114 protein-coding genes (2 of these 114 cut by a window edge) are annotated in these 112547 nt (G+C 65.6%); 31 read left to right on the top strand and 83 right to left on the bottom strand.

Going from position 1 to position 112547, the window contains the following annotated elements; all coding sequences use genetic code 11:
- On the bottom strand, positions 1-865 hold the 5' portion of the coding sequence (locus H6935_12825) for a sulfite exporter TauE/SafE family protein (GenBank protein ID MCP5279231.1). 257 nt of this gene lie to the left of the window's left edge; 865 of the gene's 1122 nt are visible here — the first part of the coding sequence; it begins with the start codon at positions 863-865; its stop codon lies beyond the left edge, outside the window.
- 21 nt (positions 866-886) lie between these two features.
- Positions 887-1213 (bottom strand): hypothetical protein, encoded by a 327-nt coding sequence (locus H6935_12820; protein ID MCP5279230.1) that lies wholly within the window; start codon positions 1211-1213, stop codon positions 887-889.
- 219 nt (positions 1214-1432) lie between these two features.
- Here H6935_12820 and H6935_12815 point away from each other — a divergent pair, with 219 nt between their 5' ends.
- Positions 1433-2110: a response regulator transcription factor gene (locus H6935_12815; GenBank protein ID MCP5279229.1), complete on the top strand. Its 678-nt coding sequence runs from the start codon at positions 1433-1435 to the stop codon at positions 2108-2110.
- Between the two features lie 3 nt (positions 2111-2113).
- Positions 2114-3373 (top strand): HAMP domain-containing histidine kinase, encoded by a 1260-nt coding sequence (locus H6935_12810; protein ID MCP5279228.1) that lies wholly within the window; start codon positions 2114-2116, stop codon positions 3371-3373.
- A 60-nt stretch (positions 3374-3433) separates the two neighbouring features.
- On the opposite strand, the gene H6935_12805 is transcribed toward H6935_12810, so the two are convergent.
- On the bottom strand, positions 3434-4702 hold the full coding sequence (locus tag H6935_12805; protein MCP5279227.1) for an NAD(P)/FAD-dependent oxidoreductase: 1269 nt from the start codon (positions 4700-4702) through the stop codon (positions 3434-3436).
- Between the two features lie 32 nt (positions 4703-4734).
- The gene (locus H6935_12800; protein MCP5279226.1) at positions 4735-4938 is read right to left on the bottom strand and encodes a hypothetical protein; all 204 of its coding nucleotides are present in this window, start codon (positions 4936-4938) and stop codon (positions 4735-4737) included.
- Positions 4939-5115: 177 nt separating this feature from the next.
- On the opposite strand from H6935_12800, the gene H6935_12795 reads away from it, so the two are divergent.
- From H6935_12795 to H6935_12775, 5 genes are all read left to right on the top strand, one after another.
- Complete coding sequence (locus tag H6935_12795; protein ID MCP5279225.1) at positions 5116-6435, top strand: sigma 54-interacting transcriptional regulator; 1320 nt, start codon at positions 5116-5118, stop codon at positions 6433-6435.
- A 91-nt stretch (positions 6436-6526) separates the two neighbouring features.
- Positions 6527-8332, top strand: coding sequence for a SulP family inorganic anion transporter (locus H6935_12790; protein MCP5279224.1), 1806 nt, complete (start codon positions 6527-6529; stop codon positions 8330-8332).
- The gene (locus H6935_12785) at positions 8325-8909 is read left to right on the top strand and encodes a universal stress protein (protein MCP5279223.1); all 585 of its coding nucleotides are present in this window, start codon (positions 8325-8327) and stop codon (positions 8907-8909) included. The genes H6935_12790 and H6935_12785 overlap by 8 nt, the downstream gene beginning before the upstream one ends.
- Before the next feature lie 261 nt (positions 8910-9170).
- Entirely contained in the window at positions 9171-11375 is a 2205-nt protein-coding gene (gene ovoA, locus H6935_12780) for a 5-histidylcysteine sulfoxide synthase (GenBank protein MCP5279222.1), read from the top strand.
- 7 nt (positions 11376-11382) lie between these two features.
- Positions 11383-12552 (top strand): putative C-S lyase, encoded by a 1170-nt coding sequence (locus H6935_12775; GenBank protein ID MCP5279221.1) that lies wholly within the window; start codon positions 11383-11385, stop codon positions 12550-12552.
- A gap of 5 nt (positions 12553-12557) precedes the next feature.
- Here H6935_12775 and H6935_12770 read toward each other — a convergent pair whose 3' ends face one another.
- Positions 12558-12755 carry a hypothetical protein gene (locus H6935_12770; GenBank protein MCP5279220.1) on the bottom strand — a complete coding sequence of 66 codons (198 nt, stop codon included), beginning with the start codon at positions 12753-12755 and terminating at the stop codon, positions 12558-12560.
- A gap of 455 nt (positions 12756-13210) precedes the next feature.
- A complete protein-coding gene (locus H6935_12765; GenBank protein MCP5279219.1) occupies positions 13211-13990 on the bottom strand; it encodes a hypothetical protein in 780 nt (259 codons plus the stop codon).
- 251 nt (positions 13991-14241) lie between these two features.
- Between H6935_12765 and H6935_12760 the strand changes: the two genes are divergently transcribed.
- Positions 14242-15051 carry an ABC transporter ATP-binding protein gene (locus tag H6935_12760; GenBank protein ID MCP5279218.1) on the top strand — a complete coding sequence of 270 codons (810 nt, stop codon included), beginning with the start codon at positions 14242-14244 and terminating at the stop codon, positions 15049-15051.
- Between the two features lie 15 nt (positions 15052-15066).
- Here the strand turns inward: H6935_12760 and H6935_12755 are convergent, their stop codons facing one another.
- The 3 genes from H6935_12755 to H6935_12745 all read right to left on the bottom strand — a co-directional run bounded on the left by H6935_12755 (position 15067) and on the right by H6935_12745 (position 16375).
- Complete coding sequence (locus tag H6935_12755) at positions 15067-15738, bottom strand: SAM-dependent methyltransferase (GenBank protein ID MCP5279217.1); 672 nt, start codon at positions 15736-15738, stop codon at positions 15067-15069.
- A gap of 18 nt (positions 15739-15756) precedes the next feature.
- On the bottom strand, positions 15757-16023 hold the full coding sequence (infA, locus tag H6935_12750) for a translation initiation factor IF-1 (GenBank protein ID MCP5279216.1): 267 nt from the start codon (positions 16021-16023) through the stop codon (positions 15757-15759).
- Positions 16024-16168: 145 nt separating this feature from the next.
- The gene (locus H6935_12745) at positions 16169-16375 is read right to left on the bottom strand and encodes a cold-shock protein (protein MCP5279215.1); all 207 of its coding nucleotides are present in this window, start codon (positions 16373-16375) and stop codon (positions 16169-16171) included.
- A 514-nt stretch (positions 16376-16889) separates the two neighbouring features.
- Between H6935_12745 and H6935_12740 the strand changes: the two genes are divergently transcribed.
- A complete protein-coding gene (locus H6935_12740; GenBank protein MCP5279214.1) occupies positions 16890-18185 on the top strand; it encodes an HlyC/CorC family transporter in 1296 nt (431 codons plus the stop codon).
- Between the two features lie 193 nt (positions 18186-18378).
- Positions 18379-19227 carry a serine protein kinase RIO gene (locus tag H6935_12735; GenBank protein ID MCP5279213.1) on the top strand — a complete coding sequence of 283 codons (849 nt, stop codon included), beginning with the start codon at positions 18379-18381 and terminating at the stop codon, positions 19225-19227.
- A gap of 5 nt (positions 19228-19232) precedes the next feature.
- Here the strand turns inward: H6935_12735 and H6935_12730 are convergent, their stop codons facing one another.
- From H6935_12730 to H6935_12710, 5 genes are read right to left on the bottom strand one after another with little or no spacing between them, the layout of a single operon-like run.
- Positions 19233-19685, bottom strand: a complete 453-nt coding sequence (locus H6935_12730) for a chromate resistance protein (protein ID MCP5279212.1) — start codon at positions 19683-19685, stop codon at positions 19233-19235.
- A complete protein-coding gene (locus H6935_12725) occupies positions 19682-20008 on the bottom strand; it encodes a sulfurtransferase (protein MCP5279211.1) in 327 nt (108 codons plus the stop codon). The genes H6935_12730 and H6935_12725 overlap by 4 nt, the downstream gene beginning before the upstream one ends.
- A gap of 3 nt (positions 20009-20011) precedes the next feature.
- Positions 20012-21367 carry a chromate efflux transporter gene (chrA, locus tag H6935_12720; GenBank protein MCP5279210.1) on the bottom strand — a complete coding sequence of 452 codons (1356 nt, stop codon included), beginning with the start codon at positions 21365-21367 and terminating at the stop codon, positions 20012-20014.
- The gene (locus tag H6935_12715) at positions 21364-22347 is read right to left on the bottom strand and encodes a chromate resistance protein (protein MCP5279209.1); all 984 of its coding nucleotides are present in this window, start codon (positions 22345-22347) and stop codon (positions 21364-21366) included. The genes chrA and H6935_12715 overlap by 4 nt, the downstream gene beginning before the upstream one ends.
- Before the next feature lie 58 nt (positions 22348-22405).
- Positions 22406-22804 (bottom strand): phosphate-starvation-inducible PsiE family protein, encoded by a 399-nt coding sequence (locus H6935_12710; protein MCP5279208.1) that lies wholly within the window; start codon positions 22802-22804, stop codon positions 22406-22408.
- Positions 22805-22889: 85 nt separating this feature from the next.
- Here H6935_12710 and H6935_12705 point away from each other — a divergent pair, with 85 nt between their 5' ends.
- Positions 22890-23300 (top strand): hypothetical protein, encoded by a 411-nt coding sequence (locus H6935_12705; GenBank protein ID MCP5279207.1) that lies wholly within the window; start codon positions 22890-22892, stop codon positions 23298-23300.
- 85 nt (positions 23301-23385) lie between these two features.
- Here the strand turns inward: H6935_12705 and H6935_12700 are convergent, their stop codons facing one another.
- The 14 genes from H6935_12700 to H6935_12635 all read right to left on the bottom strand — a co-directional run bounded on the left by H6935_12700 (position 23386) and on the right by H6935_12635 (position 35265).
- Positions 23386-24594, bottom strand: a complete 1209-nt coding sequence (locus H6935_12700) for a cation:proton antiporter (protein MCP5279206.1) — start codon at positions 24592-24594, stop codon at positions 23386-23388.
- 109 nt (positions 24595-24703) lie between these two features.
- Complete coding sequence (locus H6935_12695) at positions 24704-25729, bottom strand: hypothetical protein (protein ID MCP5279205.1); 1026 nt, start codon at positions 25727-25729, stop codon at positions 24704-24706.
- A gap of 63 nt (positions 25730-25792) precedes the next feature.
- A complete protein-coding gene (locus H6935_12690) occupies positions 25793-26080 on the bottom strand; it encodes a monovalent cation/H(+) antiporter subunit G (GenBank protein MCP5279204.1) in 288 nt (95 codons plus the stop codon).
- Positions 26077-26352: a pH regulation protein F gene (locus tag H6935_12685; GenBank protein MCP5279203.1), complete on the bottom strand. Its 276-nt coding sequence runs from the start codon at positions 26350-26352 to the stop codon at positions 26077-26079. Before H6935_12685 ends, H6935_12690 begins: the two co-directional genes overlap by 4 nt.
- Positions 26349-26684, bottom strand: coding sequence for a Na+/H+ antiporter subunit E (locus tag H6935_12680; GenBank protein MCP5279202.1), 336 nt, complete (start codon positions 26682-26684; stop codon positions 26349-26351). The genes H6935_12685 and H6935_12680 overlap by 4 nt, the downstream gene beginning before the upstream one ends.
- Positions 26681-28135, bottom strand: coding sequence for a Na+/H+ antiporter subunit D (locus H6935_12675; GenBank protein ID MCP5279201.1), 1455 nt, complete (start codon positions 28133-28135; stop codon positions 26681-26683). The genes H6935_12680 and H6935_12675 overlap by 4 nt, the downstream gene beginning before the upstream one ends.
- Positions 28135-28521, bottom strand: a complete 387-nt coding sequence (locus tag H6935_12670; protein ID MCP5279200.1) for an NADH-quinone oxidoreductase subunit K — start codon at positions 28519-28521, stop codon at positions 28135-28137. Before H6935_12670 ends, H6935_12675 begins: the two co-directional genes overlap by 1 nt.
- Positions 28518-28919: a Na(+)/H(+) antiporter subunit B gene (locus H6935_12665; protein ID MCP5279199.1), complete on the bottom strand. Its 402-nt coding sequence runs from the start codon at positions 28917-28919 to the stop codon at positions 28518-28520. The genes H6935_12670 and H6935_12665 overlap by 4 nt, the downstream gene beginning before the upstream one ends.
- Positions 28916-31189, bottom strand: coding sequence for a DUF4040 domain-containing protein (locus H6935_12660; GenBank protein ID MCP5279198.1), 2274 nt, complete (start codon positions 31187-31189; stop codon positions 28916-28918). Before H6935_12660 ends, H6935_12665 begins: the two co-directional genes overlap by 4 nt.
- Positions 31189-32286 (bottom strand): calcium/sodium antiporter, encoded by a 1098-nt coding sequence (locus tag H6935_12655; GenBank protein MCP5279197.1) that lies wholly within the window; start codon positions 32284-32286, stop codon positions 31189-31191. The genes H6935_12660 and H6935_12655 overlap by 1 nt, the downstream gene beginning before the upstream one ends.
- An 80-nt stretch (positions 32287-32366) precedes the next feature.
- Positions 32367-32900: a TIGR00645 family protein gene (locus H6935_12650; protein ID MCP5279196.1), complete on the bottom strand. Its 534-nt coding sequence runs from the start codon at positions 32898-32900 to the stop codon at positions 32367-32369.
- Positions 32897-33862: a TerC family protein gene (locus H6935_12645; GenBank protein MCP5279195.1), complete on the bottom strand. Its 966-nt coding sequence runs from the start codon at positions 33860-33862 to the stop codon at positions 32897-32899. Before H6935_12645 ends, H6935_12650 begins: the two co-directional genes overlap by 4 nt.
- Positions 33863-34753 carry a protease HtpX gene (htpX, locus tag H6935_12640; GenBank protein ID MCP5279194.1) on the bottom strand — a complete coding sequence of 297 codons (891 nt, stop codon included), beginning with the start codon at positions 34751-34753 and terminating at the stop codon, positions 33863-33865. It abuts the gene before it with no gap.
- 95 nt (positions 34754-34848) lie between these two features.
- Positions 34849-35265 (bottom strand): twin-arginine translocation signal domain-containing protein, encoded by a 417-nt coding sequence (locus tag H6935_12635; protein ID MCP5279193.1) that lies wholly within the window; start codon positions 35263-35265, stop codon positions 34849-34851.
- Positions 35266-35463: 198 nt separating this feature from the next.
- Here H6935_12635 and nhaR (H6935_12630) point away from each other — a divergent pair, with 198 nt between their 5' ends.
- Positions 35464-36417 (top strand): transcriptional activator NhaR, encoded by a 954-nt coding sequence (gene nhaR / locus H6935_12630; GenBank protein MCP5279192.1) that lies wholly within the window; start codon positions 35464-35466, stop codon positions 36415-36417.
- Positions 36418-36457: 40 nt separating this feature from the next.
- Here nhaR (H6935_12630) and H6935_12625 read toward each other — a convergent pair whose 3' ends face one another.
- The 14 genes from H6935_12625 to H6935_12560 form a co-directional block, all read right to left on the bottom strand.
- A complete protein-coding gene (locus tag H6935_12625) occupies positions 36458-36751 on the bottom strand; it encodes a transcriptional regulator (protein ID MCP5279191.1) in 294 nt (97 codons plus the stop codon).
- 4 nt (positions 36752-36755) lie between these two features.
- Entirely contained in the window at positions 36756-37700 is a 945-nt protein-coding gene (locus H6935_12620; GenBank protein ID MCP5279190.1) for a sodium-dependent bicarbonate transport family permease, read from the bottom strand.
- Positions 37697-39817: an STAS domain-containing protein gene (locus H6935_12615; GenBank protein MCP5279189.1), complete on the bottom strand. Its 2121-nt coding sequence runs from the start codon at positions 39815-39817 to the stop codon at positions 37697-37699. Before H6935_12615 ends, H6935_12620 begins: the two co-directional genes overlap by 4 nt.
- A 101-nt stretch (positions 39818-39918) precedes the next feature.
- Positions 39919-40164 carry a hypothetical protein gene (locus H6935_12610; protein ID MCP5279188.1) on the bottom strand — a complete coding sequence of 82 codons (246 nt, stop codon included), beginning with the start codon at positions 40162-40164 and terminating at the stop codon, positions 39919-39921.
- A gap of 14 nt (positions 40165-40178) precedes the next feature.
- The gene (locus H6935_12605; protein MCP5279187.1) at positions 40179-40823 is read right to left on the bottom strand and encodes an AAA family ATPase; all 645 of its coding nucleotides are present in this window, start codon (positions 40821-40823) and stop codon (positions 40179-40181) included.
- 9 nt (positions 40824-40832) lie between these two features.
- A complete protein-coding gene (locus H6935_12600) occupies positions 40833-41111 on the bottom strand; it encodes a 4a-hydroxytetrahydrobiopterin dehydratase (protein MCP5279186.1) in 279 nt (92 codons plus the stop codon).
- Positions 41104-41580 carry a bacterioferritin gene (locus H6935_12595; protein ID MCP5279185.1) on the bottom strand — a complete coding sequence of 159 codons (477 nt, stop codon included), beginning with the start codon at positions 41578-41580 and terminating at the stop codon, positions 41104-41106. The genes H6935_12600 and H6935_12595 overlap by 8 nt, the downstream gene beginning before the upstream one ends.
- A gap of 10 nt (positions 41581-41590) precedes the next feature.
- Positions 41591-41923, bottom strand: coding sequence for a BMC domain-containing protein (locus H6935_12590; GenBank protein ID MCP5279184.1), 333 nt, complete (start codon positions 41921-41923; stop codon positions 41591-41593).
- Between the two features lie 47 nt (positions 41924-41970).
- Positions 41971-42267, bottom strand: coding sequence for a BMC domain-containing protein (locus H6935_12585; GenBank protein MCP5279183.1), 297 nt, complete (start codon positions 42265-42267; stop codon positions 41971-41973).
- Positions 42268-42306: 39 nt separating this feature from the next.
- Positions 42307-42597: a BMC domain-containing protein gene (locus H6935_12580; GenBank protein ID MCP5279182.1), complete on the bottom strand. Its 291-nt coding sequence runs from the start codon at positions 42595-42597 to the stop codon at positions 42307-42309.
- A gap of 62 nt (positions 42598-42659) precedes the next feature.
- Complete coding sequence (locus tag H6935_12575) at positions 42660-42911, bottom strand: carboxysome peptide B (protein ID MCP5279181.1); 252 nt, start codon at positions 42909-42911, stop codon at positions 42660-42662.
- On the bottom strand, positions 42911-43174 hold the full coding sequence (locus H6935_12570; protein ID MCP5279180.1) for a carboxysome peptide A: 264 nt from the start codon (positions 43172-43174) through the stop codon (positions 42911-42913). Before H6935_12570 ends, H6935_12575 begins: the two co-directional genes overlap by 1 nt.
- Before the next feature lie 3 nt (positions 43175-43177).
- Positions 43178-44767 (bottom strand): carboxysome shell carbonic anhydrase, encoded by a 1590-nt coding sequence (locus H6935_12565; protein ID MCP5279179.1) that lies wholly within the window; start codon positions 44765-44767, stop codon positions 43178-43180.
- Positions 44768-44782: 15 nt separating this feature from the next.
- Positions 44783-47089, bottom strand: coding sequence for a carboxysome shell protein (locus H6935_12560; protein MCP5279178.1), 2307 nt, complete (start codon positions 47087-47089; stop codon positions 44783-44785).
- Positions 47090-47267: 178 nt separating this feature from the next.
- Between H6935_12560 and H6935_12555 the strand changes: the two genes are divergently transcribed.
- Positions 47268-48218: a LysR family transcriptional regulator gene (locus tag H6935_12555; protein ID MCP5279177.1), complete on the top strand. Its 951-nt coding sequence runs from the start codon at positions 47268-47270 to the stop codon at positions 48216-48218.
- A 34-nt stretch (positions 48219-48252) separates the two neighbouring features.
- On the opposite strand, the gene H6935_12550 is transcribed toward H6935_12555, so the two are convergent.
- The 13 genes from H6935_12550 to H6935_12490 all read right to left on the bottom strand — a co-directional run bounded on the left by H6935_12550 (position 48253) and on the right by H6935_12490 (position 58997).
- Positions 48253-48672 carry a phosphate-starvation-inducible PsiE family protein gene (locus tag H6935_12550; protein ID MCP5279176.1) on the bottom strand — a complete coding sequence of 140 codons (420 nt, stop codon included), beginning with the start codon at positions 48670-48672 and terminating at the stop codon, positions 48253-48255.
- 28 nt (positions 48673-48700) lie between these two features.
- On the bottom strand, positions 48701-51382 hold the full coding sequence (locus H6935_12545) for a cation-translocating P-type ATPase (GenBank protein ID MCP5279175.1): 2682 nt from the start codon (positions 51380-51382) through the stop codon (positions 48701-48703).
- A gap of 107 nt (positions 51383-51489) precedes the next feature.
- The gene (locus tag H6935_12540; GenBank protein ID MCP5279174.1) at positions 51490-52371 is read right to left on the bottom strand and encodes a universal stress protein; all 882 of its coding nucleotides are present in this window, start codon (positions 52369-52371) and stop codon (positions 51490-51492) included.
- Positions 52372-52483: 112 nt separating this feature from the next.
- On the bottom strand, positions 52484-52678 hold the full coding sequence (locus tag H6935_12535) for a hypothetical protein (GenBank protein MCP5279173.1): 195 nt from the start codon (positions 52676-52678) through the stop codon (positions 52484-52486).
- 29 nt (positions 52679-52707) lie between these two features.
- Entirely contained in the window at positions 52708-53649 is a 942-nt protein-coding gene (locus H6935_12530) for a TerB family tellurite resistance protein (protein MCP5279172.1), read from the bottom strand.
- Entirely contained in the window at positions 53646-54242 is a 597-nt protein-coding gene (locus H6935_12525) for a DedA family protein (GenBank protein MCP5279171.1), read from the bottom strand. Before H6935_12525 ends, H6935_12530 begins: the two co-directional genes overlap by 4 nt.
- A 9-nt stretch (positions 54243-54251) precedes the next feature.
- Positions 54252-54941: an MFS transporter gene (locus tag H6935_12520; GenBank protein ID MCP5279170.1), complete on the bottom strand. Its 690-nt coding sequence runs from the start codon at positions 54939-54941 to the stop codon at positions 54252-54254.
- Between the two features lie 115 nt (positions 54942-55056).
- Positions 55057-55455, bottom strand: a complete 399-nt coding sequence (locus H6935_12515; protein ID MCP5279169.1) for a diacylglycerol kinase — start codon at positions 55453-55455, stop codon at positions 55057-55059.
- Entirely contained in the window at positions 55452-56084 is a 633-nt protein-coding gene (locus H6935_12510) for a phosphatase PAP2 family protein (protein MCP5279168.1), read from the bottom strand. The genes H6935_12515 and H6935_12510 overlap by 4 nt, the downstream gene beginning before the upstream one ends.
- On the bottom strand, positions 56081-56737 hold the full coding sequence (locus H6935_12505; protein MCP5279167.1) for a CBS domain-containing protein: 657 nt from the start codon (positions 56735-56737) through the stop codon (positions 56081-56083). Before H6935_12505 ends, H6935_12510 begins: the two co-directional genes overlap by 4 nt.
- A 129-nt stretch (positions 56738-56866) precedes the next feature.
- Positions 56867-57466, bottom strand: coding sequence for a hypothetical protein (locus H6935_12500; GenBank protein ID MCP5279166.1), 600 nt, complete (start codon positions 57464-57466; stop codon positions 56867-56869).
- Positions 57467-57630: 164 nt separating this feature from the next.
- Positions 57631-58650: a threonylcarbamoyl-AMP synthase gene (locus H6935_12495; protein MCP5279165.1), complete on the bottom strand. Its 1020-nt coding sequence runs from the start codon at positions 58648-58650 to the stop codon at positions 57631-57633.
- Positions 58635-58997 carry an HPF/RaiA family ribosome-associated protein gene (locus H6935_12490; protein MCP5279164.1) on the bottom strand — a complete coding sequence of 121 codons (363 nt, stop codon included), beginning with the start codon at positions 58995-58997 and terminating at the stop codon, positions 58635-58637. Before H6935_12490 ends, H6935_12495 begins: the two co-directional genes overlap by 16 nt.
- A gap of 117 nt (positions 58998-59114) precedes the next feature.
- Here H6935_12490 and nhaR (H6935_12485) point away from each other — a divergent pair, with 117 nt between their 5' ends.
- On the top strand, positions 59115-60014 hold the full coding sequence (nhaR, locus tag H6935_12485) for a transcriptional activator NhaR (GenBank protein MCP5279163.1): 900 nt from the start codon (positions 59115-59117) through the stop codon (positions 60012-60014).
- A gap of 35 nt (positions 60015-60049) precedes the next feature.
- On the opposite strand, the gene H6935_12480 is transcribed toward nhaR (H6935_12485), so the two are convergent.
- The 5 genes from H6935_12480 to H6935_12460 all read right to left on the bottom strand — a co-directional run bounded on the left by H6935_12480 (position 60050) and on the right by H6935_12460 (position 65796).
- Positions 60050-60346 carry a hypothetical protein gene (locus H6935_12480; GenBank protein ID MCP5279162.1) on the bottom strand — a complete coding sequence of 99 codons (297 nt, stop codon included), beginning with the start codon at positions 60344-60346 and terminating at the stop codon, positions 60050-60052.
- A gap of 164 nt (positions 60347-60510) precedes the next feature.
- The gene (locus H6935_12475; protein MCP5279161.1) at positions 60511-62874 is read right to left on the bottom strand and encodes a nitric oxide reductase activation protein NorD; all 2364 of its coding nucleotides are present in this window, start codon (positions 62872-62874) and stop codon (positions 60511-60513) included.
- Between the two features lie 113 nt (positions 62875-62987).
- Positions 62988-63791 carry a CbbQ/NirQ/NorQ/GpvN family protein gene (locus H6935_12470; GenBank protein ID MCP5279160.1) on the bottom strand — a complete coding sequence of 268 codons (804 nt, stop codon included), beginning with the start codon at positions 63789-63791 and terminating at the stop codon, positions 62988-62990.
- A 160-nt stretch (positions 63792-63951) separates the two neighbouring features.
- Entirely contained in the window at positions 63952-64308 is a 357-nt protein-coding gene (locus tag H6935_12465) for a ribulose bisphosphate carboxylase small subunit (protein MCP5279159.1), read from the bottom strand.
- Between the two features lie 66 nt (positions 64309-64374).
- Complete coding sequence (locus tag H6935_12460; protein MCP5279158.1) at positions 64375-65796, bottom strand: form I ribulose bisphosphate carboxylase large subunit; 1422 nt, start codon at positions 65794-65796, stop codon at positions 64375-64377.
- Between the two features lie 188 nt (positions 65797-65984).
- Between H6935_12460 and H6935_12455 the strand changes: the two genes are divergently transcribed.
- Complete coding sequence (locus tag H6935_12455) at positions 65985-66953, top strand: LysR family transcriptional regulator (GenBank protein MCP5279157.1); 969 nt, start codon at positions 65985-65987, stop codon at positions 66951-66953.
- 12 nt (positions 66954-66965) lie between these two features.
- Here the strand turns inward: H6935_12455 and narL are convergent, their stop codons facing one another.
- Positions 66966-67625 (bottom strand): two-component system response regulator NarL, encoded by a 660-nt coding sequence (gene narL / locus H6935_12450; protein ID MCP5279156.1) that lies wholly within the window; start codon positions 67623-67625, stop codon positions 66966-66968.
- Between the two features lie 29 nt (positions 67626-67654).
- Positions 67655-69553, bottom strand: coding sequence for a type IV pili methyl-accepting chemotaxis transducer N-terminal domain-containing protein (locus H6935_12445; protein ID MCP5279155.1), 1899 nt, complete (start codon positions 69551-69553; stop codon positions 67655-67657).
- A gap of 245 nt (positions 69554-69798) precedes the next feature.
- Between H6935_12445 and H6935_12440 the strand changes: the two genes are divergently transcribed.
- The gene (locus H6935_12440) at positions 69799-70488 is read left to right on the top strand and encodes a Crp/Fnr family transcriptional regulator (protein MCP5279154.1); all 690 of its coding nucleotides are present in this window, start codon (positions 69799-69801) and stop codon (positions 70486-70488) included.
- Positions 70489-70560: 72 nt separating this feature from the next.
- Here H6935_12440 and H6935_12435 read toward each other — a convergent pair whose 3' ends face one another.
- The 4 genes from H6935_12435 to H6935_12420 form a co-directional block, all read right to left on the bottom strand.
- Positions 70561-71016, bottom strand: a complete 456-nt coding sequence (locus H6935_12435) for a DUF2934 domain-containing protein (GenBank protein MCP5279153.1) — start codon at positions 71014-71016, stop codon at positions 70561-70563.
- Between the two features lie 431 nt (positions 71017-71447).
- On the bottom strand, positions 71448-73712 hold the full coding sequence (locus tag H6935_12430) for a VWA domain-containing protein (GenBank protein ID MCP5279152.1): 2265 nt from the start codon (positions 73710-73712) through the stop codon (positions 71448-71450).
- Between the two features lie 123 nt (positions 73713-73835).
- A complete protein-coding gene (locus tag H6935_12425; GenBank protein ID MCP5279151.1) occupies positions 73836-74639 on the bottom strand; it encodes a CbbQ/NirQ/NorQ/GpvN family protein in 804 nt (267 codons plus the stop codon).
- A gap of 142 nt (positions 74640-74781) precedes the next feature.
- Complete coding sequence (locus H6935_12420) at positions 74782-76161, bottom strand: ribulose-bisphosphate carboxylase (GenBank protein MCP5279150.1); 1380 nt, start codon at positions 76159-76161, stop codon at positions 74782-74784.
- 149 nt (positions 76162-76310) lie between these two features.
- Between H6935_12420 and H6935_12415 the strand changes: the two genes are divergently transcribed.
- The 4 genes from H6935_12415 to H6935_12400 all read left to right on the top strand — a co-directional run bounded on the left by H6935_12415 (position 76311) and on the right by H6935_12400 (position 80386).
- Positions 76311-77216: a LysR family transcriptional regulator gene (locus H6935_12415; GenBank protein MCP5279149.1), complete on the top strand. Its 906-nt coding sequence runs from the start codon at positions 76311-76313 to the stop codon at positions 77214-77216.
- A gap of 59 nt (positions 77217-77275) precedes the next feature.
- A complete protein-coding gene (locus tag H6935_12410; GenBank protein MCP5279148.1) occupies positions 77276-78547 on the top strand; it encodes an RsmB/NOP family class I SAM-dependent RNA methyltransferase in 1272 nt (423 codons plus the stop codon).
- A complete protein-coding gene (locus H6935_12405) occupies positions 78544-79092 on the top strand; it encodes a phospholipase D family protein (protein MCP5279147.1) in 549 nt (182 codons plus the stop codon). Before H6935_12410 ends, H6935_12405 begins: the two co-directional genes overlap by 4 nt.
- 127 nt (positions 79093-79219) lie before the next feature.
- Complete coding sequence (locus H6935_12400) at positions 79220-80386, top strand: fatty acid desaturase (protein MCP5279146.1); 1167 nt, start codon at positions 79220-79222, stop codon at positions 80384-80386.
- A gap of 200 nt (positions 80387-80586) precedes the next feature.
- Here H6935_12400 and H6935_12395 read toward each other — a convergent pair whose 3' ends face one another.
- The 9 genes from H6935_12395 to H6935_12355 all read right to left on the bottom strand — a co-directional run bounded on the left by H6935_12395 (position 80587) and on the right by H6935_12355 (position 89547).
- The gene (locus tag H6935_12395; protein ID MCP5279145.1) at positions 80587-80913 is read right to left on the bottom strand and encodes a hypothetical protein; all 327 of its coding nucleotides are present in this window, start codon (positions 80911-80913) and stop codon (positions 80587-80589) included.
- Between the two features lie 146 nt (positions 80914-81059).
- On the bottom strand, positions 81060-81227 hold the full coding sequence (gene rpmG / locus H6935_12390) for a 50S ribosomal protein L33 (GenBank protein ID MCP5279144.1): 168 nt from the start codon (positions 81225-81227) through the stop codon (positions 81060-81062).
- Positions 81228-81238: 11 nt separating this feature from the next.
- Positions 81239-81472, bottom strand: coding sequence for a 50S ribosomal protein L28 (gene rpmB / locus H6935_12385; GenBank protein MCP5279143.1), 234 nt, complete (start codon positions 81470-81472; stop codon positions 81239-81241).
- Positions 81473-81540: 68 nt separating this feature from the next.
- Entirely contained in the window at positions 81541-82215 is a 675-nt protein-coding gene (gene radC / locus H6935_12380; GenBank protein MCP5279142.1) for a DNA repair protein RadC, read from the bottom strand.
- An 18-nt stretch (positions 82216-82233) separates the two neighbouring features.
- A complete protein-coding gene (gene glcF / locus H6935_12375; GenBank protein ID MCP5279141.1) occupies positions 82234-83451 on the bottom strand; it encodes a glycolate oxidase subunit GlcF in 1218 nt (405 codons plus the stop codon).
- The gene (gene glcE, locus H6935_12370; protein MCP5279140.1) at positions 83451-84509 is read right to left on the bottom strand and encodes a glycolate oxidase subunit GlcE; all 1059 of its coding nucleotides are present in this window, start codon (positions 84507-84509) and stop codon (positions 83451-83453) included. The genes glcF and glcE overlap by 1 nt, the downstream gene beginning before the upstream one ends.
- A gap of 2 nt (positions 84510-84511) precedes the next feature.
- Complete coding sequence (locus H6935_12365) at positions 84512-85966, bottom strand: FAD-binding protein (GenBank protein ID MCP5279139.1); 1455 nt, start codon at positions 85964-85966, stop codon at positions 84512-84514.
- Positions 85967-86009: 43 nt separating this feature from the next.
- A complete protein-coding gene (locus H6935_12360) occupies positions 86010-87380 on the bottom strand; it encodes a four-carbon acid sugar kinase family protein (protein ID MCP5279138.1) in 1371 nt (456 codons plus the stop codon).
- Between the two features lie 4 nt (positions 87381-87384).
- Complete coding sequence (locus tag H6935_12355; GenBank protein ID MCP5279137.1) at positions 87385-89547, bottom strand: phosphoketolase; 2163 nt, start codon at positions 89545-89547, stop codon at positions 87385-87387.
- A 170-nt stretch (positions 89548-89717) separates the two neighbouring features.
- Here H6935_12355 and H6935_12350 point away from each other — a divergent pair, with 170 nt between their 5' ends.
- A complete protein-coding gene (locus tag H6935_12350) occupies positions 89718-90488 on the top strand; it encodes an IclR family transcriptional regulator (protein MCP5279136.1) in 771 nt (256 codons plus the stop codon).
- A gap of 28 nt (positions 90489-90516) precedes the next feature.
- On the opposite strand, the gene H6935_12345 is transcribed toward H6935_12350, so the two are convergent.
- Entirely contained in the window at positions 90517-91032 is a 516-nt protein-coding gene (locus tag H6935_12345; protein MCP5279135.1) for a hypothetical protein, read from the bottom strand.
- Between the two features lie 142 nt (positions 91033-91174).
- Here H6935_12345 and coaBC point away from each other — a divergent pair, with 142 nt between their 5' ends.
- Positions 91175-92398 carry a bifunctional phosphopantothenoylcysteine decarboxylase/phosphopantothenate--cysteine ligase CoaBC gene (gene coaBC / locus H6935_12340; protein ID MCP5279134.1) on the top strand — a complete coding sequence of 408 codons (1224 nt, stop codon included), beginning with the start codon at positions 91175-91177 and terminating at the stop codon, positions 92396-92398.
- A 157-nt stretch (positions 92399-92555) separates the two neighbouring features.
- Positions 92556-93002, top strand: a complete 447-nt coding sequence (gene dut / locus H6935_12335) for a dUTP diphosphatase (protein ID MCP5279133.1) — start codon at positions 92556-92558, stop codon at positions 93000-93002.
- On the opposite strand, the gene H6935_12330 is transcribed toward dut, so the two are convergent.
- Together H6935_12330 and H6935_12325 are read right to left on the bottom strand one after the other, a co-directional pair.
- Positions 93003-93389, bottom strand: coding sequence for a rhodanese-like domain-containing protein (locus tag H6935_12330; GenBank protein MCP5279132.1), 387 nt, complete (start codon positions 93387-93389; stop codon positions 93003-93005). It lies immediately after the preceding gene.
- 43 nt (positions 93390-93432) lie between these two features.
- On the bottom strand, positions 93433-93696 hold the full coding sequence (locus H6935_12325; GenBank protein ID MCP5279131.1) for a c-type cytochrome: 264 nt from the start codon (positions 93694-93696) through the stop codon (positions 93433-93435).
- Positions 93697-93916: 220 nt separating this feature from the next.
- Here H6935_12325 and metH point away from each other — a divergent pair, with 220 nt between their 5' ends.
- The 6 genes from metH (at position 93917) to tldD (ending at position 106870) form a co-directional block, all read left to right on the top strand.
- Positions 93917-97663: a methionine synthase gene (gene metH, locus H6935_12320; protein MCP5279130.1), complete on the top strand. Its 3747-nt coding sequence runs from the start codon at positions 93917-93919 to the stop codon at positions 97661-97663.
- A gap of 10 nt (positions 97664-97673) precedes the next feature.
- Positions 97674-99224, top strand: a complete 1551-nt coding sequence (locus H6935_12315) for an ADP-ribosylglycohydrolase family protein (protein MCP5279129.1) — start codon at positions 97674-97676, stop codon at positions 99222-99224.
- Positions 99200-100252 carry a hypothetical protein gene (locus H6935_12310; GenBank protein ID MCP5279128.1) on the top strand — a complete coding sequence of 351 codons (1053 nt, stop codon included), beginning with the start codon at positions 99200-99202 and terminating at the stop codon, positions 100250-100252. Before H6935_12315 ends, H6935_12310 begins: the two co-directional genes overlap by 25 nt.
- Positions 100253-100485: 233 nt before the next feature.
- Complete coding sequence (locus H6935_12305; protein MCP5279127.1) at positions 100486-104295, top strand: TIGR02099 family protein; 3810 nt, start codon at positions 100486-100488, stop codon at positions 104293-104295.
- Between the two features lie 183 nt (positions 104296-104478).
- Positions 104479-105345: a carbon-nitrogen hydrolase family protein gene (locus H6935_12300; protein ID MCP5279126.1), complete on the top strand. Its 867-nt coding sequence runs from the start codon at positions 104479-104481 to the stop codon at positions 105343-105345.
- A 79-nt stretch (positions 105346-105424) separates the two neighbouring features.
- Complete coding sequence (gene tldD, locus H6935_12295; GenBank protein ID MCP5279125.1) at positions 105425-106870, top strand: metalloprotease TldD; 1446 nt, start codon at positions 105425-105427, stop codon at positions 106868-106870.
- A 65-nt stretch (positions 106871-106935) separates the two neighbouring features.
- On the opposite strand, the gene H6935_12290 is transcribed toward tldD, so the two are convergent.
- The 3 genes from H6935_12290 to nadA form a co-directional block, all read right to left on the bottom strand.
- Complete coding sequence (locus H6935_12290; protein MCP5279124.1) at positions 106936-107970, bottom strand: OmpA family protein; 1035 nt, start codon at positions 107968-107970, stop codon at positions 106936-106938.
- A 143-nt stretch (positions 107971-108113) separates the two neighbouring features.
- On the bottom strand, positions 108114-108536 hold the full coding sequence (mscL, locus tag H6935_12285; protein ID MCP5279123.1) for a large conductance mechanosensitive channel protein MscL: 423 nt from the start codon (positions 108534-108536) through the stop codon (positions 108114-108116).
- Between the two features lie 95 nt (positions 108537-108631).
- A complete protein-coding gene (nadA, locus tag H6935_12280) occupies positions 108632-109705 on the bottom strand; it encodes a quinolinate synthase NadA (protein ID MCP5279122.1) in 1074 nt (357 codons plus the stop codon).
- 94 nt (positions 109706-109799) lie between these two features.
- On the opposite strand from nadA, the gene hda reads away from it, so the two are divergent.
- Both hda and H6935_12270 read left to right on the top strand, forming a co-directional pair.
- Positions 109800-110456, top strand: a complete 657-nt coding sequence (gene hda, locus H6935_12275) for a DnaA regulatory inactivator Hda (protein MCP5279121.1) — start codon at positions 109800-109802, stop codon at positions 110454-110456.
- A gap of 13 nt (positions 110457-110469) precedes the next feature.
- Complete coding sequence (locus H6935_12270; GenBank protein MCP5279120.1) at positions 110470-111543, top strand: hypothetical protein; 1074 nt, start codon at positions 110470-110472, stop codon at positions 111541-111543.
- Here H6935_12270 and trxA read toward each other — a convergent pair whose 3' ends face one another.
- Positions 111544-111912 (bottom strand): thioredoxin, encoded by a 369-nt coding sequence (gene trxA, locus H6935_12265; protein MCP5279119.1) that lies wholly within the window; start codon positions 111910-111912, stop codon positions 111544-111546.
- Between the two features lie 496 nt (positions 111913-112408).
- Positions 112409-112547: the 3' portion of a hypothetical protein gene (locus H6935_12260; GenBank protein MCP5279118.1), read on the bottom strand. Its footprint extends 131 nt past the window's final position; 139 of the gene's 270 nt are visible here — the last part of the coding sequence; its start codon lies beyond the right edge, outside the window; its stop codon occupies positions 112409-112411.

Genomic DNA, 112547 nt, shown 5'->3' with positions numbered 1-112547 from the left:
AGAACAACACCGTCAGCATGATCACCGCCATGGTGAACTTGACCTGATAGTCCTTCACGTAGGTGGTGCCGATGGCGCCTATCTGGATGCCGAACAGCGAGCCGAACAGGATCAGCATGGCCATGCGTATGTCCACCGCGCCTTCCATGCCGTAGAAGATGGTGCCGCCCAGGCCCATGACGAAGGCGATCACCAATTCCGTGGCGGAGGCCATGATGGCCGGCACGCCCAGGATATAGATCATGGCCGGCACACCCACGAAGCCGCCCACGGCGATGGCCGAGGCCAGGAAACCGGTGGCGAAGCCAATGGGCACCAGGAACAGCACGGAGAGTTCCGACTTGGCGGCGTGGGAGTAGATCATGGTGCCGGGGATTTTCACCGACTGCACCCATTTGGCAATTTTGGTCAGCCCCACGTTGTCCTGCTCTTCATCGGACATGTTCTTGAGCTTGCGGTAGTCCTTGAACACGAAGGTGCCGACGATGGCCAGGGTGATGATGAACATCACCGACACGTACAGGTCGGTGCCCACCGCGCCGAACGCGTTCTTGATGTCGGTCATCACGTGCTTGCCGAACAGCACGCCGGCCTCGGCGAACACGCCCAGCACCAGGCCCAGCTTCACGTCCACCTGGCCGTATTTGTTGCGCTTCACCGCGCCCACCAGGGCCTTGGGAAACTTGTGGCAGATGTTGGTGGCCACCGCCACCATGCCGGGGGCGCCCAGGGTCATCATGGCAGGGGTCAGCACGAAGGCGCCGCCGGAACCGATGAAGCCGGACACCATGCCGCCCACGAAGCCCACCAGGATGAGGATGATCGAGGTGGTGAGGTCCAGCTCGATGAAGTTGAAGAGTTCCATGCCGTGTTCCATCTCGAATCCTTATTTCTTGGCCTTCAGGCCCACCACGTCCCAGAACAGGCCGGTGAACAGGCCGTGCGTGTAGGACAGGGCGAAGGCCAGGGCGATGGGGGCGAACACGTACCACCAGGTGCCATCCACCAGGGTGCCGCCCTTTTCCGCGCACAGTTCCGGCGTGGGCTTGTTGTAGTAGTCGGTGCTCATGCCGTTCTGCACCACGCATGCATCCACGGTGGTGTGGGCAAGACGAATGAAATCTTCGGCATAAGTGAACAAGGCCCAGTACAACAGGGCGGTGAGGCCGCCCCAAAACAGGGTCTTGCCCAGACTGGCTTGGCTGCTGGCCATGATGACTCCGGACAAGTGAGGGTTGCTGAACGATTCGCGCCCACTAGACAAGACAACGCCCGTCAGGACGGGCGTCTGGTCAGGGCGTCGGTGACATGCTTGACGCAATCTTAACACAAGGACAGGAATATCCCTTTATTCGGCCAGGTTGCGTCAAGCGAGCGTCAATGGTGCGCCAAAGCCCTGTCCACGCCGTCGCCCCGCTGCCAAAATCCGGCCATGCATATCCTCGTCATCGAAGACAACCCGGACCTGGCCGCCAACGTGTGCGACTTTCTGGAGGCCAAGGGCCACTCCACGGATGCCGCCGGCGACGGCGTCACCGGCCTGCATCTGGCCGTCACCCAGGACTACGACGCCATCGTCCTGGACGTGATGCTGCCCGGCATGGACGGCTTCAGCGTCTGCCGCCGCCTGCGGGAGGACGCGCGGCGCGACACCCCGGTGCTCATGCTCACCGCCCGGGACGCCCTGGACGACCGGGTAGCCGGCCTGGAATGCGGCGCCGACGACTACGTGCTCAAGCCCTTCGCCCTGCGGGAACTTGAAGCCCGCCTCAAGGCCCTGGCCCGCCGCGCCCGGGGCGCCGCCTCCCCGGCCATCCTGCGGGCCGGGGACCTGGAGTTCGACCCCGCCCTCATGCGCGCCAGCAGGAGCGGCCGGGTGCTCAACCTGCCCCCCATCCCCCTGAAGCTGCTGGAAACCCTGCTGCGGGCCAGCCCCAGGGTGGTGAAGCGGGGCGAACTGGAACGGGCGGTCTGGGGCGACCAGCCACCGGATTCCGACGCCCTGCGTGCCCACATGCACGTCCTGCGCCACGCCCTGGAGGTCGACGGCGCACCGCCCCTGATCCATACCCTGCGGGGCATAGGCTACCGCCTGGCGGCGGAGCACTGAGCGGTGCGTTTCTCCCACAGCCTGCGCTCCCGCGTGGCCCTGGCCTTCGCCTCGGTGGGGGGCGGCGTGGCGCTGATCATCGCCATCGGCTTGCACATCGGGGTGCGGGACGCGGGCGAGCGGCTCATCGACGAGACCCTCAACGCCGAGATGCAGGACTACCAGGCCCGCCGTACCCGCAACCCCCATTCCGTGCCGCCGGCCACCATCACCCTGCGGGGCTTTGTCTCCCCCGCCACCGCGAACGACCCGCCCCCGCCGCCGGAACTGGCAGGCGTGGCGACGGGACGCCATACCCTGCGCCTGCAGGGCAGGCCTTACCGCCTGGCGGTATCGGACCATGGCGGGCTGCGCTACTACCTGCTCTACAACGAGGCCCTGTTCAGCGAGCGCCAGGCACGCCTCACCGCCTTCCTGGCGGGCTTCGTGGCCCTGATGATGCTGGTGTCCGGCGGCATCGCCTTCTGGCTGGCGGAACGGGTCATCGAGCCGGTGAAGGAACTGGCCCGCCGCCTGCGCCACATCGGCCCCACTTCCCCCCATGTCGACCTGGCCGCCGACTTCCCCCCGGACGAGTTGGGGGAACTGGCCCGGGCCTTCGAGCAGAGCCTGGACCGGGTGGCGGCCTTCATCGAACGGGAGCGGGCCTTCACCGCCGACGTGTCCCACGAGTTGCGCACCCCCCTGGCGGTGATCCGGGGCGCGGCGGAGGTACTGCTGGCGGACGAGACCCGGCCCGACAAGGAGCGCCAGCGCCTGGAGCGCATCGAGCGGGCCACCGCCGACATGGCCGACCTCACCACCGCCCTCCTGGCCATGGCGCGGGAGCGGGATGACGGCCGGCGGGACCCGGTGTCCGTGGCCGGCCTGCTCCAGGAAGCCCTGGACAAGCACCGCCACCTGCTCAAGGGCAAGGCGGTGGACGTGGTACTGGACATCCGCGCCCGCCCGGACCTGGTGGCGGACCCCAACCTGTTGTCCATCGTCCTGGCCAATCTGGTGCGCAACAGCTTCACCTACACGGAACGCGGCAGTGTCAGCGTGGGCCTGGACGAACACACCCTGAGCATCAGCGACACCGGCCTGGGCATCCCCCGGGAATCCCTGGACCGGGTGTTCCAGCGGCTGTACAAGGGCCGCCACAGCCAGGGTGCCGGCATCGGCCTGTCCCTGGTGAAGAAGATCTGCGACCGCTACGGCTGGCGCATCGAGCTCGACAGCATCGAGGGCCAGGGCACGCGCGCGGTATTGTCCTTCGCCTGACATTTCTGGCCGAGGCCACCCCGGCCCGGGGTGGCCTCGGCCCATGCCATGCCCGCTGGGTTAGTGGAGCTTCTTGATACCCAGCACCCCCAGCACGTATTTCTCGTACAGGGGCTCGGTGGTGCCCTTTTTCATCTTGCGGATGAAGTATTTCTCGAACGCCACCTTGGCCAGGTGCACCCACTTGCCCTCCTTGAACCAATTCACGTTGCGGGGCGGTATCTGGGGCAGAGCCACGAAGGCGGCACCGGTGTCGCCGAAGTCCGCCAGACAGACCGCGTTCCAGGTGGCCTTCTGGTCCGGCTCCTTGCCGTCCAGCACGGCGCGGATGTTGTGGGCCGTGGCGGTGACCATGGTCTCGATCATGTAGCCGGTCTTGGGCGTGCCGGTGGGTACCGGAGTCGCCTCCACGGGCGGGATGGCCACGCACACGCCCACCGAATACACGTTGGAGAACTTGGGGTTGCGCTGGTAGGGGTCGGCGACGATGAAGCCGCGCGGGTTGGTCAGGCCCTCGATGCCGAACACCGCGTCGATACCCTTGAAGGCGGGCAGCATCATGGAGTATCTGAACGGCAGCTCGTGCTCCTTCTTCACCTGGCCGTTCTCGTCATGCTCGGCCACATACATCCTGCCCGCTTCCACCCTGGTGACCTTGGCGTTGCAGATCCACTTGATGTGGCGGTGGCGCATGGCCGCTTCCATCAGGCCCTTGGAATCCCCCACGCCCCCCAGGCCCAGGTGGCCGATGTAGGGTTCGGCGGTGACGAAGGTCATGGGCACCTTGCTGCGGATGCGGCGCTTCCTGAGGTCGGTGTCCATGATCATGGCGAACTCGTAGGCCGGGCCGTAGCAGGAGGCACCCTGGACAGCGCCGACGACGATGGGCCCGGGGTCCTTCACGAAGCTCTCCCAGTTCTTGCCCGCCTCCACCGCGTGGTCCACGTGGCAGACCGACTGGGTGTGGCCCGCCGGCCCCAGTCCTTCCACCTCGTCGAAGGCCAGCTTGGGGCCGGTGGCGATGATCAGGAAGTCGTACTCCACCTGGCGCCCATCCGCCAGTTCGATGCGGTTCTGGTCCGGGTGCACCCGCTTGGCGCCGGTGTCGATGAAGGCGATGCCCTTCTTTTCCAGATAGGGCGCCACCGGCAGGGTGATGTCGTCCTTGGAACGCCAGTTCACCGCCACCCAGGGGTTGGAGGGGGTGAACTGGAAGAAGGAATGGTTGGAAATTACCGTGACCTTGTCCTGGGCGCGGGCCTGCTCGCGCATTTCGTAGGCCATGGTCATGCCGCCGATGCCGGCGCCGAGAATGACGATGTGTGCCATGTCGTGTTCCTTATTGAGTCGGGGTTGCCGGGTTACCAGACGAAGATGCGGGCCATGGCGTCCAGGCCTTCCTGGACGATCTTTTGCAGGTCCTCCGGGCAGTCTTCCCGCTCCATGGCGAAGGTGGTGTAGGCGGACAGGCTCTTCAGGGCGCAAGCCACCTTGGCCACTTCATCCGCCAGCTCCGGGGTCATGGCGACCTGGGGCTGCAATTTCCAATTCTTCTTGTCCGGCATCTCGTGCTCCGATCTGGGTAGAGGGGAGCCCTGCTCAGCAACCACCATGCCATCCCGTTCCCAGCGCCTATCCATGGGCGTCGGCGGGGAGAACCCCCGGGCGTTGGCCACCGAACATGTCAATTACGTCATGACACTGCTAGCATGTCGCCTGACATTCACGACAGGGCCCCCGCCATGCCCCACGTCCGGCTCCAGGACCTCATCGAAGCCCACGACCAGCCCTTCGTGGTCATCGACGACCAGTACCGTATCACCGCCGCCAACCAGCACTATTGCCAGGCCTACGGCGTGGCCCTGGAGGACATCCTCAAGCGCCGCTGCCACGAGGTCTCCCACCACTCGCCCCGCCCCTGCCACGAGAACGGCGAGGACTGCCCTCATCAGACCCTGTTCCGGACCGGCCAGGCCACCGTGGTGCTGCATACCCACTATCACGCCGACGGCGAGCCGGAGCGCACGCGCATCCGGGGCCACGCGATTCGTGGCGTCGACGGCGCCCTGTACCTGGGGGAGATCCTCTATCCCCTGGAAGTGGAGGCGGAACTGGGCTGCGAGGAGATGCGCATGGTGGGACACTCGCCGGCCTTCCTGGCCTGTGTGGACAACCTGGCGCGGGTTGCGGATTGCGAGGCCTCCGTCCTGCTCCACGGCGAGAGCGGCGTGGGCAAGGAACTGGCCGCCCGCTTCGTGCACGACCGCTCCCCCCGTGCCGCCGGGCCATTCATCGCCATCAACTGCGCGGCGGTGCCGGAACACCTGTTCGAGACGGAGTTGTTCGGCCACGAAAAGGGCGCCTTCACCGGCAGCACCGGCCAGAAGAAAGGCCTGTACGAACTGACTGACGGGGGCACCCTGTTTCTCGACGAAGTGGCCGAGATCCCCCTCGCCCTCCAGGCCAAGCTGTTGCGGGTGCTGGAGTCGGGGGAGTTCCGGCGCGTGGGCGGCACCACCCCTCTGAACGCCAACGTGCGCGTGGTGTCCGCCACCAATCGCGGCCTGCTGGGCATGGTGGATCAGAAGCGCTTCCGCCAGGACCTCTACTACCGGCTGGCGGGCATCGAAGTCACCCTGCCGCCCCTGCGGGATCGTCGGGAGGACATCCCCGCCCTGGCCGAGGCCTTGCTGGAGCGCATGGCCAAGAATGGCCGCGTGTTTCGCCTGGAGCGCGCCGCCGCCCAGCAATTGAAGCGCCATGACTTCCCCGGCAACGTGCGGGAACTGCGCAACCTGCTCCAGCGCGCCGCCCTCATGTCCCGGGACGGGATCATCCGGGAAAACGACCTCGCCCTGACCAATGCCGCGGCCGCGACGCAGACTCCCCGCCCGCCCCAGGCCACCCCCACCATCCCAGCCAAGCGCCTGGAAGACGTGGAGCGGGAGTACATCCGCGACCTGCTCGCCCAGCACGGCGGACACCGGCGCACCGTGGCCGCCCTGATGGGCGTGACGGAACGTACCCTGTACCGCAAACTGCAAAAACACCGCCTGGCCTGAAGGTTTGACGAAGACTTGACCGGGACTTGACGGAACGGTCACGAGGGAAAGCCCATGATGGGCGTCGCCCATCCACACGCCGCCCCTCCTCATGTCCCTGCCGTCCGTCAATAGTTTGCCCGCCTGGGCCCGCCCCTTCGTACCCTTCCTGTCCTGGCTGCCCAAAGTGAATCAAGCCAGCGTCAAGGCCGACGCCCTGGCCGGCCTCACCGGCGCCCTGGTGGCCCTGCCCCAGGGCGTGGCCTTCGCCACCATCGCCGGCATGCCGCCAGAATACGGCCTCTACGCCGGCATGATCCCGGCGGTCATCGCCGCCCTGTTCGGTTCCTCCTGGCACCTGGTGTCCGGCCCCACCACCGCCGCCTCCATCGTGCTGTTCTCCGTGCTTTCGCCCCACGCCGAGCCGGGCACGGCGGAGTATGTGAGCCTGGCCCTCACCCTCACCTTTCTGGTGGGCGTGATCCAGATCGCCATGGGCCTGGCCAAGCTGGGCAGCCTGGTGAACTTCATCTCCCATTCCGTGGTGACCGGCTTCACCGCCGGGGCGGCCATCCTCATCGCCACCAACCAGGTGAAGCACTTCACCGGCCTGGAGGTGGCCCGGGGGGCCTCCTTCGCCGACACCTGGGGCATGGCCTTCACCCATGTCGCCGGCATCGATCCCGGCATCTTCACCGTGGGCCTGGCCACCCTGTTGCTGGGCATCGCCGTGAAGCGCTGGTTGCCCAAATGGCCCTACATGATCGTGGCCATGCTGGGGGGCTCCGCCCTGGGGGTGGCCCTGACGGCCTGGAAGGGCTTCGCCCTGCCCACGGTGGGCGCCCTGCCCGCCAGCCTGCCGCCCCTGTCCGCCCCCGCCCTGGACGGGGACAGCATCCGCGCCGTGGCCTCCGGCGTGGTGGCCGTGACCCTGCTGGCCCTCACCGAGGCGGTGTCCATCGCCCGGGCCCTGGCGGCCCGCTCCGGCCAGCACGTGGACGGCAACCAGGAGTTCGTGGGCCAGGGCCTGTCCAACCTGTTCGGCAGTTTCTTCTCCGGCTATGTGGCCACCGGTTCCTTCAACCGCAGCGGCGTCAACTATGCCGCCGGCGCCAAAACCCCCATCGCCGCCATGCTGGCGGGCGTGTTCCTGCTGGTGCTGGTACTGCTGGTGGCTCCCTGGGCCCAATACCTGCCCAACGCCGCCATGGCCGGCATCCTGTTCCTGGTGGCCTGGGGCCTCATCGACTTCGACGAGATCCTGCACACCCTCAAGACCAACCGCATGGAAAGCGCCATCCTGGTGGCCACCTTCGCCGGCACCCTGTTCCTGACCCTGGAGGAGGCCATCATCATCGGCGTGCTCATGTCCCTGGCCATCTACCTGTCGCGCACGGCCAAGCCCAACGTGCGGGTACGGGCCCCCAACCCCCACGACAAGCGGCGCAAGTTCACCGATGCCAGCCACGCGCCCCAGTGCCCCCAGCTGCGCTTCGCCCGGGTGGACGGTTCCATCTACTTCGGGGCCGTGTCCCACCTGCGGGAGCAGATCGCCGACCAGGACCAGGCCATGCCCGGCCAGAAGCACCTGGCCCTCATCGCCCACGGCATCAACTTCATCGACAAGGAAGGGGCCGACTTCCTGGCCGAAGAGGCGGAACGCCGCCGGGGCCTGGGGGGCAGCCTGTCCCTCATCCGGGTGAAGGACACGGTGCAGGAGCAACTGGCGGAAAGTGGCGCCCTGAAGGCCATCGGCGGCGCCAACCTGTTCGACTCCAAGACCGAGGCGGTGCGGGAACTCCACCGCCGCCTGGACCCGGCGGCCTGCCGCACCTGCAAGGTGCGCATCTTCCGGGAGTGCAGCACCCTTCCGGAGGAGGCGGCGCCGACCCTGCCCGCGGGAGCCGTGCATGCATGACCACGAGGCGGGCAAAACCCCCGCCATGCATAGCGGGGTGAGCGGGGCAACTGTTGAGTCCGGGGCCGCCAGGCACCGCTCCGTACCGTGGGAAGCCCCTGGCCCTCACGCCGGGGAGCTGCACTATCGTCGCATCCTGGCCCTGGTGGATTTCTCCGACACCGGCGCAGCCGTCGCGCGCCGCGCCCTCAACCTGGCCCGCCTGGAAGGGGCCGAGTTGGCCTTCCTGCACCTGATCGATCCCGATCCCAGCCTGGACGGCGGTTATCCGCCCCCCACCCGCAAGGAACAGGAACAGGGCTTCGAGCAGGCCGCCCTGCGCCGCCTGAGGTTCCTGAGCGCCAACCTGGGGGCCGACCGCGCCGAACTGCTGGCCCGCCACGGCCAACCCGCCCACAGCTTTGCCGCCTGCATCGCTCACTGGCAGCCTGACCTGGTGGTGGCGGGGGACGACCCGGGATACCTGGGCGGTCGCCACGATCTGCTGACCCTGGGCCGCAAACACCGCAATACGGGTGGACTCAAACAACTGCTGCGCTGGTTCATGGTCCCGGCCGGTCTGTTGAGCGGGGCGTAACGGGCCGGGAAGCCCCGCTTGTCTCCGAGAGGAATTTTGTCCGGCCGGTGCAGGGCGTATCCCGGATGATCCATTCGGCATCCTCGCGGTCCCGGTAGGAGCGCCGCTCGCGGCGCGAAGCGTGGGTTCGGCCCGCAAGCGGGCCTCCTGCCGCCTCATTGGCGATCCGGGCTTTTTGCTCCAACCGCACGGGGGGCAGGCGGGCGCTGACAAACCCATGTGGTATAGATAGGCCCGCTTGCCTTCGTTCCCGCCGTTGCCATGCCCCAACACCACCACACCACCCTGCGCGACTTCCACACCCGCAACCTGCTACTGGACGCCGGCAGCCCGGCGGAGTTCCGGCTGAAGCTGCTGAACTACTTCGAGAAGACCTACGACCTGTTCGAGCGCCTGTTCGACAGCTTCGCCAGCGACGACACCTTCCACGTGCAGCCGGAACCCCTGCGCCATCCCCACATCTTCTACTTCGGCCACACCACCACCTTCTACATCAACAAGCTGAACGTGGCGAAGCTCATCGACTTCCGCATCAATCCGGTATTCGAGGCCCAATTCGCCATCGGCGTGGACGAGATGAGCTGGGACGACCTCAATGCCAGCCATTACGACTGGCCCGGCGTGGAGGAAGTGCGGGCCTACCGGGCCCAGGCCAGGGAAGTGGTGAAGGAAGTGATCCGCACCGTCCCCCTCACCCTCCCACTGGGCTGGGACGACCCTCTCTGGGCCGTGCTCATGGGCATCGAGCACGAGCGCATCCACCTGGAAACCTCCTCCGTCCTCATCCGCCAGACGGATCTCAAGCACCTGAAGCACGACCCCTTCTGGACCGTGTGCCCCAACAGCGGCGAGGCCCCCGTCAACCACCTGCTGCCCGTGCCCGGCGACCAGGTGATCCTGGGCAAGGCCCGGGACCACAACCAGTATGGCTGGGACAACGAGTACGGCCACCACATGGCGGACGTGGAGCCCTTCAAGGCCAGCCGCTACCTGGTGAGCAACGGCGAGTTCCTGGAGTTCATGGAAGCCGGCGGCTACCGGGAGGCCCAGTGGTGGAGCAAGGAAGGCCAGGCCTGGCTGGCCTACAGGAAGCCCGAGCACCCGGTGTTCTGGGTCAAGCACGCGGCCAACCACAACAGCCACGGCGACAACGGCATCGAGTGGCGTTACCGCGCCCTGCTGAAGGAAATCCCCATGCCCTGGGACTGGCCCGTGGACGTGAACTGGCTGGAAGCCAAGGCCTTCTGCAACTGGAAGGCCGCCGTCACCGGCAAGTCCATCCGCATGCCCACGGAGGACGAGTGGACTTGCCTGCTGAACCACAGCGGCATCCCGGACGAGCCTTACTGGGGCGAGGCCGGCCAGGCACCGGGCAACATCAACCTGGAGCACTGGGCCTCCAGCTGCCCCGTGGACCACTTCGAGTTCCGCGACGGCTTCTGCGACGTGGTGGGCAACGTCTGGCAGTGGACCGAGACCCCTATCGACGCCTTCCCCGGCTTCCAGGTCCATCCCTGGTATGACGACTTCTCCACCCCCACCTTCGACAACAAACACAACCTCATCAAGGGCGGCAGCTGGATCAGCACGGGCAACGAAGCCAACCGCCATTCCCGCTACGCCTTTCGCCGCCACTTCTTCCAGCACGCTGGCTTCCGTTACGTGGAGGCGGGGCCCAACCCTTATCACGCGCTCGTTGAACAATCCCACGCGGGGTTTTACGAAACCGACCCCCTGCTGGCCCAGTACTGCGAGTTCCACTACGGCAAGGAATACCTGGGTGTGCCCAACTACCCCAAGGCCTGCGCCGACCTCTGCCTGGAGGCCATGGCGGACAAACCCAGGGGCCGGGCCCTGGACATCGGCTGCGCCACGGGCCGGGCCAGCTTCGAGCTGGCCCGGGCCTTCGAGCACGTGGACGGCGTGGATTTCACCGCCCGCTTCGTTCGCCTGGCCCTGTCCCTCAAGGAAACGGGTCAGATCAGCTATGAACTGCCCATGGAGGGGGAAATCACGGAACAGCGCACCATCCGCCTGAAGGACCTGGGTCTGGCGGACAACGGGCTAACAGGCCTCGCCACCAAGGTGGATTTCTGGCAAGGGGACGCCTGCAACCTGAAACCCCTGTTCACCGGCTACGACCTCATCTTCGCCGGCAACCTCATCGACCGGCTCTACAGCCCCCGTCGCTTCCTGGAGCAGGTACAGGAACGCCTCAACCCGGGCGGCCTGCTGGTGCTCACCTCGCCCTACACCTGGCTGAGCGAGTTCACGGCTAAAGAAGAATGGCTTGGGGGCTTCCAACGCCACGGCCAGCCTGTCACGACCCTGCAGGGCCTCCACGAAGTGCTGGATGCCCATTTCCGCTTGGTGGGCGAACCCCGCCAGATTCCCTTCGTGATCCGGGAAACCGCTCGGAAATACCAGCACACCCTGGCAGAGATGACGGTATGGGAAAAAAGGTAGGACGGCTTTGCGTTCCAGCTTCGACTTCGACACCCCCATCTCCCGCCTGGACAGCCACAGCGTCAAGTACGGCCTGCGGCGGGTGAAGTTCGGACGCAAGGACGTGATGCCCCTCTGGGTGGCGGACATGGACTTCGCCGCCCCACCCTGCGTGCAACAGGCCCTGGCGGAACGAGTGGCCCACCCCATCTACGGCTACACCCTGGCGGATGCCGCCGTTTTCGAGGCCATCATGGACTGGCAATGGCGCCGCCACGGCTGGCGGGTGGAAAAGGAATGGATCACCCTGCTTCCGGGCGTGGTGCCCAGCCTGGACCTATGTGTGCAGGCACTCACTCTTCCTGGTGCATCGGTGGTGGTGCAGCCCCCGGTCTACAACCCCATCTTCGAAAGCGCCGAGCGCAACGACCGCCAGGTCATCCGCAATCCCCTTCGCTGGCTGGATGGGCGCCATGAAATGGATTTCGAGCAACTGGAAGCGGCCATCACCCCGGATACGCGCCTGCTCCAGCTTTGCAGTCCCCACAACCCCGGCGGCCGGGTCTGGCGGCGGGAGGAACTGGAACGCCTGGGTGCAATCTGCGCCCACCACGATCTCACCCTCATCAGCGACGAAATCCACGCCGACCTGGTCTTCCCCGGAAGCAAGCACTTACCCATCGCCAGTCTCAATCCGGACCTGGCCGCACGCACCATTACCCTCAACTCCCCGGGCAAGACCTTCAACATCGCCGGCCTCAATACCTCCTATGCCATCACCCCCGACCCCGGCCTGCGGGCAAGGCTCCACGACGCCGTTCACAGGCTCCACCTGGAAGGCCCCAACCTGTTCGGCCTCACGGCACTGAAGGCGGCGTACCGGGAAGGCGAACCCTGGCTGGCGGCCCTGCTGGACTACCTGAAGGGGAACGTCGGGCTGACCTGTGCCTACATAGCAGAGCAGTTGCCCCGGGTGAAATGCACAGGCCCGGAAGCCACCTTCCTCCTGTGGCTGGATTGCAGGGAGTTGGGTTTGGACGATGCTGCTTTGCGCCAGCGCCTTGTCGACTCAGGCCTGGGCCTGAGTCCCGGCACCCAGTTCGGGCCCGAGGGAAGCGGATTCATGCGGATGAACGTGGCCCTGCCCAGGAGTGAGTTGGGTATGGCCCTGGATCGCCTGGGCCAGGCATTGGGCTGAATGGCTCAGCTGGTGCGATTCCTGGACTGCTTGCGCAAGAGGGCGCGCAGCTGATCGGCGTCTTTCTGGGTGGTCGCGCCGGCCAGCATCCTCTGCCTCAACTGGGGCGAAACGCTGACCCCCAGGCTGATCAGGGTGGTCAGATCCCATGAATAGCTGGTGCCATGGGCAATGTGGGATAGAGCAATGTCAAGTGGGTTCATGTCAGCCTCCTCATCGTATTGGCGGCTGCCAGGCGGCCGCGATTAAGCGTGAAAGAGTGAATCGTTATGGTCTGGGTCTTGGTTACGCACTATTCATGCCCATACAGCCAGACCGCCCCCGGGGAATGTTCAACAACCAGGTCACGATGCCACGCCTGCCCAGTCGGGAAGCGGCTTTGCGTCAGCGGAGGAGGTGTTTATTGAATCTTTTTATGGTATGCGGGGAGCATCGGCGCTGACACTGAAGCCTGCCGCTACGAAGTAATCGCCTCAGTCGATGTAAATTGGCCCGACAACACGTTGGGCGTGCGACACTTTAAAAGTGCAATATGAGTCCACTTGCCAGAGACAGTTCTCATGGCTTGAGAGATGGAAACCCCCGTCGGTCGGACGGGGGTTTCCATTGCATAAACCTAGCCCCATCACTGCAAAAGACCAGGTAGACGATCAGGGCGTTACTGCACGGGGGTCAGGTTTAATGCCTTGTACGCGCCCGAGTTACGTTCGTAGGCCAGGGGCTTTTGAATCTTCGTGGTCCAGGGCAAGGCGGCGAAGTTGCGCCAGCCATCCTTGTCGGGGTTGGCATCTTTAGTCAGTGTATGAACATCCGGGTAGTCATCGTCTATCCCATCAGCGTTGGTGTCATGTTCGCTATTGTTGTTCAAATCTAGCTTTCCATGGGGCTCGACAATATCTCCGCCACTTGTCATTGCGTAACGGTATTGGCCAACGAAGCCCTCCCAGATGTTCATCACATTCGTAAACGGAAGCTTTCCCACGGTTGCCGGGTTCGAGTCCGGGTTGGCAAGTATATTGCCAGCCCTCACGCTGCGTGAACCGGTACGACACAGCAGCATGACGGGGGTATCCAGGTTGCCATTTACGATGCGGTAGACCTCATCGTAAAGCTTGGCAGGGTCCTGAGCTGGCTCAGGGGGCTGTCCAGCAGGAACTGGCATGCCGCTGACTGAGGGGAAAGGCACGTTATAGGCATCTTCCGGGTGTCCGGAGGCGTATTCACGCAACGAGCGCACATCAATAAGCACAGGTTTTGCTGTCCTGGGGTGACGACGATAATCCTTGCTGTGCTCCATGGCCAGGTAGGCCTCGGACACGCTGATCTCGCGTTGGTAGAAACGCTCATAGTTGTAACGGTTGCCTTCGGCGGAAACCTGCGCTGCCATGGCAAAGGCGGCAACAGCACCCATGACAGTCACAATTTTCTTCGGGTTCATCGGGTGTCTCCTCATACTCGTGTGTGTGGGCGGGGGGCACAACCTACTCCCGCCCAATCCGACCCATCAACATTATTAGTTGATCATTAATTTCATATATTTTTGTACATAAGGCTTGGTGCGGCATGGCGGACAGTTCGTACAGCAAACGATCTTGGCTTGACCACGCCAGTCGAGCCGCATAACTTCGCCCTCATTGCGCGTGGGCCGCCAGACTGGCCCACGCAATCTCATCCTGAAGGGAGCCCAAGTTGTCCGGCGAAAACGTCGTCGAAATCCGCGACCTGCATTTCTCCTACGAGAACCGCAAGATTCTGGATGGCATCAACCTATCCATCCCCCGGGGCAAGAAGGTGGCGGTGCTGGGGGCCAGCGGCTGCGGCAAGTCCACCCTGCTGAAGCTCATCATGGGCCAACTGCGGCCCGAGAAGGGCCAGGTGCTGGTGGATGGTGAGGATGTGCACGCCCTGGACACCGACGGCCTTTACAGGCTGCGCCGGAAGATGGGCGTCATGTTCCAGGTGAGCGGCTTGTTCAGTGATCTGTCCACCTACGAGAACATCGCCTTTCCCATGCGGGAGCACACGGATCTGCCGGAGGAGATGATCCGCGACATGGTGCTGATGAAGCTCCATGCCGTGGGCCTGAGGGGCGCCCACAAGCTCATGCCCAAGGAACTGTCGGGCGGCATGGAACGCCGCGTGGCCCTGGCCCGGGCCATCGCCCTGGACCCCATGCTCATCATGTACGACGAGCCCTTCGCCGGCCTGGACCCCATCTCCCTCAATGTCATCGCCAAGCTGCTGCGGCGCTTGAATGACAGCCTGGACACCACCTCCATCGTGGTGACCTACGATGTTTCGGAGTCCCTGAAGGTGGTGGACTACGTGTACTTCCTCTCGGACGGCAGGATCGTGGCCCAGGGCCCCACGGAGGAGATCATCGGGTCCGGTGACCCCTTCGTGCACCAGTTCCTCCACGCCGAGCCGGACGGCCCGGTGCATTTCCACTACCCTGCCAGGCCCCTGGAGGCGGACCTGGGCTTCAGCACGCCGGCCTGAGTCCCAGCCGATACTTCACTGCGTGCCGGGCATGCCCCGGCTGTAGTGCAACAAGCGGCCCTTGTAGGGGATGTGCCCCGCCAGGGGCGCGTCAAGAAGGGTTTCCGTCAGGGAATAGCCGTAACCGGACATGCATCGGTTGAAACTGCTCCGGTTGCCCCGGTTGGGATCGATGATCAGGACTTCGGCCCGTTGTGCCGCATGGGCCTGGATAAAGCCAGCCAATTGCTCGGGGTGGCTGCGCTCGTAGAGCACATCGCTGCCGATGATCAGATCGAATTCGCCCAACACCGGGTTTTCGCGCCCCCAGTTGCCCGTCAGGTATTTCATGGCCGGCAACTGGTTCAACAGCAGATTGGCCTGCAGGAATGCCTCCACCAGCGGGTGGCAATCGCTGGCCGTGACGTCGCCCAGGCGACGATGGACCACCAGGCTGGCCAAGCCCAGGCCACAGCCGATTTCCAGCACGTGGCGCCCCCCCAGATCCCACACCTGCATCAGGTCGGCAAGCTTGCGCGCCGACGGCCAGACCTGGCCAAACAATGGCCAGTTGGCGGGGGAAATGCCTGCCGCTTCGGCCTCGCCGAGGGGATCGGAATATTGCTGCCGATCCAGCAGACAACGTATTACCAGATCGTCTCCCCCGGCCACGGCAATTTGCTGGTATTTGACCTCGTAGCCGGGCATGACTCCCTTCACCTGCAATCAGTGCCTGCGCTGCGGGCGCGGCCGCGGCGTGGCAGGACCGCGGTTTTCGATATGGCGGTAGGTGATGCGCGCCTTGCTCAGGTCATAAGGGGAAAGCTCCAGGGACACCTTGTCACCCGCCAGGATGCGGATATTGTGTTTGCGCATCTTGCCCGCGCTGTACGCCACCAGGGTGTGTCCGTTATCCAGGGTGACCAGAAAACGTGCGTCAGGCAGCACTTCCGTCACCACGCCGTTCATTTCAAGAAGTTCTTCCTTGGCCATGGCCGTACCTCCAGGAAAAGTGGAAATAAAAAACCCGGCCTGCGCCGGGTATGTAACTCGCAGGAGAGCGGTCAGGCTTGCACCCGACCACACATCCCTGAATGTCGTTTGTGGCATGGCCGCCAGGCCATGCCTGCCTTGCCACTTAGTCGGCGGCGCGGATGTTGGTCGCCTGCAGGCCCTTGGGGCCCTTGGTCACTTCGAAGGTGACGCGCTGACCTTCGGCCAGGGTCTTGAACCCTTGGCTCTGGATCGCGGAGAAATGGGCGAAGAGATCATCGCCGCCTTCCTCGGGGGAGATGAAACCGAAACCTTTGGATTCGTTGAACCACTTCACAATACCTGTTGCCATGACTTGAACTTCCTAAAAATAACAAAAATGGGGCAAGCCCCGTGGGGACGAAGGTCAAGACAGCGTAGGAATGAAGCGGGGAAATACCGCGGAAGCGCGGGTACTGAACCAGACAACAACAGCACTACTTGAAAATCGTGCGCGCACTATCCTCTTTATTGCACCGAATAGCAAACAACTTCTGCCCGGGCACCCAATCCGCAACTGAACAAGTCCTTCGCACGGCCAGCGCGATAGAACCATCCTCGTTCTCGGGCAGGGTAGCAACAAGTGCACGCCCACAACCGCTCGATCCGCTTCTGCGGGGCGCAGCTTGGAGGAGTTCCTGCAATGAAACTCCTGGGCAGTCTGGCCCCACCTGTACGTAACCTGCAGTCGGCCGTCGTGCACGGCATCCCCTTGGAGCGAGTCCAATAGAACGGCCACAGCGACCGAGCCCCCGTGGGCACGATGCTAGAATCCGCCCCACCTCGACTCCCGGGCAGCATGCCTGCCAGCCCATGGGCGGCTTTCTATGGATATAGCGTTACTGCTGTTCCTGATCCTCCTCAATGGCGTTTTCGCCATGTCCGAGATCGCCGTCGTCTCCTCCCGCAAATCCCGCCTGCAACGCCTCGCCGAAGACGGCAGCCCGGGCGCCGAATCTGCCCTGGCCCTGCATGGCGACCCCTCCAATTTCCTCTCCACCATCCAGGTGGGCATCACCTCCGTGGGCATCCTCAGCGGCGCCATCGGCGAAACCGCCCTGGCTGATCCCCTGGCGGCCTGGTTGTACGGATTTGGCCCTCTGGAGCCTTATGCCCAGGGTATCGCCCTGACCGTGGTGGTGGTGGGCCTGACCTACTTCTCCGTGGTGGTGGGGGAACTGGTGCCCAAGCGCCTGGGCCTGCTGGCGCCGGAAGGCACCGCCTCCCTGGTGGCACGGCCCATGAACGCCCTCTCGCGGGGCGCGCGGCCACTGGTCTGGCTGCTGTCCTCGTCCTCCGGCCTGCTGCTACGGCTGATGGGGGCGCGGCGCAAGGACGAGCCGCCGGTCACCGACGACGAGATCAACGTGCTGATGGAACAGGGGGCTGAAGCGGGGGTGTTCCACGAGAGCGAGCAGGAGATCGTCTCCAACGTGCTGCGCCTGGATGAGCAGCGCATCGCCTCCATCATGACCCACCGCAGCGACATCTACCTGATCGACCTCGTCGATCCGGAAGAGGAGATCCGTCGCCTGCTGGCGGACAGTCCCTACGAGCGGGTCGTGGTCTGCCGGGATGGGCTGGAGCACATCGTCGGGGTGCTGCGCACCTCCGACCTGCTCAAGCCCGCCCTGGAAGGCGCGCCCCTGGACATCGAGTCTGCCTTGCGTGCCCCGCTCTACGTACCGGAGAGCGTGACCACCACCCAGTTGCTGGAGAACTTCCGCACGGCACGCATGCAGTTTGCCCTCATCGTGGACGAGTACGGCGAGGTGGAAGGCCTGGTCACCATCACCGACGTGCTCACCGCCATTGTCGGCGAACTGCCGTCCTCGGATGAACAAGACATGGTGCAGCGGGAGGACGGGTCCTGGCTGGTGGATGGCAGCGTGTCCGTCGAACGCCTGAAGTACGAGCTGGACATTGACGAGGACCTGCCCGGCGAGGAGGAGAACGCCTACAACACCCTGGGCGGTTTCGTCATGCACATGCTGGGGCGCATCCCCGCCATGGCCGAGCACTTCGAGTGGGAAGGCTGGCGTTTCGAGGTCATGGACATGGACAGGAACCGGGTTGACAGGGTGCTGGTGGCCCGGATCACGGAAGCCGTGCAGTCCGGTTAGTTGTCCTCGTACAGGCCCCTGGCCCGGGAACGTTGGCGGTTAAGTCCTCCGGCCACCGAAACTCGCACACCTGGGCTTGTGCGCAGGTATATGGGTCAGTGATCAGGCTTAACTACACAATAGGCGCCCCAGAATGGATTGCCCGCGCCGATCCATTTGCCTTGATTCCCTCCAAGCAGCGCAGAATGCGCCCATGAAAATCCCGAAAAGACTTTTACCGCTGTTGGAAGACGGCCTGATCGACGACGTGATCCGCCAGCTCATGAGCGGCAAGGAGGCGATGGTGTTCGTCGTCCGCTGCGGCGACGAGGTGCGCTGCGCCAAGGTCTACAAGGAGGCCAACAAGCGCGCCTTCCGCCAGAGCGTCGACTACACGGAAAACCGCAAGGTGAGAAACAGCCGCCAGGCCCGCGCCATGGCGAAGGGCACCCGCTACGGCCGGGAAGCCCAGGAGGAAGCCTGGCAGAACGCCGAGGTCGATGCCTTGTACCGCCTGGCCAGGGCCGGGGTGCGCGTGCCCAAACCCTACAACTTCCATGCCGGCGTACTGCTGATGGAACTGGTGACGGACGAAGATGGCAACGCGGCGCCCCGCCTGAATGACATGGAATTCACGCCGGAGCAGGCGCTGGCGCATTTCCAGACGCTGCTCCGGCAAGTGGTGCTGATGCTGTGCGCCGGAGTCATCCATGGCGACCTGTCGGAATACAACATCCTGGTGGGCAAGACGGGCCCGGTCATCATCGACCTGCCCCAGGCGGTGGATGCCGCCGGCAACAACCACGCCCGCGCCATGCTGGAGCGGGACGTCGCCAATCTGAGCAACTATTTCGGGCGCTTCGCCCCGGATTTGCTGCAGATGGAATACGGCAAGGAAATCTGGGCCTTATACGAACACGGCGACCTGCAACCCGAAGTGAAGCTCACCGGCCGCTTCGAGCACAGCAAGAAGCCGGTGGACCTGCACGGCGTGATGCGGGAAATCGACGACGCCCGGGCCGAAGAGGCGGCCCGGCGCTTGCGCATGCAGGAATCGGGCTAGCCGGCTCAGGCTGGATAGTTCCAGGTGTGGCGCTCGCCCTGACCCTGCTTCACCCAGGCATAGAGGGCGTCGTAGATCACCATGCCGTAGCCCAGCATCTCGTGGTCGTCGACAAAGGTCTGGGACAGCCCCAGGGATACCGCATGGAGGCCGGCGCACACGGGGTGCAGGCCATGCCGGTCCGTATCCGCGCCGCGCACGATCACCGCCAGTTGGCGCAGGGCCGGTTCATCCAGGCCGTGCTTGTCCAGGAAGGCGTCGAAACTACATAGCTCGCCGCGATGGCCGTATTCCACGCCGGGGATGTCATAGGGCGTGGCGCCCGTTTCCGCAGCCACCTGCAGCACCTGGTCCGCCGGCACATAGAGAAATTCCGCCGCCGGATCGATGAAGCGGGCGATGAGCCAGGGACAGGCGATGCGGTCGATCTTGGGGCGCTCCCGAGTAACCCACTTCATTTATTCACCACCGCGCCGCCCGCTGCCTTCCAGCCCTCGAGGCCGCCCTCGATGAAGCGGGCCTTAAGGCCCCTGGCCTGGAGTTCATCCACCACGCTGTTGGACACGCCACCGCCGCGCACGCAGTAGAGGACGATATCCCGGTCCTTGGGCAGTGCATCGGCCCACTCGGCGATCCGGGCCGGGTCTTTCCAGTTGGCCCCCGCCAGTTGTTCGCTGGAGGCGTTGCGGTCGTCGGCGCGGCGCACGTCGAGGATGAACGGGGTTGCGTTTGAGCCGGCGATTTCAGACTTCAGGGTCTCGGGTTTGATGGTGCGGTCCATGGTTCAGGCTCCAAGGATGAAGGTGTAGACAAGGCCGATGGCGGCACAGGCGCCGATGACCCGCATGATGTCCTGCTTGTACTTCCACAGGGCGATGAAGGCGGCGATGGAGATGAGGGCGTAGAACCACTCGAAGCCGCCGGAGAAGGGCGCGGCTTCCGTGGCCCGGGGCCAGATCACGTGCCAGCCGAAAAAGATGGCCAGGTTGAGGATCACGCCCACCACGGCGGCGGTGATGCCGGTGAGGGGCGCGGTGAACTTGAGGTCGCCGTGGGTGGATTCCACCAGGGGCGCGCCCGCCAGGATGAACACGAAGCTGGGCAGGAAGGTGAAGAAGGTGGCCACCGAGGCGCCGGCAAAACCGGCCAGGAACAGGGCCTCCGGGCCGTAGATTTCCTTGGTCCAGGCACCCACGAAGCCGACGAAGGACACCACCATGATGAGCGGCCCCGGCGTGGTCTCGCCCAGGGCCAGGCCGTCGATCATCTGGGTGCCGGTGAGCCAGCCGTAGTGCTCCACGCCACCCTGGTAGACGTAGGGCAGCACCGCATAGGCACCGCCGAAGGTGACCAGGGCCGCCTTGGTGAAGAACTCGCCCATGTCTTTCAGCACCGGGTCGCTCAGCAGCAGCATGGCCCCACCCCAGAGAATGAAGCCCACCACCAGCAACATGCCCAGGTAGGCGGCCCTGAACCTTGTGTGGGCCAGGGGCGGAGTATCGTCGTCGATGAGGGCCGGGCCGTACTGCTTGTTGGACGCGCCGTGGCCGCCCCCCACCTTGAACTTGTCCGGCCAAACCTTGCCGCCGATGAAGCCCAGCACGCCCGCTCCCAGGACGATGTAGGGGAAGGGAATCTTCAACGCGAAGATGGCGATGAAGGACAGGGCGGCCAGGGCCCACAGCAGGTTGTTCTTCAGTGCCCGGGAGCCGATGCGCCAGGCGGCGAACACGACGATGGCCACCACCGCCGGCTTGATGCCGTTGAAGAGGCCCTGCACGAAGGTCACGTCGCCGAAGGCCAGGTACACATAGGTCAGACCCGCCAGGATGAACAGGGAGGGCAGCACGAACAGGGTGCCGGCGACGATGCCGCCCCAGGTGCGGTGCAGCAGCCAGCCGATGTAGATGGCCAGCTGCTGAGCCTCGGGACCCGGCAGCACCATGCAGTAGTTGAGGGCGTGGAGGAAGCGGTGCTCGCTGATCCAGCGGCGTTTCTCCACCAGCTCCTGGTGCATGATGGCGATCTGCCCGGCGGGGCCGCCGAAGCTGATGAAGCCCAGCTTCAGCCAGTAGACGAAGGCCTCCCAGAAACCGGGATGGGGAGGACGTTGCAGGTCGGGATTCGCTTCCGTGCTCAATTCTTTTCTCCAGGGGCGGCCAGGGCCGCGTACAAGTCATCCAGCAGGCGGCCGCCCTCGGCCAGCAGTTGGTCGTCATCCGCCACGCGAACCTTCAGCCCCCGCAGCATCAATTCAAATCCGGCCGCCTCGGGGGTGGGTTGTGTACCCGGCCCCCCCACATCCAGGGCATGCACCATGGCGCCCAAGCGCATGAGGGCCGGGTCATCCACCAGGCCGAAACTGTCCAGCAGGGTCTCGAAGGTGACCCGCTCCCCAGCCGCCGTCACCACATGGGAAAAAGCCGCGCCGTCGAAGTCGAAGCCCAGGGCCTTCTTCGGGCAATCCTCGATGCGGGCCAGCCAGCGGAAGCGGGCCTGGGCATCGATGAAGCGCTGGATGAGCCAGGCGCTGGCCAGCCGGTCCACCCAAAGCCCCTTGCGGGTGGCCCAGGTGCGGCCCTGGAAGTCGGCCGGGTCCAGGCGCGGCAGAAGGGCCGGCCGGGAGGTGGGCTCTTCCGGGAACAGCCGGGACCGGGCCGCCCGTTCCAGGTCCGCCAGCTGCTCCGACGCCCGGTCCCGGGCGAGGCCGGAGAAGAAATCGATGGCGACCAGCTGTTCCAGCTGGCGGCGCAGGCCGCGCAGGGTCTTCTTCAGGTCGGGTGCGATCAAACCATCATCGGACAGACGCTGGCGGGCGGCGTCCATCTCCACTTCCAGGGCGGCGTATTGCTCGCTCCGGTCGAACAGGGCTTCCAGGGCGGCGTCCTGTTCAGGATCGGCTTGCACGTCCAGCAGCCAGGCTGAGCCCTGGTCCGCCTCCGCTTCCAGGGCCAGTTCGGCCAGGACGGCGCGGTGGGCCTCGCCGGCAGGCAGCAGATAGGCCCCATCCCGCAAGGCCACGGCGCCCATGGCCTTGAGGCCACGCCACAGGCGCATGCGCGCCGTGGCACCGCCGGTGGGCAGAGAAAGGATGAGGAGGTGCCATGCGCTGGTTTGCATGGCGTAATTATAGCTACATTAATATGTAGAGATATCTACATATTATTTCTTACCCCGCCTATTCGCCTTCTTTGTAGGAGAAGCGCACATGGCCGAAGCGGATGACCAGCACCGCCAGGGTCAGCAGCAGGATGGAGCCGGCGATGCCCAGCATGTGCCACAGGTCCAGGTTCTTCATGTCCAGGACCAGGTAGCGGGCCAGGGCCACGATGGCGATGTAGATGGGAAAGCGCACGGGCAGTTTGCCGGACTGGAAGTACAACCCGACCATGGCCAGGATTTCCAGGTAGAGGAAGAGGAGCAGCAGGTCCGCCAGGGTCACGGCCTGGGCGTCCAGCATCACGCCCACCTCGCCGACACCGGCAATGACCGTGGCCACGGTGATGACCGCCAGGCCCGCGAATTCGATGAAGCCGAGGACTGACTGGGCGTGATGGGTAAACAGGTTCTGGCGCATGGGTCTTCCTCTCTCTTTGCGGCATGTCTTATTGGATTTAGCGCCCGTTATACTGGCTCCCGGTCGTTCCGAAAAGCCAGAACCCATGGAAATCACCGTCTATCGTGACCAGGCCATCCTCCGGGAAGTCCGCCAGCTGCCGGCGGACACCTACAACCTGGCCAGGACCCTCCAGGCCCGCGGCCCCAGTGGTGTGGCCTTCGTGCCCATCCGCTCCATGCAGGTGCTGGCCATCCTGGACCGGGACGAGTTCATCTTCCTCGACAGCCAGTACAAGACCTGGGCCATGGTGGCCTGGCAGTGCTTCCGCTCCGACGAACGGGAGGCGCTGGATGAGCCGGTGAGCTATGAGCTGGCCTGCTACGAGGAAAGCGGCCTGGAAACCATGAAGCGCCTGCCCCGGGAATTCCACCTGGCCCTCCAGGCCCTGGCGTCCAAGGGCCGGATCGACGGGCCCGCCCGGGTACTGAAATTCGAGGCCCGGCGGCCGGGCTGAGCACCCCTCCGTAGCCCGGAGGAGGCCGTCAGGCCGAGTCCGGGAAACCTGGCGATCTCCCCCGGATTCGCTCCGCTCCTCCGGGCTACCGGCCGGCCAGATCCGGCTCACCCCTGTAGAGCAGCTTCAGGCCCAAGGGCGCCACCAGGGTGGTGAAGGCCACCACCAGCAGCATGCCGGCATAGATCTCGTTGCTGAAGATGCCCGAGGTGCGGCCCAGCTCGGCGAAGATCAGGCCCACCTCGCCCCGGGGCACCATGGCCACGCCGATGCGCCAGCGGGTGGCCCAGTCCTCCCGCAACAGCAGGGCGCCCAGGACCTTGCCTCCCACCGCCAGCACCAGCATGCCCAGGGAAAACTGCCAGATGAAGGCGGAACTCCAGTCGATCTCCCGCATGTTCAGGGACAGGCCCACGGCGACGAAGAAGATGGGCGTGAACAGATGCACGATGGGCCGCATCTGGCTTTCGATGGTGTGGGCGAACTTGGGGTCGGTCTTCAGGGCGATGCCGAAGGGCAGGAAGAAGAAACGGGACAGGGCCAGGCCGGCGGCGAAGCCTCCCAGCAGGGCCGGCACCCCCATGGCATGGGCCAGCCAGGCGAAGAACAACACCAGGGAGACGATGGTGGTGGGGATCAGGCCCGGAATGTCCGTGGCCCGGTGGGCCTTGTGGATGGCCAGGGAGATGAGCTTGGCCATGCTGGGGGCGATGAGGAAGAACACCACCACGAACAGGGTCACCTTGCCGGCATTGGTGAGGTTGACGCCGCCGCCGATGGAGAACTCGTAGAGCAGGGCCAGCAGCACCACGCCCATGACATCGTCCAGCACCGCCGCCCCCAGCACCACCTGGCCCTCCAGGCTATTGTGGCGATTCAGGTCGGTGAGGGTACGGATGGTGATGCCGATGCTGGTGGCGGTCAGTGTGCCGCCCACGAACAGGGACACCAGCAGTTCCAGGCCAAAGCCCCAGAAGGCCAGGGCGAAGCCGAAACCGAAGGGCAGGAAGAAACCCATCATGGCCACGAAGGCCGAACGCTTGCCGCTCCTGAGCAGCTTGCCCACGTCCGTCTCCAGGCCCACCTCGAACAGCAGCAGGATGATGCCGATCTCCGCCAGCAACTTGATCACGTCGTCCACCGCCAGCCAACCCAGCAGGCTGGGGCCCACCACCACGCCGGCCATGAGTTCCCCCAGCACCGCCGGCGCCCCCAGGCGCACCGCCAGCTCGCCGAACAACCGGGCAGCCAGCAGAATGATCATCAGGTGGAGGAAAAAGACGTGGGCTTCCATGGTTTTTCAAAAGAGATGAATAGTTTGATGCGGGTTCCCATGCAGACCGGGGCCGGTCCATGGATGAACGAGGACATTACCAGAGTGGCGGCATGGGCCCAGTTTCACTTCAATGGCCTTCCATCCCTGGACTGGGCTCGGTCACCCGCACCGCCACCCAGCGCAACTCGCATTGGGTCGGATCAGGTTCCGTCAGGCAGTTTCGCAGGCTTGAGGGGGCGTCTGGACACTCGCAGTACAGCCCCTCCACGGGCGCCAGCTCGGCGATATCCTGCTGTTTGTTCTCACGCCAGGCCAGCAAGCGGTTGTAGAGCGGGTCCCGGGTACCGATCGGCCGGCCTGGGTCCATGCGCAGGTAATACACCAGGCGGGGTGGAAAACCATCCCGCAGGCGCACGGGGTTCTCATAACGGGCCACGGTGCGGGCCTCGCCCAGGGGCATGCCCGCGCTCCAGGGGTCGCCATAGCGGCTGTGGCCAAACTCGTGGGAGAGGATGGCGAAGGGGTCCACTGCCTCCCCGCTCATCTGGAACCGGCAACGGAAACCGGCGTGCCCCATGCGCACGCTGGCCGCCGCACCCATGGAGCCGGTGCCGCTGTAGGCGTAGATGCGGAAGACCACCGCATCCTGGGAGAACAGGCCGGCGTCGGACAGGCGTCCGCTTATCAGTTCCGACAGGCGCGGCCGCGGACCTCCGTCAACAAAGTCCTTCCAACGCTCCGCGTCGTAGTCCAGATAACCCTGGTTGAATAGGCGCAGGGTGTCGTCCGCCACTTCCCGGAACCAGACCGCTCCCGCGTCGGTGTGGGCAAATCGTTCAAGCAACTCGACCTGTTCCCTGGCCAGGGGCAGAACGTAAGGCACCACCCGGTAGGCGTTCACCAGGTTGAGCTTGCGGGCCAGAGCAAAATGCTCGGACCGACGGGCCTGTTCCTCGCCGGCATCGGCCGGCGACACCGACCTTCGACCGGCCCGGGGAGTGCCATCGGCCGCGGCGTACACGACCATCTCCCCTCCCGCCTGCCAGGGCGCCAGCAGCTCCCGTTCCAGTTCCACCGGGGTGGGGGTTGCAGGGGGCGGATGGATGCCAGCCTCGCCCATACCGCCCCAGGCCATGGGGGACAGGAGCGTCACAAACAGGACCCCGATCCGGCGGAATAAACGAGCGTGGTACGCCACGGTTGCCGGTGGAAAGGGCTATTCGGTTTCACTGCCGGCCATGGCCGCCCGGGCCAGGGCATGGGAGGCCAGGGGCAATACGGCCAGCAGGATCAACACCAACAGGACCAGGCGCCAGGTCCAGGCGGCGTCCCAGGCAAGCAACCCGGTTCCCAGAGTGGCCAGGGCCAGACTCAGGGTCCCAGCCTTGGTGGCGGCATGCTGACGGGCCAGGACATCCGGCAGGCGGTACACCCCCAGGGCAGCGATAAGCAGGACGGCCAGCGCCAGGCCGAGGACCAGCCAGCCGAGTGCGCCCAGGATCATGGCTGCCCCTTTTCAGCATCTGACTGGCGCTGGACCAGCCGCGCCCAGGCCAGGGTGGCGACGAAACCCACCGCCGCCAGGCCGATGGCCACGTCCAGGTAGACCGTGCGGCCGCTGGCCACGGAAGCCAGCAGGTTTAAGACGATGGCCACGGCGAACAGCAGGTCCAGGCCTACCACCCGGTCCGTGGGCGAGGGACCCGCCAGCAGGCGATGGAAGCCGGGCAAGGTCGCCAAGCCCGCCAGGACGACGAAGATCCAGATCAGGGTCATGCTCTCGCTCCGTACATGGCCTGCAAGGGTGCCAGGAAATCCCGGCGGATGTCCGCCAGGGTGGACTCAGCCAGGTCCACATCCAGCAAATGCAGCAGCAGTTCGTGCTTTTCCTCATCCACTGACACGCATGTGGTGCCCGGTGTCAGGGTCACCAGCAAGGCCAGCAAGGCGACGCCTCCCTCCCCCAGTTCGGCGTAGGCCAGGCGGGCAAAACCCGGATGCACCCGATGCCTGGGAAAGAGGATGGCCAGGGCCGTGCTCCAACCGGACCGCACGGCTTCCCAGGCCAGGTTCCTCAGCAGCAGCAGGAAATTGCCCAGGCGGTTCATGGTTTCACTCCTGTCAGCCAGAATTGCGAGGTGGCCACCTGGGCCCACTGGAGGAAAGGTTCTGGATACAGGCCCATGGCCAGGATCACCAGGCTCAGCAACAGAACCGCGCTGTAGGCGGGCCGGAAGAACTGGGCCACCAACCCGCCCTCCCCCGCCGGGTGGGTCTTCCAGAAGCCCTCCACCCATATCTTGCTCATGGAATACAGGGTGAGGAAGCCTACCGCCAGGGCGCCGCCGCCCCACACGTAGCGCCCTTGCTCGAAGGCCTCCCCCACCAGCATGAACTTGCCCCAGAAACCGGTGCTGGGGGGCACTCCCACCAGGGAGAAGGCGCTGATCAGGAACAGCAGGGCCAGGAAGGGCCGGGCGGCATACAGCCCGCCCAGGCGGCGCAGGTCGAAATGGCCAGACGCCCCCCACATGAGGCCGGCGATAAGGAAGAGGTTGGCCTTCACCAGGATGTTGTGCACGGCGAAGAAGGCCGTGCCGGCGGCCCCCGCCGGACTGGCCAGGGCGATTCCCAGCAACAGGTAGCCAACCTGGCTGACGATGTGCAGGGCCAGGATGCGGCGCACGTCCCAGTGGTAGGCCGCCCCCACCACCCCGGCCACCATGGTGACCAGGGCCAGCCAGCCCAGGGCCTCGAGCCACAATTCCGGCAGGCTGAACACCTGGCCCGCCAGGCGCAGCAGCACGTAGGCCGCCACTTTGGTGAGCAGTCCCCCCACCAGGGCCAGGGCGGCGGGGGGCAGCACGTGGTAGCTAGCCGGCAGCCAGGCGAACAGGGGCAGGGCCCCTGCCTTCATGAGCAGGGCCAGCAGCAACAGGGCCAGATAGGGGCCCATGGCCGTCGCCACCGCCGGGTCCTGGACCGCCAGTGTCAGGGCGGAGAAATTGAGCTGCCCCCCGGCGCCGTAGATGAGGGCCACCGCCACCAGCAGCACCAGGGTGCCCAGGAGGTTCAGGGCCAGGTACTTGAAGGCGGCCTCGCTGCCCCGGGGATCGCCGCGGCCCACCAACAGGCCCAGGGTGCAGATGAGCATGAGCTCGAACCACACGTAGAGGTTGAACAGGTCCGCAGCCAGGAACACGGCGCACACCGAAGCGATAAGGCCATGGGCCAGGGGCGAGGCCGCCAGGCTGCCTTCCCCCTCCTCGTTGCCCAGGCGGTAGACCATGGCCGCCAGCCCCAGCAAGGCGGCCACGACCACCAGGCCTGCGCTCAGGGCATCGGCGGCCAGTTCGATGCCGTAGGGCAGGGGCCAGTCACCCAGGGCCAGGGAAAGGCGGGTGCCCGTAGGCAGGCCTCTCAGCAGCCCGACGGCGGCCACCACCAGCAAGGCCGCACCGGCCAGGCCGGTGAGCCGCCGTGCCCTGCCCCGCTCCGGCAGCAGGGCTGTCAGCAGAGCCGTGGCCAGGGGGATGAGGATGGGAAGCAGCAACTGCATCAGGGCTCCATCACCGGCGGTTTGACGGGGTCCGTGGCCAGCGGCTCCGTGGCCCCCAGGGCGTCCGCATCCTCCCGGGGATCATGGCGGGCCAGGCGGGCGACCAGCACCAGGGCGAAGCACAGCAGGGCGAAACCGATGACGATGGCCGTGAGGGCCAGGGCCTGGGGCAAGGGGTTGGCCGTCGCCTCGGGCAACGCGGCGGCGCCGGCGGCGATGACGGGCGGCACCAGGGTGCCCGGCTTCCCCGCCAGGAACACCACCAGGTTGGCCACGCCTCCCAGCATGGCCAGGCCGATGACCAGGCGGACCATGTCCCGGGACAGGACCAGCAGCACGCCTGCCGCCACGATCACGGCCAGGCCCAGGCTCAGCATCAGACTCATGTCCGGCCCTCCTCCAGCAGGGAATACAGGTAGCCCGTCAGGCTGCCCCATACCACGCAGAACACCCCCAGGTCGAAGAGCAGCACCGTGGACAGGCCACCCGCCCACAGATGGGTGAGGTAAGGCAGGCCCGCGAACAGGGCAGGAACACCGCTCAGCAGGGCCAGGCCCACGCCGGCCATGGCCAGGGAAAGGGGGGCCAGGGGCTGGCGTCGCCTAGCCTGGACCGGCCCCAGGACGATGGCCAGCAAGGCGCTGGCCGCCACTGCCACCAGGCCGCCGATGAAGCCGCCACCGGGCTCGTTGTGGCCCCGCAGGAAGATGAAGAGGGCCACCGCCAGCATGGCCCAGTAGACCGGCAGGGCAGCCCGCTCCAGCACGGGGGAACGCTGGCTCATGGCCGCCTCCCGCCCATGGCCGCCAGCAAGGGCAGGGCCGCCAGAAGGGAGAAGGCCAGCACCGCGACCTCCCCCAGGGTGTCCAGGGCACGGAAGTCCACGATGATCACGTTGACCACGTTGCGGCCCCGGGCCTCGGGCAGGCTGTGGGCGCCGAACCACTGGGCCAGGACGGTCTGGGCCTCCAGGCCCGCCAGGTGGGCCAGCAGCAGGAAGGTGGCCAGGCCCGCCGCGCCGGCCAGTAGATAATCCATGGGCTTGTGTGCCTGGGGGGCGTCCGCCTTGGGCCGCAGGTGGAACAGGATGCTGGCAGCCATGACCACCAGTACCGACTCCACGGCGAACTGGGTGAAGGCCAGGTCCGGCGCGCCGGCAAACAGGAACAACACTGCCGAGCCATAGCCCACCAGGCCGCTGGCCATGAGCAGGGCGATGCGCTGCTTCATGACCACGGCACTCACCGCCCCCCCCGCCATGAGGACGGTGGCCACCGCCCAGGCCCAGGCGTTGTCGGGCCAGGCCAGCAGGGCCGGCCAGTCCGGGCGCAAGCCGGGCGCGTCCAGCAGAATGAGGCCCAGGCCCATGAGCAGCAATCCCGCCAAAGTCAGGCGCAGGTAGCCGGTTAGGCTGCCCGTCTGCAGGTGGCGGGTCTGCCAGGCGGCCACGAGGGGAATGGCATGCAGGACGCGCTCGAAAAATGCGCCGGGGCCGTAGCGGTCAAGCCAATGCAAACGATGCAGGACGTCGTGTAGCCGGTCCCAGACCAGGAACAGCACCAGCCCCAGGCCCAAGGTGATCTCCAGGGCCGAGAGGGTGCCGTCGAATGTATAGGTGGCGGCCACCGTCACCGCGTCCAGGCCCGGCGATACGGACCGGGCCGCCTCCGCCAGCAGGGGATCGGCCAGGCTGGGCAGGAACTCGAACTCCAAGGCCAGGAGGGCGATGGCCAGGGGCGGCAGGCGCATGGACCAGGGCACTTCATGGACCTGCCCCCGGGGCGCCTCCGGCGGCCCCCAGAACACCCGCACGGCGGCCACCCCGGCCACCGCCACGACGATGGCATTCACCAGCAGGGTGGCATGACCCACCAGGGCCAGCACCTCGGATTCGGCCTTGGCTGTAGTGATCACGTCCTTGGCCACGAAGCCGAAGGACATGGGCAGGCCCGCCATGGACAGACCGGCCAGCACCGCCACGGCGGCGGTCCAGGGCATGGTGCGGCGCAGGCCCATGAGATGGTCGATGCTACGCGTACCGGTGGCATGGTCGATATTGCCCGCCACCATGAAAAGGGGTGCCTTGTAGAGGGCGTGGGCGAACATGAAGGCCACCACCGCCAGGCCGGCGCCGGGGCTGGGCAGGCCCACCAGCATGACCAGGATGCCCAGAGCCGACACGGTGGTGCGGGCCAGGATGCGCTTCAGATCCCGCTCCCGCAGGGCCAGCACGGCGGCCCACAGGGCGGTGAGGGTGCCGACGCCCACCAGGGTAAACTCCCACAATGGTAGGTCGTTGAAGGCCGGGTCGAGCCGGGCCAGCAGGTAGATGCCCAGCTTCACCATGGTGGCCGAATGCAGGTAGGCGGACACCGGCGTGGGCGCGGACATGGCATTGGGCAGCCAGAAGTGGAAGGGAAACTGGGCCGACTTGGTGAAGGCCCCCAGGAAGACCAGCGCCAGGGCGGAGGGCAGGCGCGGATCGTCCGGGAAAGCCGGGGCGGCGACGATGATGCCTGACAGGGTCCAGGCGCCGGCCATCTGGGCCAGCAGGATGAGGCCGCCCAGCAGGGCCAGGCCGCCGGCCATGGTGATGAGCAAGGCCTGGCGGGCGGAGGACCGGGCATCAAGATCGTTGTGGTTCCACCCCACCAGCAGGAAGGAGGTGAGGCTGGTTAGTTCCCAGAACAGGAACAGCAGGACGACGTTGTCTGCCGTCACCGCCCCCACCATGGCCAGCATGAACAGAGCCAGGATGCCCAGGAGCCTGTCCCTTCCGGGCTCGTGGTCCAGGTAGCCGTGGGCGTAGACGAAAACCAGGGCGCCGATGCCGGTGATGAGGGCCAGCATCTGGGCCGCCAGGCCGTCCACACGAAAGGCCGCCTCCAGACCCAGGCTGGGCGCCCAGGACAGGTTCAGGTGCCAGGGCAGGGGGTACCGGCCAAGGCCCCAGGCCAGGAGCAGGAAGGCGGCGGCGGGCAGGGCCAGCAACGCGAGGTGAGTCAGCCCAGTATGCTGCGGGCCGGCAGGAGGTGCGGCGCCCTCGGCTTGCATCAACCTGCGCCGCTTCCTCGGGGCCGCGCCTGCCACTGGCGCCAGGCCAGTGTCAGCAGGGTGACGGCCACCAGGGGCAGCACGAAGCCCCCCATCACCGCGCTGTAGCCTTGCAAGGCATCATGGCCGCTGGCATGGAGGATCAGGTACAGGGTATAGGCCGCATACAAGCCCAGGAACAGCCCTCCCTCCCAGCGATCGATGCGGTTGCCGGTAAAGAACACCGGCAGGCAGGCCACGGCCACGGCCACCATCACCGGCAGATCCAGGACCGGAATGGACGGCGCCACGTCCAGGGCGGACGGGGCCACGCTGGCGGAGATGCCCAGCACCGACAGGATGTTGAAGATGTTGCTGCCCACCACGTTGCCCACGGCGATGTCCCGCTCCCCACGAAGCGCAGCCATGACCGAGGTGGCCACCTCGGGCAGGGAGGTCCCGGCGGCGACGATGGTGAGACCGATGACAAGTTCGCTCACCCCCAGGTGGCGGGCGAAGGCCACCGCCGCCTCCACCAGCCAGCCAGCGCCCAGCACCAGCAGGGCCAGGCCCGCCAGGATGAGGAGGACCTGTACGCCCCAGTGGGCGCCCACCTCCTTGGGCGGACCGTCGAAGGCCTCGGTGTATTCCGCGTCCACCTCCGCCTGGACCGCCGCCGTTTCCCGCCGGCTCTGGCGGATGAGCAGCACCGTGTAGCCCACCACCAGGGCAGTCAGCAACAGGCCCTCCCAGCGGTTGATGCCGCCGTCCAGGGCCAGGGCCCATAGCAGCAGGGAGACGCCGATCATGATGGGCACTTCCTGGCGGATCACCTGCTGGTGCACCACCAGGGGGGTGATGAGGGCGGAGAGGCCCAGGATGAACAGCACATTGAAGATGTTGCTGCCCACCACGTTGCCCAGGGCGATGTCCACCTGGCCGGTCCAGGCGGACTGCACCGAAACCGCCAGTTCCGGGGCACTGGTGCCGAAGGCCACCACGGTAAGGCCCACCACCAGGGGGGTGATGCCCAGGGACAGGGCCAGCCGGGAGGCGCCCCGCACCAGGAGTTCCGCCCCCAGGATCAATGCCACCAGCCCGATCACGAACATCAGCATGCCGACTCCTCCATTTCACGGCCAGCCCGCGCCAACCATTTCGGGATGCACCGCTTGTGCCGCGCCTCCGGGCCCCGGTATCAGGCGCCGTGGTCTCCCGCGCCACGCCCTCCCGCCTTGTCGGCGGTAATTCGGTCCATGAGCGCAAACAGCACGCCGGAAACCACGAAGGTCATGTGGATGCCCACCTTCCAGGCCAGTTGCTCGTTGCTGAGGCTCTCCACGTGCATGAAGGCCTTGAGCAGCTCGATACCGGAGATGGCAACGATGGAGCCGATGAGCTTCATCTTCAATTCCGCGAAGCCCACGTGGCCCATCCAGCCGGGCCAGTCCTCGTGCTCGGCGGCGTCGAAGCGGGAGACGAAGTTCTCGTAGCCGGCGAAGACGATGATGATGAGCAGGTTGGCCACCATCACCACGTCCACCAGGGTCAGCACGCCGATGATCACGTCCCCCCCTTCGCCAGTGAACACCACGGGCACGAAGTGCATGAATTCCTTGACGAATTTCACCAGCAGCAGGGCCAGGGCCAGGATGAGGCCGATGTAGAAGGGAACCAGCAGCCAGCGGCTGGCGAAGAGCATGCGCTCCAGGTGGTTTTCCATATGTTTCATGCGTTGACCTCCTTATTGCGGGTGGCTGCCAGGCTGGCTGCCACGGATGTGGCGAGGATAACAGCCACGATGCCCAGGGCCAGGCCAATGGGTACGTTGTAAAGGTCGGCAATGAGCATCTTCACACCCACGAACACCAGCACCAGGGCCAGGCCGTACTTGAGCAGGTGAAAGCGGCCGTTGAGATCCGCCAGCAGGAAATACATGGACCGCAGCCCCATGATGGCGAAGATGTTGGAGGTGAAGACGATGAAGGGGTCCGTGGTGATGGCGAAGATGGCGGGAATGCTGTCCACGGCGAAGATCACGTCCGAGGTCTCGATGAGCATGAGCACCAGGAACAGGGGCGTGAACCAGCGCACGCCGTCCTTCATGACCGTGAATTTCTCGCCGTGGTACTCGTGGGTGATGCGCAGGTGGCCCCGCAGCCACTTCAGCACCGGATTGGCGTTCAGGTCCGCTTCCTTGTCGGCGAAGATCAGCATCTTGAAGCCGGTGATCACCAGGAAGGCGCCGAACAGGTAGAGCACCCAGTGGAACTGCTGCACCAGCAAGGCTCCGCCCAGAATCATGGCGGCGCGCATGATGATGGCTCCCAGCACGCCGTAGATCAGCACCCGGCGCTGGTACTCGGTCGGCACGGCGAAGAAGCCGAAGATCATGATGAACACGAAGATGTTGTCCACCGACAGGGACAGCTCTATGAGATAGCCGGTGAGGAACTCCAGGGCTTTGGCGTTGGCCACCGCCCGGCCCGCCGTGCCGTCCAGCCACCACCACAGCATGGCGGCGAAACTCAGGGACAGGGTGACCCACACCCCGGTCCAACCCAGGGCCTCCCGGGCACTCACCTTGTGGGCGGACTTGCCACCCAGGACGAACAGGTCCAGGGCCAGCATGGCCAGGACGAAGAAGATAAAACCGGCCCAGAAGACCGGCGGGACCACGCTGGCGAGTTCCATTTAGCGTCGCACCCCTGCATTGGCCGCTTCCAGGGCAGCGATGCGCTCCTCGATGGGCGGATGGGTCATGAACAGGCGCTTCAGGCCGCCACCAACGCCGCCGGCGATGCCGAAGGCCGCCATCTTGTCCGGCAGGGGGGACGGATGCAGGCTGCCCAGGCGCTTCAGGGCGTTGATCATGGCCTGGCGCCCGGCCAGGCTGGCGCCCCCCGCGTCGGCACGGAATTCCCGCTGGCGGGAGAACCACATGACGATGATGGAAGCCAGGATGCCCAGCACCAGCTCGGCCACGATGACGGTGATGAGGAAGGCCGGCCCGTGGCCCCGCTCGTTCTTGAACACCACCTTGTCCACCGTGTGGCCGATGATCCGGGACAGGAACATGACGAAGGTGTTCACCACCCCCTGGATCAGGGCCATGGTCACCATGTCGCCGTTGGCGGCATGGCTCACCTCGTGGCCCAGCACCGCCTCCGCCTCTTCCTTGGTCATGCCCCGCAGCAGGCCCGTGGACACGGCCACCAGGGAGCTGTTCTTGGTCATGCCCGTGGCGAAGGCGTTCACCTCGGGGGAATCGTAGATGGCCACCTCGGGCATCTTGATGCCGGCGGCCTGGGCCTGGCGGGCGACGGTCTGCACCAGCCAGAGTTCCTCCGGCGTGCGGGGGTCGGTGATGACCCGGGCCCCCGTGGACATCTTGGCCGTCCACTTGGAGATGGCCAGGGAGATGAAGGCGCCGCCGAAGCCCATGATGGCGGCGAAGATCAGCAGGGCCTGGAGATTCAGGCCCTGCTCGTTCAGGTAGGGCTCTACCCCCAGCAGGCGCATGGTGATGGAGAGCACCAGCACGATGGCCATGTTGGTGGCCAGGAACAGGACGATGCGTTTCATGGGATGGACTCCTCGGATGACATCAAAGATCGACTTGGAAAAAGCCTACGGTTATGGGTGAAGGCATGCTCGGCCATTCCATGCCTGGGGCTTTCTCAGTGGCGGACGACGGGAAACGCGTCGCCCAGCCACCGGGTGATGCCGCCTTCCACGTTATAGACGCGGGTGTAGCCCAGGGCTGCCAACTCCCGGGCCAGGGTCTGAGTACGGTTGCCGGTGCGGCAGATTAGGGCCACCGGGGCATCCTTCGCCACCTCGGCAGTAAAACGCGCCAGGAAGTCCGGATTCAGGCGGCCGCTCCCATCGACGAAAGTCAGGGTGCGGCTGCCAGCCACCACGCCCGTCTGGCGCCATTCGTCGAGCCGGCGTATGTCGTAGAGGGGCACTCCCTGGTCCAGCAGGGCCTTGAGCTGGGCGCTATCCACATTGGCGTAAGGCGGCTCGGAACAGCCGCCCATGGCCAGGGCCGCGCCCGCCACTCCGGCCACCGCAAGGAAACCTCGCCGGTCCATATCAAGCCTCCCGGTGCCGCCACGCGCGGCTGGCATGTGGTGTCCCGGGGCAGGGCCGGACGTGAAAACCATATTGATGGAACAGACCGAAAACCATGATCCGATACTTCCATGGAGATGATGACGGCCTCATGGTAGGTCACCTCAAACATCAATAAAATTCGAATATTTCTTACATATCATTCGTCATTGCAGAACATGATCAACTACAAGCAACTGCACTATTTCTGGCGCGTGGCCAAGGACGGCGGCATCACCCGGGCCAGCGAGCGCCTGCACCTGACGCCCCAGACCCTGTCCGGCCAGATCGCCCTGCTGGAAGACAACCTGGGCGTGCATCTGTTCCGCCGCGTGGGCCGCCGCCTGGAGCTGACGGATACGGGCCAGCTGGCCCTGTCCTACGCGGAGGATATCTTCCGTACCGGTGGCGAGCTGGAGCAGGTGTTGCGGGGCAGCCCCACCGACCGCCCCCTGGTGTTCCGCGTGGGCCTGGCCGACGTGCTACCCAAATCCATCGCCTACCACCTGCTGGCACCGGCCATGGCCTTGCCCGAGCCGGTACACATCGTCTGCAGGGAAGACAAGCTGCCCCGCCTGCTTGGGGAACTGGCCATCCACCGCCTGGACCTGGTGCTGGCGGACAGCCCCATGCCGACAGACGCCGAGGTGAAGGGCTATAGCCACAAGCTGGGGGAGTGCGGCGTGGCCCTGCTGGCCCAGCCCGAACTGGCTGGACAGTTGCAGGGCGACTTTCCAGCCTGCCTGGAGGGCGCCCCTCTGCTGATCCCCGGCGAAGGCACCGCCATGCGTGGACGTCTGCTGCGCTGGCTGGCGGCCCAGGACGTGCATCCCCGCATCGTCGGCGAATTCGACGACAGTGCCCTGATGCGGGCCTTCGGCCAGGAGGGCAACGGCATCTTCCCTGCCCCCGCCACCATCGCCGGACAGATTTGCCAACAGGACGGCCTGGTGGAACTGGGCCGGCCGGAGGGGGTCACGGAACGCTTCTATGGCATCTCCGTGGAACGCCGCGTCAGCCACCCGGCAATACTGGCCATACTGCAAAGCGCCACCCAGGATCTCTTCCCCGACGACGGAGAACGGGCGGACACCACAGCAAAAAAAACGGCCCCGCCGGGGCGAAGCCGCTGAAACGGAGCTCATGCCCCGGCTGTGAAATCTGAGGCCGTCCTCAGGCGCTGTGCACCTGGACGGGGGACGAAAAGATCAGCAGGCCATAGTTGGCCTCGTATTCGCGGCGCAGGTGTTCCGCCACCCGTTCCGCCAGGCCCGGGTCGCATAGGATATCCACGCGGATGTTGCCCTCCTTCCGCCAGGCGCCGGTGCGGCGGCCGTGGGTGCCCAGGCCCCGGGCGTCGGTGATGGTGTAGCCGGTCACGCCGAGGTGCGGCAGCTCCTCTTCCAGGAAGGGTTCCAGCACAGCCTCGCAGACGATGGTGAGGAGCAGGCGGTTGGGTGTATTCATGATCTCAGGCTCCGACGCGGTACAGGGTTTGCGCCATCCAGTAATACACCGGAATCCCCATGAACAGGTTGAACGGGAAGGTGACGCCCAGGGCCGCGCCGATGGACAGGCCCGGGTTGGCCTCTGGCACGGCGATGCGCATGGCCGCCGGGGCGGCGATATAGGACGCGCTGGCGTAGAGGGTGGCGAGCAGCAGGGTTCCGCCCAGGCTCAAGCCCAGCGACCAGCCTACCAGGGTGCCCAGAAAACCGGAGATCAAGGGCATGACGACGGCGAAGCCGATGAGGAAGGCGCCGTGGGCACGCAGATCCGCCACCCGACCGGCAGCCACCAGGCCCATCTCCAGCAGGAACAAGGCCAGCACCCCCTTGAACAGGTCGAAGAACAAGGCATCCAGGGGCTGGATGCCTTCCGGGCCGGCCAGGTAGCCGATCACCAGCCCGCCGGCGAGCAGGAAGATGCTCTTGCCGAAGAACACTTCATGCAGCAGCTTGCCCCACTTCACCGTGCCCTGGCCGTGCCGGGCGAGCAGCACGCCGATGACCAGCGCGGGCATTTCCAGCAACACCAGGAAGGCGATCATGTAGCCCTCGAAGGCCTGCGCCTCCTGGGCCAGGAAAGTCACGCCCACGGAGAACGTGACCACGCTCACCGAACCGTAGTGGGCGGCGATGGAGGCGGAGTCGGCCCGGTTCATACGGCCCATCCAGCGCAGGATGGGAAAGGCGATGAGGGGAATCAGCGCCCCCGCCAGCACGATCACCGCACCATCCAGAAGCATACCGGCATCGGCATGCTCGGCCAGTTTCACCCCGCCCTTGAGGCCGATGGCCAGGAGCAGGTAGATCGACAGCGCGTCGTAGATGCTGGACGGAATCTTCAGGTCCGAACGGGCCAGACCGGCGGCCACCCCCAACACGAAAAACAGGACAACGGGTTCGAAGCTCATGACGCACCGTTATCCGTTGGCTGGCCGGCGCCGCCGTAACGGGCCTCCAGGGCGCTCAAAGCCTGTTCCTTGGTCTTGAACACGTGGTCGGCGGGCACCACCGCTGCCAGCGCGGGCTGCTCGAACACCGCCCGCACCTGGCGCTTCAGGCTGCTGAAATACAGATCCACGCCGCTGTCGGCCAGGCGTTGCACCAGGGCCCGCACCTTTTCCTGGCCGGACACGTCGATGTCGTTGATGCCGTTGCCTACCACCAGCAGGGCCCGGGCCTCGGGAAAGCGCAGTTGGGCGGCCAGCACGCTTTCCTCGAAGTAGGCGGCGTTGACGAAGTTGAGGGAGCCGTCGAAGCGCAGGGCCACGAAGCCGCTGCCCAGGGGGGTGAGGCCGTTGCTGTCCACGCCCCCCAGGGAACCGTCCGGGTTGCGGCCCAGGATGTCGGCCCGGGGCCGCATGTTGCGCACCATGAAGAGCAGCACGGTGAGGCCCACCCCGAGCAGGATGCCATTGGCCAGGGCCGGGGCCATGGCCAGGGTGGCGAAGAAGGTCACCCAGCCCACCAGGGCGTCCAGCCGGTTCACCCGCCAGGCCTCCAGCAGGGCCTTCACCCGGATCAGGCCGAACACCGCCAGCATGATGATCACCGCCAGCACCGCCTGGGGCAGGTGATAGAGCAAGGGGGTGAGGAACAGGATCACCGCCATGACGCCCAGGGCGCTGACGATGGCGAAGAGACCGGTCTTGGCCCCCACCCGGGCGGCCACCGCCGAGCGGGAGAAGGAACCGCTCACCACGAAGGCCTGGAAGAAACTGCCGACGATGTTGGCCAGGCCCTGGCCCACCAGTTCCTGGTTGATGTCCACCCGCTGGCGGGTCTTGGCGACGATGGCCTGGGTGATGGAGGTGGCCTCCATGAAACCCAGCAGGGCCATGATTAGGGCGGCGGGCAACAGGGGCAGCACCAGATCCCACTGCACCGGCGGCAGGCTGGGGGCGGGCAGGCCGGTGGGAATGGCCCCCACCACCTCGCCGCCACCGGTGAGCTTCACCTGGTCGCCCTGGATGCCGGCGAAGCGCCAGTGGCCCAGGCCCAGGGGCTCGCCCTCGGGACGCACACCGGCCAGCACGTAGCGGGTAGCGCGCTCCGGCCCGGTTTCCGCCACCAGGTCGGCACGGTGCAATTGCACGCTCAGCCGGTTGATGGCGGCGCGGGCCTGGGCCAGTTCCAGCTTGGCCCGCTCCAGACTCGCCTGAACTTCGATGCGCTGGATGTCCGCGCCCCCCTCCCGGGATTCCAGCCGGACCAGCTCGGCCTGCAGGCGGGCCACGTCGGCATTCTTGTCCTTTGCCTGGGTCTGGGCCGCGACAAAGGCCTGGATGTCCGCCTGGAGGGCCTCGGCATGGATGGCGGCGAGGGGCGTCTGAGTGCTGCGTTCGAAGCCGATCAGCCAGCTCACCGGCGTGGTCACCAGGATGGCGATGAGGATGGCCGGCAGGCGGGGAGACTTCTTTTGCAGGCCGAAGATGACGGCGAAGGCGGTGAGGCCGAACAGCAGCGTGGGCCAGTGGGTGCTGCCCAGCTGCTGCAGCACCACCCACAGGTCCGCCAGGAACACCTCGCTGCGCGGCATGGGCACGTTGATCAGCTTGTTGAGCTGGGACAGGCCGATGATCAGGGCGGCGGCGTTGGTGAAGCCGATGATCACCGGATGGGACAGGAAGTTGACGATGAGCCCCAGGCGGAACAGACCCAGCACCAGACGCAGCACCCCCACCAGCAGGGCCAGCATGATGGACAGCTGGATGAAGTCGTCGCTGCCCGGTGTGGCGTGGGGCAAGAGCGCGGCGGCGGACATCAGGGCCAGCATGGCAGTCGGCCCGGTGTGGAGCTGGCGCAGGGAGCCCCACAAAGAGGCGACGATCACCGGAATGAAGGCGGCGTACAGGCCATAGACCACCGGCAGGCCCGCCAGTTGGGCATAGGCCATGCTCTGGGGCACCAGGATCAGGGTGACGGTGATGCCCGCCACCAGGTCCCCCCGCAGGGTCTCCCGGTTCATGGGGAACCAGGCCAGGAAGGGCATGAAGCGGTGCAGGATTCCCTTGTCGGCGGAGGTCATGGTCGGTCCGTTTCAGACACTGCGTAGTCAAAGTCCTGGTGTGCCGGGGGCGCCGGAATCCGCCGGAGACACCCGGTTGTTTGCGCCTGACGGCGCCCCCGTCAGTCGGGCCAGACCCGACGCGGGTGCAGGATGCTGCTGGTGGGAGCAGGAGATGCCGCGGCCGTCGTATCCGAAGGCGTCACCTTCGCCGCAGCGGTTCTGGCCGGCCGCATGACCGGTGCGGTGGATGCCTTCTCCGTGGTTACCTTCTCCGCTTTCGGCGCGACGGCCCGCTTTGTCGGCGCAGTCGGCGCCGCTTTGCCCGGCTTGATGCTGGCGGCCAGTTTGTCTTCCAGTTTGCTCATGTTCCGCACTCCTGTTACGAGCCAGCCTGAATGGCCTGGATCACTTGATCGATCTCGGCGGCGGCCTCGCGGCCCCGATACCCGAGGGCATACACACTGCGTCCTTCCAGCACCGCCGTGCGGTAGGCAGCGCGCCGCCGCACCACCACCGGCAGCACCTGCAATTCCAGCCCCGCCAGGGTGCGCGCGAAGACGCGCGACAGGGCGCTGGCGGGTTCGGCCTGGTTGATGAGCAGCCAGGCCCGGAGCGCAGGATTGGCCGCCCGCGCCTGATGCACCACCGCCACCGTCTCGGCGCTGGCCCACAGATCCAGCGGCGAGGGCAACACCGGGATCAGCACCCGCTCGGCGCGGGTCATCACCTCCCGGGTGATGGCCATGTCGAGGGAGGGCGGGCAATCCACCACCACCTGGGCATGACGCCGCCGCGCCGCTTCGATGGCGGCGACGGGATCGCCGTCGGCCGTCATCACGCTAGGCAGCGCGTCGTCCGCGTTGCCCTGGCTCCACTCCAGCCAATGCCGCGAGGCCGCTTGCGGATCGGCATCCACCAGGGCGACGCGGCCCTGCCGGGCCAGACCGGCGGCCAGGTTCATGGCCAGGGTGGTCTTGCCGCAGCCCCCTTTCAGGTTGACCAGGGCCAGCACGCCGCCGCGCATGGCGTGGCCTCAGCCCGCCCGGCCAGCGCTGGCCAGGGCGTCCACCTGGCCAGCAAAGGTGAAGTCGTCCGGGCCCAGTTCCGCATCCCGCGCCCCCACGCTGACGCTGACATGGGTCTTGGCGAAATTCAGGTCCGGGTAATAGCCACTGGTTTCCGACAGCTTGGCCAGGCCATCCAGGAAGCCCCGGGTGGCGGCGTAGTCGGGGAATTCGAAGCGCCGGGTCATCACCGGGGGCCTGGCTTGCACCTGCCAGCCGGCGGGGGCGGTTTCATACAGTTCAGGCATGACAGACCTCCTCCAGAAAACGGGCCGGGTCGCAGCCCTTCTCGGCCAAGTCGGCCAACATGCGATCCAGTTCCGCCAGGTGACCCTCCTCGTCCGCCAGCAGTTCGGCGAACAGGGCGGACGCCGTGGCATCCCGGCAACGCTGGGCGTAGCGCAGGGCATCTTGGTAGAGCAGCACCGCGTCCAGTTCCAGGGCCCGGTCCACCAGCAGCATCTCCCGCAGGTCCCGGCCCGGACGCACCGGCCGCAGCCGGGTGCCGTTGGGGGCCTGACCCAGGCTGAGGAGGTGGCAGATGAGCTTGGCGGCGTGGCCCTGCTCCTCGTTGGCCTCCCGGCGAAAGTAGGCCGCCAGCCCCGCTTCGCCCCAGAGCTCGCACAGGCAGGCCTGGGTCAGGTACTGCTGGACCACGGAGAGCTCGTGGTCCAGGGCCTGGGTCAGGTAACCGGCGAGTCGGGGGTTGGCAGACATGGCTCAGCCCTCAGCTACGGGTGACCTCGGCGTCCCGGCCGCCGCCGGCGGCACTGGGTGCGCCGGGCAGCACGCCCTCCACTTCACTGTGGACGCGGGCGATGATGTGGGCTGCCACCAGACCGTCACCGACTCGTTCGCAGGCGTCGGCACCGGCACGCACGGCGGCGTTCACGGCGCCGGTCTCGCCGCGCACCAGGACGGTGACGTAGCCGCCGCCGACGAATTCGCGGCCCACCAGGCGCACTTCTGCCGCCTTGGTCATGGCGTCCGCCGCTTCGATGGCGGGCACCAGGCCACGGGTTTCAATCATTCCAAGGGCAATTCCGGTCACAGCAGCCATTTCAGTTCTCCTTCAAATCAATTCAGTTGGCCCGATGGGCCGGGGGGTCAGGCGCTGGGCGCCTTGGGGAGGATGCCTTCCACTTCCGAGTGGACACGGGCAATGATGTGGGCGGCCACCAGGCCATCACCGACACGCTCGCAGGCGTCGGCGCCGGCACGGACAGCGGCGTTCACGGCACCGGTCTCGCCGCGCACCAGGACGGTGACGTAGCCGCCGCCGACAAACTGGCGGCCGATGAGGCGCACTTCGGCGGCCTTGGTCATGGCGTCCGCCGCTTCGATGGCGGGCACCAGGCCACGGGTTTCGATCATGCCCAGGGCAATTCCAGTCACTTCAGCCATTTCGTTTCTCCTTCAGTTCAGAACAAATCAGGGGTTGGTTCAAGCGGCCTGGGGCAGGACGCCTTCCACTTCGGAGTGGACGCGGGCGATGATGTGGGCAGCCACCAGGCCGTCGCCGACACGCTCGCAGGCGTCGGCACCAGCGCGGACGGCGGCGTTCACGGCACCGGTCTCGCCGCGCACCATGACGGTGACGTAGCCGCCACCCACAAATTCGCGGCCCACCAGGCGCACTTCGGCGGCCTTGGTCATGGCGTCCGCCGCTTCGATGGCGGGCACCAGGCCACGGGTTTCAATCATTCCAAGAGCAATTCCGGTCACAGCAGCCATTTCAGTTCTCCTTACGGTTTAAAAAAACACAACAAAAACAGTTAGTTGAAAAACACCGGCGGTCAGGTTGCCGGATCCCATTGATCGATGATTCCGGCGATGGTCAGGTCGGTGAGGACCTTGGTATCGCCTGTTGCAATCCGGGCGGCGGAGCCGCTGACGGTGAACACCCACTTGCCCGGCGGCACGCCCACCGGATCGCAGGCCACGGACAAGGCGCCCTTGCTGTCCGCCAGCACCCGCAGGGACATCAGCTTCAGCCCGGGCACCCGGCGGGTCGCCACGAGTTCGGAGCGCACCTGGTAGATGTCCATCAGGCTTTCCCCTCATCGGAAGACCAGTGATCGATGATCCCGACGATGGTCAGGTCCGAGGGAAACTCCTTGCTGCCGGCGGCTTCCCGGGCGGCGGAGGAGCCCACGCAGATCACCCAGTCGCCGGGGATGCAGCCGATGGCGTCCACCGCCACCTGGCGCGCACCGCCCGCCTTCTCGCGCACCACCAGCAGGGGCCGGTGGCCCAGGTCGGCGATGCGGTTGGTGGACACCAAGGTCTTTTCCACTTGCATGACCTTCATGACTCAGTCCTCCACGGTTTCGATGGGACTGCCGGTGGGCAGGTCCTGCACCGACAGCCAGCAGGCCAGCAGGCCCTGGGCCGCCAGGTCCGGGTAGCGGGCCCGAATGGCGTCCCGCACCCGGCGGGCCTTGGCCGCCACCCGGTCCCGGGCGCCGGGCACCTTGGCGTCATAGCGGTAGTGGATGGCCACCGGGATGGGCAGGCCGTGCTTCACGTTAAGACCCTTGAAGATCTTGATGCCCACGTCCATGTCCGCCACGCCTTCCTCCAGGGTGTGTAGGTGGGCGTAATAGGCCACGTTCCGCATCTGCACTTCCTCGAAGCCGTCCCCCACGCTGATGTAGCGCTCGGCGTGGCCGATGTCCTGGTAGCGGCCGTCGTACAGGTCGTTGACGTACTCGATCTGGGAGAAGTTGTTCACCAGCAGATTGCCGATCAGGCGACGCATGCCGTCGTGGGGCTCTCCCTGGCCTGCGCCCCAGCCGTCCTTGCGGCTGGCCGTGCGGATGGCCTCGTACACGGCGGCCCGGGCGGCGTCGGCCGACATGCGGGCGGTGTCCCGGTACAGCTGGGCGTTGTCCACGAAGCGGTAGGCGGAAAGCTCGCCCTTGCTGTCGGGGATGTGGATCTTGATGGCGTCGGTATCCGTATCCACGCCGATCAGCAGGATGTCGGTGTTGGCGCCGCAGCAGTAGGCGTTCTGGATGGCCTGGCGGAACTGGTTCAGGCGCTCCAGGGCCGCCTCGATGGCCTTGGTCTCGTTGCTGCCGTGAGCGGCGCAGCCTTCCACACAGGGGTTGGAGGAACTGGTGTGATACACCGCAACCTTCAGATAGCGGGTGCCGGCGTCCGCCGTGGTGGGCACCCCTTCCCGGAAGCGGCGCAGCTCGGTTTCGCCCCAGTGGCGCAGGTCGGTCTCCACGTCGAACAGGGCGCCGGCATAGGCCTTGCGGCGGGTGAGGGAAGTCAGCGGCAGGCGCAGGATGTAGCGGGACAGGCCCTTCAGACGGCCATCGGCGCAGGGACTGATGTCCACGGCGTGATAGCCGCAATCCAGGAAGAAGTTGCGGGTGTCCTGCACCACTTCCAGCTGGGCCTTGATGTCCCGGGCAAACTGGGCGACGGCGGCCTTCAAGGACTCAAAGGCGCAGTGGGCATAGAGGGACTTCAGGTTCAACCCCGCCACCCAGGCGTCTTCCAGGATGCCCGTGGGCAGGGGGTAGCCCAACTGGTTCAAGGCGATCTGCTGGGCCCGGGCGGGGAAATCCTCCAGGTGTTGCTGGGCGGACAGACTGCGCAGGGTGGGGGCAATGGCGTCGAAGCGACCCTTCACCGAATCCTCGCAGTGGGCCAGGCGGGCGTTCATAGCCCGGTCCGCCAGGGGGTGGCGCAGGACTGGCTCGCCGTTGAGCAGCCTGTCCGCCGGCCGGGTCTGGAGCGTCGCAGCCGGGGTACCAAGACCATAGGGCGCATGGTGATGACCATGGTCATGGGCATGCTCCTGGACGCTGCCCCGACCCGCCTGGCGGCTGCGCTGGGCCTGGGAGTTTTGCGCTTTGGCGCGGAGGGCGTAGGCGTTACGGGTATTCATGGATCTCTCCGCGCCTTAGCCCCGGGCCCCGCCGGACACAGTGATGACCGCGCCCTTGCCGGCGTTGCCGCTGCTGCCCGTGACCTTGGCCAGGGGGACTTCCGGCTTCTCGATGCCCTTGTTGGCCCAGGCGCTGGCGCCCATGCCCCGGCCCTCGCCCCGCAGGGTGACGTTGCGGCCCTGGGCCCAGCGGCCTTCAGTGCCGGTGACCCGGCCACTGCGGGCCCAGTCGTCACCGGTGATGCGTGCGCCATCGTCCCGGCCTTCGCCGGTGATGCTGCGGGCCGGCGCTTCCGGAACAGGCGCGGCAGCCGGAGCGGAGAAAGGACCAAAGCCGATGTGGCTGTCATCCCGGTAACGGAACTCGGGGGTGCCGGACACCAGGCCGGAGGCCATGTTCACGGGACCGGTGATGCGACCGGCGCCGCCGTAGCCGGTACCGGTAATGCGGCCGAAGGACTCCCGCGCCGGAGAGGAGACGCTGAAGGATTCCGGCCGGGGTTCGGCAGCCCGCATGCTCATGGCCATGGCCCGGGGACGGCCGGGAGGCTGGAAGCGGGGATGGGCCTGGAGGGGGCTGACATCCCCTTGCGTGGCGTCGGGTTGATAGCCGCCCATCATCTGCTCGCTGGCCGCGTAGGGCGTGCCGCTGATGGCCAGGTGGCTGCCCGGCTCGTCGCCGGTGACCCTGCCGCCCCGCCCCAGGGGCGTGCCGGATACGGTCTGACCGTAGAGGGTGTGAGTCACATCCACCTTGGCGGCGGCAGGAATGGGTGCAGCGGCGCAAGCGGCGGAAACGGCTTGCTCGATCCCGGTGACGCGCTGGCACCCGCCGTGCTCGTCACCGGTCAATTTTGGGAAAGCGGCCCCCGCCATCACGCCGGTCATGGGCCGGCCCCCCAGGGTGCGGGCTTCCCGCACCTTGGCCGGCGCCTCGCCCCGGGCAGCCCCCCGCTCGTACTGGGAACCGGTGATATGGCCTTCGGCCCGGGGCTCGTTGCCCGTGACCTTGCTGGTGCGTTCCACCAGGTTGCCGGTGATGCGCTGGCCCAGCTCGCTGGCGGCCTCCCCCACCTTGGCCGGGCCTTGTTCCGGGCGCGCATTGCAGATGCTCTGGAACTGCTCGTTGGACAGATATTCCGTGCCGGAGATGGCGCGGCAGGAACCAGCCTCGTCGCCGGTGACCTTGATGGACCGGCCCACCTCGATGCCGGACACGGGACGGCCGGCAATCGTATGGGTGAGGGCCACCTTGCTGGGGCCGTTAATGGTGAGGCGGGAAATGCCCGCGTCGTTGTACTGGGAGCCGGTGATGCCCCGCTTGGCCCCCGCTTCGGCGCCGGTGACGGACACCGCCCGGGCTTCGTCGCTGCCGCTGACGGCCAGCCCCTTGCGGGCGGTCATGCCCATGGGGGCTTTTTCCGGACGGTCCGTCATGCCCTTGCCGGCACAGAACTCGGCAAAGTTCTCGCTGCCCAGATATTCGGTGCCGGTCACCGGCTTGCAGGTGCCCGCCTCGCCGCCGGTGACTGTGACGCTGCGGCGCACCTCGGTGCCGCTCACGATCTGGCCCCGGCTGGTAGCGCTGGCGCCCACCTTGGCCGCAGCGGGGACCGGCTTGCTGGAGCAGAAGCCTTCGAACTGCTCGCTACCGATGTACTCGGTGCCGGTGATGGCGCGGCAGGAGCCGGGCTCATTGCCGGTCACCTTGGTCGTACGTTCCACCTGGGTGCCGGTCACGCTGCTGCCGGACAAGGTGGTGCCGGTTTCCACCTTGGCGGGGGCTTCCATCTCGGGACGGACCCTGCCGCTGGGGCGGGACGCGGGGGCCTTGCCCCGCCCATTCAGGCTTTGCTCCGCGCGACGCTGGCGGGCGTAGGACTGTCCGTTGCCGGTCTGGGACACGCCATGCTTGCCAGCCCCCGGTTTGGCCGGCAAGGCCTTCTTGCCATGTGTGGCCAGGGCCTGGCGGCGCATGCGGCAATAGTCGCTGGAGCTCATCGCGTTCGCCCCTTCACAGACCGCATCGGTCGCCGAAGCAATCGCAGCCTCGATGGCAGGCTCGATGATTTCCTCGGCAGGCGCTTCCGGAAGCGTCTCAGCCTTCGCGGGAGGCTCTTGGTTTATGGGGTTAGCCGGCGCGGCCATGGAAGCCGCGGGCTGTGTGTTCCGAGCCCGTTGCCGCGCAGCGCCGCTGGGGGCCGTGGTCATGCCGAGGCCTTTCTTGCCTATCTGGGATAGCATGGCGCGGCGTGCGCGGGCCAGGGCCTGGCCGCTGAGCCCAGCCAGGGCATCCGTGGTGTTTGCAGTCTGTTCAGGCATGGTGAGTCCTTGTTCAGGTGTTCGCATTACTCGGTGGAACTCCGTCAGCCAGGCCACTTGCGCTTCCCGGCTGGCGTGATTCCCACCAGACGGTTGTGACTATAGGTAGGCCGAACAATCAACAACAGTTAATTGTTATTATGTGAAACATTAACGATTGTTAATTAATCAAAACGCTATGAGACTGCGCAATGTCACCCTCCATCAGCTGCGCCTGTTCCGCAGCCTGGGCATCCACCTGTCCTTCACCCGGGTGGCGGAAGAGTTGCATCTCACCCAGCCGGCGGTATCGATCCAGATCAAGCGCCTGGAAGAGAGCGTGGGCCTGCCCCTGGTGGAGCACATGGGCAAGCGCCTGTTCCTGACGGATGCGGGCCGCGAGCTGTTCGAGGCCAGCCAGGACGTGCTGGATCGCATGCGCGTGCTGGGGGAAGACATGACCGGCCTGGAGGAAGGCGTGCGCGGGCCCTTGAACCTGGCCGCCATCACCACCGCCAAGTACTTCATGCCCCACCTGCTGGGCGTGTTCCTGCGGGATTACCCGGCGGTGGAGCCCCGACTCACCATCACCAACCAGTCCCGGGTGGTGGAACGCCTGGAAGGCAATCTGGATGATCTGGTGATCATGGGCACCATCCCAGAGAACATGGACCTGGAGGTGGAGTACTTCCTGGACAATCCGCTGGTGGTGGTGGCGCCCCCCGACCATCCCCTGGTGGGTGAACGCAAAATCCCCCTGGCGCGCATCGCCGAGGAGCGCTTCCTGTCACGGGAGCCCGGCTCGGGTACCCGACAGGCCCGCACCCGGCTGTTCGCCCAGCATGGCCTTACGCCGAAGGTCTACATGGAACTGGGCAGCAGTGAGGCCATCAAGCAAGCGGTGATGGCTGGCCTGGGCATTTCCGTGCTGTCGCGACACAACCTGGGGTTGGAACTGGAATCCGGCCTGCTGGCCGTGCTGGATGTGGAACACTTCCCCCTGGTCCGGAAATGGTACGCGGTGCACCTTAAGGGCAAGAAGCTGTCCCATACCACGCGTCGCTTCCTGGACTTCCTGCTGCAGGATGGCGCTCGCATCTGGAGGGAGACCCAACCCCACGTGCCACAACAAAAGGGTCGGAAGAAGTAGAACTCAGGGGACCCCTCGGGAGACAGGGCAAGGCTCAGTAATGATGCCGATCGGTCCGCCCCAGGGTCACCGTGACCCAGAATCCGGCCACCAGGGCCAGGATGATGGTGCCGATACCCACCAGGGTCATGGGGTCGTACTTCTCCGGTTCGAAGATGATGATCTTGCGACTCAGGGCGATGAGGGCCACGGTGAAGATCACGGTCAGGCGGATTTTCCCGTCGGTATAGTAATGCTTGATGGTCTCCAGCAGCTCGATGCCGATCAGCACCAGCAGGAAGAGGCCGAACAATTCCAGCAACTCGTCCACCTCCAGGATCAGCACCGGCGGCGAGATCACGTCAAGGACCAGTATCCAGGCCAGTTCGCCCACTGCCAGCAGAACCACCGCCGCCATCATCAGGATAAGGGCAGCGACGACGAAGCGTTCGAAGGACTTCAGGTGTTCCAGCATGGTCCGGGCTCCTGGTTGAGTCGTGGCATCACATCAAGCGCGACCGGCGGCGGCCGCCGGGGTGCAGGCGTGCGACCAGCTTGCGCGCCTCGTCCAGCAGCAGCACGCTGGATGCGGCCACCGCCGCCTTCAGCCAGTCCTCCAGCCGCAAATCCACCGTGCCGAAGAGGGCCTGGGCGGGCGGCCAATGCACCGCCATCACCTGCAAGGCAAGCACCCCCGCCAGGGCCAGCCACAGCTTGCCGTTCCGGAAGAAATTGGCATTGAAGGCGCTGCCGTGTTCGGCGCGGGCATTGAAGACGTTGAAGAACTGGAACAGCACGAAGGTGGTGAAAGCCATGGTCAGGGCATAGCTTTGTCCCTGGATCGCCAGGCCGTGCTGGAACATGAACAGGGTGCCGAACATCATCGTCACGCCATACAGCGCCAGTCGCGCCAGTCGCCCACCAGTGAGGATCTGCGCCGACTGGCGGCGCGGCTTGTCATGCATGATGCCGGGGCGGGCGGGTTCGATGCCCAGGGTCATGGCCGGCGGGCCATCCATGATGATGTTGATCCACAGCAGCTGGATCGCCGTGAACGGCGCCGGCCAGCCCAGCAGGGTGGCAGCCAGCACGGTGAGAATCGCGCCGATGTTGGTGGAGAGCTGGAAGCGCACGAACTTGACGATGTTGTCGTAGACCACGCGGCCTTCCTCCACGGCCCTGACGATGGTGGCGAAGTTGTCGTCGGTCAGCACCAGGGTCGCGGCTTCCTTGGTCACGGCGGTGCCAGTGATGCCCATGGCCACGCCGATGTCGGCGGCCTTCAGCGCGGGGGCGTCGTTGACGCCGTCGCCGGTCATGGCGGCGACGTGGCCGTCGGCCTTGAGTGCCTGGACGATCTTCACCTTGTGGGCCGGCGAGACGCGGGCGAACACGTCGATCCGGTCGATGCGCCGGGTCAGTCCGGCATCCGCCATGGCATCCAGTTCCGCGCCGCTGACCACCCCGCCGGTCAGGCCCAGTTCGCGGCCGATGGCGGCGGCGGTGAGCTTGTGATCGCCGGTGATCATCTTGACCTGGATGCCCGCGTCCTTGCATTGGGCGATGGCACGTTTCGCCTCGGCGCGCGGCGGGTCCATCAGCCCGGCCAGGCCGAGGAAGGTCCAGCCTTGCGCCCAGGCCATGAGGTCGCCGGCCGGGTCGAAATCGCGGGCAGGAATCACTCGCCGTGCCACCGCCAGCACCCGCAGGGCCTGGGTGGCGAGGTGCTCGTTTTCGCCCTCGATGCGGGCGCGCATAGCATCGGCCAGAGGCGTGTCCCCCGCGTCGGACAACCACGCGGCCGAGCGCGCCAGCAACACGTCGGGCGCGCCCTTGATGAACATCTCCACCACCTCGCCGGCATGGTGGAAAGTGGCCATGAACTTGTGTGCCGAATCAAACGGAATTTCGCCGATGCGCGGCTGTTCGGCCTGTTCGTATTCCGGGTCCAGGCCGCCCTTTTGCGCCAGCACCCACAAGGCGCCTTCTGTCGGGTCGCCGATCAGCACCCCGTCGCGCACGCGCGAGTCGGTGCAGAGCGCCATGGGCAGCAGCAGGGCGCGCAAGTCATGCCCGGGCTCGTCCAGACGGATTTCGCCCTCCGACCGATAGCCCTCGCCGCTCACCGAGAGCCGGCTCCCGGCGAACCACCCGGCGCAGGCGGTCATCTGGTTCAGGGTCAGGGTGCCGGTCTTGTCGGAGCAGATCACCGTGGTGGAGCCCAGGGATTCCACGGCGGAGAGTTTTTTCAGGATCGCCCGGTTCTTCGCCATGCGCCACATGCCGATGGCCAGCGTCACCGTCACCACCGCCGGCAGGCCCTCGGGAATGGCAGCCACCGCCAGGGCCACGGCAGTCATGGCCGCCTCCGTCCAGGGCAGGCCGCGGGCGAAATCGAGGATGAAGATCAGCGTCACCACCAAACCGGCGATGGCGGCGAGTTTCTTGCCCAGGGTGTCGAGCTGGATTTGCAGCGGCGTATCCGACTCGGGGGCGGCGGCGATCATGCCGGCCAAGCGCCCCATCTCGGTGGCCATGCCGGTGGCGGTGACCAGCAATTCGGCGCGACCACGCGTAACGACGGTGTTCATGTAGAGCAGATTGAGTCGATCCCCCAACGGCAAGTCGGCTTCCGCCAGCGCGGCGACGGATTTACCCACCGCATGGGACTCGCCGGTCAAAGCCGCTTCGTCGACCTCCAGGGCGTGGGCCGCCAGCAGCCGCCCATCGGCGGGAATGCGGTCGCCCGCCTCCAGCAGCACGATATCGCCGGGCACCAGCAACGCCGCATCCAGTTCAACGACTTGCCCGTTGCGCCGCGCGCGCGCGCGGGCCGCCAGCATGTTCTTCAAGGCCGCCAGGGTCTGTTCCGCCCGGTGCTCCTGATAAAAACCCAGCGTGGCGTTGAACACCACGACGAGCAGGATCACGACCGCGTCCTTCAGGTCGCCCACCGTCCAGGCCAGCACGGCGGCGAACAGCAGCACGATGACCAGGAAGTTCCTGAACTGGTCGAGGAATTTCAGCCATGCAGGGCGCGACGTGGCTTCGACCAGCCTGTTCTCGCCGTAACGCGCCAGGCGCGGGTTGGCTTCGTCGGGCGCCAGTCCGCGCGCCGGGTCGACCCCTAGAACCGCGCACGCGGCTTCGGCGGATTGCTTGTGCCAGGGAATTGGAGTGGTCATGTTTCCATCTTCTCGCAAAGGGTCGGCGTTGCTGTTACACAGGCTGGGGAGGCCGCCATCCAGGGCACGGCGCATGAAAGCCCTCGCCTCCCCCAACGTGTACCCGGTTAGTCCTGCCCTACCAGCAGCACGTCACAAACCGCTTCCTGCGCCACATCCTTGCTCACGCTTCCAATCAGGAAATCCTCCAGTCCGCCGCGGCCTTGCCGCCCCAACACGACCAGATCCGCGTGCCAGTCGGCGGCGGATTCCAGGATACGGGTTGGGGGATAACCTGGCTCGATAAGGCTTTCGATCCTGGTTTTCTCCTCGCCGGACACGCTGGCACACAGATTGGCCATCAGGTTCTCGGCAATGACGCGCATCTCTTCGTGCCCCTGCTTGATCGCCGCGCCGTCCACCCCCTTGGCGCGAAGGTCGCTTTCGTCCAGGGGCTCCAGCGCGTGCATCAGCCGCAGATGCCCGTCCGCCGCCAGTCGGCGCGCCCACTCGACCACGACGTGGCTATGGGGAAAGAAATCCACCGCGGCCAGTACCCGGCCATAGGGCGCGACCGGCTCGCCGCGCACGATCAGCACCGGACGCCGGCACACCCGCAGCAGCCGCCAGGCGGTGGATCCGAGCAGCAGGCGCAACAGCGGGCTTTGGCCGCGCGCGCCGGCCACCACGAGGCCGGCACCTACCTCGACGGCGTAGTCGGCGATCCGGCTATGCACCCGGCCGACGCGTTGCGCCACATGGACGCGGATGTCGTAGCGTTCGCGCAGCACCCGCGCGGTAGCTTCGGCATGCTCGCCGAGGGTAGCCGGGATGGCACCGCCATCGGCGGGCCCGACATCCTGCCCGGGGTAAAGAGCGAGGGGCGCGATTACATGCAGAAGATGCAGTTCCGCGTCCTGTTGCTTGGCGATGAGGGCCGCACGCAGAACGGCACGGTTCGCTTCGCTGGAGAAATCCGTGGCGGCAACGATGGGGGGCTGGGTTGGCATGATGAACATCTCCTCGGTTGCATGGGATGGGAATGACTAAAACGGCGTGCCTTGGTGGCAACCTTCACCTGACAGCGTGCGCTGCGGGAAATGCGCCGAGGCCCGACAGACCCTATTCCCCGGCAGGTGCCGACGCGATGCCCTCGCGGAGGGATTCCTGGGTAGCCAACGCTTCTGTGGTGGCCGATTGCTTCATCGACACGCTGCCCAACATGACGAACAGGGCGATGAGGGCCAGCCCGACCACGCCCACCGCCAGGCGGAAGCCGAGATAGGTTTTCGGGGTGTCGGATTTAGCATCTTTCATGTCGATTTCCTTTGTCATTCGAGGGGGGGTCAGGTACCGCGCACCATGGCCATCACCCGCCCCATGTCGAGGGTTTCGGCCTGTTGTCGGATTTGCGGCAGGTACTGGGTCTGCATCTGTTTGGCCGGCCCCAGCAGGTTCTGGAAGGTGTCGCGCAGCAGCGCCGTATCCATGCGCCGTCCGCCGGCGTAATAGCGTTTGGCGAGTTGCCCGAGGGCATATGTGGTGGCAAAGGAGAACGCCATGCCGGCGGCAGCGCTGCCCACCTTGCCGAAGGTCTTGCCCGCCGCCTTGCCGAGCAACCCGCCGATCAGCTTGCGGCCGATCTGTTCGAGGTATTGCGAGGTGAGGCCGACACCGGCGGCGGCAATGAATTCCTTGATGTGGTCTTGATCGAGACTGACGCCATGGGCCTTGCCGATGCCGTAGACCATCTTGATTTGCAGCGGGATGATGGCCATCGACGCCCAGGACTGGGGCAACAGTTCCAGCGCACCGTTAAGCAGGCTGGCGTTGAGGATGGATACATCCAGTTCCGTGTCACTCACCCCGGCTTGCGCCGCGACCATCGGCCCCGGCGCTGCGGCCTGGGAAAGCTCGACGATGGCGTCGGCTTCGCCCTCGATCAGTTCCACCGGCGGCGCGTCCAGCCTGAGCAGGCTCTTCAGCTCGTCCAGAAAGCGGCGCTCCGTGTCACTCAAGCCGCCGTCGGCCTCGCACACGCCCACCGCCATCTCATAGGCGAGTTGGCGCTCGCCGGTATCCGACAGCGCGGCGGCGGCGGCTTCCAGGCGGAGGCGCTTGAGCAGCACGTCCTGATAGATCCCGGCCAGGCCGGGCGCGCCGGCCTCCCCGGCCAGGGAATCGGCGATACGGCGGATTTCGTCGCGCTCGCGGTCGTGCTTCTCGCCGTCGGCGAAGGCTGCGAACAGTGCGATGGCCAGTAAGGCGCGTTGCTGTTCCGGGTTCATGTCGATAACTCCTTCCAGACTTGGGTCAGCAGCAGGCCCGCCCCGACCAGGGCCACCGTGGCCCAGCCAAGACGATCCACGTAGCGGTGCAGGGCTGATTCCATACGCGCGCCACCCCACTTCATCAGCCCTGCGACCAGGTAGAAGCGAGCGCCACGCCCGACCAGCGAGGCCAGGGCGAAGGGCAGCAGTACCATGGACAGAACCCCGGCGGCGATGGTGAAGACCTTGTAGGGAATGGGTGAGAAGCCGGCGATGAACACGGCCCAGAAACCGTAGTTCTCGAACCAGTCCACGGCGCTCTGGTAGCTTGCCCAGTATTGCGTCGTTTGCAGCCAGGGCGCGATCGACTCGAAAGCGAAATAGCCGATAGCGTAGCCCGCCAACCCGCCCGCCACCGAAGCCAGGGTGGTGAGCAGGGCAAAACCCCAGGCGCGCTCGGGCCGGGCCAGGCACATGGGCGCCAGCATCACGTCCGGCGGCACCGGGAAGAAGGACGATTCGGCGAAGCTGATCGTTCCCAGGTAGACGGGGGCGTGGCGGTGGCGGGCCCACTGCATGGCGCGCGCATAAAGGGGGGAAAAGGGACGCATGGGGGCGGCCTATTTGCCGTGTAGCGCGTCGCTCAGGCTCAGCCCGGCCAGGCGTTTCACGCCGACGGCCAGGTACCAGAGCACGGCCATCATGATCAAGGTGGCGGGCAGGGCAATCATGGGATAGCTCAACATGGTCAAGCGCCCGAGTTCCTCGTTGAAGGCGGCGGAGCCCGCCGGACTGGTGACGATCCAGGTGGCGAGGATGTAGTTCATGACCGACGAAAAGGCGAAGGAACCGGCCAGCATCCAGGTAGCACGGCGCAAACGGGCCTCGAAGACCGCCAGGTTACCGCGCTCGGCCAAGGCCGCGTCGACCCGCCCGGTATCGATCAGCAGGGGCGAATAGAGCAGCACGCGTACCAGCGGCCGGCGCGTCAGCGCCGAGGCGGCGACGATCAGACCCAGCACGCCGGGCACGGCGGCCTCCTTCACCGCCAGCCAGCGCGTGTCCAGTTCCAGCAAGCCGATGCCGCCGGTGAGCAGCAGGCTGACGATGCCCAGTCCGGCGAACAGGCTGAACCTGCGGCTGCGTGCCAGTTCTCGTAGGCCCCAATCGATGGGGAAAGCCAACGCCAGGACCAGCGCGCCCGCCGCGCCCAGGTGCTCCGGCTTGGAGAACTGCATCAGGATGAGCGAAGGGATGAGCAGGGTAACGGCGACTTCGAGCAGGGGGGAGTGGGATTGGATTGGTGTCATGGTCTTCAGGTGGACAGGAGGGATCCGATTTCATTCCGGGGCCACGAAAATCACTGTGCCCGGGTTGGCGGGACGGCTTCGCGGCCGGCGTAGGGTTGGCGGGACATGGCTTCGCTCACCCCAGGGCGGCCGTGAAGCGCGGCCAGATGCGGACGGCTTCCACCACCAGGACGATCCACCAGGCCAGGATCACCATGCCCGTGGCGGCGGCGGCGATGTCCTTGATGATGCCGATCTTCTCGTTGTGGCGGGTCTCGACGAAATCGCACAGGGCCTCGATGGCGGTGTTGAACAGTTCCGCCGCCACCACCAGGCCGGTAGCCAGCAGGATCAGCGCCGCGTCCACCCAGTCGTGCAGCCACAGGGCGACGCCCAGCACGGCGACCGAGATGGCCACCTTGTACATCACGCTGAAGTCGTGCAGCACCGCATAGCGCAGGCCGGCGACGATGACCCCGAGTTTGCGCAGGGGGCGCCAGCCAGGCTCGCCGGTGCCGAGGAACTTGTTTCTCATGGTGTTCTCCCGTTTGTCAGATCCTTCCGGGTGGCGGCCGCCGCCAACCCCGCGCAGCCGACCGCCACCAGCAGTCCGGCCAGCACGTCGCTGGGCCAGTGCACCTGGAGGTACAGGCGCGAGACCGCCACCAGGCCCACCAGCCCGCCCAGCGCCAGGACGGCCAGGTGGCGCGTCTCCGGCCGACGCCCGCCCAGGGACAGCCAGAGGCCCAGGGCGAAGGCGGCGGCATGGGTGGTATGGCCGCTGGGAAAGGACCAGTCCATGCCGATGAAATCACTCAGGGCCGGGTGCAGCATGGGCCGCTCGCGGCCGATGGCCTGCTTGAGCAGCCATGTGGTGAGGGCGGCGCCAAAGTAGGCGATGGCCATGCGCCAGGCTGCCGGGCCTTGCCCGCGCGCGGCCAGCCAGGCGACCAGGAACAGTACCGCTGGCGCCAGCAGATAGCCCGAGCCCAGCCAGGTCACGGCCTGGAAGAAGCCGTCCGCCATGGGGTGACCCAGGGCGGCAAGGGCATCGAGCAGGGCGCGGTCCGGACCGGTCAGCCGGCCCTGTGCCATGGCCGTGGACAGCAGAACCAGGGCGGACGCCGCGACCAGGGCAATCGGCAGGCCGCTCCGGCGGGTCATATCCAGAGGCTCAGTGGGGGATCGGCCAGGGTGGCGCGCAGGATGTCGCCACGCGAGACGATGCCGGCCAGCCTGCCCGACTCGTCCACCACGGGCAGGGCGGACAGGTCGGAATCCAGCAGCACGCGGGCGATGCGGCGGATGTCGGTGACCGGGTCGGCGCAGATCACCGGGCTGACCATCACCTCGCGTACGGGACGGGCGAGGCCTCCGGTGGGCGTCTTGTCCTCCAGGTCGATGACGGTGAGCAACTCGCGTTCCGAGACCAGCCCCACCACGCCCCGGGCGGGCTCCAATACCGGCGCCTGGCGCACCCCGCGTGCCATAAGCTGGCGCCAGGCGGCTTCCACCGTATCTTCGGTGCGCATGGTCAGCACCGACCGGCTCATGACCTGATAGGCATGACGCACCGACTCTCGCTGTGGTTCCGGATGCAGGGACTGGGCGTAGGCTGCCGCGGCGCGGGCATAGCGCGGGTCGGTATCCTGTTCGTCCGCCACACGTCGCCGAGCGAGCTCGAATTCAACGCCCAGTTCCTCCCCTTCCCGGTTGATGCCGCGGGCATGTCGGGCGGCGAATGCGCCCGGCACCTTGATCAGGTGCTCAAGGCTGCCGCGAAAGGTTTGCCCGGTGACGCCGTGGATGGAGAACATGGGGTGTTTCCTCAGGTGGAGGGTTTACGCGTGGCAACCACGCAGGCGTTGAAGGCGGCCCACATCCAGGGCTCACCGATTGAGAAGGTGGGATTCATGTTCGGTTCCACTCAGGCTGGGTGTTCCTGATCATTCCAGCGTGGTTTCGATGTGAACGGACACCATGCCCTTGGGCTCGGCGATGATCTTCGCGAGATAGCGCTGCTTGCCCTTCATCCAGGCATGGGTCTCGGACTCGGGCGAGGCGGACCGCAGGTCCTGGGTGTAACCCAGCGAAGCAAAGCCCTGGATGTAATGGTCGAGCACTACCGCGAAATCCGCACGGCCCTCGTAGTGCACGGTGATCTGCCTGCCTTCGCGATGCCAGTAGGTGCGAACGAGGCCTGGATAACGCGCCACGGGAACGAAGTCCGTGCCGGATACATCGCGCTGCAGCCTGCCCTCGGGCTTGAAGAGAGGCACGTATTCGGAGATTTTCTCGCGCGCGCCCGGGACCGCCTGTTCCACCTGCCGCTCCACCGTCTCCAGTGCATCCCGCGCGGTCTCGGGCGCTGTCGCGCTCCAGCCTTGCACCTGACCGAAGAACCAGCCCATCAGTGAGATGGCGGCCCAGATCAGCAGGCCGAACATCATCAACATAACCACGCCCGCAGCGATCCAGGTGCGGCGGTGTCCTTGAAACAGGCGCGGCGCGAATTGGGCGGCGGCTAACAGTATGGGTGTCTTCATCACGAGAGCTCTTGCTGAACAAGCCGTTTAATAACGGTGCCACAGGAAGACTGGGCGGCCCTTGCACCGCCGCCGTCGCGTCCTGGAGCGCCGGATCATCACCACAGCGATGGCCAGAACTCCCGCGACTGGCAGCGCCCACAGCACCCAGGCAAGTGCCTCGCTCATGGCCGTATCTCTCCCGCGCTCCCAACCGCCGCTCGCGCCAGGCGGTCGTTGACCGCCCACCAGGTTTCATCGTCTGGAGGCGCTTCGACCAGCACGCAATCGAAGGCGAAACGATCGAGTTCCCGAAGGCGGGCATACAGGCCGCGTGCGTAGGGTTCCGCACGGACCGGCAGCAAAAACTGGGGCAGCTTCGGCGGCAACCCCTTGCCGCGCAGTGTTCGGTTGCGGCGCAGCACCGCGATGCGCAATCCCTGTTCCAACAACGTCGTCGCGCGAGCGGGCAGGGTTTCGATGGCGTGAATCTCCAAGGGGGTGGCGGGCGCGTAATGGGCCGCCAGGACGCCCGGCACCCGCAGCGTGGAGGACGATGCTGAATCAGGAGGTGAGCCGTACTGAATGCCGTCTACGCCCAGCGCTTCGCGCAAGGCGGACACCGGCAGCGGGCCGGGGCGCAACACGCGGGGCCGTTCCTCCAGCAGGGATACGATGGTGGATTCCAGGCCAAAGCGGCAGGGGCCGCCGTCCAGAATCTGGTCCACCTGAATTCCGAAGGCAGCGCGCACATGCGAGGCCTCGGTAGGGCTGACCGCGCCGAAACGATTCGCTGACGGCGCGGCGAGGCCTCCACCATGCGCGCCACCGAACTCGCGCAGCAAGGCCAGGGCCATGGGGTGATTGGGCGCACGCAGCGCCACGCTATCCTGGCCACCGGTCACCACACGGGGAATATCGTCGCGCGCCGGCAGCACCAGGGTGAGCGGGCCAGGCCAGAAGCGCGCCATCAACCGCCGCGCGGGTTCGGTTATCTCGGCGGCCCATGCGCTCGCCTGCCCGGCCTCGGCCAGATGCACGATCAGAGGGTGATCCGCGGGGCGCCCCTTGATCTCGAACACCCGCAGCACCGCATTCTCGTTGCGGGCATCGGCACCCAGACCATAGACGGTCTCGGTGGGGAATGCCACCACGCCGCCGGCGCGCAGCCGCTGCGCCGCCAGGGTGATCAGTTTGTGGGGCATGGCTGCGATTCAGCTTCCGGCGCTATCGGTATGTCCGGCGCGAATTCCCGTTGTCGCGCCAAGCGTCGCGCCAGCGTGCGCCCAGCACGTTCAGCGGCACGGTCGATAGCCACATAGAGATCGGCCTCCACATCCTCGATCACCACGGCGGGGGCCTGCTTCAGGCGCACCTCGATCAGGCAACGCTTGTCGTCTCCGCCGCGCGGGCCATTGATGTCGGACAGGCGCACGGTGAGACGCATGATGCTGTCGCCGGCATGGGACAAGTCGTAGGCCAGGCGCTTCTCGACATACTCGCGCAGGCCCTGCGTGAGGCTGAAACCGTGGGTCTGGATATCGATGCGCATCCGGTTCTCCTGATTGGGGATGAAGGTGGGTTCAGTATGAAGGCCTGTTTTAATTCGAGACAAACAGTTAATTCTTGGTGCTTAATTCGAAAATATCGAATATGAAGATGAACCGTCATGCTCAATTTCAAGCACCTGCATTACTTTCTCGCCGTAGCCAAATACGGTGGCGTCAACCGGGCGGCGGAGCGGCTGCACCTCACGCCACAGACACTCTCCGGCCAGCTCAGCCAGTTCGAGCGGCGGGTAGGGGCGTCCTTGTTTCACCGCGAAGGGCGGCGCATGGAACTGTCGGAAACCGGCAAGCTCGCCTTGTCCTATGCCGAAGAGATTTTCCAGGTCAGCGCAGAACTGGAAGCGCTGCTGCGCGGCGGACCGGAAGAACTCGCCACCCCATTCCGCGTCGGCATCGCCGACGTGGTGCCGAAATCCATCGCGCACCAGTTGCTCGCGCCCGTGCTGGCCTTGTCCGATCCGATCCGCCTGACCTGCCGGGAGGACAGGCTGGAACGGCTGCTGGCGGATCTAGCCATCCACCGCCTGGACATGGTGCTGGCCGACCGCCCCATGCCGCCGGGACTGGACGTAAAGGGCCACAGCCACCTGCTGGGCGAATGCGGCGTGGCCTTTTTTACCGCGCCCGACCTCGCCGGGCGCCTGGGGACGGACTTTCCCGCCAGCCTTAACGGCGCGCCCATGCTGATCCCCGGCGAGGACAGCGCACTGCGCGCCCCACTCATGCGCTGGATGGAGCGCCAGGGCCTGCGGCCGCGCGTGGTCGCCGAGTTCGACGATTCGGCGTTGATGAAGGCCTTCGGCCAGTCAGGCGCCGGCGTCTTCCCCGCGCCCGTGGCCATGGCACGGGAAATCGAAGCGCACTACGGGGTTGTCATGCTTGGGCGGACGGAGGACATGCGTGAGCGTTTCTTCGCCATTTCGGCGGAAAGGCGACTGACCCATCCCGCGGTGGTGGCGGTCAGCGAAGCGGCTCGCAGCGGCCTATTCAGGAAAGGATAGAAGCGCGGGCGCCCGCGCGACGGCCAGCCAGACGTTCAGTCGTCGTCGCCCAACTCGGGGTCCCAGCCCTTGGCCTTGGCCGTCACTATGGCCTTGGCATAGAGGTCTGCATGGCGCTGTCTTAGTTCGTCAGGCAGTCGGCTGGGCAGGTTGCTGTACTTGTCCCACTCATCCTGCACCTGTTCCATCAGGCCCTGCATGCGGCCAACGCTCCAGCCGGTGCAGTCTTCCGTCTCCGGAATCAATCCGAACAGCCAGCCATCCAGTACGATGCGGCCCAGTTGGGTGATGCCGTGCTTGTCGTTGTTGAAACCGCAGTAGGTGCTTTCCATGATTCGTCTTTAACAAGTGACGCGTTATCGCGTCAGGCCAGCATAGAGCATCGGCAACTTTTGGCCACGGCCGCTGCTCCGCAGCTTAACTTCGCCAAGCGAAGTTAGCCTACGCCGAAAGTCGCCGCGACACCCAGCGCACCCTGACGCTGCCGTTCCGGCACTCATCGCGTCAGTCCTGCGTAGAGGAGCGGCAACTTTTCTGGCAGACGTTCCACATGGTCGACGACCATATAGTTCTTCTGACCGAAGATGCGGCTGACGTAGTTGTCGGCGCGGGGGTCCAGGCTCATGCAGTAGGTGACGACGCCGTGCTTGGCCACGTCCTCCACCGCCTTCTTGGTATCCATGCGCAGATACTGGGGGTCGCGTACATCCACGTCGGCCGGCTCGCCATCGGTGATGACGATGAGCAGTTTCTTGGCGGAACGCTGCAGCTTAAGGTGGTGGCCGGCGTGGCGTATGGCCGCGCCCATGCGGGTGGAAAGCTGGCCGGTCATGCCGGCAAGCTTGGCCTTCGGTTCTTCATTCCAGTGCTGGTCGAAGTCCTTGAAGCGGTAGTACTCCACGTCGTGGCGGCCATCGGAACAGAAGCCGTGGATGGCGAAGGGGTCGCCCACCTTGGAGATGGCATCCGACAGGAGCACGCAAGCCCGGCGGGTCAGATCCAGCACAGAATACTCCTGGCCCTGCACCATGTCGTTGGTGGACTCGGACAGGTCCAGCAGCACCAGGATGGAGAAGTCCCGGGTCTTGCGCACCGAACGCATCATGATGCGGGGGTCCGGCTGGTTGCCCAGGCGGATGTCGGTGAAGCTCTGGATCGCGGCGTTGATGTCGATCTCGTCGCCGTCCTCCAGCTTGCGGATGCGCTGCACGCCCTGGGGCTGCATGGCGTCCAGCAGGAACTTCATGCGGTGGATCTCCCGCTTGTACTGGGCGGCGATGTCGTTGATGAGCTGCAGGTCACCCTGTTTGGCCCGCTTCTCCATCACCGTGGCCCAGGCCGGGCGCTCCAGCTGGATCTGGTAGTCCCATTCAGAATAGTGGAACGGGTCGGACAGAGGCTCCTTGCCTTCCGTCTCGTTGAAGGACTTTTCGCCCCCATACTGGTCGCCGATGTTCTCGTAGGGGAACAACTCGGTGGACAGCACCCAGACCTCCTGGGCGTCGTCGCCGGCCGTCTCCACGTCGATCTCGTTGGCCATCTCCATCACGTTCACATACTTTCGCACCTGCTTGATGGATTCGTAGCCGGCACCGGCAGCCTTGTTGAAATCGAATTCCTCGAATTCCCAGAAGTAGCGGTTATCGTCCCGGTAGGGGGCGGTGAGCAGGTCCTTGCGCGGGTTGAAGGCGATCTTCTTGCTGGTCAGGCTATGGGCGAGTTGCACGCCGATTTCCCAGGAGGTGACATTGGTGTCGAGCCGGTCCTGGGCGCTGGCGAACAGGGCGCGGGCCTCCAGGATCCAGGCGTCGTCGTCCTGATAGCTCTCGTCCAGCAGGGCACGGGCCAGGCGGTTCAGGTAGTCGCCCACGGTAGCCGTCATGTCCGGCGTGGCGGTGTGCAACTTGCTCCAGAGCTGCTTCAGGCCGGGAAACCGGCGGATGGACAAGGCTTCGACGCGAGCATCTTCAATCACGCTGATGACCGCCATCTGCATGGGGTTCAGGGCCTCGGCGGAGATGGGGGTCTTGGTTTCCACCACATGGGCGGCACAGTGGGCCGCCGTGGCCCGGTAGAGCTCCAGGCCGCTGACCGGCTCACAGCCCTCACACGGCACGAAGTCGTCGAAGGCATCCGGGACATGCAGCAGATAGTCCTCGATATAGGGCCGATAGCCTTCCCGGGACTCGAAGTCGCCGGAGGTGGGACGCATGAAGAAGTCCCGGGCCCACAAGGCACGCAGGTACATGTTGATGCGCCGCTGCACGTCCACCAGCAGGGTACCCTTGCGCTCCTTCTGCAGCATGGCCAGCGATTCCTTCGACTCAAGGCCGAAGTAGCGAATCTGCTCTTCGTAGTTGGTGCGATGGGCATGGGCCCCCCACAGCGCCCAGCGACGCAGGCCGCCCAGGGTCAGGTGCTGGAACAGCACATCCAGCTTGTCCAGCATGGGACGCACACCCCGGGGGGCCTGGGCCAGCAGCGTATTGATGAATTGCAGGTACTTCTGGAACAACTCGGCATCGCCCAGGCGATTGGCTGCGGTGGACGCGGTAGCCAGGAGCAGTTCAATGACCGCACCGGAGGTCTTCGAGGCCAGCATCAGGGCAGAGGTCGCCAGGTCAGCCACCACATCCTCGCCCACTTCCTTGGCCACCATGGGGGCTTCCTCGATCCAGGTTTCCACCAGTGAATCGCCTTTGCCCAGACCGCGGATGGCGGACACCCCTTTCAGGTAGTTATCCAGGCCCCGGGGCGAGAACACCTTGGTGGCTTCGTGCCAGTTGGCGTCGAGGGCCTTGCGGCTGTGCTCGGACAGGGTTTCCAGCAGCTCTTCGTAGTCGGCTAGATTGATGGCCATAGTCTTTTCCCGTGAAATGTGAAATGTGACTCGCCGCCTTGCGGCTCAGGTGAAATGTAAAAACCCAGGGCAAACTTCCCCACGTTTCGCATTTCACGTTTCACATTTCACGCTCAGAAGAACGTGGTCACCGCAGCATCCAGGGCATCGCGCATGTCCGGATCGTCCGTGATGGGACGCACCAGGGCGACACGGCAGGCGGCCATGGGTTTCACGCCCTTGGCGATCAGGGAGCCTGCGTAGATCAGCATGCGGGTGGACAGACCCTCGTCCAGGCCATGGCCCTTCAGGTTGCGGGAACGCTCGGCGATGGACACCAGCTTGCCCGCCACTTCGGCATTGACGCCTGACTCGTGGGCCACGATCTCGGTCTCGATGGCGTGCTCGGGGTAGGTGAAATCCAGGCCGCCGAAACGCTGCTTGGTGGACTGCTTCAGGTCCTTCATCAGGGATTGGTAGCCCGGGTTGTAGCTGATGACGATCTGGAAATCCGGGTGGGCGTTGACCAGTTCACCCTTCTTCTCCAGGGGCAGCACGCGACGGTTGTCGGTCAGCGGGTGGATCACCACGGTGGTGTCCTGGCGGGCTTCCACCACTTCATCCAGGTAGCAGATGGCGCCATGGCGGGCGGCGATGGCCAGGGGGCCGTCCTGCCATTCGGTACCGGAGGCGGACAGCAGGAAGCGGCCCACCAGGTCGGAGGCAGTCATGTCCTCGTTACAGGCCACGGTGATCAGGGGCTTGCCCAGCTTGTGGGCCATGTATTCCACGAAGCGGGTCTTGCCGCAGCCGGTGGGGCCCTTGAGCATCATGGGCATGCGCACCGAGTAGGCGGCCTCGAACAGCTCCACTTCGTCCGCAACGGCGCGGTAGTAGGGTTCCTGGGTGATGCGGTATTGGTCGACGATGTTGCTCATGAGGGTCTCCTGGGGGAAACGATGAAAGGTGAAATGGGACGATGATGTGCTACACGAACGCTCATCTGCCGGCCCAGGGTTTCACGTTTCAGGTCTCGAAACAAAAACCCCCGCCACGCCTGTGCGCGGCGGGGGCAGATACTTCAGTCCGCCGCGCAGCTTAGACGGTCTTGCCGCGGTAGATCACCATGGAAGCGCCCTGGCTCTGGGCGAAGTTGTCATAGCCGATCAGGCGAACGTGGTTGTTCGGATTGGCTTTGTGACAGGCTTCGGCTTCAGCCAGCACGACGTTGACGTCGGTCTCGCCGAACATGGGCAGCTTCCACATGTACCAATAGGAATCCATCATGTGCTCGGGCTCGATGTGCTCGATGGCGGGGTTCCAGCCCTTCTTCACCAGGTACTCGACCTGCTTCTTGATGCTGTCCGCATCCATGGCGGGCAGGTAGGAAAAGGTCTCGAACTTGCGGCTGGCGGGGTCGCTCAGACGGCTTTTGTAATCCATCACTTCAGACATTTAATTTCCTTTCAATTCGGGTAACGCCCCTCCCCAAAAGGGAGGGGGAAAGTCGATTGCGTTCGATTACTTGTGGGCGACGTCCAGCTTGTCGACGGTGTCGAACTCGAACTTGATCTCTTTCCAGGTTTCCATGGCGATCTTCAGTTCCGGAGAGCTCTTGGCCGCGTCGGTCAGGATGGCCTTGCCTTCCTTCTCGACCTGGACACCCTTGTTGCGGGCTTCCACACAGGCTTCCAGGGCGACGCGGTTGGCGGCGGCGCCGGCTGCGTTGCCCCAGGGGTGGCCCAGGGTGCCACCACCGAACTGCAGCACGGAGTCGTCACCGAAGATGGTCACCAGGGCGGGCATGTGCCACACGTGGATACCACCGGAAGCAACGGGCATCACGCCAGGCATGGAGCCGAAGTCCTGATCGAAGAAGATGCCGCGGGTGCGGTCTTCCTTGATGAAGCTGTCACGCATGATGTCGATCCAGCCCAGGGTGGCATCGCGGTCGCCTTCCAGCTTGCCCACGACGGTACCGGAGTGCAGGTGGTCGCCACCGGACAGACGCAGCACCTTGGTCAGCACGCGGAAGTGGATGCCGTGGTGGGGGTTGCGGTCCAGCACGGCGTGCATGGCACGGTGGATGTGCAGCAGCATGCCGTTGTCGCGGCACCAGTTGGCCAGGCCGGTGTTGGCCGTCAGGCCGCCGGTCAGGTAGTCGTGCATGATGATGGGGGCGCCGATTTCCTTGGCGAACTCGGCACGCTTGTACATCTCTTCAGGCGTGGGGGCGGTCACGTTCAGGTAGTGGCCCTTGCGCTCGCCGGTCTCGCGCACGGCCTTTTCGGTGGCTTCCTGCACGAAGGCGAAACGATCGCGCCAACGCATGAAGGGCTGGCTGTTGACGTTCTCGTCGTCCTTGGTGAAGTCCAGACCACCGCGCAGGCATTCGTACACGGCACGGCCGTAGTTCTTGGCGGACAGGCCCAGCTTGGGCTTGATGGTGCAGCCCAGCAGGGGACGACCATACTTGTTCATCTTGTCGCGCTCGACCTGGATGCCCTGGGGCGGGCCGCCGCAGGTCTTCACGTAGGCGATGGGGAAGCGCACGTCTTCCAGACGCAGGGCGCGCAGGGCCTTGAAGCCGAACACGTTGCCCACCAGGGAGGTCAGCACGTTGACCATGGAGCCTTCTTCGAACAGGTCGATGGGGTAGGCCACGAAGGCGTAGAAGCAGGTGTCGTCACCGGGCACGTCTTCGATGTGATAGGCGCGGCCCTTGTAATAGTCCAGGTCGGTCAACAGGTCGGTCCAGACGGTGGTCCAGGTGCCGGTGGAGGATTCAGCGGCCACGGCAGCGGCAACTTCCTCGCGGTCCACGCCAGGCTGGGGGGTAATCTTGAAACAGGCCAGGATGTCGGTATCCAGAGGGGTGTACTCGGGCATCCAGTAGGTCTGGCGGTACTCTTTCACACCAGCGTTGTAGGTCTTCACAGCCATGTGTTAACTCCTTGTTTAGGATTGCGTTCAGCCTCGTGGCCGTTTTTGGGCCCGTCTGAGGTGGGCGAATGATGCGGTCAACTAATCATCAATAACAGTCACGATTTTCTATTAATGCGATAGATTAAAGTCTATATTTATCATTTTTCCCCTTCACGTTTCATCACGTGGGGCTTCCAACATAGACCATGCGCCACACCACATTCCGCCAGTTGGAGATCTTCGAGGCCATTGCCCGCCTGGGCAGCTTCACCCGGGCCTCGGAAGAGCTGTATCTCACCCAGCCCACGGTCTCCATGCAAATGAAGAAACTCACCGACACCGTGGGCTCGCCCCTGGTGGAACAGGTGGGAAAGAAGGTGCTGCTCACCGAGGATGGCAAGGAACTGGCCCAGGTCACCCGGGAAATCTTCGCTATCCTGGACCGCTACGCCATGTCGGTGGCCCAGCGCCGGGGCCTGGAGAAGGGCAAGCTCAAGCTCATGGCCATCACCACCGCCTCCTACTTCGCGCCCCGGCTGCTGGGGGAATTCGCCAGGCTGCATCCGGGCATCGACGTTAGCCTGAGGGTCACCAACAAGGAACAGGTGCTGGCCAGCATGGCGGACAACCTGGACGACCTCTACCTGTTGGGCACGCCGCCCGACGAGATCGACGTGGTGGCCACGCCCATCATGGACAACCCCATCGTCGTGCTGGCCGCCCCGGACCATCCCCTGACGAAGGAAAAACACCTGACCCTGGAGCGCCTGGCCAAGGAACCCTGGATCATGCGGGAGGCCGGGTCCGGCACCCGAAAGGCCATCGAGCGGCTGTTCCATGAACACGGACTGGAGATTCGCCCCCGCCTGGAACTGGGCAGCAACGAGGCCATCAAGCAGGCCATCCTGGCGGGACTGGGCATCTCCGCCCTCTCCTGCCACGCCCTCACCCTGCACCAGCCTGGCCAGTTCGCCGTGCTGGACGCGGAGGGGTTTCCCATCCAGCGCCACTGGTACGCTGTGCACCCGGCGGGACGTCAGATTTCCGTGGTGGCCCGTGCCTTCCTGGATTTTCTGCTCACCAAACAAGAGAATTCGGCCTGCTCGACCAACGTGAACCAGGCCTGCTGCGACTCACCCTGCACAAACAAGCTCCGTGCCGAACCCGGCGCATGAGAGCCGGTTTTCTTAGTTCGACCTGGGCTTGAGCAGGCGTTCCACGGCCCACACCGCCGCCTCCACCCGGGAACGCAGGCCCAGCTTGCGCAGGATGTGCTTGACGTGGACCTTCACGGTGCCCTCTGCGATGTCAAGCTCGCGACCGATGAGCTTGTTGATCATGCCGCCGGCGATGAGCTCCAGAATGCGCACCTCTTGCTCCGTGAGTCCTGCCTCGCCGACGTTTTCAGGACGGTTGCTGTGGCGAATGGCAGCGGCCAATAGATGGGTTAGAGCTTCCGAGACGATGACCCGGCCGCTGGCGGCGGCCTCCAGGCTTTCCACCATCTGCTCCGGTTCCATGTCCTTGAGCAGGTAGCCGTCGGCGCCGTTGCGCAGGGCCGCCACCAGATCGTCCGCCTGGTCGGAAACGGTGATCATCACCACCCTGGTTTCCAGGTCCCCCGCCTTCACGGCCTTGAGCACTTCGATGCCGCTCATGTCCTTCATGTTCAAGTCCAGCAGCAGCAGGTCGGGGCGCAGTCGCTTGACCAGTTCGATACCTTCATGGCCGTTGGCCGCCTCGCCCACCAGGCGAAAGGTGTCCATGGTGTTGAGCAACTGGGTCAGGCCGCGCCGGAACAGGGGGTGGTCATCGACGATGAGGACGCTTTGCGTGTTGGTGGTCATGGGTTTGAGTCTGGCTCCTGGTCTTGTTGTCAGGCAACTTCTTGGACTTGCACGGGCTGGGCATGGAAACGCAGGGTGACCCGGGTACCACCGCCGGGGCGGGGGCCCACCTCCAGGTGTCCATGAAGGCCCTGGGCTCGCTCCCGCATAATGGTCAGGCCATAGTGGAAGGTATCCTCGGCGATCGCGTCGATTTCCCCGGCCGGGCCGATACCGTCGTCTTCCACGCTGGCCTCCACCTCTACTCCGGCACCGTTCACCACCCGGACCCAGGCCTGGGATGCGTGGGCGTGTCGCAGCACGTTGGACAGGGCCTCGCGCATGATCTGCAGGGTGTGAATCTCCTGGTTTGGGGTCAGCTGGCAACCTTCCAGGCGGGTTTCCAGGTGGATACTCAGGCCACCCCGGGACGCATACTCGTCCACGGCGGCAGCCAGCAGGGTGAGGAAGTCGCTTTCCATCTTCAGGCGGAAGGTGGCCAGTAGTTCGCGCAACTGACGGTAGGCCGCGGTGATGCCCTCTCGCAGGTCACGCAGCACGGTCTCGGCCTGTTCCCGCCGCACCGGGTCCGACAACACGGGCTGTAGCAGGCTGGCCTGGATCTTCATGTAGGACAGGGACTGGGCGATGGAATCATGAAGTTCCCGGGCGATGGTGGAGCGTTCCTCCTGCAGGGCCAGCAGACGCTCCTGCTCAAGCTTGCGGCTCATGCCCAGGGCAATACCGATGTGCCGGATCAGAGCCTCCAGCAATTGCTCCTGCCAAAGCCCCAGGTAACGCCCTTGGGGCAGGGCGAGGCGCATTACCCCGTAGGTGCCGTCCATATCCCGCAAGGGCAGGTTGAGCTCGTGGCCGTCGGCCGTCGCGTTGTAGTGCTTGAGGCCCCCGACCAGAGCCACGGTGGACAAACACTCCGCGCATCCCTCGCCTCCCCGGTCGCCACAATCCGGCAGGCTGGAAGCCAGCAGACTCGCCGGCCCACCATGCTTGGCCTGGAGGCAGGCCATGCTGCCCTTCAGGTCCAGCAGGCCATCGAGCTCCGCCAACACTGCCCGGTAGGTCTCGGGGGCCGTGGGGGCATGGTGCAGCTGGGAAATGGCGTTGTAGAGCAGGGCCAGGCTGCGGTTGCTGCGAGTCAGTTCCGCTGTTTTCTCCCGCACTCTTTTCTCCAGATCCTGGTGGGATCGGAATACCGCCTCGGCCATGGTATTGAAGGCCTGGCCCACCCGCCCCAGTTCGTCCCGGCCCGTATGATGGGTGCGGGCGTTGAAGTCACCCACGCCGATGCGGGAGGCACCTCCCAGCAGGGCATCCAGGGGCAGCAGCACACGCCTGTGGATCATGAACAGGCCGATGAGCAGCACCAGGATGGTTAGCGCCACGGCACCCCACAGGATAGCGCGCAGTGTGCTGATTCGCTGCTCGGTATCAGCCTCCAGCTGGGCCACCATGGTGTTGATCTGGTCCACGAACTCGTCGATGAGCAGCAGCAAGCGGTTGTGGGTTTCCACCGGGAAAAGGTTGGGGCCTGCCAGGGCCTGCTCGGCCAGCTTGGGTTTCAGGCTCCGCCGCCATGTTTCCTGCACTTGGCGGTAGGTGGCCATGGCGGGGTTGTCCGGCTGTCGCCGCAGCACATCGGTCAGCATCTGGTGATTCAGTGTGGCCTCGAAATGGACGATGGCTGACTGCAGCAGGGTATGGTCCGTGAGATCGTTCTCCGCGTCGGAGAGGACGATGCTGCCCATGCGATGGCTCAGCCGCCGAAGGCTGCCCGCCACGTTGATGGCGCTGCCGCTGCCCTGGACCTGCTCGACCACCAGAGTCGAGATGACCATGCCGCCGATGCCGATGGCCGATACGGCCAGGATGGCCGCCGCCAGCCAGAGCATGATGGAACGCTCGAATAGGGCGTCCCTGACTCTGCGCATCCAGGTCTCCTGTCATGAGTTCAGGCCCGCGCCCGGGAATGGGGAATACCACCATTGATTTCCAGTGCCCTGCGCATTTCGGGTCAACAGACAAGGCCCATGGAAATTCAATTGGTTATAAGATACCCCGCATATCACTTAAGTGGTATCTCTAGTGTTCCTGTCGGGTATTCGACCCCTACGATCCCCACGCGCGGCCCCTAGACTTGACCTTTATCAAGGTCGAAACACCTCAATGGAGCCGCATGATGACCGCTACCCGGCAACACTTCATCCCCGAAATGCTGGCCCACCAGCCCGCCTTCCGTTGCCTGCATGCCAGTGAACTCGATTGCCTGGCCCAGGGAGCCTACGAGTACGCCGCCACCCGGAACGAGTTCCTGTTCCAGAAAGGCGATGCGCTACAGAGCGTGTACCTGGTCATCTCAGGCCAGATCAAGCTGTCCCTTACCAACCAGGGGGGCGTGGAAACCATCGTGCGCATGGCCTTCGCCGGCGACACCTTCGCGGAAGAGGCCGTGTTCCCCGGCTTGACGGCCCCCATCAACGCCCAGGCCAACAAGGATAGCCTGCTGCTGGTACTAAGGCAGACGGCCCTGCGGGAAGCCATGCGCCGCAACCCCGACCTGGCGGACTGCCTCATGGCCCGCATGGGCAAGCGCATGTGCCAGCTCATCGAAAGCCTGGAGACCTGCGTGCAGCGCAGCAGCACCCAGCGGGTGGCCCATTTCCTAAGCCAACGGGCGCCGGAAGCGGCCCACAGCTTCAGGGTGGAACTCGACGTCAGCAAGTCCACCATAGCTTCCCAGCTCAACCTGGCCCCGGAGACTTTCTCCCGGGTGCTCAAGCGGCTTTCCACCGAAGGCCTCATCAAACTAAAGGGACGCTGCATCACCCTGGTGGATCTGGACTCCCTGCGCGCCTACGCAGGCTGAGGCGAGCGCCAGGCGCTGAGCCTGGCACATCGGAACCACCGCCCCCCAACTCGGAAAGGGCGGTGGCAACTTTCAGCCGTTGAACATGCCCTCGGACAGCAGGCGGTCAACTTCCAGCTCGGCCTGGGCCCAGTCCTCCGCGGCATTGCCGCCATGGAACCCTCGCCGTTCGGCGATGTAATAGGCCGCCACCTCGATGTAGTGAAAGCGCTGCTCGGGCGTAACGGCCGAGGCGTTGGATTTCGCCGCCACCTTGGCCTTGCCGGCACCTGCCTTGACCGGCTTGGCGGCGGCCTTCGCAGGGCTGGCTGCCTTGGCCTTGGTGGCGGGGGTGCTGGCTTTCTTCGCCGCCGCAGCCTTGGTTTCCTTGGCAGGCGCAGCAGCCTTTGCCACGGGCTTGTCGGCAACGGCTTTCGGCTTGGCTGCAGTCTTGGCGGGCGCCTTCGGCTTGTCCGCTGCGGCTGCCTTCGCGGCGGTGGAGGTCTTCTTGGTCGCGGCGGTATCGGAAGGTTTCTTGGTACTGGCCATGGCTACTTTCTCCCCATCAATGGATGACAAAACAATCAACGCGATCTTATCGGCCGCGCCTTGAATCTCTTTAAGCAATATTGCTTATGGACGCATACCCCCTGCTTGGGATCAACCTGCAAGGGAACTCTGCTGAAAGCGGGATTTTGTTTATAACCCGAGCAGGTGGGCATGAACTTTTTGCTACCGTTGTCATGGTATTCACTCCGAAGTGGGGACCGCTGGTCCAGGCAAGGAATATATTCCTTGCCGCGAATGCCAGGGCACCCCCTCCACACACAGGACCGACGACTCTTCGTAGCCGGCCCGTTCCTCGCATTCACTTCGTCAATGCGAGGAAAAGCTCCGGCATCTTTTAGTTCCGGCCGCCGCTTCACGGCTTAACTTGCTGACGCAAGTTAGCCTTCACTGAAAATTGCCGTTCCTCGCATTCACTTCGTCAATGCGAGGAAAAGCTCCGGCAATTTTTCCGGCAGGCGCTGGATGTTGTCGATCACCGTGTACTGCCGGCCGAAGATGTTGCTGACGTATTCGTCGGCCTTGGGGTCCAGGCTGATGCAGTAGGTGAAGATGCCGTCCCGGTCCAGTTCCTGCACGGCCTGGCGGGTGTCCTCGATGAGCAGTTGCTCGTCCTGGGTGTCCACGTCGGAGGGCTGGCCGTCGGTGAGGATGAGCATGAGTTTCTTGTCCGCCTTGCGGGCTTCCAGGTAGTGGGCGGCGTGGCGCATGGCGGCGCCCATGCGCGTGGACCAGCCGGCCTGCATGGCGGCCAGGCGACCCTTGGCCTCGTCGCCCCAGTGTTCGCCGTAGCCCTTGATGTGCAGGTAGCGCACATCGTGGCGGGTGTTGGAATGGAAGCCGGCGATGGCGAAGGGGTCGCCCAGTTGTTCCACGGCCCAGGCCAGCAGGGAGACGGCTTCCTGGCTGAGTTCCAGGATGGTTTGCTCGCCGCCCGCCGCTTTTTCGTTGAGGGATTCCGACAGGTCCAGCAGCAGCATGACGGAGATGTCCCGGCCGTTGGTGCGGTGGCTCATGTTGATGCGGGGGTCCGGGTTGGCGCCGCCCTTGAAGTCGATGAGGGAGCGGATGGCCACGTCCAGGTCCAGTTCACTCCCCTCCTCCTGGTAGCGGATGCGCACCTTGTCCTGGGGCTTGAGCAGGTCGAGCATCCGCTTCAGGCGCTTGGCCAGGGCGCCGTGCTTCTGCAGCAGCTTGTCGATGTCCGCGCTGTTGCCCTTGGGGTGCAGGGCTTCGTAGACGCTGGCCCAGTCCGGGCGGTAGGTCTGGCTCTTGTAGTCCCACTCGGGGTAGTGGCGGGGCGGCAGGCCCTTCAGTTCCTCCCCCGGCTCGATCTTGCGCTTGGCGTCGAAGGCCTCTTCCTCGTCCCCTTCCTCGATGAATTTCCACATCTGCCGGTTGTCGTCCCGGTAGTCCACCACCGTGTCGTCAAAGTGGATCTTGGCGAACTGGTCGCTCTGGCGGCGGGTCTTGGCGACATAGCTCAAGGCCAGGGCGGCGATGTCCTTGGTATTGGATTCGGCGCCGTCCGCCAGCAATGCGTGAAAGCGGGCCACGTAATCCAGCAGGTTGGCGTCGGTATAGCCGTGGTCCGGGTCCAACAGGGCCCGGGACAGCATGGCCATACGATAACGCAGGCAGGAGGTGGTCTCCTCGTCGCAACCGCCTTCCACGGGCTTGGGATGCAGGCCCAGGAAGATGCGGCGCAGGCCCGGGTACTCCCGGCACAGCAGGTTTTCGATGCGGCAGTCCTCGAAGAACTCCACGGCCATGCGCTGGAAGGGGCTCCAGTTGTCGGCGATCTGGGCCTCGCTCCAGCGGCGGTGGCCCACCATGTGGGCCAGGGTGGCGCGGTAACGGTTCAAACCCGAGATGTCTCCGGCGTCGTCGTACACGTCCGGGATGCGCATGCCCAGCTTGTCGTAATAGGGCACGGGCTTGCGCAGTTCGTCGAAGGCGGTGGAATACGGCACCAGTTGGTCGCTGTCGGCCCACAGGCCGCGCAGGTAGAGGTCCAGCTTGCGCTCCACGTCCATGAACAGGGTGCCGTGGCGCTCCCGTTGCAGCACGGCGCGACTGTCGGCGGATTGGAGGCAGAAGTAGTCCTTCTGCCGTTCCGGGTGGTTGCCGTAGTTGCGGATGCCGTATTCCACCCACTTCTTCATGCCGGACAGGGTGAGCTGGGACAGCAGGAAGGGGGCCTGGGCCAGGAAGTCCGGCAGGCCGGGGCTGGGGAAGGTGGTGTGGTGGCCGTGGATGGAGCCGGTGGTGCGCTCCATGAAATCCAGGGTGATGTCCAGGTAGCGCTGCATCTGCTCCCGGGAATGGAGCCGGCGGGCCACGGGGGCCAGGGTCTGGAGGAAGGGCGTGATGGCCTTGCCGTTGGGAGACTTCTGCATGCGCTGGATGAGGGCCATGAACTGGGGCAAAGCCCCCTCGCCGATGGCCTTGGCGGTGGAGGGCCACTCCTCCAGGAAGGCCAGCATGGGCTCCACGCCCCGGCCCAGCTTGCCGATGACCCGGGCGGCTTCCAGATAGGCGTCGATGCCCGGCCGGGTCAGCACCGCCAGGGCCTCGGCCATGACGTCCTCGAACACGTCCTCCACCTGCTTGAAGCGGGTGTCGATCTGGGCCCAGTAGGCCTGCATCAGGGGGTGCTGGTATTCGGTTTCGGTCATCACTGCCACATTCTCCGTAGGTTGGCTCTTGTCCCCGCAAGGGGAGAGTCACGAAGCCCAACATATCCCACGCCAAGTTGGGCTTCCCTTGTCAGCCCAACCTACCTGGCCAAAACATCCCTATCACGCAAAGGTAGCGTCGATGGCGTGATCCAAGGTCTCGCGGATGTCGGCGTCGTCGGTGATGGGCCGAACCAGGGCCATGCGGCAGGCTTCCACCGGGTTCACGCCGTCCTTGATGAGGGTGGCGGCATAGACCAGCAGGCGGGTGGAGATGCCTTCGTCCAGACCGTGGCCCTTCAGGTTGCGGGCGGTGTGGCCGATCTTCACCAGTTTGCCGGCGGTGGCCTCGTCCAGGCCGGTTTCCTTGGCCAGGATGCTGGTCTCCAGCTCGGCGCCCGGATAGTCGAAGTCGAAGGCGGTGAAGCGCTGCTTGGTGGACTGCTTCAGGTCCTTCATCAGGGACTGGTAGCCGGGGTTGTAGCTGATGACCAGTTGGAAGTCGGGGTGGGCCTCGATGAGCTCGCCCTTCTTGTCCAGGGGCAGGGTGCGGCGGTGGTCTGTCAGGGGGTGGATCACCACGGTGGTGTCCTGGCGGGCCTCGACGATCTCGTCCAGATAGCAGATGGCGCCGATGCGGGCGGCGGTGGTCAGGGGGCCGTCCAGCCAGCGGGTGCCGTTGGCTTCCAGCAGGTAGCGTCCCACCAGGTCGCTGGCGGTCATGTCCTCGTTGCAGGCCACGGTGATCAGGGGCTTGCCCAACTTCCAGGCCATGTATTCCACGAAGCGGGATTTGCCGCAGCCCGTGGGGCCTTTCACCATCACCGGCAGGCGGTTGCGGTAGGCGGCCTCGTACAGGGCCACCTCGTTGTGCTGCTGTTGGTAGAAGGGTTCCTTGTGAACCTTGTATTGCTCTTTGTCGGTCATGATCAACTCTCCAACGAATCCGTCATTCCGGCGAAGGCCGGAATGACGCCTCAAAGTCATGTTCCCCCCATGGGCATCCATGGCCGGAACAAAAACGCCCCCAGCAAGCCGGGGGCGTTTCCTTGATGCCAAGCGTTTCAGCTTACTTGTGCACGCCCAGCTTCTCGCGCCAGCCGGGGAACAGCTTGTCGGCGTCGCCGGGGAAGGACTCGAAGGCGCGAGCGAATTCCTTATGCTCTTTCGCGAACTCGATGGGATCTGCACCTTGCTTCCAGCACTCGTAGGACTGGCGCAGGGAAATGGCGCCGGCCGCCGGGCTGTCGATGTGGCCGTAGGAGCCGCCGCCGGAGGTGTTGATCACGTTGCCGTGGCCCAGGTTCTCGAAGAAGCCGGGCAGACGCAGGGCGTTCATGCCGCCGGAGATGATGGGGGTGGTGGGCTTCATGCCGTACCACTTCTGGAAGTAGACCGGGCCCTGGGCTTCGTCGCGCTCGATCATGTAGGCGATGTTCTTGTCGGTCGCATCACCTTCCATCTTGCCGTAGCCCATGGTGCCCACGTGGATGCCGGAAGCACCTTGCAGACGGGACATCTTGGACAGCACGAAGGCGGTGTAGCCACGCTTGGCGGACGGGGAAGTCACGGCGCCATGTCCGGCACGGTGGTAGTGCAGGTACTGGTTGGGGTACTGGCGACGGGCGGTGGTCACCATGCCGGGGCCGCCCACGTAGCCGTCCACCAGGAAGGCCACCTTGTCGGCGTCGGGTCCGAAGGTTTCCAGGATGAAATCGGCGCGGGCCATCATCTCATAGTGGTCGTCAGCGGTGATGTTGGCGGAGAACAGCTTGGCCTGGCCGGTTTCGTCCTGGGCACGCTTCATGGCGTCATACACCAGAGGGTAGACCTTCTTGGCGGGGCAGAACACCTGGTTGCCCTGGGGCTCGTCGTTCTTGATGAAGTCACCACCCAGCCAGAACTGGTAAGCGGCGTGGGCGAAGGGCTCGGGACGCAGACCCAGCTTGGGCTTGATGATGGTGCCGGCGATGTAGCCGCCATCCTTGACCGGACGACCCAGGATGCGCCACATGTCGGAGATGTCCTTGGAGGGGCCGTCGAACAGCTGGATGGCGCGCTCGGGCATGTAGAAGTCGATCATCTTGGCATGCTCGATGTCGCCCATGCCCTGGTTGTTGCCGATCACCAGGGTCAGGAAGGAGACGATCATCATGCGGCCGTCGGTGATGTTGCGGTCGAACAGTTCCAGCGGATAAGCGATGCGCAGATCTTCGGTGGCTTCGTCGATGTGATAGACCAGCGCGTCCACACCCTTGGTGAAGTCGTCTGTGGTGGAGACTTCAACGTTGGTGCCGGTGGAGGATTCGGCAGCCAGGTGAGCGGCGGCTTCCAGGTAACCGTAGCCGGACTTGGGCTTCATCTTGTAGGCCACCAGGATATGCTTGCCACCCTTGATCAGATCATCTTCCTTGAGGGACAGGTCGGCGTAACGTGCTGATTGATCCATTGCTCATCTCCTAAAAAGTGGGGAAGCCCCAGTGCGAGTGGGGCGAACTATACGCAGGGTTATTGATAAGTAATATTCAGATGTTCTTATCCTGTGCATAATGAATAACTTATACCCCTTGCTTGCCGATCCTTGTCCGCGAGGCTGCCATGATCCACCCCACCCTGCGCCAACTCCAGGTCTTCGAGGCCGTGGCCCGGCATCGCTCCTTCTCCCGGGCGGCGGAGGAACTGCACCTGTCCCAGCCGGGCGTGTCCATGCAGGTGAAGCAACTGGACGAGATGGCGGGCCTGCCCCTGCTGGAACAGATAGGCAAGAAGATATTCCTCACCGAGGCGGGGGAAGCTGTCTTCCAGTGCAGCCAGACCGTGGCCCTGCAGATCGCCGAACTGGACGAGTCCCTGGCCCGCATGAAGGGCCTGGACAAGGGGGAACTGAAAATCTCCGCCGTCAGCACCACCAAGTATTTCGCCCCCCGGTTGCTGGCCGCCTTCTCCCAGCAACATCCCCAACTCAAGGTACGCCTGGACGTGGGCAACCGGGAGAAGCTGCTCACCGCCCTGGCCCACAACGACGTGGACCTGGTGATCATGGGCAAGCCGCCTGAGGATCTGGATCTGGAGGCCCATGCCTTCATGGACAACCCCCTGGTGATCATCGCCCCGCCCGGCCATCCCCTGGCCAGGCAGAAAGAAATTCCCGCCACCCGCCTGGAAGGGGAGACCTTCATCATGCGGGAACCCGGCTCCGGCACCCGGGCCGCCACGGAGCGCTTCTTCGCCGAGCACAAGGCGGCCCTCACCGCCGGCATGGAGATGAACAGCAACATCGCCATCCAGCGGGCCGTGGAAGCGGGCCTGGGCCTGGGCCTGGTGTCCCGCCATACCCTGGACATGGAATTGAAGCTGGATCGTCTGGTGGTGCTGGACGTGGAGGACACCCCCATCCTGCGCCACTGGTACATCGTGCACCGGCCCGGCAAGCGCTTCTCCTCCGCCGCCCAGAGCTTCATCGACTTCATGCGTGCCGATGCCGCCCGGGCCCTGGCGGAATAACCCGTCCGGTTTGAGATAATCCCCGCCCATTCCGTTTCCGGGCTTTCTTCCCGAGTCTCATGACACCCCAAGACCTGACCCACGCCATCGAGGCGGTGGAACTCTGCCTGGACTTCACCCGCCCGGCGGATGTCCAGCTTTCCGCCTTCTTCCGCAATTACCCCAAGCTGGGAGGCCGGGAACGGGGCTTCATCGCCGAGACCGTGTATGGCGTCATCCGCCGTTTGCGCAGCCTGGAACACCTGGCGGTAGGCGACAGCGGGCGCACCCCCACGCCCCGCCGCCTGGTGCTGGCCTGGCTGGCCCGCTTTGGCGGCTACAACCTGCGGGAGCTGGAGCCCCTGGTGGGCAAGCACAAGGCCGAGCTGGATTGGCTGCGGGGCATCAAGGCCGTGGACCTGTACGCCCTGTCCGACGCCCAACGCCTGGACCTGCCGGACTGGTTGTACGAACGCCTCGCTGCCCAGTACGGCGATGCCCTGCCAGGACTCATGGAGGCCCTGAACGCCCCTGCCCCCCTGGACCTGCGTGTGAACCCGGCCAAACTAGGCCGTGAGGAGGCCCTGGCCGCCATGGAGCAGGAGGGCCTGGCCGCCGAACCCACCCCCTGGTCCCCCCTGGGCCTGCGCCTGAAGGGCAAGCCCGCCCTGCAGAAGCATCCCCTGTTTCTGGACGGCAGCCTGGAAGTCCAGGACGAGGGCAGCCAACTGCTGGGCCAGCTCCTGGCCCCCCGACGGGGCGAAATGGTGTGCGACTTCTGCGCCGGCGCGGGCGGCAAGACATTGCTGCTGGGCGCCATGATGCGCAGTTCGGGCCGGCTCTATGCCTTCGACGTATCGGAAAAGCGCCTGGCCAAACTCAAGCCCCGCCTGGCCCGCTCCGGCCTGTCCAACGTCCAGGCCCAGGTCATCGCCAGCGAGCGGGACACCAAGGTGAAGCGCCTGGCGGGCAAGTTCGACCGGGTGCTGGTGGACGCCCCCTGCTCCGGCCTGGGCACCCTGCGACGCAACCCGGACCTGAAGTGGCGCCAGAGCCCCGAGTCCGTGGCCGAACTGATAGAGAAGCAGCAGTCCATCCTGGATTCCGCCAGCCGCCTGGTGAAAGCCGGCGGCCGCCTGGTCTACGCCACCTGCAGCCTGCTGACGGAAGAGAACGAGGCCATTGTCGAAGCCTTCCTGGCGGCCCATCCCGAGTTCCACCAGGTACCGGCAGGGGAAGTGCTGGCCGCCCAGCGCATCGAACTGGAAATGGGAGACACCCTGCGCCTGGACCCGGCCCGCCATGGCACGGACGGCTTCTTCGCTGCCGTGCTGGAGCGCAACCAGCCATGATCCGCCTGCTGTTGGCGGCCCTGGTGTCTCTGGCCAGCCCGTCGCCCCATGCAACCGAGCCCCTGGCCCTGGTGGCCCGGGGAGACATCCAGGTGGCCTTCACCCCCGGGGATGACGCGGGAGCCCTGGTGGTCAACGCCATCAACCGTGCCAAACGGGAAATCCTGGTGCAGGCCTACGGTTTCACGCACAAGGACATCGCCGCGGCCCTGGTGGCGGCGAAAAAGCGCGGCGTGGAGGTATCCCTGGTCGCCGACCGCCAGCAGGCAGAAAAGCTGGAGACCAGCCTGGTGGACTGGCTGGCCCGGCAGGGCGTGCCGGTCTGGATCGACGGGGACCACTCCGCAGCCCACAACAAGGTCATGGTGCTGGACGCGGGCACACCCCAGCCGGTCCTCATCACCGGCAGCTTCAACTTCACCCACGCCGCCCAGTACCGCAACGCGGAAAACCTCCTGGTGCTGCGGGACAATCCCCTGCTGGCCCAGGCCTATGCCGCCAACTGGCGCCGGCACCGGGCCCACAGCCTGAAGCTGTCCCGCTAGACTCCTTCGAATGGCCCGGCCTTGATGTACCGCTCATCACCCCTACATAACCCTACATGATCCGCCCGGTCCCCAATGGGCCAACCTGGGCGTAAAGTAATCTCCTGCAATTCCATATCGCTTACTTATGAACGTGCTTCTCAACGGCCTGATCCAGCTACCCTGGTGGGGCTACATCTTGGTCGCCTTGGCCCTGACCCACATCACCATCGCCGGCGTCACCATTTTCCTGCACCGCTGCCAGGCCCATCGGGCCCTGGAACTTCACCCCGTCATCTCCCATTTCTTCCGCTTCTGGCTATGGCTCACCACCGGCATGGTCACCAAGGCCTGGGCCGCCATCCACCGCAAGCACCACGCCAAGTGCGAAACCCCGGAAGACCCCCACAGCCCACAAGTGATGAGCCTTTCCAAGGTGCTTTGGGAGGGCGCCGAGCTCTACCAGGCCGAGGCGAAGGATGCCGAGACCCTGGAACGCTACGGCCACGGCACCCCGGACGACTGGCTGGAGCGCAAGCTCTACACACCCCACTCCGCCAAGGGCATCGTGCTGATGCTGGCCCTGGACGTAATGCTGTTCGGCCCTATCGGCCTCACCATCTGGGCCGTACAGATGCTCTGGATTCCCATCTTCGCCGCCGGCGTCATCAACGGCATCGGCCACTACTGGGGCTACCGCAACTTCGCCTGCGAGGATGCCAGCACCAATATCGTGCCCTGGGGCATCCTCATCGGCGGCGAGGAACTGCACAACAACCACCACGCCTACGGGAGCTCCGCCAAGCTATCCAACCGCTGGTATGAATTCGACATCGGCTGGCTGTACATCCGCACGATGGAAATCCTCGGCCTGGCCAATGTGAAAAAGGTGGCCCCCCGGGTGCGCTGGGGTGAGATCAAGCACTTCTGCGACGCGGAACTTCTCCACGCCGTCATCACCCACCGCTACGACGTGCTCACCCGCTATGCCCGGGCCATCCGCAAGATCACCGGACAGGAACTTGCCAGGCTGGGCGGCAACATCCCCGAGCGCAAGCAGGTGCTGCGCTGGCTGAACCTGGACAAGGCCGACCTCAAGACCGAGGAGCGGGACTCATTGGCCAAGGTGCTGGCCAGCAGCGAGCGTCTCAAGCAGCTCTACCAGATGCGCCAGGAACTGGCTGCCATCTGGGGCCGCTCTTCCGCCAGCCGGGAGCAGTTGGTGTTCCAGCTCCAGGACTGGTGCCGCAAGGCCGAGGAAAGCGGCATCGAGGCCCTGTCCCAGTTCTCCCTGAAGCTGCGCAGTTACGCCTGAGAAAGGCAGCTGACGCGCAGCCATGGCCATACGCCTGCCGGTCGCTGCCCTGCTGGTGGCCAGACTGAGGATCCGGGGAAAGTCATCGCCCGGGGCCCCCTGGTGAACAGTTTCCTGGCGGGCACCCGCACCCGTGCATGGCCCTGAGTCCGGCGGGGCGGGTACTGACCTGACGCCACGTCACGCGTGGCAGTCAGGCATCAGGGGCCCAGCTGCTGCAACTGCTCGTTGAGGATGAGGCGCCTGCGGTCGATGTCCCGCACCGCAGGGTGCTGGTCCGTATATTTCACCAGGAGCTTGGCCCGCTCTGCTTCCAGCCGCTTGATATGGGCCTGAATTTCCTCCCGGACACGGTAGGGCTCTTCCACCGACGGCCGGCTCTCCAGCCGTTGCACCCGCCGCTCCAGATCCTCCAGGCGATGTTGCATGACCTTTGTGTTGTCAGCCGCGGGGGAAGCGGACGGATCCGACGCGCACCCCGCCAGGAAGCCGACCAGCGCCGCCAGCGCCAGCGATGTCTTGCCCATACGTACGTGCCTGTCCATCTCCATCCCCCTTTCAAGCATGCGTATCCACCCTGCAAAGGGTAGGCCCTGGCCGGGCGCAAGGAAAGCGGGCGCTCCAAACAAAAAACCCCGCCGGGGCGGGGTTTCCCATACAACGGCCAACCAGCTTATTTCAGCTTGGTTTCCTTGTATTCCACATGCTTACGGGCCTTGGGATCGTACTTCATGATCGCCATCTTCTCGGGCATGGTCTTCTTGTTCTTGGTGGTCGTGTAGAAGTGACCGGTGCCGGCAGTGGACTCCAGCTTGATCTTTTCGCGTGCGCCTTTAGCCATGTTCGTTCTCCTTAGATCTCACCGGCGGCGCGCAGGTCGGCGAGGACCACGTCGATGCCCTTCTTGTCGATGAGTCGCAGGGCGGCGTTGGTGACGCGCATGCGTACCCAGCGGTTCTCGCTCTCGACCCAGAAACGACGGTTCTGCAGGTTGGGCAGGAAACGACGCTTGGTCTTGTTGTTGGCGTGGGAAACGTTGTTTCCCACCATCGGCTTCTTGCCGGTTACTTGGCATACACGGGCCATGATTCGTACCCCGGAATTCGGTTGGCGTAAAAAAGGAGGCGATTTATAGCACGGATTTCCTGCAAGGGTCAAAGCAAACCTCGCTCGGCGAAGGACAAGCCCCTGGTGCCGGCGACGATGAAATGGTCCAGCACCTTCACGTCCACCAGGCCCAGGGCTGTCTTGAGCTGGTCCGTGAGCCAGCGGTCCGCCTGGGAAGGCTCCGCCACGCCGGAGGGATGGTTGTGGGCCAGGATGATGCCTGCGGCATTGTGGGCCAGGGCCCGCTTCACCACCTCCCGGGGGTAGACCGAGGTCTGGGTGAGGGTGCCCCGGAACAGTTCTTCCCGGGCCAGCACCCGGTTCTGGGCATCCAGGAACAGGGCCATGAACACCTCGTGGCCCAGACCGCCCAGATGCAGGCGCAGGTAGTCCCGCACGGCACCGGGCGAACCCAGGGCATCCCCCTGGGCCATCTCCTCCCCCAGGGCCCGGCGGGCCATCTCCAGGACGGCCTGCAACTGGGCAAATTTGGCCGGCCCCATGCCGGGAAATGCGGCGAATTCGGCCTGGCTGGCATGGAACAGCCGCGTCAGGCTGCCGAAGTGGGCCAGGAGGTCCCGGGCCAGTTCCACGGCGCTCTTGCCCTTTACCCCCACGCGCAGAAAGATGGCCAGCAACTCGGCATCTGAAAGTGCGGATGCACCGCGCTGAAGGAGCTTCTCCCTCGGACGTTCGCCCTCGGGCCAATCGGTTATGGCCATGGCACCTCCCCTGTTTGATTATCGGGAGGCCCCATTCTCCAACAGGGTGATCCAGTGCACCACCGGCACGTCGGCGCCGGCGGCCAGATGGGTCTGGCAGCCGATGTTGGCGGTGGCGATGACATCGGGCCGGACTGTCTGGATATGCCCCAGCTTGCGCTCCCGCAGGGTGCGGGAAAGTTCGGGCTGGAGCAGGGAATAGGTGCCGGCGGAGCCGCAGCAGAGGTGGCTCTCGGCAAAGGGCACCAGTTGGTGCCCGGCCTGGACGAGGATACCCTCCACCACGCCCCGGACCTTCTGGCCGTGCTGCAGGCTGCAGGGGGGGTGGTAGGCCACGCGCCGGGGCTTGGCGATCCGGAGGGCGCCGAGATCCTCGGCCGCAAGCACTTCGGACAAGTCCCTGGCCAGGGCGGACACCCGCGCCGCCTTGGTTCGGTAGACAGGATCATGGTGCAGGTGGTGCGCATATTCCTTCACCAGGCTGCCGCAGCCGCTGGCGGTGAGGACGATGGCTTCCGCCCCCGCGCGAATGTGGGGCCACCAGGCGTCGATGTTGCGGCGCATGGCATTCAGGGCGGCGTCGGGCGCCGCCAGATGCTGGTCGATGGCGCCGCAGCAGCCCGCCCCCCGGGCGGCAATGAGCCGTATGCCCAGGCGGTCCAGCACCCGGGCGGCGGCCGCATTGGTCTCCGGGGCCAGTCCCGGCTGCACACAACCTTCCAACACCAGCATGGAACGGACATGGGCATTGGCGGGCCAGGCCTTGGCCTGGGTCGCGGGAGGAACATGCTCCCGCAAGGACCGGGGGAGGAATTCGCGCAAGGCCCGCCCCACCTTCAAGACCGGTTCGAACAGGATGGGGGTAGTCAGTCCGGTCCGCAAAGCCTTGCGCATGACCTGTTCGGACAGGGGCCGAGGCGCCCGCTGCTCGGCGACATGGCGACCGATATCCACCAGGCGCCCGTATTGAACCCCGGACGGACAGGTGGTCTCGCAGTTGCGGCAGGTGAGACAACGGTCCAGGTGCAGGCGGGTCTCCGCCGTCACCGGCTGGCCCTCCAGCATCTGCTTCATCAGGTAGATGCGGCCCCGGGGGCCATCAAGCTCGTCGCCCAGTATCTGGTAGGTGGGACAGGTGGCGTTGCAGAAACCACAATGGACGCAGGCGCGCAGGATGGCTTCGGCCTCCTTGCCTTCCGGCGTGTTCAGCAGATCGGCGGGCAGATGGGTTTCCATTACAGGCCTTGATACATCACGCCGGGATTCAAAATGCCCGCCGGGTCGAAACTGGCCTTGATGCGCTTGTGGAGGGCCAGCAGTGGCCCCGGCAGGGGCTGGAACACCTCGCCCCGCTCGTGATGAGCTCGGAACAGCGTGGCATGACCGCCCGCCGTGGTGGCAGCGGCGCGGATGCTGGCGGCCGGCGCGTCCGACACCAGCCAGCGCTGGGCGCCTCCCCATTCCGTGAGCCAGGTGCCGGGCAGGTCCAGGACGGGGGTCGCGGGGGGTACGGACAGGCGCCACAGGGGCCGATCCGTATCGAAGAACGGCAGGGTCTGTTCCCGTGCCCGAGTCCAGATGGACAGGTCTCCCACCTCCTCGCCCCCCATTGCCTCCCGGGCGGCGTTCACGCCTGCGTGGGTGCCGGAAAGACGGATCCAAAGGCGCTCGCCGTCGTGTAGGCTGGCGGACAGTGGCCAGGCCTTGCCCTGCCAGAAGGCAAGGCGCTCCAGGGCCGCAGGAGCATCCGCCTCCTGCACCACGGTGATTTCCTTGGCTGGCCCGGGCAGCGCCTTCAGGGAGACTTCCAGGATCACCCCCAGGCTGCCCAGACTGCCGGCCATGAGGCGGGAGACGTCATAGCCCGCCACGTTCTTCATCACCTGGCCGCCGAAGCTGAGGACCTCCCCCCTGCCGGTGAGCAATTTCACCCCCAGCACCGCGTCCCGTACCGCCCCGCCCCAGGGCCGCCGGGGGCCGGAGAGGCCGGCGGCCACCATGCCACCCACCGTGGCCGCTTCGGCGAAACGTGGCGGCTCGAAGGGCAGCATCTGGCCCTGCCGGGCCAACGCCGCTTCCAAATCCGCCAGGGGCGTGCCGCAACGGGCGGTGACTACCAGTTCCGTGGGCGCGTAGCCGACGATACCGGCATGGCCGGCCACGTCCAAGGAGTCGCCCACCACCCGACGGCCATAGAAGTCCTTGCTGCCGCCGGCACGGATGGCCAGGGGTGTCCGGTCGGCCAGTGCTGCCTGGACCCGGGCCTGAAGCTGGGTGGAAATATCGCTGGCCATGGCTAGAACCTGGGCAATTCCGGATGCGCCAGCTTGCCGCCATGCACGTGCATGCGGCCGAACTCGGCACAGCGGTGCAGGGTAGGGACGGCCTTGCCGGGGTTCAGCAGTCCGGCAGAATCGAAGGCGGCCTTCACTGCCATGAACTGGTTCAACTCGGGAGCGGCGAACTGGCTGCACATGGCGTCCAGCTTTTCCACGCCCACGCCGTGCTCGCCGGTGACCGTGCCACCCACCTCCACGCACAGTTCCAGGATGCGGCGACCGAATTCCTCGGTCCTCTCCAACTCGCCAGGCGTGTTGGCATCGTAAAGGATGAGGGGATGCAGGTTGCCGTCACCGGCGTGGAACACGTTGGCCACTTTCAAGCCGTATTCGTTGGACAGGCGATTGATCTCCCCCAGCACCCGGGCCAGGTGCAGGCGGGGGATGGTGCCGTCCATGCAGTAATAGTCCGGCGACAGGCGGCCCACGGCGGGGAAGGCATTCTTGCGCCCGGCCCAGAACTTCATGCGCTGGGCCTCGTCCTGGGCGGTGCGCACCTCGGTGGCGCCGGAGTCCAGCAAGAGCTTGCGCACCCGCAGGATTTCCTCGGACACCTCGGCGTTGGATCCATCCAGTTCGCACAGCAGGATGGCGGCGGCGTCCTCGGGATATCCCGCGTGGACGAAGGCCTCGGCGGCGCGAATGGCCGGGTTGTCCATCATCTCCAGGCCCGCCGGGATGATGCCGGCGGCGATGATGGCCGCCACGGCACCCCCGGCCTTTTCCACATCGTCGTAGGCGGCCAGCAGCACCTGGGCCCGCTCGGGCCGGGGCAGCAGCTTCACCGTCACTTCCACGATGACGCCCAGCAGGCCTTCCGAGCCGGTGAACAGGGCCAGCAGGTCCAGGCCGGGGCCATCCAGGGCCTGGCTGCCCAGGGTGACCAGTTCGCCGTCCATGGTGAGCATGGTCACCGAAAACACGTTGTGCACGGTGAGGCCGTACTTCAGGCAGTGGACCCCGCCGGAGTTCTCCGCCACATTGCCGCCGATGGAACAGGCGATCTGGGAGGACGGGTCCGGGGCGTAATACAAACCATAGGCGGCGGCGGCCTCGGAGATGGCCAGGTTGCGCACCCCGGGCTGAACCCGGGCGGTGCGGTTGGCGGCGTCGATGTTGAGTATCCGGTTGAATTTGGCCATGCCTAACAACAAGCCGCCCTCAATGGGCAGGGCGCCACCGGACAGCCCGGTGCCCGCGCCCCGGGCCACCACGGGCACGCCGTGCCGGCTGCACAGGCCCAGGACGGCCCGCACCTCCTCCACCGTCTCCGGCAGGGCCACCACCTCTGGCGTCTTGCGGTAGGCGGACAGGCCATCGCACTCGTAGGGGCGGCAGGCCTCGGCGCTGGCCAGCACCCGGCCGGGGAGTGCGGCCTGGAGGGTGGCGATGAAGTCGGGGGTCAGGGGCATGGGGCAGGATGATGCCAGTTTTTCAGGCCGGCCAATTTCGGACTCAGGCAGCCTTGGCTTCCTGCTGACCTTGCCCGCCTTCCCGCCTGGAGAGGCGCAGGAAGGCCGTCAGCAGTGCATCGTCACCCCCCACGTTGCCGGGAAAGATCACCACCGGCATGTTGGTGAAAGCCGGATGATCCCCGGGGCAGCGCACCACCGAAACGCCGGGCAGAATCTGGCCCAGGACCCTGGCCGACGCCAGCGCCAGTCCCTTGGACAGGGTGTCGTTGCTGGTGATGCCGCCCTTGCTGATGAGGTAGCCCAGGGTACGCGGCATGCCCCGCACCACATCCATGAGGAAGGCGGACACGGCCTCGCCGAAGGCCAGGCGGGTGGCTTCGTCGGCAAAGGTGCGTTCCCGGCGGCTGGTGAACACCACGGGGGTGGCGCCCCGGGCATGGAGGCGTCTCACCTTATCCAGCACTTCTGCCAACAAGGCGTCCCGGTCAGGCTGCACGCGATCCACATCCACTTCCACCGGCACGGCTTCCGGGTCCTGCAACAAGGCCTCCAGCTGGCGCGTGGACTTGCCCACGTGGGAACCCATGATCACCGCGCCGGGGTAGTTGCCCCGTGTCCATTGGCCCATGTCCGTGGCGGGAATGGGCTGGGCCGGCAGGCGTGCCAGCGCCGTGAGCAGGCTGGCGGCACTGCGGAACAGGAAGCGCTTGCCCCGGGCCACGGCTGCCAGCACGTCGGCGGCGAAGCGATCCAGGTCGTCCTGGACCTCGGCGTCCACCACGCAACAGACATTGCCCTTGAGGGCCATGAGCCGGTCCACCACGCCTGCCCGAATATCCTCCAACAGGAAGCGTTCCACGTCCTGGGCCGGGATGCGCCCCTTGGTCTTTTCCGCCACGTAATCCGGCAGGTAGCTGGTGGAATAACCGAACACGGAATCCTTGGCGAACTCGGTCTCCGAAGTGGGCACGGGCTTTCCGTCCACCATCAGGTAGTGCACGGAATCCCGGGTGATGCGGCCGCCCTCGAAGAAGGCCGGGGTAAGGAAGTGGGCGTCAAAGCCCCCCAGCTCCTCTGCCATGACATCCGTCTCCACGGGGTAGTGGCCCCGCAGGGTGGAATCCGAGCGGCTGACGAACAGGGCATTGATGTGCTGGCCGGACTTCTCCAGCTTCTCCAGCACCTGGTGCAGCTTCCAGCACACCTCCCGGGTGACCGCAGCGGCCCGCGTCGCATCCATGCCCCGGGTGTTGGTCAGCACGAAGAAGATGGGCGATGGGTCCAGCAGGGCCTGCTTCAAGGTGGCCTCGTCCCACTGGGTGAGCAGCAGGCAGCTATGCACCGTCTGGGAGCCGGTGGGGTCGTCGTCCAGGACGATGATCTTGGTCTTTGTCTCGGCCATGGCATTCATTCCTTCAGCCCGCCAGGGCGTGGACCCGCGCCGCCATCTTCGCGGCGGTGATGCCGTTGAAGTCCATGATCTCCGCCGGGCTGGCGGTGGTCTCGCCGCGCTTCCAGGCAAAGGTGTCGCGACGGGCCGCCCGGGTGCGCATCAAGACCGGCTCCAGGCTGGCGGAGGGGCCGCCGCTCACGGCCATGAGCACATCGCCGTCGAACAGGGCGTTGAAGTGGTCGTCGTCCATGAAGGCGTTGTCCGGCTCGGACACCGTGTCCCAGGCCACGTCGGTGGCGCGATACAAGCGGCGGGGGTTCACCACGGCGACGATGCGCACCCTGTAGCCTTCAGCCTCCAGCCTGTCCTTGGCCTCGAACACGGGCAGGTAGACCATGTCGCCGGTGACGGCGAAGACCACCGTTCCCTTGGTGCCGGAGGCACTTTCATAGATGGTGGCGGCGCCCTTCTCCACCGCGTCCCGGGCCTCATCCATGCCCATGTACACCGGCAGGGGGGACTTGGAGGCAATGATCACCATGCCCTTGTTGTAGCTGTTGGTGGCGTACTCGTAGGCGGCCTGGATGGCGTTGGCGTCACAGGGGAACAGCATGAACACGTTGCCGTTGCGCATCTGGGCGGCGAAGTAGTTCTCGATCTCCGGGCGCTGGTGGGTCCAGCCGTTGCGCCCCTGCTCCAGGGCGCCGGCGGTGAACATGGTCACCACGGAAGGCGTCTTGCGGCGCAGTTCGGCCATGGCCTGGGTGACCGTCTGGACGATGGGCCAGCCGTTGATGGCGAAGCTTTCATAGCTGAGCCACAGGGCCCGGGAGCCGAACAGGGACAGGCCGGCGGCCAGGCCGGCGCAGGCGTCCTCGTTGAGGGGCTCGTACACCTGGCCGTTGGGCTCCTGGTTGTACAGGGGATCCTGGGTGGGATGGCGGATCTTCAGGGCATCGTTGATGTTCTTCATGGCGGACGCCTCGTTGCCGTCGGCATTGGTCACCACGAAGCGCTCGTCCTGGCCGCCCACCCAGGCCACCAGGGCGCCCATGGCGGTGGCGGGCACGGCTTTTTCTCCCTTCTTGAACTCCTGGGTGGGGAAGGCACCCAGGGGCGCGATGTCCAGCACGTGCTCGGTGACCGCGGTCTTAACGGCGGGGCCGCCGCCGGCGCGCACGAAGTTTTCCCGCACGATGGTCCAGGCCTCGGGGTTGAGGGCGCGGCGCTTCAAGCCGTCGACGATCAGCGGCGCCTCCAGGGTATCGGCCGGATAAAGGTTGTGGGACTTGGCACCCAGGGTGTGCACGCCGGCGCCCTTCAACTGCTTGATGATGAAGGCGGTGAGCTTGCCGGACAGGGCGGCCTTGGCGGCCCGGTCCACGCCTTCCAGCACGGCCTTGGCAAAGGCCAGGCGCTGGCCGTGGGAGAAGCGGGAGGAATCCACATAGGCGCCGTCCTGGCCGGAATCGTCGAATGCCTTGGCATCCACCAGTACCACCTTCTCGAAGCCGTGGCCCTTCCAGTAGGCGATCATCTCGTCATTGGTAAAGCGGGACACCATGGAATGGTGCTCCTGGCTGTAGCCATTCCAGATCAGGGTGGGCAGGAAGTTGGTGACCTTGGGATAGGCGGTGTGGAAATGCATCATGGAATTGAGCACGTAGGGCTCCCCCATGCCGCCGTCGCCGATGGTCACCGGGAACAGCTTGCCGGGGTGCAGCAGGGCGCCGGCCATGGCGAAATGCTGGCCCTGCCCCAGGGGACCGGCGGGGGCCAACAGGCCCGGGATGGCGCCGGACAGGTGGCCCAGCAGGCCGTGCTTCTCCCGGAAGCGGGCCATCATGTCGCTCATGGTGCGGATGCCCATCTCCTCCAGGGAGGTGTCCAGGAACATGGCGCTGTAGAAGCCGGGGGCGTGGTGGCCCACCTCGGTGACGATGTTGGTGTGGCCCAGCATCACCAGGGAGGCGTAGGCCTCGGCGCTGGAGGCAAAGCCGCCGGGGTGGCCGGAGCCCTTGGAACCGCAGACCTGGAGGGTGACGTAGCGCAGGGCGTCGGCCATGAGCAGGGTCTGGTAGGCGGCAGTTTCATCCACTTCCTTGATGCGGCCGGTGGCGACCTCCACGGCGGGCTCGGTCCCATGGTTGTCGAAGCCTGGCCAGGCCTCGCCGAAGTACTGCATGCCGGCACAGAAATCAGGGGTCGTTTCAACGGTATTCAGGATGGCGTTCATGGCATTTCTCCAGGATCAGGCGAATGGGTAAGACTGCTGGGACAAATCCTAGTTAAATACTCAACTTTTCACAATACAGAAAATGTTCCACAATGTGGAATATAAACCCTGGAACAATCATGAGCGCCCCCATTCCCACCCCACCCTCATCAGGCATCCAGGTCATCGACCGGGCAGTGGCCCTGCTGGACGCCCTGGCTAATCACGATGAAGGCACCAACCTCAAGGTGCTGGGCCTGGACGCGGGGCTTTCCCCCTCCACCGCCTTTCGCATCCTGGCCGCCCTCCAGGCCCACGGCCTGGTGAGCCGGGACGAGGCCGGCCACTACCTGCTGGGTCCCCGCCTGACCCGCTGGGCCGGCAAGGTGCGCGTGGGTGGGGACATCCGAGAGGTGGCCCGTCCCCTCATGGAACGGCTCCGGGATGCACTGAAGGAGACCGTGAACCTCACCGTGCGCCAGGGGGACGAGGTGGTGTACGTGGAACGCGCCACCTCGTCGCGCATGATGCGGGTGGAGCAGGTCATCGGCAGCCGCGCCCCCCTCCACGTCACCGCCGTGGGCAAGCTCATGCTGGGGGAGGACGGCCGCGCCGCCGTGGTGGATTACGCCAAGCGCACCGGCCTGTCCGCCTTCACCCCCAATACCCTGAACACCGAGGCCAAGCTGCTGAAGAACATCAACCTCTCCCTAGCCCAGGGTTATGCCCTGGACAACGAGGAAGCTGAAATGGGCGTGGGCTGCATCGGCGCCCTCATTCGGGACGCCAACGGCCAGGCCGTCGCGGGCCTGTCCGTCTCAGCCCCCAGGGAGCGACGTCAGGATGCCTGGATCGAACTCGTCACCGCCGCGGCGGCGGAAATCTCCGCCGCCCTGGGGTACCGGGGTTGAGCGATGGGGCAACCCCGGAATCAGTGCATCACTTCAGGCGCAGGCAGGCTTCGCCAGTGATTTCAAAGGTGTTCTTGTTCTGACCTGGGCAGAAGCTCACCATTCCAGTGGCCTCGGCATTGAGTTTTCCCCCCAGGAACACCCCCGTGCCCCATTTCAGCCTGGTCATGCTCTCGGCCACATTGAACGAGCACTCGCTCTGAGGCACCGCGTAGAGCACCGTATCGTTCGCGGTCTTGAAGGATTCCAGCAGTTCGAACACCGCCGTATGACTCAGCTTGGTCGGGTTACCCAGGGCATCACGTTCCGTGACCGTACCGATGAGTGCGCCGCAGTCGTCGAACACCACCCTGCCGGCATCGTTTTCCATGGTCAGGCATAACTGGCCCACCTGCTTGGTTTCAGAAACGTTGACTGTCGCTGCCGTGCCCTCTGTGATGGTGACGTGGGTGTAGCCGGCCTTGCAGGCCAGGCCACCGGCCCAGGCCCCTTGGCCGAACAGAGCGATAGCGACGGAAGCAAGCAGCGTGGATTGCCGATTCATGGTGTCTCTCCTGTGTTAGGTGGTTTCTTCTGGATCGAGACCGGCCTGCAAGCGCGCTGGCGTTTCCAGCGTACTATTGAGCCTCCCTGTCCGGGTTGGATTCTAGGTCAACCGTATCCACTGTGGACATGCTCAAAATACAATGGCCCGGTTAAAACATGGGAACGAGCCTGTGGAGCCCAAACTCAAGCGCATCATCCTGGGAGTGACCGGCGGCGTTGCCGCCTACAAGGCGGCGGAACTGGCCCGGCTCATGGTGAAGGACGGCCTGGACGTCCAGGTGGTGATGACCGAGGCCGCCCGCCACTTCGTGGGCGCCGCCACCTTCCAGGCCATCACCGGCCACCCGGTGTTCACCGACCTGTGGGACGAGCGGGTGGACAACGGCATGGCCCATATCGACCTGACCCGGGGAGCCGACGCCATCCTGGTGGCCCCCGCCTCCGCCGACTTCCTGGCCAAGCTGGCCCAGGGCGTTGCCTCCGACCTGCTCTCCACCCTGTGCCTGGCCCGGGACTGCCCCTTGCTGTGTGCCCCCGCCATGAACCGGCAGATGTGGGAGGCTGCCGCCACCCAGCGCAATGTCACCCTTCTGGGGGAGGACGGCATTACCCTGCTGGGGCCGGACTGTGGCGAGCAGGCCTGCGGCGAAGTGGGCTTCGGCCGCATGCTGGAGCCGGAAGACCTGCTGGACGCCCTCCAGGCCCGCTTCCAGCCCAAGTCCCTGGCGGGCCTTAAGGTGGTCATCACCGCCGGTCCCACCTTCGAAGCCATCGACGCGGTGCGGGGCATCACCAATTCCAGTTCCGGCAAGATGGGTTACGCGGTAACCCGGGCCGCCCTGGAGGCAGGCGCGGAGGTCACATTGGTCTCCGGCCATACGTGCCTGAAGCCACCGCCCGGCGCCCGGTTCATCTCAGTAGTAAGCACGGCGGACATGCAGGCGGCGGTGGAGTCGGTCATCGACGATGCCCACATCTTCATCGGCGTGGCTGCGGTGGCAGACTACTATGTGCTCAACCCCAGCGAGCAGAAGATCAAGAAGGACGCCCACATCCTCACCCTGGAACTGGCCCCCAACCCGGACATCCTGGCCAACATCTCCAGCCGGCCCAAGCCCCCCTTCTGCGTGGGCTTTGCCGCCGAGAGCGAAAACCTGGAGGAGTACGCCGAACTGAAACGCCGCCGCAAGCACCTGCCCCTCATCGTCGCCAACGACGTCAAGGAAGCCATCGGCACAGACGCGGTCCAGCTCTACCTCCTGGACGAGGACGGCAAGCACGTGCTGGAACAGGCAGACAAGCGCACCCAGGCCCGGCGCCTGGTGGCCCACATCGCCAGGCTATACAACAACCAATATCAGTGAAGGGTGAAGGGTGAAGGGTCCGCGCCCACGGCGCTCAAGGGGGAAGGGTGGGTGACGGCCTTACACCCTTCCCCTGCACCCTTCCCCCTGCACCCTTCCCCCTTTACTCTCCTGCTCCCCCTTCACCCTTCACCCTTCACCCTTCACTAAGAAAACCATGCAAGTCGACCTGAAGATCCTGGACGAGCGCGTCCGCGACCAACTTCCCCACTACGCCACCCCCGGCAGCGCCGGCCTGGACCTGCGGGCCTGCCTGGATGGCCCCGTCAGCCTGAATCCGGGGGAGACCAAGCTCATTCCCACGGGCCTGGCCATCCACCTTGAGGACGCGGGCTACGCCGCCGTGATCCTGCCCCGCTCCGGCCTGGGCCATAAGCACGGCGTTGTGCTGGGCAACCTGGTGGGCCTCATCGATTCCGACTACCAGGGCCAGCTCATGGTGTCCCTGTGGAACCGGGGCCAGGAGCCCTTCACCGTGGAGCCCTTCGAGCGCATCGCCCAAATGGTCATCGTGCCCGTGGTGCAGGCCCACTTCAGCGTGGTGGAGGAATTCGGGACAAGCCAGCGGGGCGAGGGCGGCTTCGGCAGTACAGGCAAGGCCTGATCAGCACTGTTCCCAAGGCAGCCCGTCAAACCGCCAGCCGTTCCGGGTGGAACGGCGGTGGTGCTCGTCCAGTTCCCCCTCGAAGCCGTACAGCACGTTGTAGACCTCGGGGAAACCGTTCTTCTCCAGGAACTCCCCCGCCTCCTTTGACCGGTTGCCGGAGCGGCAGATGAGCACCACGGGCCGGTTGTGGGAGGCGGCGATGCGCACTTCCCCGAGGAAGCGAGGGTTCAGGTCCCAGTTCTCGCCTTCGTACCAGGGGATGAGGATGGCGCCAATGGGGTGGCCCACGAACAGGAATTCCCATTCCGACCGGCAGTCGATGAATACGGCGTTGGGGTTGCTCTCCAGGAGCGCTGCGGTTTCCTTGGGCGTGAGATGTTGCATGGATGTCTCCTGTTGATTGGCACTGTCCTGCCGATGCTACCGCTTAACGGTCCAGTACCCAGGCGATGATGGCCTTCAGGTCGGCATCGTTCACGCCTGTCTGGGGCGGCATGGGGGTGGGTCCCCAGGTACCCTTGCCGCCCTTTCGCACCTTCTCGAACAGACGCGCCGCAGCTCCCGATTCACCCTTGTATTTCTTCGCCACGGCCTTGTAGGCCGGCCCCACCATCTTCACCGCAACGTTGTGGCAGGCCAGGCAGCCGTTGGCCTTGGCCAGGGCTGCGCCGTCCGCGGCCTGGGTCGCCATGGGTGCCAGTCCCAGGGCCAGCACCCCAAAAACCCTGCTTTGCTTCCTCATGTCTTTCTCCTTCCACTCAGACCATTCCCACTGTATTCAATGGGTTATACCCAGGGATGCACGCATCCCGAGTATCCAGACTAGACCATTACGGCCCTGCCCGTAGGCGCCGGAGGGCGGAGGGGCGGATGCTACAATGCCTCCCTTTTAGGCAGCGCCACCATACCCCATGCCAAACCGCAGCGCCGAACTCCTTGCCTTGGCCACCCGCCGCATCCTCATCCTGGACGGCGCCATGGGCACCATGATCCAGCGCTACAAGCTGCAGGAGGCGGACTATCGCGGCACCCGCTTCGCCGACTGGCCCAGCGACCTGAAGGGCAATAACGACCTGCTGCTGCTGACCAAGCCGGAAGTCATCCGTGAAATCCACGGCCAGTACCTGGCCGCCGGCGCGGACATCCTGGAGACCAACACCTTCAACGCCAACAGCATTTCCATGGCCGACTACGGCATGGAAGAGCTGGTGTACGAGCTGAATTTCGAGGGGGCCAGGCTGGCCCGCTCCGTGGCGGACGAGTACACGGCGCAAACCCCGGACAAGCCCCGTTTCGTGGCCGGGGTGCTGGGCCCCACCAGCCGCACCGCCACCATCTCACCAGACGTGAACGACCCGGGCTTCCGCAACGTCAGCTTCGACCAGCTGGTGGACACCTATTACGTGGCCACCGACGGCCTGGTGAAGGGCGGCGCGGACCTGCTGCTCATCGAGACCATCTTCGACACCCTGAACGCCAAGGCGGCGGTGTTCGCGGTGAAGAAGTACTTCGACGACACGGGGGAAATCCGCCCCATCATGATCTCCGGCACCATCACCGACGCCTCGGGCCGCACCCTGTCCGGCCAGACGGTGGAGGCCTTCTGGAACAGCCTGCGCCACGCCGAGCCCTTCTCCTTCGGCTTCAACTGCGCCCTGGGGGCCAAGGACCTGCGCCAGCACGTGGCGGAAATCGCCGCCAAGGCGGACTGCCTGGTGTCCGCCCACGCCAACGCGGGCCTGCCCAACGCCTTCGGCGGCTATGACGAGACGCCGGAACAGATGGCCACAGCCATGCGCGAATGGGCGGAACACGGCTTCCTCAACATCGTCGGCGGCTGCTGCGGCACCACGCCGGACCACATCCGGGCCATCGCCGAGGCGGTGGCGCCCTTCCCGCCCCGCACCCCGCCCGCCATCGAGCCGAAACTGCGCATCTCGGGCCTGGAGCCCTACAACCTGGGGGCCGGCGACCTGTTCTGCAACGTGGGGGAGCGCACCAACGTCACCGGCTCCGCCAAGTTCAAGCGCCTGGTGCTGGAAGCCAGGTACGACGAGGCCCTGGACGTGGCCCGCCAGCAGGTGGAGGCCGGCGCCCAGGTCATCGACATCAACATGGACGAGGCCATGCTGGACGGCGATGCCGCCATGGTGCGCTTCCTCCACCTCATCGCCAGCGAGCCGGACATCGCCCGGGCGCCCATCATGCTGGACTCCTCCAAGTGGTCCATCATCGAGGCCGGCCTGAAGTGCGTGCAGGGCAAGCCCATCATCAACTCCATCTCCCTGAAGGAAGGGGAGGCGGCCTTCGTGGAGAAGGCCACCCTGGCCCGGCGCTACGGCGCGGCGGTCATCGTCATGGCCTTCGACGAAACGGGCCAGGCGGACACCTACGCCCGCAAGGTGGAAATCTGCCAGCGGGCCTACAAGCTGCTTACCGAGCAGTTGGGCTTCCCGGCCGAGGACATCATCTTCGACCCCAACATCTTCGCCGTGGCCACGGGCATCGAGGAACACGCCAACTACGCCGTGTACTTCATCGAGGCGACGCGCTGGATCCGCACCCACCTGCCCCACGCCCACATCTCCGGCGGGGTGAGCAACGTCTCCTTCTCCTTCCGGGGCAACGAACCCCTGCGCGAGGCCATCCACACCGTGTTCCTCTATCACGCCATCCAGGCGGGCATGGACATGGGCATCGTCAACGCCGGCCAGCTGGGCATCTACGACGAGATTCCCGCCGACCTGCGCGCCCTGGTTGAGGACGTGGTGCTGAACCGCCGCCCCGACGCGGGGGACCGCCTGGTGGCCGCCGCCGATACCGTGAAGGGCCAGGCCAAGGAGTCCACCGAGGATTTGAGCTGGCGCGAGAAGCCCGTGGGCGAGCGCCTGACCCATGCGCTGGTGAAGGGCATCACCGCCTATATCGAGGCGGATACGGAAGAGTGCAGGCAGTCCTTCGACCACCCGGTGAAGGTCATCGAAGGCCCCCTCATGGATGGCATGAACGTGGTGGGGGACCTGTTTGGCGCCGGCAAGATGTTCCTGCCCCAGGTGGTGAAGTCCGCCCGGGTCATGAAACAGGCCGTGGCCTACCTCACGCCCTACATCGAGGCCACCAAGACCGAGGCCCAGGCCAAGGGCCGCATCCTCATGGCCACGGTGAAAGGGGACGTGCACGACATCGGCAAGAACATCGTCGGCGTGGTGCTGGGCTGCAACGCCTATGACGTCATCGACCTGGGGGTCATGGTGCCGGCGGACCGGATCCTGGACACCGCCGAAGCCGAGAAGGTGGACATCATCGGCCTGTCCGGCCTCATCACTCCGTCCCTGGAAGAGATGAGCCACATCGCCGCCGAGATGCAGCGCCGGGGCATGGCGCAGCCCTTGTTGATCGGCGGCGCCACCACCAGCCTGGCCCACACGGCGGTAAAGATCGACACCCACTACGAAGGGCCCGTGGTGTACGTGAAGGATGCCAGCCGAGCCGTGGGCGTGTGCACCCAGCTGCTGTCCCCGGACCTGCGCGGCGACTTCATCGCCAAGACCAAGGCGGACTACGTGGGCGTGCGGGAACGCCATGCCGCCCAGCAGGGGGAGAGCAAGCGCATTCCCCTGGCGGCGGCCCGGGCCAACAAGTTCAAGACAAACTGGGCAGCCACCCAGCCGGGTGCCGAGGCCCACGCCTGCCCCGCCTGCGACGTGGCCACGGCCGTCGCCCACGCCTACACACCGCCCGTGCCCAAGGCCCTGGGCATGCAGGCCATGCGTGACTACGACCTGGCCGAACTGGCCCAATACATCGACTGGACCCCCTTCTTCCAGGCCTGGGAGCTCCACGGCCGCTATCCGAAGATTCTGGAGGACGAGGTGGTGGGCGAGGAGGCCCGCAAGCTGTTCGCCGACGCCCGGGCCATGCTGGAAAGGATCATTGCCGAGAAGTGGGTGGAAGCCCGGGCCGTGGTGGGTATCTTCCCCGCCAACACGGTGAACGATGACGACATCGAAATCTACGTGGACGAGGCCCGCTCCGAGACCCTCATGACCTGGCACAACCTGCGCCAGCAGATGCAGCGTCCAGCGGGCCAGCCCAACTGGTGCCTGGCGGACTTCATCGCCCCCAAGGAAACCGGTGTGCTGGACTACATCGGCGCCTTCGTGGTTACCGCCGGCATCCGCGAAGAGGAAAAGGTCAAGGAGTTCCAGGCCCAGCACGACGACTACCAGGCCATCCTGTTCAAGGCCCTGTGCGACCGCCTGGCGGAGGCCTTCGCCGAACGCCTGCACCAGCGGGTGCGCACCCAGTTCTGGGGCTACGCCCCGGAGGAGAACCTCTCCAACGAGCAGCTCGTGAGCGAGGAATATCGCGGCATCCGCCCCGCCCCCGGCTATCCCGCCTGCCCCGAGCACTCGGAGAAGGGCCCCCTGTTCGAGCTGCTGGACGCCACCGCCAACATCGGCGTCTCCCTCACGGAAAGCTATGCCATGCTGCCCCTGGCCTCCGTATCCGGTTTCTACTTCAGCCACCCCGACAGCCGCTACTTCGCCGTTGCCAAGATCGACAAGGACCAGGTGGAGAATTACGCCCGCCGCAAGGGCTGGGACCTGAACACCGCGGAACGCTGGCTGGCCCCCAACCTTGGCTACGGCAGGTAAACCACCGCCCATGGCCGACGAGCACAAGCTGTTGATCGACACCCTTCACCTGCCCCAGGGCAAGGGGGTCCTGGGCCTGACCCATTGCCCTGGACGATGCCAGACCGAAGCGAGTGCCGGCTTGCCAAGGCGGGACCTGGCCATGGACCTGTCCTCCATCCGCGCCTGGGGAGCCACCGTCCTGGTCACCCTCATCGAGGCCCACGAGTTCGAGCAGATGCGGGTGGAGCACCTGGGGGAGATGGCCGAGGCGGAAGGCCTGGAATGGCACCACCTGCCCATCCCCGACATGGACGTGCCCGACTGGCATTTCGGCACGCGCTGGTTCTATTCCGGCCTGCGCCTGCGCCGCCTGTTGCGCCAGGGGGGCCGGGTGGTGCTCCACTGCAAGGCCGGCCTGGGCCGGGCGGGCACCATCGCCGCCCACCTGCTCGTGGAACTGGGCATGCCCCCCGCCGAAGCCGTGTCCCAGGTGCGCCGTGCCCGGCCGGGGGCGATCCAGACCCGTGCCCAGGAGGAGCACGTACACGGTGTATCCAAGATCAACGCCCGGCAGGACGAGGCCATGGCCCACCGCCTTGCCTGCCTGCTGGGGGGGGCCCTGGGCGACGGCTTCGGTTACCCCGTTGAATATGACAAGGTGGCCGCCATCCAGCGCCGCTTCGGTGGCGGCGGCCTGCGCATCCCCCAGTACGAGCACGGCCAGATGGTGGTGTCCGGCATCACCCAGCTGACTCTCTTCACCCTGGAAGGCCTGACCCGGGCTCATCTGCGCAAGGAAACCGACGATGACAGCCTGCTGCGCCAGGTCCGCACGTCCTACATGGACTGGCTGGAAACACAGGGAGGCAAAGCCCTGGGCAACGAGGCCAGCCGGCTGATGAAGCACGCCGCCCTGCACGTGCGCCGCTCCCAGGGCAAGACCTGCAAGGTGGCCCTGGAAGCCGGCGGCCTGGGCTCGCCGGATGCCCCCATCAATGACAGCAAGGGCAGCGGCGGGATCGTGCGCATCGCCCCGGTGGCATTGATGCCCAACATGGATGCCGGCCGGGCATTCAGCCTGGGCCTGCGCGCCGCCGCCCTGACCCATGGACACCCCAGCGCCTATCTGCCTGCAGGCATCCTCGCCGCCGCCCTGTGCCTGCTGCTGCAAGGCAAGACGGCACCCGAGGCCTTCCAGCGGGCCAGGGAACTGGCCCAGGGCCACGCCGGCTGCGGGGATACCATCGCCCGGCTGGACGCGGCCCTGGAGGCCGCGAAGCGCCACCACCTGGCCCACATCCCACCGACCCTGGGACAGGGCTGGGCGGGGGATGAGGCCCTGGCCATCGGCCACTATGCCACCAGCCGCAGCCTGGATTTCGCCAAGGTCATGGCCACCGCCGCCAACCAGGACGGGGACTCTGCCGCCGCCGCCGCCATCGCCGGCCAGTTGTACGGCACCCAGTTCGGCCTGGAGCACCTGCCCCATGCCTGGATCCGACGCCTGGACGTCCTGGACTCCCTCTGCGACGTGATGGAATGGGGCCAGGAGCTATGGACCGGGCCTGCAGCATCGTGACGTCGCCCTTCGCCTCCACCGCCGACCTGGAGCAACGGTTTTCCAAAGGGCTGGCGGACATGCTTGCGGAGCATGACGGCCTGGGTGTGTACGTCCTCTGCCTGGCCAACGCCGCCTATGATGACGGCCTGTGGGCACGACTGCGCGAGCCCCTGGCCCGGCGTCACCAGTCCCACGCCCGGGATATCTCTGATGCCCTGCGCCAGGGCCGCCGCCTGACGGAGCCCGATGACGACCTGATGGTGTTTCTAAAGCTCCTGGCCATCGGTTTCGACGGGGTGGAGACCACCTCCCGGCGACAGGCCGGGCCCTGGCACATCCAGTTCAACCCCATCCGCGCCCTTCGGCCGCCCAGGGCCAGCGGCGGCAGGGTGGAGGGACTGCGCCGCCCCTTCGATGCCGCCGGCTTTCACTTCAACAAGCCCTTCCTGGCAAAGGAGGTGCTGTGGGAAGGCGACCTGGCCGGCAAACCGGCAAGGGTGCTGTACAACAAGTTCCCCTTCGCTCCCCTGCATGGCCTGGTGGTGCCGGAACCCTTGCTCGGACGGCCCCAGTGGCTCACCCCGGAACTCCATGGCTGGGCCTGGGACACCGTGGCCGAGATGGGTGGCCGGCTGCCGGGCATCGGCCTTGCCTATAACAGCCTGGGGGCCCAGGCCTCGGTGAACCACCTGCACTTCCAGAGCTTCCTGGGAGCGGAAAAACTCCCAGCGCTTGACTCCCGGTTCGCCCATAACGGCGGTGCGGAGTCCTATCCCCTGCCCTGCCAGGTTTCGGACGAGCCGGAGGCGGCCTGGTTCCTGCTGGACGAGCTGCACCAGCGGGACGTGCCCTACAACCTCGTCTATACCCAAGGCCGGGTGCACATCCTCCCCCGACTGGCCCAGGGCAAGCACCCTACCCCGCCCTGGGGCGCGGGACTGGCCTGGAGCGAACTGGCCGGCAGCATGACGGTCTTCAGCCGGGAAGATTTCGAGGCACTGGCGGAACCGGACATCACGGCGGCGCTCTCAGCCCTGGCGCCCTGAGTTTCCATGCGCCAGCGTCCCCGACGCGCCCCTTTCACCCGTTTCCTAGTCATGGCATTGTTCGCAGAAATGAAACAACCCCCTGACTCGCTCCGCTCGTTTCCCCCCGGGGGGGAGGTCAGTTCCTTCGGTACGGCCGTGCGGAACTGACATGAAACAACCCCCTGACTCGCTCCGCTCGTTTCCCCCCGGGGGGGAGGTCAGTTCCTTCGGTATGGCCGTGCGGAACTGACATGCCACCGCGCCTGATCCTTCTTCTTCGCCGCCTTATTCATTACGCCTTCCATGCGGCGGGCGGGGCGGTGATCGTCGTGAGCCTGGTGGCCCTGGCGCTGAAGTTCTGGTTCATGCCTGACGTGGACCGGTTCCGGCCTGAACTGGAAGCCGCCGCAAGCCGGGTCGTGGGGGTGCCGGTACGCATCGGCGCCCTGGCGGCGGACTGGCATGGCATCAACCCGCGCCTCACCCTGCGGGACGTGCGCCTGATCCCCGCCGCCGGCGAGCCCCTGGTGCTCCCCCACGTGGAGGCGGTGGGCTCCTGGTTGTCCCTGGCCCTGCTGGAGCCCCGCCTGCGGCGCCTGGACCTGGAGCAGGCCCGTTTTCCCCTGCGCCGCGCCCCGGACGGCATCATCTACCTGGCGGGCATCCCCATCAACGGGCCCGGCGGCCCCAGCCCCTTCCCCGACTGGCTGATGCGCCAGTCCCGCATCGTCGTCAAGGATGCCCAGGTGGGCTGGGTGGACGAGAAACTGGGGGCCCCACCCCTGCAGTTAAACGGGGTGCGCCTGCTCATGGAGAACGGTTTTGGGCACCACCGCTTCGGCGGCGTGGCCCAGCCTTCCGGCGGAGCGAACCGCCTGGACCTGCGGGGCGACTTCCGGGGCAAGTCCGTGCATCAGCCCCAAAGCTGGAGCGGTCGTTTTTATGCCCAGGTGGGGCAAGCCCGATTCGGGGAATGGTCCCACTGGGTGCCCTGGGCGCAGGATGCGGTGAAAAGCGGTCTTGGCGACCTGCGCTTCTGGTTCGACCTGCAGCAGGGGAACGTGGTGGAACTCACCGGAGATGCCCGCTTGAGCGACGTCAGCCTGAGCATCCGACAGGACCTGCCAGAGCTGCGTTTTGAAGACCTGGAGGGTCGCATAGGGTGGGCCCGCGAGAATGTCAGCCATACCGTGACCGTGGACAGGCTACGCTTCAAACTTCCGGACACCCCCCTTACCGCGCCGGCCAGCCTGCGCGTCAACCTCACTCCCGACGACCGGGGAAGCTTCAGCCGGGTGGAGGCCGAGGCGGGCAACCTGCGCCTGGAAGCCCTCACGGCCCTGTCCGGAGCCCTGCCCCTGCCCCGCCAAGGGCATGATCTCATCGAATCCCTCGCGCCCCGGGGTCTGGTGGAAAGCGCCCGGGGCCATTGGGCAGGCCCCCGTGATTACGCCCTGCACCTGGACATCAGGGAAGGCGGCGCCCGGGCCTATGCCTCTCTGCCGGGCCTTTCCGGCCTGGACCTGAAGGTGGACGCTGACCAGAAGGGCGGCAAGGCCACCCTGACGGGCCGTGACTTCCGCCTGGACTGGCCCCAGGTCTTCCGCCACGAACTGGGCTTCACCGGGCTGGACGTGCAGACGGACTGGCGCCTCAACGGCCAGGTGCGGGATATTTCCTTCCAGGCCAGGCGACTGGCCAACGCCAACCTGGACGGCACGGCCCAGGGCAGCATCCGCTTGCCAGAGCGTGGCAGCCCCGTGGTGGACATCAGCGCCCACCTGAGACGGGGCGAGGCCAACGCGGTATATCGCTACCTGCCTCACGCGGTGTCCGAGAATGCCTACAACTGGCTCCGCCGGGGCCTGCTGTCAGGTCATTCCGACGACACCCGCCTGACCCTGAAAGGCGACCTGGCCCACTTCCCCTTCGATCGGGGGCATGGGGAATTCCGGGTCAGCGTGCGCATGGTTGATGGCGTATTGGACTACGCCCCGGGCTGGCCCCGCATAGAGGGCGTCCATGGCATGCTGACTTTCCACGACAAGGCCATGAGCCTGGTGGCCGACCGCGGACGCATCATGGCGGCCCAGCTGGGTCCCGTGAAGGTGGGAATCCCGGACCTGCACTACTCGCCGGAAGAAATCGTCCGGGTGGAGGGATACGCCAGGGGCGAGACCCAGGCCTTCCTGGACTTCGTGCGCCAGTCCCCCGTGGACGGCTACACAGGCCATTTCATCAGCCCCTTCTCCGCCCAGGGCCCGGGCGTGCTGGCCCTGAAACTGGCCATGCCGGTGAAGCGCACCGAGGACACCACCGTGGGTGGCGCCTTCACCTTCCAGAACAACACCTTAAGGCCTGGCGGCAAGCTGCCCGAGCTCAGCCGGGTCAACGGCGCCATCACCTTCACGGAAAAAGCCGTCCGTGGGCAAGGCATCCAGCTACGGGTGCTGGACATGCCCGCCCGTTTGGACCTGGACAACCAGGCAGGTGGCCTCCATGTCCACCTGGCGGGCAATGCCAGCGCCGAGGCCCTGCGCCCCCACCTGCCCGGGCTGCTGGCAGGAAGGGTACGTGGCGCGGCGTCCTGGCAGGCGGACATCGGCCTCAACGCCAATGGTCAGACCGCCGGCCTCAGCCTGGCCTCGGACCTGGTGGGCCTGGCCCTGGACCTGCCCGCTCCCCTGGGCAAGGCCGCAGCCCAGAGCATGGCCCTCCAGGTCAATCATCAGCCCGAGGCGGACGGCGGCGACCGGGTCACGGCCCGCTACGGCAGCCTGGCCCAGGTGAACGCCAGGTTGCCCAGGGCCGGCGAGGCCCGGGTCAACCTGCACCTGGGTGCGGGGGAGGCATCGGAACCCATGGAGCCGGGCCTGTGGCTCAACGGCAACCTGCGCTTCCTGGACCTGGATACCTGGCGACGCCAGGACTGGGGCCTGGCTGCTCTTGGAACGGACGACAAGCATCCCCTGCCCTTCCGCCAGGCAAGCCTCACCTTCGGCGAGCTGCTGATCCTCGACCGCCGGCTGCATGACACCCACATCCGCCTCCAGCCCTCCGGCAAGAGCTGGAGCCTGCAGATGGCTGGCAAGGAAATGACGGGGGAACTGGTCACCGTGCCCGAGCAGCGGGGCCAGCGTCTGCTGGCCAACTTCAAGCGCCTTTCCCTGCCGGACCCGGAAAACACCGTGGCACTGACCACCCCGAATGGTTCCGGCGACAGCATGCGCCTGACCAACGTGGAGCTCAAAGTCCAGTCCCTGGCCTGGAAGAAGCGTGAACTGGGTGAGATGCGCCTGCGCCTGTCACCGGTGAAGACGGGCTTCCAGGTGGACCATTTCCTGCTCTCGCCACCGGAAGGACGCCTGGAAGGCAAGGGCATGGTGTCGGACCATTCCCGCCGCCCCACCCAGCTACAATTGAAGCTTTCCACCCAGAACCTGGGCAAGCTCCTGGCCCGCCTGGGTTACCAGGACGCCATCCGGGGGGGCGAGGCGGAGTTGAGCGGCACCCTGGGCTGGATGGGCAGCCCGGAGGACTTCGAAGCACGCACCCTGGAAGGGGACCTGGAACTCAGTGCCCGCAAGGGTCAGTTCCTCAAGGTGGACCCCGGCGCCGGACGCCTGGTGGGCGTGCTGAGCCTGCAGTCCCTTCCCCGCCGCATCAACCTGGACTTCCGTGACGTATTCTCCCAGGGATTCGCGTTCGACGAGATTGCCGGTAAGGTCCACCTGGAAAAGGGCACCGCCTACACCAAGGACCTGCGCATGAACGGCCCGGCCGCCAAGGTCCGCATGAGCGGACTGGTCAACCTGGCCCAGGAGACCCAGAGCCTGACCCTGCAGATCCAGCCCCGGCTGGAAGATACCGTGGCTGTGGCCAGCGCCATCCTGGGGGGGCCGGCCGTGGGCCTGGGCGCCCTGCTGGCCAACAAGGTGCTGAAGAACCCCATTGGCCAGGCTGCAGGCTTCGAATACACCGTCTCCGGATCCTGGAAGGAGCCGGTCATCGCCAAGGTGCCGCGCAAGGCCACAAGCCTCCAGGGGGAATCCGCGCCCTAGGAGTTGCCGCTGGTCCGATGGGCACCCTAAATCTCGCATAAATATTGCCCGGGCGGGATTTCCTTGTGTACCCTCGGACCATTCCTCCCGCGCAGTCAGGAAACGCCCGTGAACCGCCCCACCAAGAGCACCGCCAAGACCTCCAGCTTCGCCAAGGCCCGTACCCGCGCGGTGGCCAGGCCGATGCCGGAAGCCGGCAAGGAAGCCCATAGCATCGTACGCATGGCGGCCGTGCAAATGGCCTCCGGCCCAAATGTGGCCGCCAACCTGGCAGAGGCGGAACGCCTCATCGGCATGGCGGTGGGGGCGGGGGCGCGACTGGTGGTCCTGCCGGAATATTTCGCCATCATGGGCCTGAAGGACACGGACAAGGTGGCTACCCGGGAAACTGCGGGCAAGGGTCCGATCCAGAAATTCCTCGCCACCCAGGCCAAGAAGCACGGCATCTGGCTGGCTGGCGCGGGCGTACCCCTGGCCTGCGACAATCCCAAGAAGGTGCGCAACAGCTGCCTGGTGTACGACGACAAGGGACGCCAGGTGGCCCGCTACGACAAGATCCACCTGTTCGGCCTGGCCCTGGGCACCGAGCATTACAAGGAGCAGAACACCATCGAGGCCGGCGACCAGGTGGTGGTGGTGGACACCCCCTTTGGCCGCATCGGCCTGTCCATCTGCTATGACCTGCGCTTTCCCGAGCTGTACCGGGCCATGGGCGACGTGGACATCATCCTGGTGCCCTCCGCCTTCACGGCCACCACGGGCAAGGCCCATTTCGAAACCCTGGTGCGGGCCCGGGCCATCGAGAACCTGGCCTATGTCATTGCTCCCGCCCAGGGTGGCTACCATGTATCCGGCCGGGAGACCCACGGCGATTCCATGATCGTGGATCCCTGGGGCAACATCCTGGACCGCCTGCCCCGGGGCTCCGGCGTGGTAGTGGCCGCCATCAACCCCACCTATCAGGAAGGCCTGCGCAAGAGCCTGCCGGCCCTGAAGCATCGCACCCTGGATTGCCGCGGCAAGACCAAGGTGGAAATCATCAAAGCGTGAACGCCCCCGGCAGGTGACGGGCCGGAACCATTCGGGGCCCCGCCCCACCCATCTACATTCCTACCCCGCGCCCATACCCATGACTTCATCGCCCCATTTCGCCGCCGCCGATGCCACCCTGCTGGCCCCCAACGACGTGGATGCCGCCCAGTTGGACGGCATCTTCGGACAGCTCGCCGCCCATCGGGTGGACAATGCCGACCTCTATTTCCAGTACACCCGCTCCGAGGCCTGGAGCCTGGAGGAAGGCCAGGTGAAGTCCGGCAGCTTCAGCATCGACCAGGGCGTTGGCGTGCGCGCCGTGGTGGGTGACAGGACCGCCTTCGCCTATTCCGACGACATCCGCCTGCCCGCCATCCGCGAGGCGGCCGACACGGTGCGGGCCATCGCCGCCGCTGGCCGGTCAGCCACCGCCCGCGTGCCGGGCCGGGTGGAAGGTCGCAGCCTGTATGCCCCCACTGACCCCCTGGCCACTCTCTCCGAAGCCGACAAGGTGTCCCTGCTGCACCGTCTGGAGGACTACGCCCGTAAGCAGGATCCCCGGGTCACCCAGGTCATCGCCAGCCTGGCGGGGGAATACGAAGTCGTCTTCGTGACCCGCCTGGATGGCCGCAGCGCCGCCGACGTGCGCCCCTTGGTGCGCGTGTCGCTGCAGGTCATCGTCGAGGACCAGGGCCGCCGCGAGCAGGGTTCCGCCGGCGGCGGCGGCCGTTTCGACTACGGCTATTTCAGCGACGACCGGCTCGAGGAGTACGCCCGACTGGCAGTGAGCCAGGCCCTCACCAACCTGGATGCCCGTCCCGCCCCCGCTGGCGCCATGACGGTGGTGCTGGGCTCCGGCTGGCCCGGCATCCTGCTGCACGAGGCCATCGGCCACGGCCTGGAGGGTGACTTCAACCGCAAGGGCTCCTCCGCCTTTTCCGGCCGCATCGGCCAGCGGGTGGCCGCCGACGGCGTCACCGTCGTGGACGACGGCACCATCCCGGACCGGCGCGGCTCGTTGAACGTGGATGACGAAGGCACACCCAGCCAGCGCACCGTGCTCATCGAGAACGGCATCCTGAGGGGCTACATGCAGGACAGCATGAATGCGCGCCTGATGGGCATGTCGCCCACGGGCAACGCCCGCCGCGAGTCCTTCGCCCACCTGCCCATGCCGCGCATGACCAACACCTACATGCTGGCGGGGGGCAGGAATCCGGACGAAATCATCGCCTCGGTGAAGAAGGGCCTCTACGCCGTCAACTTCGGCGGCGGCCAGGTGGATATCACCAGCGGCAAGTTCGTATTTTCCGCCGCCGAAGCCTACATGATCGAGGACGGACGAATCACCTACCCGGTGAAGGGCGCCACTCTCATCGGCAACGGCCCGGACGTGCTTACCCGGGTATCCATGATCGGCAACGACATGAAGCTGGACCCGGGCGTGGGAACCTGCGGCAAGGAAGGCCAGAGCGTGCCCGTGGGCGTGGGCCAGCCCACCCTGCGCATCGAGGAACTCACCGTGGGCGGCACCCACGCCTGAGCCTCGCCACACCGGAAACAATAAAGGCCGGGCGTGCACCCGGCCTTTTGCATGGTGGCGGTGGCTCAGTCCTGGATCTTCAGCTCCACGCGGCGGTTACGCATGCGACCTTCCTCCGTCTCGTTGTCGGCGATGGGCATGGATTCGCCATAACTCTTGGCCGACAGGCGCTCGGCGTCGACGCCCTTGGAGATGAAGTACTGCATCACCGCCTTGGCGCGGCGCTCGCCCAGACCCAGGTTGTACCAGTCCGAGTTGCGGCTGTCGGTGTGGCCCCCGATCTCCACCTTGACGCCAGTGTTGGCCTTCAAGGTGGCCACGGCATCGTCCAGGATGGCAATGGCGTCGGGCCGCAGGTTGGCCAGGTCATTGTCGAAGTTCACACCATGCAGGACGATGACCTTGGGCAGCGAGCATCCCTTGGCATCCACCTGGTCGCCGGCGGGGGTGGTGGGGCACTGATCCAGGTCATCCACCACACCGTCGCCGTCGAAGTCCATCTCGCAACCCTGGGCGTTCACCTTGCGGCCGGCCGGGGTGGTGGGACACTGGTCCAGGCGGTCCACCACACCGTCGCCATCGCCGTCCAGCTCGCAGCCATCCGCATTCACCTTGGCGCCTGTGGGCGTACCCGGGCACTTGTCCAGGGCGTCCACCACGCCGTCACCGTCGCTGTCCAGTTCACAGCCCTGGGCATTGACCTTGCGGCCGGCCGGGGTGGTGGGGCACTGGTCCAGGCGGTCCACCACACCGTCGCCATCGCCGTCCAGTTCGCATCCCTGGGCGTTCACCTTGGCGCCCTTGGGCGTGTTGGGGCAGCGATCCTTGTCGTCAGTGACACCATCCCCGTCACTGTCCGTCGGCTTGGGTGCCGCAGCGGGAGTGGGAGCGGGCGTTGGCGCGGGCTTCGCCGCAGCCACGTCACCGGGGCAGGGCGGATCCAGCAAGGCGCGACCCGGACAGCCGATGGTCTTGTACAGTTCGTAGCCGGTGGTCTTGCCGCTGTTGCTGGCGGTATTGGTGGGATCGTAATAACTAGCGGCCTGGGCAGTGCTACCCATGGTCAGCAGTACGAGGAAAGCAAGCGGTTTGAGTTGCATGTTCGCTCCTTGTTGTTTGATCGGACAGGATGCCGCGCCGATGAAAAGATGGCGCGAGGGATTCGGTTTGGCTGGAGGCTGGGTGGGATGACCTCATCGGCAGGCCTGTTCCGGGGCGCAGACACCAGGACAGGCGCCGGGCTTCATTTTTTCAGTGCATCCCGGATTTCCCGCAGCAGGACGATGTCCTCCGGCGTGGGTGGGGGTTCAACGGGAGCGGGTGCTTCCTCCTGGCGCTTGAGCTTGTTGATGGCCTTCACTGCGATGAATATGGCCAAGGCGATGATGGTGAAATCGACGATGCTCTGGATGAAGGCCCCGTACTTGATGAGGGGCACGCCGGCCTTCTCCGCCTCCGCCAGGGTTCCGAAGCTCTGGCTGGAAAGGTTGATGAAGAGCTGCTTGAAGTCCACGCCCCCCATCATGGCCCCCAGGGGTGGCATGATCACGTCCTGGACCAGGGAAGTGACGATCTTGCCGAAGGCGCCGCCAATCACAACGCCCACGGCCAGGTCCACCACGTTGCCACGCATGGCGAATTCCTTGAATTCCTGCACGAAGCTCATGTCGCTCTCCTCATTAGTGGTTCGCATGAAATCACACTTGTCACCTGGCTACAGTGCCCAAGCTCACACCGACTTCAGCCCCATGGGGCAGTGGATCAATCCCCGCTCATGCCCGCCACGGTGATGCCAGCCTGGCCGGCAAAGGCAAGCATCCGGTTGATGGAGCGTACGGCGTTTCGCCCCACGGCCGGATCCACGCGGATCTCATTGTCGCCCGTCTCCAGCACATGCAACAGCTTCTTCAAGCCATTCATGGCCATCCACGGACAATGGGCACAGGAAACGCAGGTGGCACCCCGGCCGCCGGTGGGTGCCTCCAGCAGGGTCTTGCCGGGAGCGGCCTCCCGCATCTTGTGGAAAATACCGTTGTCGGTGGCGACGATGAGCACGGGGTTGGGCAGTTCGCCGGCGGCGCGGATGAGCTGGGTGGTGGAACCCACCACGTCAGCCAGGGCGATGACGCTGGCGGGGGATTCAGGATGCACCAGCACGGCGGCATCGGGGTGCTCCGCCTTGAGGGAGCGAATGCCATCGGCCTTGAAGCGCTCGTGCACCACGCAGGAGCCCTGCCAAAGCAGCATGTCTGCGCCGGTGGTGCGCTGCACGTAGTCACCCAGGTAACGGTCCGGCGCCCAGATCAGCTTCTTGCCCTGGTCCGCCAGGTGTTGGGCCACCTTGACCGCGATGCTGGATGTGACCACCCAGTCCGCCCGGGCCTTCACCTCGGCGGAGGTGTTGGCATAGACCACCACGGTCCTGTCCGGATGGGCATCGCAGAATCTGGAGAATTCGTCGGCGGGGCAGGACAGGTCCAGGGAGCATTCCGCCCCCAGGTCCGGCATCAGCACGCGCTTCTCAGGGTTCAGGATTTTGGCCGTCTCACCCATGAATCGCACGCCCGCCACCACCAACGTCCTGGCCTTGGATGCATGGCCGAAACGGGCCATCTCCAGGGAGTCCGATACGCAGCCCCCCGTCTCCTCAGCCAGGCGCTGCAGGTCAGCGGCGGTGTAGTAGTGGGCCACCAGGACAGCATCCTGTTCCGCCAGCAGACGCTTGATCCGGGCGATGAGTGTCTGCCGCTCGCCAGGCTCCAGATGCTCCTCCACGACGGGGGGAACATCCTTGACGGCATGGGCATGGGGGACGGAGGAGGATGGGGACGACATGGACAGTACGTGAATGATCGGGATTTCGGTTTTAGAGGGGGGGTGGGGGCCTGTCAAGCGGGATGCTCGTTGACTGCGCTGATAGACTTGGCCCATGCGACAACTGATTCTCGACATACGCCCCGACGACCCGCCCGGTTTTGACAATTACCTGCCGGGACCCAATGCCGAGGTAACGGCTGGACTTCGCTCCATGAACGGCCCGGCCAAGGCCTTCTCCGGAGAACACGTGATCTACTTGTGGGGCGAGAGCGGCGTGGGCAAGAGTCATCTTCTCCAGGCCTGGGCCCGCCACGCCGGCGCTGGGGTCTGCCACGCCGGCCCCTTGCCGGAGACCGACTCCGCGCTGCTGGCCGTGGACGACGTGCACAACCTCGACGAAGCGGACCAGATACGCCTCTTCTCCCTTCTCAATGCCGCTCGGGAATTGGGAGGCCGGGTGGTGGTCGCCGGTTCTTTGCCTCCGGGACAACTGGACATACGCCCGGACCTGGCCACCCGCCTGGCCCAGGGCCTGGTGTTCCGCATCCAGCCCCTTTCCGACGCAGACAAGGCCCTGGCCCTGGGCATCCGCGCCGAGTCCCATGGTCTGCGGCTTGGCGACGACCTGATCCGCTACATGCTGACCCATTGCCGCAGGGACCTGCCCCGCCTGCTGGCCATGGTGGATGCCCTGGACACCCTTTCCCTGAGCCGGAAACGGCCCGTGTCCCTGCCTCTCCTGAAGGAGTTGCTGCAGGCATCCGCCTGAACCCGTTCAGACGATGAGACTACTCTGCGCCATCAGCCACCACGGCCTGGGACACCTGGCCCAGGCCGCGCCCGTGCTGAATGCCCTGGCCATGATGCGGCCCGACCTGGACTGGCTGATCTGGTCCGGCCTGCCGAGGCAAGCCCTCGAGCAGCGTATCCGCATACGCTTCGACCATCGCCACGAAGGTGCGGATCCGGGCTTGCTGATGAGGGACGCGGTGCGCGTGGACAGACAGGGGAGTCTCCATGCCTATCGGGAGCTCCATGGGCAATGGCCCGCGCGCGTGGCCAGGGAAGCGGACTGGCTGGGCAGTGAGCATGTGACAGCGGTGCTGAGCAACGCGGCCTACCTGCCCCTGGCGGCTGCCGGCAAGGCCGGCATCCCCTCTCTGGGATTCTGCTCGCTCAACTGGCTGGATATCGTCCATCACTACCTTGGGGACGCCCATGAACTGGCCCAGGCCTTCGCGGACATGCGTGCAGCCTATCTGGATGCTCGCGCATTCCTGCGCCTGGCACCAGGCCTGCCCATGGCGTGGATGAACAATCTGGAGCCCGCGCCCCCCGTCGCGCACCTGGGCCAATGTCGGAGAGGGGAAATCGATGGCGGGCTGGGTCTGAGGCCGGACGCAAAACTGGTCATGCTGGGGTTCGGCGGCGTGGCCTATGAAGGCACCACCCCCCTGCCCCACCTCCCGGGGGTTGTCTGGCTGGTGCCCGACACCTGGCCGCGGCAGCAACGCGAGGACATACGGTCCTTTCAGGAAGTCGGGTTGCCCTTCGCGGACCTGCTTGCGTCTTGCGACGCCCTGGTCACCAAGGTGGGTTACGGCAGTTTCGTGGAGGCGGCGGGCCTGGGATTGCCCGTACTGTATCTGGACCGGCCGGACTGGCCGGAAACGGCCTGGCTGGCGCCTTGGCTGCAAGCACACGCGCGAGCCCGCGCCATCGACGAGCGGACGCTGTTTACACCGGCGCTGGGCGGCGCGCTGGAATCTGTTTGGGCGAGCCCGCGCCCCACCCCCCCGGATATCGGAGGCGCGCCGGCCATTGCCCGGCGCGTCATCGAACTGCTTGAACTGTAATCAGCCCTTGTTGGCTTCCGCCGCGATTTCCGCGTGCACCTGAGCCATGTCCACCTCCCGGGCCCGTGTGATGAGATCATCAAAGGCACCGGCGGGCAACGCTCCGGGCTGGGCGTAAATGATGACCTTCTCGCGGAAGATTATCAGGGTGGGAATGGAGCGGACCTGGAAATGGCCGGCCAGTCCCTGTTGTTCTTCAGTATTCACCTTGGCGAAGGTGATGTCCGCATATTTGTCGGCGGCGGCCTCGAACACGGGCGCGAAGCCGCGGCAGGGACCGCACCAGGGCGCCCAGAAATCGATCACGACAAAGTCGTTGTTGAGAACGGTCTGCTCAAAGTTTTCGTCGTTCAGTTCCAATACGGGCATGGGCCACCTCTGTTATCTCGTTGCGCCCTTCTAGCAAAGGCAAAAAAAAGACCGGCTCTAAGGCCGGTCTAGGCATGTTACCACGCTCAAGGAGGGATAAAACTCTTACGCCTATCTAGTGGAGAGCACTTTCGCTGTCACCCCGCCGTTGCCAGACGGGGGCGGTGCTCCCCCGATTTTCTCCACATGTTCGAACCCATCTTCAGGTTGGCTTTGACTTCGGCACGATTCACCGCGGCAATCAATTCCGTGGCCAGGAGCCTGGCTTGGCTTGGCGTCAGACTCAGCAACCTGGATTCGCTTCCGTCCCCAACTCTGAGGGAAATGTGATCCGTACCATCCAAGCCCGCGACTACCGTTACTTCCACTTTGTCCTGTTGAGATTGAATCATTTGACTCCCCTGGTTAGACCAAATGGCTACCACCGGGAAGCACGATCCATGCCATGGACAGAAATCAGATTGGCGCGCACAACTCATTAACTTTTAAGCAATTATTAAAAAACTCCTTGCGGCACGGAAAATTCATCTGATGAACGTCTCGACACCCCTGTCAAACTTTCAACAGTCAGACAGAACCATGCCGCCCAACATATAACTTTGTGTGTGAGCTCGATCACTTCAGCCCGAGCATGC

The sequence above is a fragment of the Thiobacillus sp. genome, assembly GCA_024235835.1.
In the GTDB taxonomy this organism is placed as follows: Bacteria; Pseudomonadota; Gammaproteobacteria; order Burkholderiales; family Thiobacillaceae; genus PFJX01.
Note: the sequence above shows the minus strand (reverse complement) of the source record. Positions and strands in the feature narration are given on the sequence as shown.

Coding starts and splice junctions, on each gene's coding strand:
- glcE (MCP5279140.1), bottom strand. CDS start 84,509: ATGGCCAGCGATATTTCCACCCAGCTTCAGGCCCGGGTCCAGGCAGCA.
- H6935_12730 (MCP5279212.1), bottom strand. CDS start 19,685: ATGAAGTGGGTTACTCGGGAGCGCCCCAAGATCGACCGCATCGCCTGT.
- H6935_12520 (MCP5279170.1), bottom strand. CDS start 54,941: ATGACACCAATCCAATCCCACTCCCCCCTGCTCGAAGTCGCCGTTACC.
- H6935_12675 (MCP5279201.1), bottom strand. CDS start 28,135: ATGCAGTTGCTGCTTCCCATCCTCATCCCCCTGGCCACGGCTCTGCTG.
- H6935_12435 (MCP5279153.1), bottom strand. CDS start 71,016: ATGGCCAGTACCAAGAAACCTTCCGATACCGCCGCGACCAAGAAGACC.
- H6935_12650 (MCP5279196.1), bottom strand. CDS start 32,900: ATGAAACATATGGAAAACCACCTGGAGCGCATGCTCTTCGCCAGCCGC.
- H6935_12680 (MCP5279202.1), bottom strand. CDS start 26,684: ATGAACCGCCTGGGCAATTTCCTGCTGCTGCTGAGGAACCTGGCCTGG.
- H6935_12470 (MCP5279160.1), bottom strand. CDS start 63,791: ATGAGCAACATCGTCGACCAATACCGCATCACCCAGGAACCCTACTAC.
- H6935_12670 (MCP5279200.1), bottom strand. CDS start 28,521: ATGAGTCTGATGCTGAGCCTGGGCCTGGCCGTGATCGTGGCGGCAGGC.
- dut (MCP5279133.1), top strand. CDS start 92,556: ATGCAAGTCGACCTGAAGATCCTGGACGAGCGCGTCCGCGACCAACTT.
- H6935_12525 (MCP5279171.1), bottom strand. CDS start 54,242: ATGCGTCCCTTTTCCCCCCTTTATGCGCGCGCCATGCAGTGGGCCCGC.
- coaBC (MCP5279134.1), top strand. CDS start 91,175: ATGGCCCGGTTAAAACATGGGAACGAGCCTGTGGAGCCCAAACTCAAG.
- H6935_12540 (MCP5279174.1), bottom strand. CDS start 52,371: ATGCCAACCCAGCCCCCCATCGTTGCCGCCACGGATTTCTCCAGCGAA.
- H6935_12755 (MCP5279217.1), bottom strand. CDS start 15,738: ATGCCCGGCTACGAGGTCAAATACCAGCAAATTGCCGTGGCCGGGGGA.
- H6935_12645 (MCP5279195.1), bottom strand. CDS start 33,862: ATGGAACTCGCCAGCGTGGTCCCGCCGGTCTTCTGGGCCGGTTTTATC.
- H6935_12515 (MCP5279169.1), bottom strand. CDS start 55,455: ATGAGAAACAAGTTCCTCGGCACCGGCGAGCCTGGCTGGCGCCCCCTG.
- narL (MCP5279156.1), bottom strand. CDS start 67,625: ATGACCACCAACACGCAAAGCGTCCTCATCGTCGATGACCACCCCCTG.
- H6935_12770 (MCP5279220.1), bottom strand. CDS start 12,755: ATGAACCCACTTGACATTGCTCTATCCCACATTGCCCATGGCACCAGC.
- nhaR (MCP5279192.1), top strand. CDS start 35,464: ATGATCAACTACAAGCAACTGCACTATTTCTGGCGCGTGGCCAAGGAC.
- H6935_12500 (MCP5279166.1), bottom strand. CDS start 57,466: ATGAAGACACCCATACTGTTAGCCGCCGCCCAATTCGCGCCGCGCCTG.
- H6935_12745 (MCP5279215.1), bottom strand. CDS start 16,375: ATGGCAACAGGTATTGTGAAGTGGTTCAACGAATCCAAAGGTTTCGGT.
- H6935_12610 (MCP5279188.1), bottom strand. CDS start 40,164: ATGAGCAAACTGGAAGACAAACTGGCCGCCAGCATCAAGCCGGGCAAA.
- H6935_12820 (MCP5279230.1), bottom strand. CDS start 1,213: ATGGCCAGCAGCCAAGCCAGTCTGGGCAAGACCCTGTTTTGGGGCGGC.
- H6935_12460 (MCP5279158.1), bottom strand. CDS start 65,796: ATGGCTGTGAAGACCTACAACGCTGGTGTGAAAGAGTACCGCCAGACC.
- htpX (MCP5279194.1), bottom strand. CDS start 34,753: ATGAAACGCATCGTCCTGTTCCTGGCCACCAACATGGCCATCGTGCTG.
- H6935_12405 (MCP5279147.1), top strand. CDS start 78,544: ATGATCCGCCTGCTGTTGGCGGCCCTGGTGTCTCTGGCCAGCCCGTCG.
- H6935_12620 (MCP5279190.1), bottom strand. CDS start 37,700: ATGAGCTTCGAACCCGTTGTCCTGTTTTTCGTGTTGGGGGTGGCCGCC.
- H6935_12480 (MCP5279162.1), bottom strand. CDS start 60,346: ATGGAAAGCACCTACTGCGGTTTCAACAACGACAAGCACGGCATCACC.
- nhaR (MCP5279163.1), top strand. CDS start 59,115: ATGCTCAATTTCAAGCACCTGCATTACTTTCTCGCCGTAGCCAAATAC.
- H6935_12790 (MCP5279224.1), top strand. CDS start 6,527: ATGTCCCTGCCGTCCGTCAATAGTTTGCCCGCCTGGGCCCGCCCCTTC.
- H6935_12400 (MCP5279146.1), top strand. CDS start 79,220: ATGAACGTGCTTCTCAACGGCCTGATCCAGCTACCCTGGTGGGGCTAC.
- H6935_12495 (MCP5279165.1), bottom strand. CDS start 58,650: ATGCCCCACAAACTGATCACCCTGGCGGCGCAGCGGCTGCGCGCCGGC.
- tldD (MCP5279125.1), top strand. CDS start 105,425: ATGACTTCATCGCCCCATTTCGCCGCCGCCGATGCCACCCTGCTGGCC.
- rpmB (MCP5279143.1), bottom strand. CDS start 81,472: ATGGCCCGTGTATGCCAAGTAACCGGCAAGAAGCCGATGGTGGGAAAC.
- H6935_12740 (MCP5279214.1), top strand. CDS start 16,890: ATGGATATAGCGTTACTGCTGTTCCTGATCCTCCTCAATGGCGTTTTC.
- H6935_12535 (MCP5279173.1), bottom strand. CDS start 52,678: ATGAAAGATGCTAAATCCGACACCCCGAAAACCTATCTCGGCTTCCGC.
- H6935_12305 (MCP5279127.1), top strand. CDS start 100,486: ATGCCACCGCGCCTGATCCTTCTTCTTCGCCGCCTTATTCATTACGCC.
- H6935_12475 (MCP5279161.1), bottom strand. CDS start 62,874: ATGGCCATCAATCTAGCCGACTACGAAGAGCTGCTGGAAACCCTGTCC.
- H6935_12565 (MCP5279179.1), bottom strand. CDS start 44,767: ATGAATACCCGTAACGCCTACGCCCTCCGCGCCAAAGCGCAAAACTCC.
- H6935_12615 (MCP5279189.1), bottom strand. CDS start 39,817: ATGACCTCCGCCGACAAGGGAATCCTGCACCGCTTCATGCCCTTCCTG.
- H6935_12690 (MCP5279204.1), bottom strand. CDS start 26,080: ATGATCCTGGGCGCACTCGGCTGGCTGGTCCTCGGCCTGGCGCTGGCC.
- mscL (MCP5279123.1), bottom strand. CDS start 108,536: ATGAGCTTCGTGCAGGAATTCAAGGAATTCGCCATGCGTGGCAACGTG.
- H6935_12415 (MCP5279149.1), top strand. CDS start 76,311: ATGATCCACCCCACCCTGCGCCAACTCCAGGTCTTCGAGGCCGTGGCC.
- H6935_12455 (MCP5279157.1), top strand. CDS start 65,985: ATGCGCCACACCACATTCCGCCAGTTGGAGATCTTCGAGGCCATTGCC.
- H6935_12665 (MCP5279199.1), bottom strand. CDS start 28,919: ATGAGCCAGCGTTCCCCCGTGCTGGAGCGGGCTGCCCTGCCGGTCTAC.
- H6935_12605 (MCP5279187.1), bottom strand. CDS start 40,823: ATGCGCGGCGGCGTGCTGGCCCTGGTCAACCTGAAAGGGGGCTGCGGC.
- H6935_12290 (MCP5279124.1), bottom strand. CDS start 107,970: ATGCAACTCAAACCGCTTGCTTTCCTCGTACTGCTGACCATGGGTAGC.
- H6935_12490 (MCP5279164.1), bottom strand. CDS start 58,997: ATGCGCATCGATATCCAGACCCACGGTTTCAGCCTCACGCAGGGCCTG.
- H6935_12575 (MCP5279181.1), bottom strand. CDS start 42,911: ATGGACATCTACCAGGTGCGCTCCGAACTCGTGGCGACCCGCCGGGTG.
- H6935_12425 (MCP5279151.1), bottom strand. CDS start 74,639: ATGACCGACAAAGAGCAATACAAGGTTCACAAGGAACCCTTCTACCAA.
- H6935_12585 (MCP5279183.1), bottom strand. CDS start 42,267: ATGGCTGAAGTGACTGGAATTGCCCTGGGCATGATCGAAACCCGTGGC.
- hda (MCP5279121.1), top strand. CDS start 109,800: ATGCGACAACTGATTCTCGACATACGCCCCGACGACCCGCCCGGTTTT.
- H6935_12505 (MCP5279167.1), bottom strand. CDS start 56,737: ATGTTCTCCATCCACGGCGTCACCGGGCAAACCTTTCGCGGCAGCCTT.
- H6935_12685 (MCP5279203.1), bottom strand. CDS start 26,352: ATGACCCTGATCTGGATCTTCGTCGTCCTGGCGGGCTTGGCGACCTTG.
- H6935_12560 (MCP5279178.1), bottom strand. CDS start 47,089: ATGCCTGAACAGACTGCAAACACCACGGATGCCCTGGCTGGGCTCAGC.
- H6935_12550 (MCP5279176.1), bottom strand. CDS start 48,672: ATGCTGGAACACCTGAAGTCCTTCGAACGCTTCGTCGTCGCTGCCCTT.
- H6935_12530 (MCP5279172.1), bottom strand. CDS start 53,649: ATGAACCCGGAACAGCAACGCGCCTTACTGGCCATCGCACTGTTCGCA.
- ovoA (MCP5279222.1), top strand. CDS start 9,171: ATGCCCCAACACCACCACACCACCCTGCGCGACTTCCACACCCGCAAC.
- H6935_12710 (MCP5279208.1), bottom strand. CDS start 22,804: ATGCGCCAGAACCTGTTTACCCATCACGCCCAGTCAGTCCTCGGCTTC.
- H6935_12325 (MCP5279131.1), bottom strand. CDS start 93,696: ATGGCGACCCAGGCCGCGGACGGCGCAGCCCTGGCCAAGGCCAACGGC.
- H6935_12315 (MCP5279129.1), top strand. CDS start 97,674: ATGGCCGACGAGCACAAGCTGTTGATCGACACCCTTCACCTGCCCCAG.
- glcF (MCP5279141.1), bottom strand. CDS start 83,451: ATGGAAACCCATCTGCCCGCCGATCTGCTGAACACGCCGGAAGGCAAG.
- infA (MCP5279216.1), bottom strand. CDS start 16,023: ATGGCCAAGGAAGAACTTCTTGAAATGAACGGCGTGGTGACGGAAGTG.
- H6935_12410 (MCP5279148.1), top strand. CDS start 77,276: ATGACACCCCAAGACCTGACCCACGCCATCGAGGCGGTGGAACTCTGC.
- H6935_12735 (MCP5279213.1), top strand. CDS start 18,379: ATGAAAATCCCGAAAAGACTTTTACCGCTGTTGGAAGACGGCCTGATC.
- H6935_12510 (MCP5279168.1), bottom strand. CDS start 56,084: ATGACCCGCCGGAGCGGCCTGCCGATTGCCCTGGTCGCGGCGTCCGCC.
- metH (MCP5279130.1), top strand. CDS start 93,917: ATGCCAAACCGCAGCGCCGAACTCCTTGCCTTGGCCACCCGCCGCATC.
- H6935_12345 (MCP5279135.1), bottom strand. CDS start 91,032: ATGAATCGGCAATCCACGCTGCTTGCTTCCGTCGCTATCGCTCTGTTC.
- H6935_12430 (MCP5279152.1), bottom strand. CDS start 73,712: ATGACCGAAACCGAATACCAGCACCCCCTGATGCAGGCCTACTGGGCC.
- H6935_12395 (MCP5279145.1), bottom strand. CDS start 80,913: ATGGGCAAGACATCGCTGGCGCTGGCGGCGCTGGTCGGCTTCCTGGCG.
- H6935_12625 (MCP5279191.1), bottom strand. CDS start 36,751: ATGAATACACCCAACCGCCTGCTCCTCACCATCGTCTGCGAGGCTGTG.
- H6935_12270 (MCP5279120.1), top strand. CDS start 110,470: ATGAGACTACTCTGCGCCATCAGCCACCACGGCCTGGGACACCTGGCC.
- H6935_12360 (MCP5279138.1), bottom strand. CDS start 87,380: ATGAATGCCATGGCCGAGACAAAGACCAAGATCATCGTCCTGGACGAC.
- H6935_12445 (MCP5279155.1), bottom strand. CDS start 69,553: ATGCGCAGAGTCAGGGACGCCCTATTCGAGCGTTCCATCATGCTCTGG.
- H6935_12705 (MCP5279207.1), top strand. CDS start 22,890: ATGGAAATCACCGTCTATCGTGACCAGGCCATCCTCCGGGAAGTCCGC.
- H6935_12300 (MCP5279126.1), top strand. CDS start 104,479: ATGCCGGAAGCCGGCAAGGAAGCCCATAGCATCGTACGCATGGCGGCC.
- H6935_12715 (MCP5279209.1), bottom strand. CDS start 22,347: ATGCAAACCAGCGCATGGCACCTCCTCATCCTTTCTCTGCCCACCGGC.
- H6935_12365 (MCP5279139.1), bottom strand. CDS start 85,966: ATGCCCCTGACCCCCGACTTCATCGCCACCCTCCAGGCCGCACTCCCC.
- H6935_12595 (MCP5279185.1), bottom strand. CDS start 41,580: ATGTCTGCCAACCCCCGACTCGCCGGTTACCTGACCCAGGCCCTGGAC.
- radC (MCP5279142.1), bottom strand. CDS start 82,215: ATGGCCATAACCGATTGGCCCGAGGGCGAACGTCCGAGGGAGAAGCTC.
- H6935_12420 (MCP5279150.1), bottom strand. CDS start 76,161: ATGGATCAATCAGCACGTTACGCCGACCTGTCCCTCAAGGAAGATGAT.
- H6935_12555 (MCP5279177.1), top strand. CDS start 47,268: ATGAGACTGCGCAATGTCACCCTCCATCAGCTGCGCCTGTTCCGCAGC.
- H6935_12700 (MCP5279206.1), bottom strand. CDS start 24,594: ATGGAAGCCCACGTCTTTTTCCTCCACCTGATGATCATTCTGCTGGCT.
- H6935_12795 (MCP5279225.1), top strand. CDS start 5,116: ATGCCCCACGTCCGGCTCCAGGACCTCATCGAAGCCCACGACCAGCCC.
- H6935_12440 (MCP5279154.1), top strand. CDS start 69,799: ATGATGACCGCTACCCGGCAACACTTCATCCCCGAAATGCTGGCCCAC.
- trxA (MCP5279119.1), bottom strand. CDS start 111,912: ATGCCCGTATTGGAACTGAACGACGAAAACTTTGAGCAGACCGTTCTC.
- H6935_12355 (MCP5279137.1), bottom strand. CDS start 89,547: ATGCAGTACTTCGGCGAGGCCTGGCCAGGCTTCGACAACCATGGGACC.
- H6935_12815 (MCP5279229.1), top strand. CDS start 1,433: ATGCATATCCTCGTCATCGAAGACAACCCGGACCTGGCCGCCAACGTG.
- H6935_12330 (MCP5279132.1), bottom strand. CDS start 93,389: ATGCAACATCTCACGCCCAAGGAAACCGCAGCGCTCCTGGAGAGCAAC.
- H6935_12310 (MCP5279128.1), top strand. CDS start 99,200: ATGGACCGGGCCTGCAGCATCGTGACGTCGCCCTTCGCCTCCACCGCC.
- H6935_12725 (MCP5279211.1), bottom strand. CDS start 20,008: ATGGACCGCACCATCAAACCCGAGACCCTGAAGTCTGAAATCGCCGGC.
- H6935_12570 (MCP5279180.1), bottom strand. CDS start 43,174: ATGAAGGTCATGCAAGTGGAAAAGACCTTGGTGTCCACCAACCGCATC.
- H6935_12545 (MCP5279175.1), bottom strand. CDS start 51,382: ATGACCACTCCAATTCCCTGGCACAAGCAATCCGCCGAAGCCGCGTGC.
- rpmG (MCP5279144.1), bottom strand. CDS start 81,227: ATGGCTAAAGGCGCACGCGAAAAGATCAAGCTGGAGTCCACTGCCGGC.
- H6935_12465 (MCP5279159.1), bottom strand. CDS start 64,308: ATGTCTGAAGTGATGGATTACAAAAGCCGTCTGAGCGACCCCGCCAGC.
- H6935_12590 (MCP5279184.1), bottom strand. CDS start 41,923: ATGGCTGCTGTGACCGGAATTGCCCTTGGAATGATTGAAACCCGTGGC.
- H6935_12805 (MCP5279227.1), bottom strand. CDS start 4,702: ATGGCACACATCGTCATTCTCGGCGCCGGCATCGGCGGCATGACCATG.
- H6935_12350 (MCP5279136.1), top strand. CDS start 89,718: ATGAGCGCCCCCATTCCCACCCCACCCTCATCAGGCATCCAGGTCATC.
- H6935_12660 (MCP5279198.1), bottom strand. CDS start 31,189: ATGCAAGCCGAGGGCGCCGCACCTCCTGCCGGCCCGCAGCATACTGGG.
- nadA (MCP5279122.1), bottom strand. CDS start 109,705: ATGTCGTCCCCATCCTCCTCCGTCCCCCATGCCCATGCCGTCAAGGAT.
- H6935_12765 (MCP5279219.1), bottom strand. CDS start 13,990: ATGAACCCGAAGAAAATTGTGACTGTCATGGGTGCTGTTGCCGCCTTT.
- H6935_12785 (MCP5279223.1), top strand. CDS start 8,325: ATGCATGACCACGAGGCGGGCAAAACCCCCGCCATGCATAGCGGGGTG.
- H6935_12635 (MCP5279193.1), bottom strand. CDS start 35,265: ATGGACCGGCGAGGTTTCCTTGCGGTGGCCGGAGTGGCGGGCGCGGCC.
- H6935_12580 (MCP5279182.1), bottom strand. CDS start 42,597: ATGGCTGCTGTGACCGGAATTGCTCTTGGAATGATTGAAACCCGTGGC.
- H6935_12600 (MCP5279186.1), bottom strand. CDS start 41,111: ATGCCTGAACTGTATGAAACCGCCCCCGCCGGCTGGCAGGTGCAAGCC.
- H6935_12800 (MCP5279226.1), bottom strand. CDS start 4,938: ATGCCGGACAAGAAGAATTGGAAATTGCAGCCCCAGGTCGCCATGACC.
- H6935_12655 (MCP5279197.1), bottom strand. CDS start 32,286: ATGCTGATGTTCGTGATCGGGCTGGTGGCATTGATCCTGGGGGCGGAA.